Source organism: Saprospiraceae bacterium, assembly GCA_016713025.1.
GTDB lineage: Bacteria > Bacteroidota > Bacteroidia > Chitinophagales > Saprospiraceae > OLB9.
Map to the genome: position 1 here is coordinate 346,029 of JADJPZ010000004.1, position 115,343 is coordinate 461,371.

At 36.8% G+C, this 115,343-nt stretch carries 89 protein-coding genes, 1 tRNA gene and 2 pseudogenes (2 of these 92 cut by a window edge); 67 read left to right on the top strand and 25 right to left on the bottom strand.

What is annotated here, in order from left to right; all coding sequences use genetic code 11:
* The 28 genes and pseudogenes from IPK35_07915 to IPK35_08050 form a co-directional block, all read left to right on the top strand.
* Positions 1-2,263 carry the 3' portion of an ABC transporter permease gene (locus tag IPK35_07915; GenBank protein MBK8053181.1) on the top strand. Its footprint begins 122 nt before the window's first position, so 2,263 of the gene's 2,385 nt are visible here — the last part of the coding sequence; its start codon lies beyond the left edge, outside the window; its stop codon occupies positions 2,261-2,263.
* Between the two features lie 38 nt (positions 2,264-2,301).
* Positions 2,302-3,681: a peptidase S41 gene (locus tag IPK35_07920; GenBank protein ID MBK8053182.1), complete on the top strand. Its 1,380-nt coding sequence runs from the start codon at positions 2,302-2,304 to the stop codon at positions 3,679-3,681.
* 132 nt (positions 3,682-3,813) lie between these two features.
* Positions 3,814-6,228: an ABC transporter permease gene (locus IPK35_07925; GenBank protein MBK8053183.1), complete on the top strand. Its 2,415-nt coding sequence runs from the start codon at positions 3,814-3,816 to the stop codon at positions 6,226-6,228.
* Positions 6,229-6,344: 116 nt separating this feature from the next.
* The gene (locus IPK35_07930) at positions 6,345-6,707 is read left to right on the top strand and encodes a hypothetical protein (protein ID MBK8053184.1); all 363 of its coding nucleotides are present in this window, start codon (positions 6,345-6,347) and stop codon (positions 6,705-6,707) included.
* 402 nt (positions 6,708-7,109) lie between these two features.
* Positions 7,110-7,454 carry a transcription initiation protein gene (locus tag IPK35_07935; GenBank protein MBK8053185.1) on the top strand — a complete coding sequence of 115 codons (345 nt, stop codon included), beginning with the start codon at positions 7,110-7,112 and terminating at the stop codon, positions 7,452-7,454.
* A gap of 9 nt (positions 7,455-7,463) precedes the next feature.
* Positions 7,464-8,693 (top strand): annotated as a pseudogene (locus tag IPK35_07940) (RNA polymerase subunit sigma).
* A 44-nt stretch (positions 8,694-8,737) separates the two neighbouring features.
* On the top strand, positions 8,738-9,457 hold the full coding sequence (locus IPK35_07945) for a hypothetical protein (GenBank protein MBK8053186.1): 720 nt from the start codon (positions 8,738-8,740) through the stop codon (positions 9,455-9,457).
* Between the two features lie 539 nt (positions 9,458-9,996).
* Positions 9,997-10,494 (top strand): hypothetical protein, encoded by a 498-nt coding sequence (locus IPK35_07950; GenBank protein MBK8053187.1) that lies wholly within the window; start codon positions 9,997-9,999, stop codon positions 10,492-10,494.
* 140 nt (positions 10,495-10,634) lie between these two features.
* A complete protein-coding gene (locus IPK35_07955) occupies positions 10,635-12,155 on the top strand; it encodes a T9SS type A sorting domain-containing protein (GenBank protein MBK8053188.1) in 1,521 nt (506 codons plus the stop codon).
* 11 nt (positions 12,156-12,166) lie between these two features.
* The gene (locus IPK35_07960) at positions 12,167-13,174 is read left to right on the top strand and encodes a S9 family peptidase (GenBank protein ID MBK8053189.1); all 1,008 of its coding nucleotides are present in this window, start codon (positions 12,167-12,169) and stop codon (positions 13,172-13,174) included.
* Between the two features lie 163 nt (positions 13,175-13,337).
* On the top strand, positions 13,338-13,844 hold the full coding sequence (locus IPK35_07965; GenBank protein MBK8053190.1) for a hypothetical protein: 507 nt from the start codon (positions 13,338-13,340) through the stop codon (positions 13,842-13,844).
* On the top strand, positions 13,841-14,680 hold the full coding sequence (locus IPK35_07970) for a hypothetical protein (protein MBK8053191.1): 840 nt from the start codon (positions 13,841-13,843) through the stop codon (positions 14,678-14,680). Before IPK35_07965 ends, IPK35_07970 begins: the two co-directional genes overlap by 4 nt.
* A gap of 72 nt (positions 14,681-14,752) precedes the next feature.
* Positions 14,753-15,592, top strand: coding sequence for a hypothetical protein (locus IPK35_07975; protein ID MBK8053192.1), 840 nt, complete (start codon positions 14,753-14,755; stop codon positions 15,590-15,592).
* 107 nt (positions 15,593-15,699) lie between these two features.
* Positions 15,700-16,986 carry a beta-lactamase family protein gene (locus tag IPK35_07980; protein MBK8053193.1) on the top strand — a complete coding sequence of 429 codons (1,287 nt, stop codon included), beginning with the start codon at positions 15,700-15,702 and terminating at the stop codon, positions 16,984-16,986.
* 213 nt (positions 16,987-17,199) lie between these two features.
* The gene (locus tag IPK35_07985; GenBank protein ID MBK8053194.1) at positions 17,200-17,547 is read left to right on the top strand and encodes a hypothetical protein; all 348 of its coding nucleotides are present in this window, start codon (positions 17,200-17,202) and stop codon (positions 17,545-17,547) included.
* A 205-nt stretch (positions 17,548-17,752) separates the two neighbouring features.
* Entirely contained in the window at positions 17,753-18,415 is a 663-nt protein-coding gene (locus tag IPK35_07990; GenBank protein ID MBK8053195.1) for an ABC transporter ATP-binding protein, read from the top strand.
* A gap of 1 nt (position 18,416) precedes the next feature.
* On the top strand, positions 18,417-19,742 hold the full coding sequence (locus tag IPK35_07995) for a TolC family protein (protein ID MBK8053196.1): 1,326 nt from the start codon (positions 18,417-18,419) through the stop codon (positions 19,740-19,742).
* A 41-nt stretch (positions 19,743-19,783) separates the two neighbouring features.
* Positions 19,784-21,106: a sigma-54-dependent Fis family transcriptional regulator gene (locus IPK35_08000; protein ID MBK8053197.1), complete on the top strand. Its 1,323-nt coding sequence runs from the start codon at positions 19,784-19,786 to the stop codon at positions 21,104-21,106.
* 56 nt (positions 21,107-21,162) lie between these two features.
* Positions 21,163-21,369 (top strand): hypothetical protein, encoded by a 207-nt coding sequence (locus tag IPK35_08005; protein MBK8053198.1) that lies wholly within the window; start codon positions 21,163-21,165, stop codon positions 21,367-21,369.
* Complete coding sequence (locus IPK35_08010; protein MBK8053199.1) at positions 21,359-21,691, top strand: type II toxin-antitoxin system RelE/ParE family toxin; 333 nt, start codon at positions 21,359-21,361, stop codon at positions 21,689-21,691. The genes IPK35_08005 and IPK35_08010 overlap by 11 nt, the downstream gene beginning before the upstream one ends.
* A 7-nt stretch (positions 21,692-21,698) precedes the next feature.
* Positions 21,699-23,009, top strand: coding sequence for a GHKL domain-containing protein (locus IPK35_08015; GenBank protein MBK8053200.1), 1,311 nt, complete (start codon positions 21,699-21,701; stop codon positions 23,007-23,009).
* Positions 23,010-23,409: 400 nt separating this feature from the next.
* Complete coding sequence (locus tag IPK35_08020) at positions 23,410-24,192, top strand: alpha/beta hydrolase (protein ID MBK8053201.1); 783 nt, start codon at positions 23,410-23,412, stop codon at positions 24,190-24,192.
* 128 nt (positions 24,193-24,320) lie between these two features.
* Entirely contained in the window at positions 24,321-25,751 is a 1,431-nt protein-coding gene (locus tag IPK35_08025) for a leucyl aminopeptidase (GenBank protein MBK8053202.1), read from the top strand.
* 820 nt (positions 25,752-26,571) lie between these two features.
* A complete protein-coding gene (gene ltrA / locus IPK35_08030) occupies positions 26,572-27,963 on the top strand; it encodes a group II intron reverse transcriptase/maturase (GenBank protein ID MBK8053203.1) in 1,392 nt (463 codons plus the stop codon).
* Positions 27,964-28,087: 124 nt separating this feature from the next.
* The gene (locus tag IPK35_08035; GenBank protein MBK8053204.1) at positions 28,088-28,936 is read left to right on the top strand and encodes an ABC transporter ATP-binding protein; all 849 of its coding nucleotides are present in this window, start codon (positions 28,088-28,090) and stop codon (positions 28,934-28,936) included.
* A 3-nt stretch (positions 28,937-28,939) separates the two neighbouring features.
* A complete protein-coding gene (locus IPK35_08040) occupies positions 28,940-29,674 on the top strand; it encodes a hypothetical protein (protein MBK8053205.1) in 735 nt (244 codons plus the stop codon).
* Positions 29,675-30,043: a GntR family transcriptional regulator gene (locus tag IPK35_08045; GenBank protein MBK8053206.1), complete on the top strand. Its 369-nt coding sequence runs from the start codon at positions 29,675-29,677 to the stop codon at positions 30,041-30,043.
* 155 nt (positions 30,044-30,198) lie between these two features.
* Positions 30,199-30,630, top strand: a complete 432-nt coding sequence (locus tag IPK35_08050; protein MBK8053207.1) for a hypothetical protein — start codon at positions 30,199-30,201, stop codon at positions 30,628-30,630.
* A gap of 5 nt (positions 30,631-30,635) precedes the next feature.
* On the opposite strand, the gene IPK35_08055 is transcribed toward IPK35_08050, so the two are convergent.
* Positions 30,636-32,306, bottom strand: a complete 1,671-nt coding sequence (locus IPK35_08055) for an AMP-binding protein (GenBank protein ID MBK8053208.1) — start codon at positions 32,304-32,306, stop codon at positions 30,636-30,638.
* Positions 32,307-32,717: 411 nt separating this feature from the next.
* On the opposite strand from IPK35_08055, the gene IPK35_08060 reads away from it, so the two are divergent.
* Positions 32,718-33,935 carry a serpin family protein gene (locus IPK35_08060; protein MBK8053209.1) on the top strand — a complete coding sequence of 406 codons (1,218 nt, stop codon included), beginning with the start codon at positions 32,718-32,720 and terminating at the stop codon, positions 33,933-33,935.
* Positions 33,936-34,052: 117 nt separating this feature from the next.
* Here the strand turns inward: IPK35_08060 and asnB are convergent, their stop codons facing one another.
* Complete coding sequence (gene asnB / locus IPK35_08065) at positions 34,053-35,714, bottom strand: asparagine synthase B (GenBank protein ID MBK8053210.1); 1,662 nt, start codon at positions 35,712-35,714, stop codon at positions 34,053-34,055.
* Positions 35,715-36,049: 335 nt separating this feature from the next.
* On the opposite strand from asnB, the gene IPK35_08070 reads away from it, so the two are divergent.
* From IPK35_08070 to IPK35_08105, 8 genes are all read left to right on the top strand, one after another.
* A complete protein-coding gene (locus tag IPK35_08070; GenBank protein MBK8053211.1) occupies positions 36,050-37,273 on the top strand; it encodes a SpoIIE family protein phosphatase in 1,224 nt (407 codons plus the stop codon).
* 22 nt (positions 37,274-37,295) lie between these two features.
* Positions 37,296-38,117: an NINE protein gene (locus IPK35_08075; protein ID MBK8053212.1), complete on the top strand. Its 822-nt coding sequence runs from the start codon at positions 37,296-37,298 to the stop codon at positions 38,115-38,117.
* A gap of 130 nt (positions 38,118-38,247) precedes the next feature.
* Complete coding sequence (locus tag IPK35_08080) at positions 38,248-38,907, top strand: CBS domain-containing protein (protein MBK8053213.1); 660 nt, start codon at positions 38,248-38,250, stop codon at positions 38,905-38,907.
* The gene (locus IPK35_08085) at positions 38,900-40,333 is read left to right on the top strand and encodes a hypothetical protein (protein ID MBK8053214.1); all 1,434 of its coding nucleotides are present in this window, start codon (positions 38,900-38,902) and stop codon (positions 40,331-40,333) included. The genes IPK35_08080 and IPK35_08085 overlap by 8 nt, the downstream gene beginning before the upstream one ends.
* A gap of 56 nt (positions 40,334-40,389) precedes the next feature.
* On the top strand, positions 40,390-42,216 hold the full coding sequence (locus IPK35_08090; GenBank protein ID MBK8053215.1) for a carboxypeptidase-like regulatory domain-containing protein: 1,827 nt from the start codon (positions 40,390-40,392) through the stop codon (positions 42,214-42,216).
* Positions 42,217-42,470: 254 nt separating this feature from the next.
* Entirely contained in the window at positions 42,471-44,369 is a 1,899-nt protein-coding gene (locus tag IPK35_08095; GenBank protein ID MBK8053216.1) for a CocE/NonD family hydrolase, read from the top strand.
* 31 nt (positions 44,370-44,400) lie between these two features.
* Entirely contained in the window at positions 44,401-46,017 is a 1,617-nt protein-coding gene (locus IPK35_08100; protein ID MBK8053217.1) for a glycogen synthase, read from the top strand.
* Positions 46,018-46,078: 61 nt separating this feature from the next.
* A complete protein-coding gene (locus IPK35_08105) occupies positions 46,079-46,477 on the top strand; it encodes a hypothetical protein (GenBank protein MBK8053218.1) in 399 nt (132 codons plus the stop codon).
* 296 nt (positions 46,478-46,773) lie between these two features.
* On the opposite strand, the gene IPK35_08110 is transcribed toward IPK35_08105, so the two are convergent.
* The 4 genes from IPK35_08110 to IPK35_08125 all read right to left on the bottom strand — a co-directional run bounded on the left by IPK35_08110 (position 46,774) and on the right by IPK35_08125 (position 50,102).
* A complete protein-coding gene (locus IPK35_08110; GenBank protein ID MBK8053219.1) occupies positions 46,774-47,937 on the bottom strand; it encodes a hypothetical protein in 1,164 nt (387 codons plus the stop codon).
* A 72-nt stretch (positions 47,938-48,009) separates the two neighbouring features.
* Positions 48,010-48,753 carry a hypothetical protein gene (locus IPK35_08115; protein MBK8053220.1) on the bottom strand — a complete coding sequence of 248 codons (744 nt, stop codon included), beginning with the start codon at positions 48,751-48,753 and terminating at the stop codon, positions 48,010-48,012.
* Positions 48,746-49,300 carry an RNA polymerase sigma factor gene (locus IPK35_08120; protein ID MBK8053221.1) on the bottom strand — a complete coding sequence of 185 codons (555 nt, stop codon included), beginning with the start codon at positions 49,298-49,300 and terminating at the stop codon, positions 48,746-48,748. Before IPK35_08120 ends, IPK35_08115 begins: the two co-directional genes overlap by 8 nt.
* A gap of 283 nt (positions 49,301-49,583) precedes the next feature.
* A complete protein-coding gene (locus tag IPK35_08125; GenBank protein ID MBK8053222.1) occupies positions 49,584-50,102 on the bottom strand; it encodes an NUDIX domain-containing protein in 519 nt (172 codons plus the stop codon).
* Positions 50,103-50,605: 503 nt separating this feature from the next.
* Here IPK35_08125 and IPK35_08130 point away from each other — a divergent pair.
* The 4 genes from IPK35_08130 to IPK35_08145 all read left to right on the top strand — a co-directional run bounded on the left by IPK35_08130 (position 50,606) and on the right by IPK35_08145 (position 60,239).
* Complete coding sequence (locus tag IPK35_08130) at positions 50,606-55,075, top strand: T9SS type A sorting domain-containing protein (GenBank protein ID MBK8053223.1); 4,470 nt, start codon at positions 50,606-50,608, stop codon at positions 55,073-55,075.
* Between the two features lie 465 nt (positions 55,076-55,540).
* A complete protein-coding gene (locus IPK35_08135; protein ID MBK8053224.1) occupies positions 55,541-57,832 on the top strand; it encodes a CotH kinase family protein in 2,292 nt (763 codons plus the stop codon).
* 60 nt (positions 57,833-57,892) lie between these two features.
* On the top strand, positions 57,893-58,801 hold the full coding sequence (locus IPK35_08140; GenBank protein ID MBK8053225.1) for a DMT family transporter: 909 nt from the start codon (positions 57,893-57,895) through the stop codon (positions 58,799-58,801).
* Positions 58,802-58,829: 28 nt separating this feature from the next.
* Complete coding sequence (locus tag IPK35_08145; protein MBK8053226.1) at positions 58,830-60,239, top strand: alkaline phosphatase; 1,410 nt, start codon at positions 58,830-58,832, stop codon at positions 60,237-60,239.
* 402 nt (positions 60,240-60,641) lie between these two features.
* On the opposite strand, the gene IPK35_08150 is transcribed toward IPK35_08145, so the two are convergent.
* The 7 genes from IPK35_08150 to IPK35_08180 are packed head-to-tail and all read right to left on the bottom strand — an operon-like array spanning position 60,642 to position 67,664.
* On the bottom strand, positions 60,642-61,385 hold the full coding sequence (locus tag IPK35_08150) for a tetratricopeptide repeat protein (GenBank protein MBK8053227.1): 744 nt from the start codon (positions 61,383-61,385) through the stop codon (positions 60,642-60,644).
* Positions 61,382-62,386 carry a VWA domain-containing protein gene (locus IPK35_08155; protein MBK8053228.1) on the bottom strand — a complete coding sequence of 335 codons (1,005 nt, stop codon included), beginning with the start codon at positions 62,384-62,386 and terminating at the stop codon, positions 61,382-61,384. Before IPK35_08155 ends, IPK35_08150 begins: the two co-directional genes overlap by 4 nt.
* Before the next feature lie 2 nt (positions 62,387-62,388).
* Positions 62,389-63,399 carry a VWA domain-containing protein gene (locus IPK35_08160; protein ID MBK8053229.1) on the bottom strand — a complete coding sequence of 337 codons (1,011 nt, stop codon included), beginning with the start codon at positions 63,397-63,399 and terminating at the stop codon, positions 62,389-62,391.
* On the bottom strand, positions 63,396-64,436 hold the full coding sequence (locus IPK35_08165) for a hypothetical protein (protein MBK8053230.1): 1,041 nt from the start codon (positions 64,434-64,436) through the stop codon (positions 63,396-63,398). Before IPK35_08165 ends, IPK35_08160 begins: the two co-directional genes overlap by 4 nt.
* Complete coding sequence (locus IPK35_08170) at positions 64,433-65,305, bottom strand: DUF58 domain-containing protein (protein ID MBK8053231.1); 873 nt, start codon at positions 65,303-65,305, stop codon at positions 64,433-64,435. Before IPK35_08170 ends, IPK35_08165 begins: the two co-directional genes overlap by 4 nt.
* 18 nt (positions 65,306-65,323) lie before the next feature.
* Positions 65,324-66,736: a hypothetical protein gene (locus IPK35_08175; GenBank protein ID MBK8053232.1), complete on the bottom strand. Its 1,413-nt coding sequence runs from the start codon at positions 66,734-66,736 to the stop codon at positions 65,324-65,326.
* Positions 66,663-67,664 (bottom strand): MoxR family ATPase, encoded by a 1,002-nt coding sequence (locus tag IPK35_08180; protein MBK8053233.1) that lies wholly within the window; start codon positions 67,662-67,664, stop codon positions 66,663-66,665. The genes IPK35_08175 and IPK35_08180 overlap by 74 nt, the downstream gene beginning before the upstream one ends.
* 591 nt (positions 67,665-68,255) lie before the next feature.
* Between IPK35_08180 and IPK35_08185 the strand changes: the two genes are divergently transcribed.
* The 5 genes from IPK35_08185 (at position 68,256) to IPK35_08205 (ending at position 75,102) form a co-directional block, all read left to right on the top strand.
* On the top strand, positions 68,256-68,720 hold the full coding sequence (locus IPK35_08185; GenBank protein ID MBK8053234.1) for a hypothetical protein: 465 nt from the start codon (positions 68,256-68,258) through the stop codon (positions 68,718-68,720).
* 261 nt (positions 68,721-68,981) lie between these two features.
* The gene (locus IPK35_08190; GenBank protein MBK8053235.1) at positions 68,982-69,488 is read left to right on the top strand and encodes a M15 family metallopeptidase; all 507 of its coding nucleotides are present in this window, start codon (positions 68,982-68,984) and stop codon (positions 69,486-69,488) included.
* A gap of 543 nt (positions 69,489-70,031) precedes the next feature.
* Positions 70,032-70,673, top strand: coding sequence for a ligase-associated DNA damage response endonuclease PdeM (gene pdeM, locus IPK35_08195; GenBank protein ID MBK8053236.1), 642 nt, complete (start codon positions 70,032-70,034; stop codon positions 70,671-70,673).
* A 181-nt stretch (positions 70,674-70,854) separates the two neighbouring features.
* Complete coding sequence (gene sbcD / locus IPK35_08200; GenBank protein MBK8053237.1) at positions 70,855-72,075, top strand: exonuclease subunit SbcD; 1,221 nt, start codon at positions 70,855-70,857, stop codon at positions 72,073-72,075.
* A 12-nt stretch (positions 72,076-72,087) separates the two neighbouring features.
* A complete protein-coding gene (locus tag IPK35_08205) occupies positions 72,088-75,102 on the top strand; it encodes an AAA family ATPase (protein ID MBK8053238.1) in 3,015 nt (1,004 codons plus the stop codon).
* 5 nt (positions 75,103-75,107) lie between these two features.
* Here IPK35_08205 and IPK35_08210 read toward each other — a convergent pair whose 3' ends face one another.
* The 3 genes from IPK35_08210 to IPK35_08220 form a co-directional block, all read right to left on the bottom strand.
* Positions 75,108-76,448: a DEAD/DEAH box helicase gene (locus IPK35_08210; protein ID MBK8053239.1), complete on the bottom strand. Its 1,341-nt coding sequence runs from the start codon at positions 76,446-76,448 to the stop codon at positions 75,108-75,110.
* A 14-nt stretch (positions 76,449-76,462) separates the two neighbouring features.
* A complete protein-coding gene (locus tag IPK35_08215) occupies positions 76,463-76,687 on the bottom strand; it encodes a CDGSH iron-sulfur domain-containing protein (protein ID MBK8053240.1) in 225 nt (74 codons plus the stop codon).
* 85 nt (positions 76,688-76,772) lie between these two features.
* Positions 76,773-76,847 (bottom strand) — tRNA-Arg (locus tag IPK35_08220).
* A 464-nt stretch (positions 76,848-77,311) separates the two neighbouring features.
* On the opposite strand from IPK35_08220, the gene ribA reads away from it, so the two are divergent.
* From ribA to IPK35_08245, 5 genes are read left to right on the top strand one after another with little or no spacing between them, the layout of a single operon-like run.
* Positions 77,312-77,893, top strand: a complete 582-nt coding sequence (ribA, locus tag IPK35_08225) for a GTP cyclohydrolase II (GenBank protein MBK8053241.1) — start codon at positions 77,312-77,314, stop codon at positions 77,891-77,893.
* A gap of 12 nt (positions 77,894-77,905) precedes the next feature.
* Positions 77,906-78,262: an MmcQ/YjbR family DNA-binding protein gene (locus tag IPK35_08230; protein MBK8053242.1), complete on the top strand. Its 357-nt coding sequence runs from the start codon at positions 77,906-77,908 to the stop codon at positions 78,260-78,262.
* Positions 78,259-79,290: an FAD-binding oxidoreductase gene (locus tag IPK35_08235; GenBank protein MBK8053243.1), complete on the top strand. Its 1,032-nt coding sequence runs from the start codon at positions 78,259-78,261 to the stop codon at positions 79,288-79,290. The genes IPK35_08230 and IPK35_08235 overlap by 4 nt, the downstream gene beginning before the upstream one ends.
* Before the next feature lie 14 nt (positions 79,291-79,304).
* Positions 79,305-79,718, top strand: a complete 414-nt coding sequence (locus IPK35_08240) for an SRPBCC domain-containing protein (GenBank protein ID MBK8053244.1) — start codon at positions 79,305-79,307, stop codon at positions 79,716-79,718.
* Positions 79,719-79,736: 18 nt separating this feature from the next.
* Complete coding sequence (locus tag IPK35_08245) at positions 79,737-80,129, top strand: DUF1801 domain-containing protein (GenBank protein ID MBK8053245.1); 393 nt, start codon at positions 79,737-79,739, stop codon at positions 80,127-80,129.
* Between the two features lie 94 nt (positions 80,130-80,223).
* On the opposite strand, the gene IPK35_08250 is transcribed toward IPK35_08245, so the two are convergent.
* The 6 genes and pseudogenes from IPK35_08250 to secA form a co-directional block, all read right to left on the bottom strand.
* Positions 80,224-81,471 carry an ROK family protein gene (locus tag IPK35_08250; protein MBK8053246.1) on the bottom strand — a complete coding sequence of 416 codons (1,248 nt, stop codon included), beginning with the start codon at positions 81,469-81,471 and terminating at the stop codon, positions 80,224-80,226.
* A 340-nt stretch (positions 81,472-81,811) separates the two neighbouring features.
* The gene (gene ygiD / locus IPK35_08255; GenBank protein ID MBK8053247.1) at positions 81,812-82,696 is read right to left on the bottom strand and encodes a 4,5-DOPA dioxygenase extradiol; all 885 of its coding nucleotides are present in this window, start codon (positions 82,694-82,696) and stop codon (positions 81,812-81,814) included.
* A gap of 102 nt (positions 82,697-82,798) precedes the next feature.
* Positions 82,799-83,728: a TIM barrel protein gene (locus IPK35_08260; GenBank protein MBK8053248.1), complete on the bottom strand. Its 930-nt coding sequence runs from the start codon at positions 83,726-83,728 to the stop codon at positions 82,799-82,801.
* A 329-nt stretch (positions 83,729-84,057) separates the two neighbouring features.
* A pseudogene (nth, locus tag IPK35_08265) lies at positions 84,058-84,674 on the bottom strand (endonuclease III).
* 14 nt (positions 84,675-84,688) lie between these two features.
* Positions 84,689-85,699 (bottom strand): bifunctional diaminohydroxyphosphoribosylaminopyrimidine deaminase/5-amino-6-(5-phosphoribosylamino)uracil reductase RibD, encoded by a 1,011-nt coding sequence (gene ribD, locus IPK35_08270; protein MBK8053249.1) that lies wholly within the window; start codon positions 85,697-85,699, stop codon positions 84,689-84,691.
* 54 nt (positions 85,700-85,753) lie between these two features.
* Positions 85,754-89,047, bottom strand: coding sequence for a preprotein translocase subunit SecA (gene secA / locus IPK35_08275; GenBank protein MBK8053250.1), 3,294 nt, complete (start codon positions 89,045-89,047; stop codon positions 85,754-85,756).
* 696 nt (positions 89,048-89,743) lie between these two features.
* Between secA and IPK35_08280 the strand changes: the two genes are divergently transcribed.
* The 3 genes from IPK35_08280 (at position 89,744) to IPK35_08290 (ending at position 95,794) form a co-directional block, all read left to right on the top strand.
* Entirely contained in the window at positions 89,744-91,435 is a 1,692-nt protein-coding gene (locus IPK35_08280) for a putative transporter (GenBank protein MBK8053251.1), read from the top strand.
* Between the two features lie 260 nt (positions 91,436-91,695).
* On the top strand, positions 91,696-94,230 hold the full coding sequence (gene topA / locus IPK35_08285; GenBank protein MBK8053252.1) for a type I DNA topoisomerase: 2,535 nt from the start codon (positions 91,696-91,698) through the stop codon (positions 94,228-94,230).
* Positions 94,231-94,708: 478 nt separating this feature from the next.
* Entirely contained in the window at positions 94,709-95,794 is a 1,086-nt protein-coding gene (locus IPK35_08290; GenBank protein MBK8053253.1) for a tetratricopeptide repeat protein, read from the top strand.
* Positions 95,795-95,888: 94 nt separating this feature from the next.
* On the opposite strand, the gene IPK35_08295 is transcribed toward IPK35_08290, so the two are convergent.
* Positions 95,889-96,377 (bottom strand): hypothetical protein, encoded by a 489-nt coding sequence (locus IPK35_08295; GenBank protein ID MBK8053254.1) that lies wholly within the window; start codon positions 96,375-96,377, stop codon positions 95,889-95,891.
* A gap of 140 nt (positions 96,378-96,517) precedes the next feature.
* Between IPK35_08295 and IPK35_08300 the strand changes: the two genes are divergently transcribed.
* From IPK35_08300 to IPK35_08345, 10 genes are all read left to right on the top strand, one after another.
* Complete coding sequence (locus IPK35_08300; GenBank protein ID MBK8053255.1) at positions 96,518-97,399, top strand: DMT family transporter; 882 nt, start codon at positions 96,518-96,520, stop codon at positions 97,397-97,399.
* 69 nt (positions 97,400-97,468) lie between these two features.
* Complete coding sequence (locus tag IPK35_08305; GenBank protein MBK8053256.1) at positions 97,469-97,846, top strand: SET domain-containing protein-lysine N-methyltransferase; 378 nt, start codon at positions 97,469-97,471, stop codon at positions 97,844-97,846.
* A 114-nt stretch (positions 97,847-97,960) separates the two neighbouring features.
* Entirely contained in the window at positions 97,961-98,407 is a 447-nt protein-coding gene (locus tag IPK35_08310) for a GNAT family N-acetyltransferase (GenBank protein ID MBK8053257.1), read from the top strand.
* Between the two features lie 67 nt (positions 98,408-98,474).
* On the top strand, positions 98,475-99,002 hold the full coding sequence (msrA, locus tag IPK35_08315; protein ID MBK8053258.1) for a peptide-methionine (S)-S-oxide reductase MsrA: 528 nt from the start codon (positions 98,475-98,477) through the stop codon (positions 99,000-99,002).
* Between the two features lie 3 nt (positions 99,003-99,005).
* Positions 99,006-99,371, top strand: a complete 366-nt coding sequence (locus IPK35_08320) for a methionine-R-sulfoxide reductase (GenBank protein MBK8053259.1) — start codon at positions 99,006-99,008, stop codon at positions 99,369-99,371.
* Between the two features lie 82 nt (positions 99,372-99,453).
* The gene (locus IPK35_08325) at positions 99,454-99,843 is read left to right on the top strand and encodes a hypothetical protein (protein MBK8053260.1); all 390 of its coding nucleotides are present in this window, start codon (positions 99,454-99,456) and stop codon (positions 99,841-99,843) included.
* Positions 99,844-99,886: 43 nt separating this feature from the next.
* Positions 99,887-100,765, top strand: coding sequence for a carbon-nitrogen hydrolase (locus IPK35_08330; protein ID MBK8053261.1), 879 nt, complete (start codon positions 99,887-99,889; stop codon positions 100,763-100,765).
* Complete coding sequence (locus tag IPK35_08335; protein ID MBK8053262.1) at positions 100,755-101,831, top strand: agmatine deiminase family protein; 1,077 nt, start codon at positions 100,755-100,757, stop codon at positions 101,829-101,831. The genes IPK35_08330 and IPK35_08335 overlap by 11 nt, the downstream gene beginning before the upstream one ends.
* A 142-nt stretch (positions 101,832-101,973) precedes the next feature.
* Entirely contained in the window at positions 101,974-102,537 is a 564-nt protein-coding gene (locus tag IPK35_08340) for a pentapeptide repeat-containing protein (protein MBK8053263.1), read from the top strand.
* Positions 102,538-102,824: 287 nt separating this feature from the next.
* Positions 102,825-103,463, top strand: coding sequence for a response regulator (locus IPK35_08345; GenBank protein MBK8053264.1), 639 nt, complete (start codon positions 102,825-102,827; stop codon positions 103,461-103,463).
* A gap of 3 nt (positions 103,464-103,466) precedes the next feature.
* Here the strand turns inward: IPK35_08345 and IPK35_08350 are convergent, their stop codons facing one another.
* Both IPK35_08350 and IPK35_08355 read right to left on the bottom strand, forming a co-directional pair.
* The gene (locus IPK35_08350; GenBank protein MBK8053265.1) at positions 103,467-105,806 is read right to left on the bottom strand and encodes a tetratricopeptide repeat-containing sensor histidine kinase; all 2,340 of its coding nucleotides are present in this window, start codon (positions 105,804-105,806) and stop codon (positions 103,467-103,469) included.
* Positions 105,807-105,877: 71 nt separating this feature from the next.
* Complete coding sequence (locus tag IPK35_08355) at positions 105,878-108,064, bottom strand: hypothetical protein (protein MBK8053266.1); 2,187 nt, start codon at positions 108,062-108,064, stop codon at positions 105,878-105,880.
* A 246-nt stretch (positions 108,065-108,310) separates the two neighbouring features.
* Here IPK35_08355 and IPK35_08360 point away from each other — a divergent pair, with 246 nt between their 5' ends.
* The 3 genes from IPK35_08360 to IPK35_08370 form a co-directional block, all read left to right on the top strand.
* Complete coding sequence (locus IPK35_08360; protein ID MBK8053267.1) at positions 108,311-113,839, top strand: hypothetical protein; 5,529 nt, start codon at positions 108,311-108,313, stop codon at positions 113,837-113,839.
* 553 nt (positions 113,840-114,392) lie between these two features.
* Positions 114,393-114,647 (top strand): pentapeptide repeat-containing protein, encoded by a 255-nt coding sequence (locus tag IPK35_08365; protein MBK8053268.1) that lies wholly within the window; start codon positions 114,393-114,395, stop codon positions 114,645-114,647.
* Between the two features lie 266 nt (positions 114,648-114,913).
* On the top strand, positions 114,914-115,343 hold the 5' portion of the coding sequence (locus IPK35_08370; protein MBK8053269.1) for an META domain-containing protein. It continues 185 nt past the right edge of the window; only the first 430 of its 615 coding nucleotides appear in the window; it begins with the start codon at positions 114,914-114,916; its stop codon lies beyond the right edge, outside the window.

The following is a 115,343-nucleotide window of genomic DNA, read 5'->3' on the forward strand; positions in this document are numbered from 1 at the left end:
AGAATATACTTACCAGCACAACCGTATCCTTCCGGGTTCTGATGAGCTATTTCAGGTCAAAAATAATCAGAAATATGGTGATGATATCTATACGATGAGCGCAACCAGTGGTCCATTAGGTCCTGTGTTGAGTCAGGATGTGCCGGGAGTGAGTGGTGTGACAAGAATATTGAGTTCTGGTGGTGTATTTGGACATCATGACAAGAGCTTGAATTTCAATGGTGTATATGCTGACAATAATTTTTTTACACTTTTCAAATTCCCCATCGAATCACAATCGGATCAATTACCTTTGAGTAAAAATGACAGGATTGCTATATCTACCAAAATGTCCGAAGCCTTGTTTGGTACAACCCAATCAGTAGGCAAAAGCATCATTTTAAATAAAGAAGAAAACTTTGTCGTCTCCGCCGTCTATGATCGGGTATCCGAAAACATGACCATGAATCCTGACTGGATCATTTCTCTTGGAAACCGATTTCTGAATGATGATTTTAAAAATAACTGGAGCCATTGGGGTGCTTGTGGCATGCGTACTTATGTGTCTCTCCAACAAGGTGTTGACTATTTAAAAATCAATCAGCAAATAAAAAATCTAATTTTCCAAAAATCCGGAGGTAATGTAGATCATTCTATATTTTTATATCCTTACTCACGATTATCATGGTACAATACCTTTTCGAATGGCATAGAAACGCCTTCTGAAGGAACGATCAAATATATCAAGCTTTTCTTTTTGATAGCTATTGTTATTCTGCTCATAGCCTGTATCAATTTTATGAATCTTTCTACCGCAAAAAGCGAACATAGAGCAAGAGAAATAGGCTTAAAAAAAGCTATTGGTATCCATAAAAGTCAGTTGGTATATCAGTTTTATACAGAAAGTATTTTAGTTTCTTTTATTGCTGTCGTGTTAGCCGTTTCAGCATTGTACATCATCGTGCCCGCATTTGGCAATATGATCAATGTTCCATTGACTTTAAGTTTTTTCAGTCAGTCCCACATTGCATTTTTCTGTGGTGTTGGTTTGTTTTGTGGTCTTCTAGCTGGCACTTATCCTGCTTTTTTTCTGGCATCATTCAAGCCATTGGAAGCACTTAATAATAGAGTCTCGGGCAATTCAGGCACTAATTTTATACGAAAAAGCCTTGTCGTATTCCAATTCAGTATTTCAATTGTAATCATTATCTGCACTATCGTAATTTCCAACCAAATTACCCACACCAAAAACAGAGATTTGGGATTTTCAAAAGACAAAATACTATCCATTCCTGTATCAAATAATTTATCAAAAAACTTCGATCGTTTTCGGACTGAAATGATCAGCAATGGCCACATAGAAGAAGTGGCAATGACTGATGCTAACCTGTTTAATATGTATAACAATGGTGGAGGATTTACATGGAAAGGATACGACAGTACAAAAGATGCCCTGATTACATTCAATGGTATGACTTCGAGCTATCTCAAGGTCATGGATATCAAAGTGACAAAGGGCAGAGGGTTTTATGAAAATCCAAAACAAGAAGAAGGCAATATTATCATTAATCCTGCATTAGCAAAACTGATGGGCGATGAAGGAAAGATAGGTGGTATAATCAATCGGGGAAACGATCCACCACTCACTATCATAGGTATCACAGCAGAGTTTGTGGTTAATGATATTTATGGTGTCGCAGAACCACTGATATTTTTTCCAAAAGACCAAAGTTCATTTGCGGAATGGAGTAGCATCGTAATGAAATTGCCTCATGATGGTAATGTAGAACACCAGCTTGAATCCATCAGAAAAAGTGTCAAATCTATCGATCCGGAAAACCCATTTAATTATAACTTTTTTGATGAAAGCTTCAATTATCAATTTAATGGTATCATGTTTGTCGGTAGATTGGTTTTCATGTTTGGCTTGCTTTCGATAGCTATTTCATGTCTTGGTTTGTTCGGTTTGGCCGCATTTATGGCACAACGAAGAACCAAAGAAATCGGTGTCAGAAAAGTGCTCGGTGCCACTGTAGCACAAATCATTGGAAATTTATCACTTGACTTCATCAAATTAATCGTGATAGCTATCATCATTGCCAGCCCGATAGCTTACTATTTTATGGATGAGTGGCTCAGTAGATATCATTACAGGATCGATATCCAATGGTGGGTGTTTTTATTGGCTGCCATCATATCCCTACTTATTACTCTTGTTACTGTTGGCTTTCAGGCTATTAAAGCAGCATTGATGAATCCTGTGAAAAGTTTGAAAACAGAATAAACAATTATTTATTTAAAAAAATTAAAAGCTCGACCATAATGAAGTCAATAATAGTTTCAATCATGTTCTTAAGTGCCATGAGCGCATATTCTCAAGTCGAAATTCCAAATACAATTTCGAAATCTGAGAAAATTTATGGACTGTCAAAATTTTGGCAAGAAGTCAATTACAATTTTATTTACCTTAACAAGGTTGATAAAAAAATGTGGGAAAACGCCTACAAAGAATATATCACAAAGGTGCAGGAAACCAAAAATGATTATGAATATTATCGGGAATTATCAAAGTTTTGCGCTCTCCTAAAAGATGGACATACCAATATTTTTTTTCCTAAAAATGTTCAATCACTCATCATGAATACCATGTTTGGTGAATATAGAATGTTTTTGAAGCATGTAGCGGGTAAAGTTATCATTGAGCGCGTAAATGAAAGCAAAAAAGATGAGATTCCAGTAGGGAGTGAAATCATTGAAGTAAATGGACTTAACACTATTGACTTCATGAATAAATATGTGAAGCCATATATTTCTTCTTCTACTCATTATGTATTAGAAGACTATGCTGCCAGTCAACTTCTGAAAGGACTTGAAGGGGATACTTTCCGAATAAAAATCATAACTCCTAAGAATATTGTAAAGTCATTTACACTTGTACATCAGAAAACTCAGGAAGATGCCGTTTATCCTCCTTTTGAAAACGATAGCTTATTTGCGATGAAATGGATGGGGAAGGATATATTGTATTTGGCTCTTAATTCGTTTGCCGATAATAAAATCAATAGTGATTTTGAGAAAAATCTTTCTGAAATTTATAAAGCTAAAGCTCTCATCATTGATTTGCGAAATAACGGTGGTGGAAATACAGGAGTTGGGACTGGGATTTTGCAGTATTTTACCAACGATGCAGTGCTGCATCATTCTAGATATAGTACCCGTGAACATAGGGCTTCTTTCAAGGCTTGGGGAATTTACACAACACCAAAAGATACTATTAACAATGAATGGCAAACAAAATGCTATTTGTATAATCAAGATGAGAAATACTATGACTTTGAATATAATCCTGATACCATAAAAATAAAAGAAAAAAGATTGGTAGTGCCAACTGCTGTTTTGATAGGTCATAATACTGCGTCTGCTGCGGAAGATTTTCTCATAAGTGCGGATAATCAAAAACATTTCACAAAAATCGGTCAAAACTCGTTTGGCAGTACAGGACAGCCGTTTCTCTTTGAGATGCCAGGTGGCGGAAATGCACGTGTGTGTACCAAAAAAGACACCTATCCGGACGGGAGAGAGTTCGTGGGAGTTGGTATAATGCCCGACATCGAAGTAATACCTTCACTCAATGATTATATAAATAAAAAAGACGTGGTACTTGAAAAAGCGTTGGACTATCTAACAAAAAAATTGAAATAGTAAAACTTTATTTAATTTAGAAATGCCATAAATACAGACCTTACAATTTCACCTTAAACAAACTTGTTATTGGTAAAATTTGTAATAAACTTTGCTTATAACACTTATTATCTTAGCCTTAACACCCAACCAATGCTTTACAATTACTTTAAAATAGCTTACCGTAGTTTCTTGCAAAACAAACTTTATGCTGGTATCAATATCATAGGATTAATGACAGCGCTTAGTGTGGTGATTCTCATCATGTTGTACGTCAAAGACGATTTATCATTTGATAAGATGCACAACAATGGCAGCGATATCTACAGAATAGTGGCAGATGTAAAAGATTCGAGAGGTGAAGTAATGAAAACAGGTAATACTGGTATCATTCAAGGCCCTACATTCAAAGATGAAATTCCTGAAATTGCAACCTTTTGCCGATTTAAAAATGGATGGAATACATTGGTCAAAAAGGGCAATGATGCATTTATGGAAGAGATGCTTTATGCGGATAGTGCTGCATTTGCCATGTTTTCATTTGATGTGATCGAAGGTGACCCAGTCAATCCTTTGAATAATATCCAAAACGTAGTCATCACGCAAAAGGTAAAGGAAAAATATTTCGGAGCTTCTGATGCTATAGGAAAACCACTGTACATCAGTGATGAAAGCAGAGAGATGACGCCATTTATTGTCGCAGCGGTGGTAGGTAATTTACCATCCAATTCCAGTATTCAGTTTGATATTCTTGCTTCGTTTGAATATATGTTAAACAATGATGAAGGTTATAAAGAATCACAGTCCTGGGCAAACTCCAGTCTCAACACTTTTGTAATGCTGCACCCAAAGACAGATGCTCTGTCTGCAAATCAGAAGATAGATCTGGTCACTCAGAAACATCTTCAAACTGAAATGGGTGAGAGGAAAAAGCAAGATCCGACATCTAAAGGTTATGATATAAAGTATCATCTCCAGCCACTTTTTGATATGCATCTTGATCCAGAATATTTTGCTTCCAACGGCATGAAAAACTGGTCAAATATCAAATACCCGAAAATATTATCTGGAATATCATTATTGCTCATTCTCATAGCTTCTATCAACTTCATCAACCTGACACTTGCCCGATCATTGCAACGATCCAAAGAAATCGGTATCCGCAAGACATCCGGAGGGACAAAATCACAGTTGTTTTTTCAGTTTATCACCGAGTCATTTGTTTTGACAGCCATAGCTTCATTTCCTGCTGTTTTGATAGCTTATGGGTTATTGCCGGAGTTCTCAAAACTTACGGGCAAATACTTAGACCCAAACATAATGTATGCACCGGCATCTATTATACTTTACATTGTACTCATGAGTGTCATTGCAATATGTGCAGGGAGCTATCCAGCTATTGTAATGTCAGGATATAGACCAATAGAAAGTCTGAAGGGAAAGTCGGTTTTTGGCTCAAAACAATATCTTCGTCAGTCTTTGGTAGTCATTCAGTTTGTGATAGCAGGTATACTGATGATCGGGACAGCATTTGTGACCTTACAATTCAGATATATCAATGAAAAACCATTAGGCTATGAAACTTCCGACAGATATAGGTTTTGGATACCTTGGGAAGAAATCAGCAAACTTGCTACACCATTTAAAACGGAATTAAGACAGCTCAATGATGTACTGGCTGTATCCGCAAAATCTGGTGATTTTAATAGGACAAAGTTTAAAATAGAAGGTGAAGACACCGATTGGATATACTATGAACACATAGATGATCAGCACCTTCAACTATTGAATATACCACTAAAAGAAGGCCGCTATTTTTCGTATGACTACGCACTCGATACAGTTTCCAATATTGTAGTCAATGAATCTTTTGTACAGAAAATCCTGAAAGGTGTCAAAAATCCACTCCAGCATCCTATCAAATCCCGGGACGAGGTATATCAAATCGTGGGTGTAGTAAAAGATTACCATTACAGCAGTTTAAAAGAAGAGATAAGTCCAATCGTCTACTATCTGGATAGGGGCACACAGGCAGGTATGGTCCACATTCAGTTTAAAGATGGTAGAAGCCGGGAAGGACTAAAGGCTGTATCTTCGGTTTACAAAAAATATGTACCATTTCTTCCCATGGAGTACGAATCCCTTGAAGATTTCAGGATGGACCATTATTCTGAAGAGCTCACTGAAAAAAACATCATCACTTATACTGCCTTACTTGCCTTACTTATCGCATGTCTTGGTCTCTTTGGGTTGACTACTTTTATGACTGAACAACGCAGCAAAGAAATAGGTATCCGTAAGGTCTTAGGTGCAGGAGTTTCAGGTATAGCCATATTACTTACTAAAGATTTTGTAAGGCTTGTAGTTATTTCCATAATTTTAGCGATACCTGTAGCGTATTACTTTGTAAATCAATGGTTAGAAAATTTTTCCTACAGAATTGGTGTGCAATGGTGGGTTTTTGCAATCGTAGCCATATTGGCCCTGACGATAGCATTTTTTACTGTCTTTTTTCAATCGATCCGAGCGGCATTGGCAGATCCGGTGAAGTCGTTGAAGACGGAGTGAATCTATCATGAACATAGGACATAGAGTATAAAGCATAGGGCGATTAGTTTTTTTATTTTTTTCCCAACCAAATTAAAAAATCATACGTCTATTAGTAAAAATAAAACATCATTTCAATGGGCAACAAATTTTTGTTATTTTGTTTTTTAATATTTATTTTATGCACGAATGAAGAAAGTACTGAAAATAAAGACAATATAACTAATGAAGCTCTTTTCAAATATGACTTACCTGCTGATGGTTGTGATTGGCATTTCCATATTATCAGCAAATCAGAAATCTTGCAACTTGTAGAAGATAATGCCAGCAAGCCAAAAACCGAAATACTTAAAAAAGAAGCAAGAAAAGTAATTGGCCTGCCCAATGTTACTGTTGAACTTACCTATAAACTCACAGGCATAACCCAAAAAGTCCAATGCGGGTGGAATAAAACACAAGATATGAAGGAAATCAATATTGTGAAGGTGGAAATTAAGTAAGTAGGAATGGTGGATATAACGTTCCCTATTATTTTATAAAACGCCAATCCTAACTAACATAAAACTTTAGCAGCTATGCCCCTGAATTAAACCCGTAATATGCATCAAATCGCAAAGGTATTACCTTTAAAATAGTCTGTCAATATAACTTTTGTTATGTGTATGTTAGACTTGGAGCATTACTGTAACTTTGATTATGGAGAGGGGAGAGTTACATATGCATGGATGATCGCACGTTGAAATAAAGCTTCTAAAGCATTGAACTTTTATGCCAATATGCCACGAAAAAAATCAGCAATAAATGTTTAAAAAAAATAAATCCATACATTGTGTCCAATTCAGCCTGCTTCAGTCGTCATAAAGCTGTAAACATATAATTTTAATCTTTTAAAGAAATAAAAAATGACAGAATTTATGATGATTTTCAGAAGCGATTACAATCCATCGTTTAAACCATCGCCTGAACAAATGCAGGCAAGCATCAAACAATGGCAGGATTGGATCGGAGGCATTGCCGCACAAGGCAAATTTTTAAGTACGAATCGTTTGGGTTTCGAAGGGAAAACGTTGAAGCCAAATAATGTCATCACCGATGGACCTTATGCGGAAGTAAAAGAAATGGTGGGCGGCTACATCATTGTAAAAGCGACCAACATAGACGAGGCGATGAAATTGGCAGAAGGGTGCCCAATACTAAATATTGGCGGACACGTAGAGGTAAGGAACGTTATGCCTATGAATAACTAAGTTGAACCCGTGAACGAACAAGAACTAATACCACAACTTTTCAAAGCAGAGTACAGAAAAATAATTTCTGTACTCTGTAAGTTGTTTGGTATTTTTCACATTGAAATTGCAGAAGATATTACCAATGATACATTTTTATTAGCAGCAGAAACTTGGGGATTAAAGGGTATTCCCAATAATCCAACAGCGTGGCTTTACCTCGTGGCCAAAAACAAAACCAAAGACTATTTCAAGAGACATAAGACATTTTCTGAAAAAATAGCGGTGGATTTAAATTACCATCAAGACCAAAATGAACAAATGGACGTTGATTTGTCGATGGAAAATATCACTGATAGTCAATTGCAAATGATATTTGCCGTTTGTAATCCTGTAATTCCGACAGAAGCCCAAATAGGACTCGCATTAAGAATTCTTTGCGGTTTTGGTATTGACGAAATTGCAGAAGCATTTCTGACCAATAAAGAAACGATCAACAAACGGCTATTCAGAGCTAAGGAAAAACTTCGGGCGGAAAATGTAAAAATTGAATTGCCAAATATTGACAAGCTTCATTCAAGATTGGAAACAGTATTATCAACCTTGTATTTGCTTTTTAATGAAGGCTATCATTCAAGTTCGCAAAATACGCAGATCCGAAAAGAGCTTTGTTTGGAAGCGATGCGGTTAAATTACTTTCTCATAGAAAATACGACGACCAATACACCCAATGTAAATGCATTGATGGCTTTGATGTGCTTTCATTCTTCCCGATTTGACGCAAGAAACAATCAAGCAGGCGAACCCATTTTGTACGATGACCAGGATAAAAATCTATGGAGTACTGAACTGATTGAAAAAGGAAATTATTTTTTAATAGAAAGTGCCAAAGGGCAGGAAATTTCAAAATATCATTTGGAAGCATCTATCGCTTATTGGCATTGCACTAAGATAGAAAATGCCGGAAAGTGGGAGCATATTTTACAGTTATACAATCAGTTGCTACAAATTGAATACTCCCCAATCACTGCCTTGAATCGTACCTATGCTCTATCAAAAGTTTTTGGAAAAGAATAAGCCATCCATGAAGCTTTAAAATTGGACTTAAATGAAAATCATTTTTACCATTCACTTCTGGGGAATCTTTATGTTGATCTTGATAACAAAAAAGCAAGTGAGCATTTAGCCACGGCCTTAAATCTAGCGAAATCTGATGCCGATAAATCGACCATACTAAAATATCTCAATAAAATAAAATGACAGACTTTTTAATATTATCTATTTCATCCATTCAAATATAAAAAATGATCCATTCAGCATCTGGCTACATAGCTCTTTCCCTATTGATGAACGTTATATTGTTTTTGATCGGCACATCTTCCATTCAATCAACTTTTACTAACCCTGCACAAAGAAAGTCTAAAAAAGTAACGCTTTTGGTTGGTTTAGTATTATGGCAAATATATATATTGATCATCGGAAAATCCGGAATATTGCAGGACTTCAGTTTGCCGCCAAGGGTATTGATATTTTTGGTATTTCCGGCATTTGTTTTTATTGCCGCATTCTTAATCGCCAACAGAAACAAGGCTTGGATCCATAACATACCACCGCATTGGTTGATCTTTTGCCAGACCTTTAGAATAGCCATAGAAAGCCTTTTTGTTCTCTCTGTAGCTAAAGGGATTTTGCCAGAAATTGTCACCATAAAGGGCTATAATTTTGACATGATATTTGCATGTACAGCGCCTATCGTTGGATATTATGTGGTGCGGAAAAATTTATATTACCAATCAATGGCCTTGCTTTGGAATTACTTAGGACTAGGAGTGATTGCTTCCATCATATTTTTATTTGTCACTGCCATTTATTTCCCACAATTATATGGAAGGGAGACATCTCTTTTTCCCAAAGAGTTTGGTTTGTATCCCTATCCATTAGTCCCGGGTTTTTTGATGCCTTCCGCTGTTTTTATGCATGTTCTATCCATCTTGCAGTTGATGAAGATTAAGGAAAAATTTTAGTCTTATGTGAAACTTCTTTTTTCTGCACCAAACATTTGCAAGGGATAGGTTTATCATGCACCACTATGACGAATCTATGCTGCATAGATAATCAAAAGTATCCGTTAGGGTTGCACAAAAAAAACTAGATTCCCGTGTTTTTTATTCATGTCAATATAGATTCAAAATTTAGATTCATAATTCGAATATAAAAAAATAATTATAACTTACCACCTTATTTTATTGATTGGCCCAAAAAATCAACGACATGGATCACCATAACCTTCAAATACAAACAATTACTTAACAAAGATTTTATGAACTTTGGGAAGAGACAAGAAGTCATGTAACCGATGACAAAAATAAAATTTATCAGTTTTTCAAACCCTATATCGAAACGATTCCTAAACTAGTCCTTGGTGAATACACAACCATTTCCAAAAATTATCATGGTGGATGGTTCTGTTAAAAAAATGACATCTATAACAGCGGATGAACTAGTAGTGGCACGTCCTGAGTTGCTTTTCTCACGCTTCAAAGATTAAGACTTGATTTGTATTATGACCTATATTGCGATCATTTTTCCAAAAGTATTCAGTCTTGCTCCTGACCAACGGGAGCACTTTAACTTTACGATCTACGCAAGAATAATGAATTGTGACAACGAGTACAAATGGAATAGTATCCAATATCCAGCCCTTTATTTTGACGAAAATGATCAGTTTTTATATGGTATGGTACTCTACACCAACGTAGATCATCACATGAAACCAGATGTAACATCTATCATGACCTTGCTAGATGCAACCGTGCTAGACAAACAATTATTTACTTATTATTCATCCACAGATCAACAATGGATAGAAAAGCCCTATCCCAATACTAGTCAGAGAGAAAAAGAAATCATTGGCCTGCTGAGTCAAGGAAAAGCTAGCAAACAAATCGCTGATGTTTTAGGCATAACAAAAAATACGGTAGACAACCATCGACAACGACTGTTAAAAAAATTTGCAGTTCAGTCAACTGCCGAGTTGGTAATTAAAGCCTTGAACCTATGATATATGCTTAGTGATAAATCACTAATACTCCATTTGATATTTTGGCGTAAATTTGCAATTTGTACATGGTTCTTTTGTAAATCTAATTGATTCCGAATTAGTTATTTGCAAAGTTATTACTTATACCCAAAAGCCATAAAATGTATGTTATCTATCGTATTACTATCATACTGGCATTTTTAATGCCATTGACTACCATCTCTGCACAGCTCCCAGAGCCAACCCAAGAGTTTCGGGGTCTTTGGGTGACTCAATTTAAGACCACAATTTTGGGCAATACTGCCGCTGAAGACGCTTTAATTGCTTATGCTATTGCCAACGATTTTAATTATCTGATTTGCACCAATATGTTTCAAATCCTCACTGCATCGTGCGGTGCATTTACATCAGACATGATAGCATTGCAAACTTTTATAGCTAAAGCACATGCAGAAGGTATCGAATACGTGAGTGGGAATGTGGGGACGCTTGCCACTGCGGAAAAAATACAACAATATAACAATTGCGGATCTGTCACGAGTGCACAAAAATTGGACATGATTACCTATGAATGCGAATTTTACAATGCTGCCACCAACGGATCTTGCCCTAACTACGCATCTTATATCAGTCAACTCAATGCAATCAAAACCATCTGTCTGGCAACCAATTCTAGTGTCATGGGCCGACCTTTGGTATGCGAAGCATATATTGGTGGTGAAGGTGCTACTGGATTAGTATTAACCCATTCTTCAGAGGCCCAAATGGAAGAAATAGCCACTGTAGCTGATCAAATTCTGATCACGTATTATCGTCCTATGCCATCTAGTTCGGGTGGTAATTTTTTCAATTGGACCATAGATAGATTGGATTGGATCGCAAAAACAGGAACACCGAGTAAAATTGTTTTATTACTAAAATCAAGAAACACCGATGGTAACAATATGAATGTCTATCTGGCATCATACCCAGGATCACATTATGATGCTGTGCGAGACCCATTTTTGTCATGGGTAGAAGGTATGGCTTACAATCCTTCACTGACCAAAGGATATAGAGAAAAGTATGATGATGGCACCTATCCATGGTTAGATGGCATCCAAGTCAAAGGTTTTACTTGGTTTGAGCATGCTGCTAATATGGCACTTGGACCATTACCTATTTCACTCATTACTTTTGATATCACCAAGACAGAAGATGAGCAGGCTTTACTGAAATGGTCTACAGCTTCAGAAGTCAATAATGATTACTTTGAAATAGAAAACTCAGTAGATGGTCAGCAATGGCAATTTGTATCAAAAATATCAGGAAAAGGAAATACTACTACTTCTCAACATTATTCATTCATAGATCAAAAACCATTAAATGGCTTATCTTATTATCGCATCAAACAAATAGATTTTGATGGACAAATGAGTTATACACCTGTTAAATCTATTTCATTTGATAAATACCATAAATCTCTTCGAATAACACCGAATCCTGTGACCCATCAATTGAATATCTATGGTGAATATGCGAAAGACACGCAGGTGCAAATATTTAATGCGCATGGACGTAAGATGGATGGTCTGTTATTCCATAAAGAGCAAACAAATTTAAGTGTGGATGTATCCCATTTAGCAGCTGGCTTATATTTGCTGCATGTCAATGGTGAAAATTTAAGGTTTGTAAAATATTAGGCTTGGAGAAAATGAAGCTTTTAATTAGTGTTTTATTTATTATCAACTTTATAGGCTGTAAAGGACAGACGAATCTACTTTTAGACAAAAAAGTTATTCAAGATTGGTCAGAATATCAGGTATATAGCATGATAATTGATGAATCAGCGGAAAACCAATGGAAGATTGAGTTTAAATATTTGGATAGTATAGAGCTTTCTTGGATTACTTACAAGAGTGATGGTTTGAAGATAAAAGGAATGATGGCCCGACCGAAAACGGTTGGAAAGTATCCATGTATCATATATAATCGTGGAGGCAATAGAGATTTTGGTGCTCTAAAAGTAGATCAAAGATCTTTAAACTTGGCAAAACTTGCAAGTCATGGTTACATCGTCATTGCCAGCCAATATCGTGGGAATGGAGGCAGTGAAGGACGAGAAGAATTCGGTGGAAAAGATGTAAATGATGTTTTAAATTTGATGGATGTTTTGGGAGAAATAGAAGCAGCAGACACCACTAGAATAGGTATGTATGGCTGGAGTAGAGGAGGAATGATGACCTATTTAGCTTTTGCAAAATCTAATAAAATAAAAACAGCTATTGTTGGCGGTGCAGTATCCGATATTCATCAAACTATCACCGAGCGTCCTGAAATGGAAGAGAAGGTTATATCTCAATTAATACCTGATTATCAGACGCATAAAAAGGAAGAGCTAGACAAAAGATCCGCTATTAAATGGGTAAATAAATTTCCTAAAAATAAACCCATCCTTATGCTACACGGGAATGCTGACCAACAAGTAAATGTGACACAAAGCATCCAATTAGCTGCGGAATTTGATAAATCCAACATTCCATATAAGTTGAAAATATTCGAAGGTGGTGATCATAGTCTTTCGCAATACAAAATAGAAGTCAATGATTTTGTCTTAGATTGGTTTGGTAAATATTTGAAACATGGAGACACAAACCTAAATATGGAATCATGGTATAAAGATGGACGTGTTCAGTTGATTAAACAAAAAATCCAAAGATGAAGCTTGTAAATACGCATTCAGAATCATCGTCATTTTTAGAGATCTATGATCACATTTATGTTAGATCAAAAGATTGTAGTTATTTTGTATTTTTGCTGTCTTCAAACCTTATAGGTTTTAAAAACCTATAAGGTTTAACACCAATACCTAAAATATGTACAAAATGTTCATTTTTCTGATCCCAATTATCTTGATGACCCAAAGTTGTCAGCAACATTCCGTACCCAAAAATTCAAGATATCTTTCCATGGTGGGAGATATAGCACACGATTCCAAATTGGATGATCCTAGTTTCACTTTATGCAATGAAAAAAATACCAAACAATACCACAATCTCAATGAAGAGATGCAGTACGAAAACGAAAAATATGCATTAGACCAAACCTTTACTTCTCAGTTTAAAGCTGATCCTAAAATAAAAGATTCAGGTATGATTCGTATCCGTTTTATCGTCAATTGCAAAGGTGAGACAGGTCGATTTAGATTGATAAGTTCAGGAAATGATTATAAAGAAAAACAATTTGACAAAGCCATTACAGATCAACTGATGACCATCACTAAAAGTCTCAAAGGATGGAAGATACTCTCTGACAGAAGAGGACCAAAAGATTACTACCAATACCTGATATTCAAAATTACAGATGGTCAAATCAAAGAAATATTACCATGAGAAAGTCAACAAATTTCATCATTTTATGGAGCATTATTTTTATTCAAAATATAAGTTCAGCTCAAAATTGTAATGCCTTTCTTTATCAAAAAGATACACTCCAATACCAGGCTTGCCTGATCGCAGAAGATGCTTACCAATATTATCAATACAGCCGAGAATACCAAGAAATATTGGACAAAGCCATCGAAAAATCTCCCCATTTCTCCTATGCTTATCGCAATAAATCCACCGCATATCTCAAAAGTGGTGACTTTATCACTTGGAAATACCTAATAGACAAAGCAGTCGAATATGACCTCAGAGAGAATATCGGTTATCGTGGATGGTGCAAGTTTCAATTTTTCAGAGATTATCAAGGTGCCATCGACGATATAGAATCTCTCGAAGCTGTATCCAAAGGAAATATCGGTTACTCTGCAGGTGGTCAATATCATCTGAAGGTGGCCAAAGCACTTTGCTACAAACAATTGGGCGACACCAACAAAGCCATCACTATTATGGAGCAATATATGCAGGATACTACCCTTAAAATTTCTGTGTTTGATCATTTGCATTTAGGGGTCATGTATCTGGAAAAAGGAGAATATAACAAAGCTATTGATCAGTTTAATCTTCAGAACACTCAAAGTGCCTTATCAGAAAACCAATATTATTTAGCATATTGTCATTTAAAAATGGGAAGCGACACTTTATTTTTGGAACACATCACCAAAGCAAAAGAAATGTATCTCAAAGGTCAAAGAATGGTGTTCCACTATACTGAGCCTATTGACAGGGTTTATTTAAAAGAGATCGAAGAAGCGAAGATGATGCAGAAAAAGCATGATAAGTAAGATTTTCAATTGAAAATAAACTCCTAGTGAATAATAGGTGATTGACCTAAAAGCGGACCTAAAATTTAATCAATGAACAACCTAAAATTATCGTATATACTTTTCATACTATGTTTTAATTGTTTTACAGCTTGTGGACAAGAACATCAGGAACGAGTAACTATCAGCAACAAAGATACAATCATAAAAAAATACTTAAAAAAAGGTGCCTGGCATCATCATTTTTTATCTAAAGAATGGGAAGAGTGGATCGATAAAGGCATTGAAGAAGATTCTACCGTAGCTTATCTTTGGCAACAAAAGGCTTTACCCTATTGGAAGCAAAAAAAGTATTCATTGGCGATAAAATATTACAATAAAGCAGTTTTATTGGATAGAAAGGAATGGTTGTCAAGATTGGGCTATTTGAAATGTATTTTTGCAAAAAATTATGAAGGAGCTTTAACAGATTTTGCCACGTATAAAAATGAATTTGGCTTCACCTTTGAGCAAGACCACCCTTTGGATTTTTATGAAGGTATATGCTACTTACAACTCAACAGATTTGATGATGCCCTGGCCGTACTCAAAACAAACACAGCGTCATTAGAAAAGAAATTTGGTGTCCAACACGTGCATTATCTAGATCGGTATTACTTAGCCATCGCTTATTTTGAAAATAATGAATATCATATGGCCATTTCAGAATTTGATAAAGTACTCTTAGTTTATCCTAATTTTTCTGATGCTCAGTTCTACAAAAGCCTTTGTTTACATTATCTCGGAGACAAAGAAACTGCCAGAATCCTAATGGCAACAGGTAAAATAAATTTTGAAAAGGGTAGTACATTCAATGAAGACGCTAACCGATATGAAACAAATCCATATCAACTTACTTGGCAATGGCAAAATGCCATGTCATTGATTGAATAAATCATAAAAACAGATTTTTAAAAGCTAAAAATTTTAATCATGAAATGAGCATGAACCATCTTTGTGGTACACAATCCTTGATGATTATTTTCATGCGAAACGTAAGTATGGAAACGCAAAATTCTGTCTCAGATCATACCATTTTCAATATAGCGTCCGTTTCCAAACAGTTTACTGCTTTCTGCATTCTAAAATTGGCAGAAGAAGAGAAGTTATACTTGGATGAGTCCATTCAAAAATATATACCGGAACTGCCAGATTTCGGAAAGAAAATCACACTTAACCATTTATTATCCAATACAAGTGGTATTCCTGAGTATTTGGAAATATTAGGACTGACCAATCAGTACAAAGACAAGAGATTGGATCATGATTATATGTTGGAATTCTATAAAAAATATCACACACTTTCATTTGTACCTGGAGAAAGATTTTCTTATTCAAATGCAGGATATATGTTGTTGTGTTTGGTTGTACAAAGGGTCTCAGGTTCAGACATTGGTCAATATGCAGAAAAACATATATTCAAACCATTACAAATGCAGACAGCCAGATTTACAAAAAAGGAAAGTGATGGATTGACGGATGGAACACGTTCTTATTATTTGAAAAAAGGAAAATTTCGGCCCCACAAACCCATTCAACCTAATGCCATGGGCGCAACCGGTGTTTTTTGTTCGTTGGATGATTATAGAAAATGGGATCATAATTTTTCCTTCCCGACAGATGAAACGAAACACATTGTAGCTAAAATGAAAACTGAATATGTATTTAACGATGGTCAAAAAAGTGGTTATGGAGCGGGAATCATCCTAAAACCTTATAAAGGATTTCTCTCAGAAGAGCACAGTGGTGGCTGGAATAGTTTTTTGGTTCAATTCAGACGATTGCCCGAGCTGGGTTTAAGTGTTTTTGTTGCTAGTACAAGCGCAGATTATCTTCCATTCAAAATTTGCGATCAAATCACGGATATCTTTTTACCAAATCAAAATCAATCGAGTTTCAGTAATAAACAAGCAGATCATGACATCAATACGTTTGTCGGTACTTATCTTGATGCAAACAATGTACTTAGAAGTGTAGTTGTCAAAAACGATACCTTGGCAATTGCTCATTACAAAGATAGCAGCAAAGTCATCCAAAAATTAGGCTATCTAAATACATTAAATGATACCTTGATTCTATACATTGATACCGCATTAGATACTGTACAATTTGTACAAAAGGATGGTAATATAATGGGATTTTATTGGAAAGGAAGTACTTATTTCAGGTTTAATCGATATTATAAAAAACTCGACCCTAATGCTTCTGATTTTGCTACATTGTCAGGCAAATACAGCTCCGAAGAACTAAATTTTTCATTCAGAATAAAAAATAAAAGTAAACGTTAATGGTCATTAAAACCCATTTTCTTTCTCAATTACCCCCTTGAATATATGGGCAGCAACGTCTTTAAAATCAAAAACGAACCAATCATTTTAAGGTTCGGTAAAGATCATGTAATTGTTGGCAATGAATGGACTTCAAATTTGTTATTGAGAAAATAAGCGACATAAAGCGGATTTTCCACTTCAAGGCCATTTTATTAAAATACAACAACAAGTTTGTTAAGTCTTAATAGCCTTTATTTTGCTTCATATTTTTGTTGGCCTGCATTTCTGATAAAAGCAGAAACCACAAACGCGCTTTACAAATACGACTTACCTGCTGATGGTTGTGATTGGCATTTCCATATTATCAGCAAATCAGAAATCTTGCAACTTGTAGAAGATAATGCCAGCAAGCCAAAAACCGAAATACTTAAAAAAGAAGCCAAAAAAGTATTTGGCCTGCCCAATGTTACTGTTGAACTTACCTATAAACTCACAAGCATAACCCAAAAAGTCCAATGCGGGTGGAATAAAACACAAGATATGAAGGAAATCAATATTGTGAAGGTGGAGATTAAGTAATATTTTGATTTCGTAAGTGGTTATTTCTATTTTCCGATAGACACTTTTCGCTATTTTAGTTTCGTTCCGTTGGATTCCCCACACCGTACACCCTCGTCCATATTCGGACACTATATATCACATCATATTGCTTAAAGGGCTAAATATCAACTATATATATTTTTGGCATATGGTTGGTAATACACAAGTAATACCATAATGTACCATGATTGAATGTATCAATATATCAAAACAAGTAAGCAGCGGCTCACAAAAAGCCTATATTCTTCAAAATGTGAATCTAAAAATAGAAGAAGGAGAATTCGTTTCCATCATGGGACCATCCGGATCGGGAAAGTCCACATTGCTGCACATCCTCGGACTACTCGAAGACGCTACTTCAGGCAGCTATCGACTATTGGGTGAAGAAGCGTCCTCGCTATCTGAAAAAAAGAAAAATGAAATCCATCGGAATTTGATAGGTTTTGTTTTTCAAGCTTACCACCTTATAGATGAGCTGACCGTATATGAAAATATAGAGACACCATTACTTTACAAGAAGATAAGCGGCAGTGAGCGCAAATCTATTGTAGCTGATCTATTGGACAAGTTTCAGATGGTCGCCAAAAAAGACTTATTTCCTCATCAGTTGTCAGGTGGGCAGCAACAGTTAGTAGGCATAGCACGTGCATTGGCTATCAATCCCAAAGTCATCCTGGCAGACGAACCCACCGGCAACCTCCACTCGGTACAAGCAGAAGAAATCATGCATTTATTCAAACAATTGAATGAAAAAGACGGTGTAACCATCGTGCAAGTCACACATTCTGAATACAATGCATCATTTGGTCACAGAATTATCAAACTAAAAGACGGCTGGATATCATAATATGGAAATATCAAAAATCATAGCTTTATTATTAAAAGTAATACTAATTTTAGTACTAATATTTTCCAAAAAGGATGTTTTTGCACAACAATTATCTCTGAAAGATTGTGTCAGGCAAGCTATCGAAAATCATCCGGATGTCAAAGCAAGTTACCTGAATACAGGTATGGCAAAGGCAGGAGTCGATCAGGCTAAAAGTAATTTTCTACCTGAGTTATCTGCCAGCATTTTCCAATCCGGAAATTTCGGTAGGTCTATCGACAGGTTTACCAATGCTTATATCGACCAGTTTTACAACTCTACCTGGGCCGGTGTACGATTGAATGTGCCGATTTTTACATCCTTTAGAAATACACATTTGCTTTCATCTGCCAGGACTTCTTTCTCAGCATCAGAATCTGCTCAGGAAAATGCCAGAAACATCATATCGCAGTCAGTTTTGGCAGCATATATCAATGGTATGGCACAACAGGAGAATATCAAAAATGCAGAGAAACAATTGAGCAATGATAGTATTCAATATCAAAGATTGATGACCCGAAAAGATGCCGGACTCATCACCAAAACGGAAGAAATCCAACTACTCAATCAAATGAAGGCCGACGAACTTATCTTGCTCGATGCCCAATTAAACTATGAAATAGCCATTGCAGAATTATCAAGATTGCTCAATACCGAACTTCCTTTGACCACAAAACTATACCCGTTAGAACCTGAAGCCAATGTGGAAATTCCGACTCATCCTTTATTAACTGAGCAATTGCCACAGTTTGCCGAAGCAAAATGGAGACTGCAAAGCATACAAGACAATATCAAGGCAACAAAGGCACTATCTTACCCCAATATCTCTTTGATTGCAGATTATGGTACTTTTTATGCATCGTCCAATCCGGAGCGATCTTTTGGACAACAACTCAATGATACCAGAAATGGCGCAGTTTCTGTAGGAATAAACATCCCAATACTACGTGGCATGCAGAATCGTCCTCGAGTCCAGGAACTAAAAGTGAGAGAAATGATGATACAAAACGACCTTGATCGTACCAGACTACAACTCACCCAGGAACTAAAGTTAGCAAATACAAGATATCAAAACTTAAAGCAACGATATGAAAAAGCTAACTCGCTTTATCTGCTTTCTGAAGCCAATATGAATCTGATCCAGGACCAGGTAAATGCCGGTACCGCCACGATGGTGGATTTTCTACTTGCACAAACCAATATGGAACGGGCACTCACATCTCTTACCAATGCTAAGTACCAACTGATTCATCAGGAAAAATTGCTCAAATTTTATATCACCGGCAAATTTGAGTTGGGTGAATAAAATGTTGTATTTTCACCCTTTAAATGGCGTAATTGTTTAGGATGATCGAAAAATCCATATTGATTGTAGATGATGATGTGCATATTTTGCATGCAGCACATTTGTTTTTAAAAAGACATTTTTTTAAGGTCGAGATTGAAAAAGACGCGCGGCAATTACCTTACATCATGAATCACCATCAATACGATCTCATCTTGTTGGATATGAATTTTAGTCGCAATGTCAATACCGGTGTGGAAGGTTTTGAGTGGTTGGATTTTATTCTGGACAAAAAGCTGGATCAGAAAGTTGTGCTCTTTACGGCATTTGGAGATATAGAGATGGCTGTAAGAGCGATCAAAAATGGGGCATCAGATTTTTTGCTCAAGCCTTGGGAAAATGATAAATTGCTCTCCACGATTACCACAATCCTGAATGTTGAACCCAATACATTAAATAATAATAACTCTGAGATTATAGGACAATGTCCTGAAATCCGGAAAATACATGAAATGGTAGCAACCGTAGGTCCTACGGATGCTAATGTACTTATCCTTGGCGAAAATGGCACAGGGAAAGATATGTTGGCCAAAGAAATACACAAACAGTCAAAAAGAGCCAAAAAACCTTTTGTACATACAGATCTCGGGGCTATCAGCGAGTCATTATTTGAAAGTGAATTATTTGGTCATGTCAAAGGTGCATTTACAGATGCCCGGGATGACCGAAAAGGCAGGCTGCAGGAAGCCGATGGCGGCACCTTGTTTTTGGATGAAATAGGCAATATTCCTTTGACCCAACAAAGCAAATTGTTGTACGCCTTACAAAATGGATCATACATAAAGGTAGGCAGCAATAATGATATGAAATTTGATGCCAGACTTATCTGTGCAACCAATGAAGACATTTATAAGCGAATAGAAGAAAAAACATTTCGTCAGGATTTGATTTACAGAATCAATACTATAGAAATTCATCTGCCTCCATTGAGAGATCGTGGAGATGATGTGTTGTTGCTGGCAAAACATTTTGTCCGTATATATGCCGCCAGATACAATCGTAAAATTACAGGTATGGCAGCTGCTTTTGAGAAAAAACTATTGACACACACCTGGCCAGGCAATGTCCGTGAGCTACAGCATGCCATAGAAAGAGCCGTGATTCTGACAACCGGAAATATAATTCGTGAAGACGCATTTGAAGGGCAAACTCGTACTTCATCAAGTAGCTCAGTGATGTTGAATAGTTATCAAATCGAAGAGATGGAGAAACAATTAGTCATCAAAATGCTCAAAAAATACAATGGAAGCATCACTGATGCTGCAAAAGAACTGGGCATAACGAGGCAGGCATTGTACCGAAGGATTGAGAAGTATGGGATATAGGCAATATGAACCATTAATTTAAATCAACGTTATGTATTAATATAATCAATTTAGTTATGAAGGTAATTTTGGATGTCAATGAAAACAAAGCGGATTTTGTTTTGGAATTACTCAATAGCCTACCGTTCATTAAAGTCGTTACCGTAAATAAGAAGAAAGAAAAATTCCTTAAGGACTTACAAGATTCGGTTGATGAAGTAAATTTAGCCATACAAGGCAAGGTGAAATTGAAATCAGCTGAGGAAATTTTGAATGAGTTATAGTATTGAAGGTTCTAAATTATTTACCAAACAACTCAGACGTTTGGTAAAGAAGTACCCATCTCTTAAAGATGATTTTGCAGAACTGATAAAATCGCTGGAAGTTCATCCGACTCAGGGTGATAAATTGGGAAAAAACTGTTATAAAATTCGAATTGCAATTGCATCAAAACATAGAGGAAAATCTGGTGGAGCGAGAGTTATTACTTTTGTACATGTAGTAAACACAAAAGTGTTTTTGTTAACTATTTATGACAAATCTGAGCAAAATGATATTTCTGATAAAGATTTGATTAAATTGTTGTCTAAAATTATAGAATTTTAACTCCTTTATGCGTTCATTCTCCTCAGGTATCATCATCAGAATTGTGTTCATCGTATGTTGGGCATCTATCGGAGCTTGGTCGTGGTATCAGGATAATAATGGCCTCTTCCTATTGATGGGAGGTATGATGCTGATCTCTGCTTTTAATCTATATCATTTTACGACATCTATCAATAAAAAACTGAGTCGCATCTTTGATTCTATCCAATACGAAGATTTTGCCATTACTTTTCGGGCAGACAATGCGAAGGGTGAATCATTCGAAGAGTTGAATACAAGCCTAAATGCTGTCATAAAAAGTTTCAATCAGGTGCGCGCAGAGCGTGAAGCTACATTACATTTTATTCAAGCCATCATACAGCAGATCAATGTAGGTATACTTTCCTACAATACTGATGGAAAAATCGAACTCATCAATCAGGCAGCCAATAAAATCATGGGCATCTATAAGCTTTCCCACGTTTCTGCCATAAAAATACAGCAACCTGATATCTACCAACTCATGACCGCATTGCCATCAGGTGAGTCCAAACTACTGAAAGTCAGTAATCAGGAGATATCCTTAAGTGTCAAAGAAATCATACTGAGAGACCGTAAGATCAGATTGATAGCACTACATAATATCCGCTCTGAACTCCAAACCCGTGAACTCGAGGCGTGGCAAAATCTTACTAAAGTACTACGTCATGAAATCATGAATACAGTGACTCCAATAGTCTCCCTTTCTCAGACGATGAGAGACATCATAGATACAGACCTTAAAGATATCTCAGGTCATCAGCAAGAAGAAGGTGTCAAAGATCTTAAGCATGCCATTAACACTGTCATCAATCGTAGTAAAGGTATCATGAATTTTGTTAATGCGTATCGAGAATTTACCAATATACCATTGCCCAATATTGCAGAGTTACAGGTATCGCAAGTTTTTGACGAGTTGAAATCTTTTTTCGAAAATCAACCAACCCATTTTATCATAGAACATGATTTTAAAATTCTTGCCGACAAAGATCAGATAGGACAGGTACTCATCAATCTCTTGAAAAATGCTATCGAAGCCACAGAAAAAACAGAAAATGCAACAATCTCCATAAGAGCCTACATGAATCAACAAGACAAGATCATAGAAGTAGTCGACAATGGCTCAGGAATAAAACCTGAAGAGGAAGAGAAAATATTTGTCCCATTTTTCACTACGAAACCTACGGGTACAGGTATAGGACTGAGTCTGTCTCGTCAGATCATCCAGATGCATGGTGGCAGATTGGAGTATGAAGCGCTCAGACCTTGTGGAAGTCGTTTTTATATAGTCTTCGGGTAAGGTAAATGACAAAAAAGACAAACTGCGGGCAAACGAGAACAATCAATTTCAAGTCAAATCCATTTCTAAGGCATCATCATTTTATCTTTATTCTCTTTTGAAATTTTATTGTAATCTTTGTAAATCCATCTGATAACTAAGACCAATATAATGGGAACTGAAATGCTTACTATAAGTGTTGACATTAAAAAATGGTCTATAATTTAGAAAAAATTGTGAATCAGATGCAAATATAATGGATTGAATAAATGTTTGAAAGCAGTTTTGCATATATCATCCATAAAATGAAATAGTAAGTAAAGGGATACAGTCTTAAAAAGGCAAGTAAATGTTTAATAGAAACTAATTATCCATCAGTTTTTTGCAAAAAAATATTTTAATTTCTTAAATTTGCGCCCATATGATAGGAGAAGCAGTACAATCGTTTTACCCCAAAATCGAAATTCTGAATGAAGCTTACGAAATTCCACAGCTTGGAAGGAAACGGCGCATATCAGTTTTGTTACCACATAATTATTATGAGACAGATAAAAAATACCCTGTTCTATACTTACATGACGGGCAAAACTTATTTGACGAATATGCCCCTTACGGCAATTGGGGAGTAGATAAAACACTTACCTGGCTGTCTGCACAAGGTATGGGAGATGTTATAATTGTCGCTATTGATCACGGCGGGGTATTGAGGATTCAGGAGCTCTTGCCCTATAGCACACCCCGATATAGCGAAGCCGAAGGAGATCTTTATCTAAAATTTATGCTTGAGGATCTCAAACCCATGATAGACAACAGGTTCAGGGTTTTGGCAGACAGGGCATCGACTGGAATTGGGGGTAGTAGTCTTGGTGGTCTTCTTTCACTGTATGCCGGCTTTGAGTATCCTGATATCTTTGGCAATATGATGATTTTTTCTCCTAGCTTATGGATTTCTGAAGAGATATATAAAAGGGCAAAATCTTTTACTCCTGAAGGTCCCACAGATATTTATTTGTACGCAGGCGGAATGGAAAGTGCCAATCATTATGGCCAGGTGCTAAGATTGGATAGTATTCTTCAGGAAAAGAGAAAATATGATGATTTTGATATAATTTTTTCTCACAATCCATCCGGACAACATAAAGAAATCCATTGGGGCCACCAGTTTCCCCTTGCTTTAAAATGGTTGTATTTCAATAAATATTAAGTACAAAAATGCCACCAAAACAGCAATTGAATAAAATATCGGATAAGTTGTTTGACAAATTACCGAAACCATGTCATCCGGAAAAATTTTATTCTTTATTCGCAATTCAAAATCAGTAATTTAAAAGAATGCCACTACACATTAAAGAAAAAGAAAACAAGGAAAGTAAAAATATCTTACTGCCTTTCGGAAAAGACAAATTAGACAAAACCCTATTTAATAATATATCAGGTCTGAAATTTGAGCCTGAAATATCTCTTGGCGCCAAAGATATTACCAGCTTTTATCATCCGGATACTCAATCAAGAATTTTTATACTTGGATTGGGTGAAGAAAAGGAGTTAAATAAATCCTACCTTTATTTCCGAAGTTTCATCTATCAATACAGGTCCAAAAATCATTTTAAAGTCAGTGTATTGTGCGATCACCTTTCAGATGATGAATTGTTCAATGCTGTACTTGGATTGAATTTGGGTTTGCTGAATGTAGGAGTCTTTAAAACTAATGGAAGCAAGTTTACAGAACCCGAAATAACAGTGGTTGTAAATAAAAAAAGACATCAGTTGGCCCAGAAAGCTATAAAAACTGCTGAAACCAAAATGTCGATAATGCACTTGGTGGATCATCCGTCCAACATCAAAACACCGGAATATATCGGAGATTTTGCCATAGAATCTGGTAAAAAATTTGGATACAAGGTTCAGGTTTTAGAAAAAAAAGAGCTAAAAAAAATAGGAATGGATGCTTTACTTTCAGTAGGGCAGGGCAGCGCCAATCCTCCTGTTTTTATCGTCATGGAGTACAAACCTGAAGGCCTGAAAAGTAAAAATCCTGTTTTGGGCCTGGTTGGTAAAGGTATCAGCTTTGATACAGGAGGTATATCCATCAAGCCATCGTCCAATATGGGGTATATGAAGTGTGACATGGCCGGTGCTGCAGCAGTAATTGGAGCCATCGAACTGGTTGCAAAATTAAAATTAAATATACATGTAGTTGCAGTAGTTCCTGCTGCTGAAAACAGTGTCGATGCCAACGCCATAAGACCCGGTGATGTTATCGGTTCATATAGCAATAAATCCATAGAAGTGTTGGATACTGATGCAGAGGGCCGGCTCATTCTTGCTGACGGACTTGCCTATATCATTAAAAATCACAATCCTGAGTATATCATTGACCTTGCTACACTTACAGGTAGTTGTGTGGCAACATTGGGGTATCATGCTTCCGGCATGTTTACAAATAATGATGAACTTGCCCAATCTCTTTATGCAGCCGGTGAAAATGTAAATGAACGTGTCTGGAGACTACCGTTATGGGAGGATTATGCGGCAGATATGAATTCAGATATTGCAGATATCAAAAACCTAAGCGGGAAGCCCGTTGCAGGTGCTATCACTGCCGCAAAATTTTTGGAGTTTTTTACATCTGAACATAAAAAATGGGCACACCTTGATATTGCAGGAGTGGCGTTTACAGATAGTGAATTTGCCAAGACACGCACTGCTACTGCTTATGGCGTAAGGTTACTGACGGAATTTATGAAAAAGCTTGAAGCTTGATTTTTTAAGTTCAGATATATTTCAATAAAATTTCTTGTAAATATCCACCATTTAAAAGTAAAATGGCTGCTTTCCGGGGGCAGAAAACAGCCATTTTGATCTTTCTAAGCCTCTTTGAGGATCCTGTCCCCAAACATGATGAGTACCATCAAGGCGATTGTGAATATAATCATGGGTTAAAAATTTGAGATAAAAATAGGCTATTAAACTATACGTGTCAAGACCCAAGATAAAAAAATGATCTTTTTAGTCAAATTTTAACATTTAGAGCTACTGAGGTATACTCGATATCTCATATATATAGAAAAATTAATTTTTTATCAATTAAGTTTTTTATTTCAAAAACTGCACTATATTGTGCGCCAAGCATGTTTAATATCTAAGGGGTGAAATTCCTCGACGAGCCAGCCGATAGGAATCGTTAGCCAATAGCAAGGGTGTCTTGAGTAATTGAGAATCTGAAGGAAGCAGGCGGCAAAAGTGTGATTGAACGAACAGAAACATATTATAAGGCTTACATTGTGGGTAAGTGAGCAATAGATTGCGAAGCCCAATAGTCGGACGTAAACAATGGTAGTAAAATATGTCAGTTACACGGAAAGAGATTGAACTTACCTTGGGAGATCCTATAAATAGCGACCTGAGACGGAACAAAGCGCAAGGGAAGTAAAGGACTATTTAAAGGAAGTCAGCAGAGATCATAGTAGTGAAGAATCATCTGTAATGGATGTGGAGCGAAGGATCGAATCTTTAGGATGTTAATTTTTTTTGAAAGTAATGGTAAAGGCCAATGATTAAGGACAAGGAAAATGCTAAACCGATGCAACCTGCTGGACAGGGAGAAGGAAATAATAGCAGCCTATTCAATGATGAACTACCCGTATGGTACGACGGAAGTGGAAAGGTATGTCCGAAGTGGACTTCCAGATGCTGGCAAGAGAGAGAACAGACGATGAACGTACTGGAAGAGATAGCGTCGCTAAGGAATCTAGTAAAAGCCTACCGACACGTGAAAACGAACGCAGGTAGTCCGGGAGTAGATGGAATAGATGTCAAGGAGTTCGGAAAATGGTTTAGAACGCACCATGGAGCACTAAAGACAGAAATCCTAAACGGAGACTATCGCCCTTCATTAGTACGTGGAGTAGAGATACCGAAACCCAAAGGGGGCAAAAGGCTACTGGGCATACCGACGGTAAAAGACCGAGTTGTACAGCAAGCAATCAGCCAAGTGATGGTAAGGTATTATGAAGTTACATTTACGGAAAGCAGCCATGGATTTAGGCCAGGCCGTGGAACAGAGAGCGCACTAAAGTTAGCCCAGTCACACGTTAAAACAGGGAAGACACGAGTAGTCGACATCGACTTAGAGAAATTCTTTGATGAAGTGAATCATAGCCGATTGATGTGGCATCTGAGTTTACGGATGGGTGACAAACGATTACTAGACCTAATCAGAAAGATACTACGTAGTGGCATACTGTTAGGTGGCGTATCGCATCAACGGATAAAGGGGACACCACAAGGAAGCCCACTGAGTCCGTTGTTATCCAACATCGTATTAGATGAACTGGACCAAGAACTGGCTAGGCGTGGACTGAGTTATGTAAGATACGCAGATGACGTTTTGATCTTTGTAAGAAGTAAACAAAGTGCCGAACGGGTATATGTTAGCATTAGCGAATACATAACTAAGAAAATGCGTCTGAAAGTAAATGTAGAAAAGAGCGGAGTACGGAAAGTACATGAAGTAGCGTTTTTAGGTCATAGTCTAGGTGGTGGTGGTCGCCTTTATCTAAGTAAGCCGAGCGAATTACGACTTAAGTCGAAGCTAAAAGATCTGACATCACGTCGACGTGGGATCAGTCTGGATCAGTTGATAAAGGAAGTAAATAGCTTATTGCGTGGTTGGTTACAATACTTCAAGAGATCAGAAATGAAATCGAAGATAGAAAGAATCAACAGCTGGCTGAAAAGACGAATAAGATGCTTTAGGATAAAACAATGCAAACGCAAGATTGGTATTGTCAGATTCCTAAGGAGCCAAGGCGTAAGTGAGAAATTGAGCTGGCTGACAGCCCTAAGTGGCAAAGGCTGGTGGCGTCTATCAAACACTCCAGGCACCAATATCGGGATGAATAACGAGTGGTTTACAAAGATTGGATACTACGATTTAGTCTCCAACTACAACCATCTGCACAAATCCACCTAAAGAAACCGCCGTACACGTAAGTACATACGGTGGTGTGAGAAGACGACAAAGGTAATCTATTTTTTTAATTACCTTTGTCTCTTACTCGATTGCACTGTAATAGTACACTATAACACTAATACTCATGATACAAGCCATAAATTTAAGTTTTGGATATCGGAATGACCAAACGATTCTTAATCATTTGGATTTTCAGTTGGCGTCAGGTACCATTACAGGCCTATTGGGCAAAAATGGTGTAGGCAAGACCACATTGTTGCGAGTGATGGCAGGTTTGCTTTATCCTACCTTTGGAAGCATTCATGTCAATGGATGTATACCGCAGCAAAGGTTGCCAGATTTTTTGAGTGATATTTATTATGTGCCTGAAGATTTTTATGTGCCCGATCTATCTATTGAAAAATATATCCATGTATTTGGTGCATATTATCCTCGCTTCGATTATGCCAAATGCGGTATGCTGATCCAAAGTCAAGATTTGAAACTTAGCCATAAACTGGGCAAGCTTTCTACTGGTCAAAGAAAAAAATTTATTATCGCATTTGCTTTGTCTACGGGTTGTACAGTGCTGCTGTTTGACGAACCTACCAATGGTTTGGATATTCCCTCAAAATCAGAATTCAGGAAGGTTGTAACTTCATCCATTGCTGAGGATCAGCAGATTATTATAGCTACTCATCAGGTGAACGATATATCATTATTGATAGATAGATTGATGATTATCGACAATAGTAAAATAATGCTGAATGCATCACTTCTTGATATATCTCAGCAGTATTTATTTGAAGAAGTGGCTGAATTGAACAATCCAAATGTCATCTACAGTGAAGCTACCTGGAATGGCTATAAAGCTATCTTTGCAAAAGAAAATCAAGGATCTACTGTAGATGTTGAGATGCTATTCAAAGCTGTGATTGCGGGTAAGTTTAGTTATCCTGATAAAAATATCATTACACAAACTCAAACAATATAATATATGAACCAAACATTCAGTATATCACGATTTTGGAAATTAGTCAGGCTCCAGTGGTCACTAAACGGAATAAACTTTATTATTGGATTTTTGCTGCTTACCTTTTTATTTAGCTTTGTTCTTGCCACATATCAGTTTATAGAGAAACCTTCCGGAAAATTTGGCAATGGATTGTATTATTTACTTTATTTTGTATTTGGGGTAGCAATATTAATGACTATTGTTCCCTGGCTGAAAAACAAGAAGAAAGCTGGATTTTATTTAACATTACCCAATTCAATTTTTGAAAAATATGTATTCTACATTCTGATTCCATTTGTAGTGTATGTCTTTATTTTTCCTATATGGATATATTTTATTTACCTATTAAAAATATTGTTTTTAACATATTTTCTCGGAGATTCTATATCGACAAAAGATATTTTGTCATTTCCAAAATTTTTTGGGTTTGGAGTTAAAGATGGTAGCAATCCTGAAATTGGTGTTGCAATGATTATCATTATACTTTCGTCTATGATACCATTCAGAATAAAGTTTTTCAGTCGTGCATTTAAATATTGGCTGATTTTTGCACTATCTTTACTATTTGTTATTCCATATATATTATCTAAGTACCGAGTTGATTTTTCCATTTCTGAAAGTATGCTTCTGGCATTACCTACGGAAGTATATATGATCATTTTTTCCAGCTTGTCACTATTTACGGGCTATTTTTTACTCAAAGAAAAGGAGGTGTAGATGGATTTTAAAGCAACTAAAAGCATTTATCAACAGATCGCAGATAGCATATGCGATAATATCATGTCTGAGCAACTTAGAGTAGGAGATCGTGTAGAGTCTGTTCGTGATTTGGCTGCAAAAATAGGTGTAAATCAAAATACCATTTTAAAAACCTACAACGATTTACAGCAAGCCGGAATCATCGAAAATCAACGAGGTATCGGGTATTTTGTATCAGAAACGTCAAAACAAATCATCTTCAATCAGAGAAAAAAAGAATTTTACTCTGACATCTTACCTGAGTTTTTAAGACAGGCTACTCTCCTAAGATTATCAAGGGAAGATATACTACCATTTCTTAATACATTAAATCACACCATATCATGAAAACAAGTACCATTTTTATTTTACTTTTTGGACTTAGTTATCTTGCAGTCTGTACGCTTTCTATGATACAAGCCCCTCTGAATTTAAAAAGGAAAAGTCATCACTATAATAAAACTAACTTTACAACAAGTTTTGAGCCTTGTCAAAATATGGAATTGATTGATAATGCATTCGTGAAAATATTGCACAATGAATCTAACCTTATAACCACAAGAAGTTATTTGGTAAAATCTTCTTCAAATAATTTTGTACAATTCAAAGATAATACACTCATATTAAAGTCATTAGGGGGTAATACAACCATCACCAGTGACTCTGCTTATATTCAAGCCTTGAGTCAAATAAAAGCTCATCAATCTAGCGAGTTGGAAATTGACCACCCTTTTTGGTACAGTTTAAATCTTGTCATTGATAAAAGCGTAGTCACAATAAAAAATAATCAAAATATCCGTTATCTAAAGGTTGATATGAAAAATGCAGCAAAACTGACACTGTCCAATTGCAAAATTGATACTTTGGTTTTGAATAAAGATAATGCAGAGTTCATAAAAGAAAATACAATCATCGATGTTTTTGTCGAAAAATAGTGATTTTATACTTCCCATACAACTAACTCCTTCTGATCCTGCCACTTTTGAAAAAAAGCGCTGTACTTTTCATCTATCTTTCCTCTTCTTGTCTTTAGAGTTGGGGTAAGCAGCAAGTTCTGGTCGGTCCATATTTCTTTGGTGATGACGATAGTAGATATCTTTTCAAAATTATTCAGTAAACCATTGACAGAATGAAGAGCTGAAGTTAATTCCTGTTCTATTTCTGCTTTGTCCATCGATTTTGCAGCTTCAGAAAGATTGACCAAAGCTAAAGGTTGGTCTATGCCGATCCCGACTACGCAAACCTGTTCGATTACCGGTACTTTTGTCAATTCTTCTTCTATTTTGTTGGGCGTGATGTACAGACCTTTGGATGTCTTGAAAGCATCCTTTATCCTTCCTTCGATTCTGAGATTACCGTTTTCGTCCAGCGAACCCTTATCACCACTATGTATCCACCCTTCGATGATCACCTCAGCTGTTTTTTCATGTTCTTTGTAGTATCCTGTCATCTGCTGTGATGACTTGTATAGGACTTCACCGGTATTTGGGTCTATTTTGAGTTCAAAACCTTTGAGCGGTTTACCTACATTATCAGCACTGAACTCTCCGATCGGAGTAAGGGTAGCGGATCCGCAGCACTCGGTCATACCATAAACTTCCCTGAGATTGATTCCTAGTTTTCTGTACCATTTCTTTACATGTGCAGGAGTGATGGCTGCTCCTGTCAGAGTGATTTTCAGTCTTCCAAAACCCAATTTTTTGCGAAGTGCCTTTTTTATAAAACCGGACAGGATCGGGATGGCAAACAAAGTATTCAATACTTTTTCCGGGATCCGCTCAAAAATACCTTTTTGCATTTTGATCCAGATCCTGGGCACGGCAAAAAAGAACGTCGGCTGGGTATCCTGCAGGTTCTGAGCAAAGGTATTGATGCTTTCTACAAATGAAATGGTGCCGCCCATCAACAGGCATAGCATTTCAAGCCCAATTCTTTCGCCTACATGGTTGAGCGGTAGAAAAGAAAGCAGTTGTACATTTCTGAGCGATGCAATACCCAGTTCATGGTTTTGGCTTTCATCATAGATTACAGTTGCGGGACTTCTGTGTGGAAGCATAGCTCCTTTGGGACTTCCTGTCGTACCTGATGTGTATAAAATGCTCCAGGTGGCATCCAGTTCAGGGATAAAATGTGTACTTAAAGGTTGATGAGCATGGATCAGATCATCCCAAAGCAAACCTTCCGATACTACAGCATTACCTTCATAATGCGTAAACCTGATGATTTTTACGTTTTCAGGTATGGCATTGGCATGATCATCCCACCTGTCTACTTTACCTACAAAAATGATTTTGATGTCGCTTTTGATCACCACTTCTTTGAGCTGATCAGGTGGCAGACTGGCATAAAAAGGTACAGAAACATATCCACCCATCATAATCGCCAAATCAGTGATGATCCAGTGGTAACAATTTTTTGAATATATTCCGATATGATCTCCCTGATGTAAGCCAAATGAGTGCAAAGCAGCAGCTATTTTACGCGCCTGTTCGCCAGCTTGGCCGTATGTGAGAGTAAACCATTCTTTTCCATATGGCTGACGTAAAAAAATCCGATCCGGATCATTGGCTTCCCATTCATAAAAATACTCGATGGCTGTTTTGATTTTCATTTTTTTTTGTGGCTTCGAAATACTGAAAATTTTGATGTGAAAGTTGGATTTTGATAAGAGTATGTTTAAACTTTTATCATTTGGCTCCAAGTGGCAAATTTAATTTGGGAAAGCGTTATATTTTTCGCCGTACCGCGTCAAGCTACGCTTGAGCTTTCGGGACGTTTCTGTCCCGATCAAGACATTTTTTTAAAAATCGTCTTGACCTGCTACGACTGCAAAATATGCATTGTCCAAAAATAAATTTTTTCACTTTCGCTCAAACATAAAAATTTAAACATTCTCTAAGAAAAACAAACAAATAAATATCAAAACTAAAAAATATTTTCGGAATTTACCAACCTTTTGGAGAAACTCTACAGTCTTTAATAGTGTTTTAATGTATGACTTTATCTTTTAAAATGTAGCGTCATGAAAAGTTTAAAATTTGGGTTTTTATTTTTAGGACTTGCAATGCTAGTTGCTTGCTCAGATAATAATGGTACGGACAACAATGATCCAATAATCAAGCTAGAAGATATTTCGTCTATCGCAGCTATCAATAATAAAATGGCCTGGGATCTTTTTGAAAGTGAAACTTCATCTAAACCGCAAAAAAATGTCCTGATATCGCCTTACAGTATCCAAACGGCACTCTCAATGGCCAATAACGGAGCAGGAGGAAATACACTCAATGAAATGCTCAAAATGATGTATTGTAGCGGCTGTGATGTTAATAGTATCAATCAGCAACACAAGAATCTCACCGCATATCTGACCAAACAAAGTGGACATCCCACGATAACTATTACAAACGGCTATTTTTATGACAAATCCAGGATTGCTCTGAAAGAAACATTTGTCAAAACTCTTCAGAATGATTTTGGATGTACGTTTAAAGATGAAAATTTTAACAATGAAAAACAAAGTCTGGATAATATCAATGCTTGGGTAAAAACACAAACCAAAAATAAGATAGATAAGATTTTGGAGAAGATTACTCCTTTGGACGTGGCATTTTTGATCAATGCGCTGCATTTTAAAGCGGACTGGTCTATAGGATTTGACCCGGCAATGACATCAAAAAAGAGTTTTAAAAGAGCAGACGGTACTACAATACAACAAGACTTTGTAAGCGGAGACAGAAGTGTAACCCATGCTGTAAAATCGGGATTTATTATTGCCGATATACCATTCAAGGATTCTACATATAGTATGAGTCTTGTAATACAAAGTAATGCAGGACCTGTGATTAAACTTACTCCAAACATCTATTCAGAGCTCTTAAGTGGCTTAAAATATGAACGGGCTTTACTTTCTTTTCCTAAAATCAAGTTGGTTTACCAAACTGATCTGATTCCAACATTAAAGTCACTGGGTATGAAAGAAGCGTTCAACGAAAATCTGGCTGATTTTAAAGCAATGGGTACAGCTTCAAGAAATATATTTATCAATCAGGTGATACATAAGGCTGTGTTAGAAGCAGATGAAAAAGGGGCTGAAGGTGCTGCAGTGACAGCCATCGGGTTTGGAATCACTTCTGTACCTCCACCTTTGGTCTTTGATAAACCTTTTTATCTGGTGATAAGAAATATAAAAACCAATACGATTTTATTTATAGGGTATGTAGGTGAAAGCCCGGCAGGTTAATTTGATTGAAATCGATGACATATACATCAGAAAGGCACCAAAAAATGGTGCCTTTCTGATTTTAGGGTACGTTTTAGTACCCAATTTTACTTTTTTTTGTTGCGATTTCTTTGATCTTTATGTCATAGTGTGCACATCTTTTACGGCCCGTCCTGAAGGATCGTTCATGTTTTTGAAAGCTGCATCCCACTCCAATGCGACCGGAGAACTGCATGCCACAGATGGAACTGAAGGTACACATAAAGCGGCGGATCTGGATGGAAAATGAGACTCAAATATACTTCTGTAGTAATACTCTTCTTTTGATGAAGGGGTTTGGTCAGGGAACTTAAATGCAGCTGTGGCCAATTGTTCGTCAGTGACACTTTTCTGTACTAAGTCCTTGAGTGTATCTATCCAATTGTACCCAACACCATCACTGAATTGCTCTTTTTGTCTCCACGCGATACTTTCAGGCAACATATCTTCAAATGCTTTTCTTAAGACCCATTTTTCAATCCTTCCATTTCCGGGAAGTTTATCTTCTGGATTGATCCTCATTGCTATATCCATAAACTCCTTATCAAGGAATGGGACACGCCCTTCAACTCCCCATGCAGCGAGGGATTTGTTGGCTCGAAGATTATCATACAGATGTAGTTTGTCCAATTTTCTGACAGTTTCTTCATGCAATGCTTTTGCATTTGGTGCTTTGTGAAAATAAAGATAACCTCCGAAGATTTCATCACTGCCTTCACCACTTAACACCATTTTGATACCCATAGACTTGATCACACGAGCCATGAGAAACATCGGTGTGGAAGCCCGAATGGTAGTGATATCGTAAGTTTCAAGATGATAAACCACATCCCTTATGGCATCAAGACCTTCTTGAATGGTAAAATGTATTTCATGATGAATGGACCCTATATGATCAGCCACTTTTCTCGCGGCAATAAGGTCAGGTGCACCTTTCAAACCAACGGCAAAGGAATGAAGTTGAGGGTACCAGGCTTCAGATTTATCTTGTGTCTCTATTCTTTTGGATGCAAATTTTTTTGCCACGGCAGAAATTATGGAAGAATCCAATCCGCCAGAGAGTAAAACGCCATAAGGTACATCACTCATCAGTTGTCTGTGCACAGCGTCTTCAAGACCTTGGCGCAATGCAGCGATATCTGTTTTGTTATTTTTTACATTTTCATAATCCATCCAGTCACGTGTGTACCATTTTTTTGGTGCACCGTCCGGGGAGTAGTAGTAATGACCCGGAGGGAAAACTTCGATTTTGTTGCACACACCTTCCAAAGCTTTGAGTTCGGATGCTACATAATACTGACCGAATTCATCCCATCCGTGATAGAGTGGTATGATACCCATATGGTCTCTCGCAACCAAAAAGATATCTTTTTCTATATCATATAAGGCAAATCCAAAAATTCCATTTAATTCTTCAATAAAATTGGGTCCTTTATCTCTGTACAATGCAAGTATGACTTCGCAATCAGATTTTGTAAGAAAAGGGTATTTCCCATCATACTTTGTCCTGATGTCATTATGATTGTAAATTTCACCATTGACCGCAAGGACGATTTTTCCATCTTCTGTATATAAAGGCTGACCACCGGATTGTGGATCTACGATGGCTAACCTTTCATGTGCCAGGATAGTGTGATCACTACAGTAAATTCCTGACCAGTCAGGACCACGATGCCTCACTTTTTTAGCCATATTGATGGCCTGAGTCCTCATTTTTTCATTGGATTCCTTGATATTAAAGATCGCTACAATTCCACACATACTTATTAGCTTTAATTGATTTTGATATGATTTTCAAAAAGAAGCTGCAAAGTTACGTCAGAGAAGACGATATTATTAACAATATTTACGGAAAAGTCATATTATTTAGATATTATCTACATTTATACTTGTTTTTGTGAATAAAATATTATTAAATAGCTGAATTGTTGATTTGTATTTAAATATTATTTACTTTCATGTTTATATTGAAGTTAAATAGTCTTTTATGTTATCTGCCTTTGATTTTCAGATCATCATTAGTTAACAATAATTTAATTATTGATTTTGTCTATCATACATTTTTCCTTGAGTAAAAAAATGTGTAAGTTTGCTTTATGAATCGTGAATTGGTGATACTGGAAAAATTGGAAAAGGAACTGAGTCTTAAGCAGCTTCAGATAAAATCATTATTGACTATCACTCAGGCTATCAATGATAATGTATCTGCAGATGGTTTGTTCAATATGTACAAGTCTTTTTTGAGCTGGGAGATGGGGATAGAAAAAATGGCTCTTTTTGTCATTGAAGATCAGGGGTGGGAGTGCACGACATCCATCAACTTTAACAGAAAGGGTAAAGAAGAAATCATTGCTCTTTTGCTGCATCACAAACGATTGTATACCATCAAAAAAGATGAGCACATCCAATTGCAAGGTTTTGATATTGTCATCCCTGTTTTTCACAAGGAGGTTCCTATAGCATACTCCATCATCGGCGGTATCAAGGACAAGGAAGATCTGTATAACAAAATACAGTTTATCACTACGATTACCAATATCATAGCAGTAGCTATCGAAAACAAGAGACTTTTCAAAAAACAACTCGAACAGGAGAGGTACCGCAGAGAGATGGAGTTGGCTTCACAAGTGCAGCAAATGCTCATTCCTGAACACCTACCGGTAGAAAAAGCATTTGCCTTTTCAAAAATTTATAAGCCTCACTTCAACATTGGTGGTGATTATCTGGACTTCATCAGGTTTGATAAAGACAGATTTGCGTTTTGTATTGCAGACATATCCGGCAAGGGTGTCGCAGCTGCATTATTGATGGCTAATTTTCAGGCAACAATCCAATCATTAATTTTCCAATACCGGGATTTGGAGACTTTTGTCTTTGCTTTGAATCAGTCTGTCTATAGAATTACCAAAAGTGAGAGATATATCACGTTCTTTGTGGCAGAAATAGATCTAAAAAAGAAAACATTGAAATATGTGAATGCAGGGCACTATCCACCTTTACTCAAGATGAACGGAGAATTGACCAGGCTCAATAAGGGATGCACGTTTATTGGTGCTTTTGAAAAACTCAAAAATATCAAAGAAGAAATGATAGAGTTGCAACCAGATGCCATGATTGTATCGTTTACAGATGGATTGACAGATCTTAAGAACCAGAAAGAAGAATTTTTTAGTGATATTATTTTGGAAAATTTTTTAGACAAACACCATAAATTAGATCCCGAATCCTTCAATAAGAAACTTTTATCCGAAATAAATCGTTTCAGAGGAGAAATGGATATTACTGATGATATCGCTGTATTGACTTGTAAAATTTATTGATCAAAAAATATAGATATATAGTATGGCACCAAAAAATAAGCTCACCGCAGCTTTGCTGGCATTTTTTACAGGCTTTATGGGTGGACATAAGCTGTATTTGGGCAAAACAGGTGGTTTTATTGGTTTTATGATACTCCTTATAGTTTCTATCAATATTGGAATTCCTATCTCTTTGATAGCTGGAGTGATGGAAGGTATCAAATTATTGAATATGCCGGATCAGGAGTTTGACAGAAGATTCAATAGGGGTTATATTCCTGTGGGACGTGGTCCTTTGGAAGCACGCCGTGAAGCACAGATGGAAAAGTACGAACAGATGGCTCCATCCAAAAGCAGACCAACAAGCCAGAATAATCCTGTCACCTCACTTAGGGCAAATCCTTATAAAAACAGCGGTATCAAAAAATATAAAGATTTTGATCTCGAAGATGCCATTTTAGATTTTAGAAAAGGACTGGAGATAGCTCCCAATGATGTAAGCCTGCATTTTAATATAGCTTGTGCCTACTCACTTACTGAAAAGAAGTCTCTGGCATATCATCACCTTAGTAAGGCTGTGCAATACGGATTGAAAGATGTAGAGCGTATACTTAGTCATGACGATCTCGCGTATGTACGCATACAACCCGAATTCGAATCATTCAGGAGTGGTGGGTTCAGAGCAAACCCTTTCAAAACTGAAGCTGGGGAATTTCATAAAGATAAAGAACCCGTTCATGTGGAGGCCGAAGAAATGGATGATAAATTACTCTCTCAGATAAATAAACTTTCGGAACTGAGAAAAAAAGGTATTTTGTCAGAAGAAGAGTTTATATTTGAGCGTAAAAAAATCTTAAGACACTAAACAACCATGCTGTTTTATTCAGACACATTATCGATAGCATTTCGATCTTGGATAGTAAATCTATTATCATTGAAAAAAAATAGAGTTGTTTTGAAGAATGGCATTTTAAAAACATCTAAAAGAACCTGTTTTGGTAGCTAAAGAACTCATATCTCAGACCATGTTTCCATTGCAGACTTCTGATACAGGCGAAGAAGCCCTTCAGCAGATGCAGGTGTATCATGTTCGCCATTTGCCTATAGTCAATCATGAACAACTGTTGGGTGTACTTTCTGAAGATGACATACTCATACATAATGTCAAAGAAAGTATCGGCTCCTATAGGTTGTCTTATCTCAGACCTTACGCATTTGACAATGAGCATCTTTTTGAAGTGATGACAAAGATGGGAAGGTTTCAACTTACGATGATCCCGGTCATAGACAATGATGAAAACTTCCTTGGTGTAATCACGATGGAAGATTTGTTGCAGTATTTCGCTACACATTTTTCATTTTCTGATCCAGGTAGTATTATCGTACTGGAATCTTCAAAAGGAAATTACTCTCTGTCTCAGATAGCAAGAATTGCAGAATCTGAAGATATCACCATACTGAGCAGCTTTGTAAATAATATTGCGGGCACCAATCAACTTGTTGTCACGCTCAAACTCAACAGGCAGGATGTCTCAGGATTTAAATCTACTCTTGAGAGATTCGGATATGATGTGGCGGCTTCTTTTTCTGAACTGGAGTATCATGATGGTCTCAAAGACAGGTACGATGCTCTGATGTCATATCTCAATGTCTGATGTCTTTTTATCAAACTTTAGTATTTTTAAGAGGTCACTTTCCGGTTTGGTGGCATTAGTCACGATATTCCAGTTCGCACATGCACAGGTAGAGTATGTCATCATAGACAGTATGATGGTGGAAGGAAACAGACTTACAAAACGTCATGTTATCCTTCGTGAAATAGATATCAATAAAGGTGACACCATTCAGCTCAGTCAACTATCTGCGAGTCTCAATATCAATGAAAAAAGACTTTTGAGCATTGGCTTGTTTACTATGGCTGATCTGAATATCAAAAATTGGGATACCAATACAGGACGTTGCAATATCGATATCAGTGTCAGGGAAAACTGGTATATTTATCCTTATCCTATTTTCGAGATTGCAGACAGAAATTTTAATGTATGGAAAGACGAACATAATTATAGCTTTGACAGAATCAACTACGGGGTAGCACTCAATCATATCAATCTCACGGGAAACAAAGATAAGCTGAAACTCAAATTTCAGCGGGGATATACACAAAAGTATGAATTGCTTTATGAGTATCCCTATCTGAGGGGGAAATGGGGAGCAACTCTAAATTTTCTTTACACTAATAACCGTGAAATCATTTACAAAACTTCTGAAAGCAAACCAGTATTTCTCAAGGGCCCTGACGAAAGAAGTATTTTTTTTCAGTATAAGATCAGTGCAGGACTCACTCACAGAACAAGTGCCAAAACCAATCAGTATTTTAAGGTAGAATGGCTGTCTGCCAGTGTGGATAAGTTTGTTTCTGAAGATAAAAATCCGGAATATTTTGGAAACGGAAGGTCATCATTAAGTTTTTTATCACTGGATTACAGAGTAAGGTATGACAATAGTATCTATCCTTTATATCCGTTAGGTGGTCATGCAGTGGAATTCAATATACGAAAAGAAGGTATAGGGAAAAATGATGAGATAACTAACTTATGGGCATCCTTAGCCTTAGAAAATCACCTGCCTGTAATAAAAAATACTATCTTAAGCACAAGGCTCAAAGCAAAAGTAAATTTCTTTGATGACCCTATACCATACTTCCTAAATACTGCCATCGGTTATAAAAATGATATCATCACAGGCTATCAATTGTACGTCATGGATGGTCGCGATTTTGTTATTTTTTCCAATGCCATCAAATTTCTCGCAATAGATAAAAATTTTCAGCTTACACAACGATACCTTCCTGCCCAGTTCAAGTTGATGAATATAAAGCTGTTTGGAAGGTTCAACCTGGATTATGGTTATGCAAGAGATCCGGTATTTGGAAGTAATAATTTTTTAGCCAATAAAATCAATTATGGATACGGTCCCGCACTGGACTTGATTTTATTCAATAATTTTGCCTTGACCTGTCAGTATGGCATCACTTCATTTGGTGAGAAAGGGTGGTTCTTCCAGACGGATTTTAATTTTTAGGTCAGGAACCAAAGTTTGGATATAATAGAATATCTTTAACAAAAATTTTAGTGGCAATGAGGCATTTATTTCTCTTATTACAATTTGGATTGGTGACCCATTTTGGGTTTTCCCAAAATTTTATTACTTCAAAAGTATTAGACAGTAAGTCACGGGAACCACTGGTATATTGTCATATCATAAATATAAGAACTCAATTTTTATATATTACAAATACCGAAGGGGCATTCAGAATCAACGATCCCAATATGAATGACAGTCTGAGGATTACATATTTGGGGTACAAAGACAAGACAATATCTGTATCCCGAATTTTGAAAAATGAAATTATTTTGTTGGAGCCTGATGGACTTCTGCTGAATGAAGTGACAATCAAAGTAAATGATAAAACGCTTTTGGATTTGGTTTTTAAAGCTGGCCAAAGACTCAGAAAAGCTGAAGCTTTTGCTTCTAAAGCATATCTGGAGTTATACAGTGAAGATGAAGGCGATCATTTGGAATTGCTGCAGATGTACTACAATATAAAATGTAAAGGAGCACATATTTCTGACTTTAGATTAAAAGCCGGTAAAATTGCTTTGACTAACAATATGGAAAAAATGTTTGTCAATCTTGGGTCTACTTTTGCGCTTACATTACTCAATCCTGCGAAAGAAAACGATTTTTACCCTAAAACTCCCTTTGAATTAAGCAGAAATCGGCTTGGGAAACAATTCTATTTAAGGGCCATTTCAGGGACAGATGCAAATAATGGCATCATTCATCTGGAATTTGAGCCAATGAAAATGAAGGATTCTCTACATCTGTTCAGTGGCGAAATGTGGATAAGAAAAGCAGACTTTCAAGTCATGAAACTTAAGATTGTTTCTAACCGGGTAGAATCACATCCTTTCTATCCTATAAGAATTACAGATTCTATAGAAAAAGTGGCTGTTGAGATGAACTATCACTTTCATGATGTGCAAGACCGGTCAAGACTCACTCTTTTAACTTTTGATTATACTTTTGATTATGTGAGTTTCAATCAAGAGAGTTCGGCCAACACCCTTCGCAAAATTCAGACTGATGGGCTGATTCATATGTATGATGACAATGAATTGTTTATCTTACCTTTTTTTGAATATGATCCTTTGCATAATGATTACAGAAAAGTATCATTGTTGCCTTACAATAATACTTTTTGGATGAAAAATCAGGCATTGCCTTCTACGGAATTGCAAAAAAAAAGGTACAAACTATTTTCTGAGAATGGCATAACACTCAATTTTGATGAAATCAATTCATTAAAAACCAAAAATAAACATCCGATGGAGGCATTATATGACTTTAATAATATCTTTTGGGATAAAAGTGCTGTTGTTCAACCATCATATCTTTTACAAACTACAAGAAGTTCTGAATTATTTGTCCAACTTTACTTGGATATTAATAAGTATAACGACACTTTTCATATCTTATCCAAAACGATTCTCGATGTTTTCAAATCTCATTACAATCTTGTTGATATCATTGGAGACCAATTTATCTATCTAAATAATTATTTTGATTCATCCAAAAATATTCTCGATGTTTTCAAATCCCAATACAATATTGTCAATAAAATCCAAAATCATTTTATCTACCTAAATATTTATTTTGATTTAGCGGAGATAGTCAGACGCAAAATGCATAATGAGCTGGTAAACGCAAAAGATCTGCGGGAAGTTGATGAAATCTATATTAATTCCAAAGTTCAACTGAAAAAACTTTTGAATGATTACACCTTAGATGTTGAATCTGGTAAAAAATTTAATAATTTAAAAAAATGGAATGATCAGGTAGTTAAAGAGCTCCAACGTGACCATATCCGTAATTTTAAGGCAAGATTGCCCATAATAAATTAGTGCTTGCATTGCAGCTGATTTTGAAGTCTTTTGTCATAACCTATCATGTTCTATCAAGCTGTAACCCTGGTAGAAAAATTTACTAAATCCTTGAAAATCACAGGTCGAAATAGATGGTCATTTTAAATCTTTACATATAATTATTTATATTAATATATAAGCCATACAGCAAAGTTTTTTTAGAGTTTTATTGATGAATTCATATACTTCATTATCTTTACTCTTAATAATTGTTAAACAAGAGACTCATGAAAATGTATAAAAAAATTGTTGTTCTGGTCATTGGTATCATTTTAATGGTAGATGCATTAGATGCTCAAACCACCAATGGGCAGGATTCTGCCTGGATAAGAAACAACTACACCAAAAAAGAAATGATGGTGCCCATGAGAGACGGTGTGAAATTATTTACTTCTGTGTACATTCCCAAGGACAATAGTGAACCACATCCTATTCTGATGAATCGTACACCATATTCATGCTCTCCGTATGGAGAAAGCGAATTCAGGGCATTTTGGGACAATCACTGGAAACAGTATATGAGACGCAATTATATCATAGTGATTCAGGATGTGAGGGGCAGGTGGATGAGTGAAGGCCAGTTTGTAGATGTCAGGCCATACATTGAAAATAAAAAACCTCATGAAACAGACGAAGCTTCTGATACCTATGATGCTATCGAATGGCTGATAAAAAATTTGCCCGATAACAATGGAAAAGTTGGTGTTCTTGGTATTTCTTACCCTGGATTTTATGCCACAATGGCTGCTTTGAGTGGCCATCCTGCACTTGTAGCAGCTAGCCCGCAGGCTCCTGTTACAGATTGGTATATGGGTGACGATTTTCATCACAACGGGGCATTTTTTATGATGGATGGATTTTCATTCTACTCTTCATTTGGAAAACCAAGACCAAAACCAACCACCAAGGGATCACCAGGATTTTCATTTCCAACCAGAGATTCATACAAGTTTTATCTCGAAGCCGGGACTACAAAAAATCTGGCTAAAATGATTGGGGATAGTATTCGTTTTTGGCATGAACTGTACAAACATCCTGACCTTGATGATTGGTGGAAAGCCCGCAATGTCAGGAACTTTGTGCAAAACATACCCGCTCATACGGCTACACTTGTAGTGGGTGGATTGTTTGACGCTGAAGATTGTTACGGGGCATGGCGAACTTACGAATCAATAGAAAAAAAATCAAAAAATAATAACAGGATCATCATGGGTCCATGGAGTCATGGTCAATGGAGTAGGGGAGAGGGCAATCAATTGGGCAACATCCGATTTGACAGTAATACTTCATGGTTTTATCAAAATGAGGTAGAAGTACCATTTTTCATTCACCACCTTGAAGGAAAAGCAAAAATAGACCGACTGCCGGAAGCAAGTATTTTTTTCACAGGTGAAAACAAATGGAGACTTCTCCCTGAATGGCCACTAAAAAATGTCAAAATGACACCACTATATATGCACGAAAAAGAAAAACTTCGATGGTCAGCACCTACGACCAAGAACAGTTTTTCTGAGTATATCAGTGATCCTGCCAAACCAGTGCCATATACAGAAGATGTACACTTCAGAAGGACAAATGCTTATATGACTGATGACCAGAGATTTGCTTCCAGACGACCCGATGTACTTACATTTCAGACTGATATACTCAACGAAGATATGACACTGGGTGGAACCGTAATAGCTGATTTATTTACGAGTGTGACAAGTACTGATGCTGATTATATTGTAAAAATAATAGATGTATTTCCGAGTGATTTTCGGTACTCAGATGTTAGATTTGATTCAGGGAGGAATGGTGATGACAGTTACCCGATGGGTGATTATCAGATGCTGGTAAGAGGTGAAGTGATGCGTGGCAAATATCGGAATAGTTTTGAAAAGCCAGTGCCTTTTGTGCCAAATAAAGTGGAAAAAGTAAGGTTTGAGTTGCCTGATGTCGCACATACTTTTAAAAAAGGTCATCGCATCATGGTACAAGTACAAAGTACCTGGTTTCCGTTGGTGGACAGAAATCCTCAAAAGTTTATCAATATTTATGAAGCGGAAGAGAGTGACTATCAAAAAGCCATGATAAAAATTTGGCATGACAATACTAACACTTCAGGAGTTATCCTTCCAGTAATCAAATGATGTTACGAACAATCATACAAATTTAAAAAAAATGACAAAGAAATCCATTAAAAAAGTAATGCCTGAAAAGGAAAATGACATCAAAATCAGTAAATCAAAAGCAGGGTCATCAAAACCTTCAGCTAAAAAATCTAAGATTCAACATCAGACACCTCAAGAAATGTTTGAATCTTATACTTCAGAAGAGGAACTGATATTACATCCATCACATACTGATACTTTGAATGTGATGTTTGCCAGTGCCGAGTGTTTTCCTATGGCCAAGGTAGGCGGACTGGCAGATGTTGTCGGATCGCTACCGAAATATCTGGGGAAAGCCGGAGTAAAAACAAGTGTCGTAATACCGGCATATGAGATGCCATGGTACGAAGGTAAATTATACCGAATAGTGCACCAGGGACATTTTCATCTTGGGATGGAACATCTTTACTTTGAAGTCAGATATTTTATAGATGATATTTTGGGATTCCCATTTTATAATATTCACATTCCATCCAAATTTGACAGATATGGCGTTTATTCTGATCAGGACGGTAATTTTTTCGGAGATGAGGTGGCAAGAAATATTGCGTTTCAACGTGCATTTTTGACATGGCTCCGAGATGGAAATGTTGCCGTTGATATCGTCCATTGTCATGATCATCATACCGGATTGATCCCTTTTATGATGAAACATGCCTATGAATTCAAGTCATTATCACAAATACCTACTGTCTTTACCATTCACAATGAAAGGTATCAGGGAGCATTTGGTTGGAGCAAACAAAATCTTTTGCCACAGTTTGACAGCTGGAAAACTGGTCTTTTGGAGTGGAACGGCGTGATCAATCCTCTAAGCTCTGCTGTAAGATGTGCTTATAGAGTGACTACCGTATCACCCAATTATATGAACGAATTGATGTATAATTCCTTTGGTCTGGAACATTTATTCAAATCTGAATACTGGAAGTGCAGTGGTATCCTCAATGGTATCGATAACGAAGTATGGGATCCTGCCACTGACCCTATGATTGAACATCATTTTAAGGGTAATGAGATACAGTTCAAAGCTGAAAACAAGAAGGTACTTTGTTCCATCGCAGGATTTGACCCATCCTTGCCGCTATATGCTTTTATCGGGAGGTTGGTTCTTGAAAAAGGTGCTGAGTTTATAGCAGGCATTATTGATACATGGCTTTCAAGACACAGGAATGTCAACTTTATTGTCCTTGGTACCGGTGACAAAAGTATAGAATCTGCTATCTCGACTGCAACTAAAAGGCATCCTTCCAATGTGGCCTGCATGCTCAAGTATAACGAAGCCATGTCTCACAAGATTTATGCCGGCGCAGACTTTTTGCTTATGCCATCGAGAGTAGAGCCTTGTGGTCTCAATCAGATGTTTTCAATGCGGTATGGTACATTGCCTATAGTGAGAACTACAGGTGGCCTTAAAGATAGTGTCAGAGATATATCAGAATCAGGAGGTGTGGGTATCAGGTTTGATCATATGGATTTTGAGCAGATGTTGCATGCTGTGGGCAGAGCTTTTGATCTCTATCACAATACCGAGTTTAAAAATCATTGTGTAAAACAAGCCATGGCTTTGGACTTCTCATGGGATGCATCTGCCAATAGGTACAAAGATATATACAAGAGTATTGTTTAGCCATATTAACAATTGTTGATTATATTGAAGTTACAATTGTTCCCTAATTGATTTATAAAATATGACTGAGTTTGAAAAAGATCCATTGCTTCCCAGCGGACCTTGGGAAGGATTTTATTGTTATGAGGCCGAGGCCGAAAAACATAAAATGGATATAGAGTTGACTTTTTGTGACATGACCGTATCAGGCTCAGGTATAGACGATGTGGGTACATTTCACTGGGAGGGTAATTACGATCTTACCCATTTTAAAGCGAATATTACAAAACAATATCTGACTCATAAGGTGTGGTACAAAGGAGCCATCGATGAAAACGGTATTTGGGGAAATTGGGAGTTGAATATCGGTTGGAACAACATTACCGGTGGATTTCACATCTGGCCAAAAAAACAAAATCAAGGCGAATCCACCATGGAAGTTGGTAAGGAAATATCTATAGTGATGTGTAAGTGTATATGATATCATTGTTGTGATCTTGTATCAATTTTGGAAATTTGCGCCTTGCCAGGCAATTAATAATAAAATTGACATAAAATTCCTGTATGCTTTAAAATATGCCAAAAAGAAAATTGATTGCGAAAATTTAAAATCTTAATTATTTAATTTACAATACATTATGATTTAAATTTTTCGCAGAATATTTTCTATCTACTATAAATTGAAGACCAAAGACTAAAATTATTTATTTGTATAATGAATAAATCCTTGACAGCCCACTTAAGGCCATCAAGGATTTATTATTTGATGGCTTATTCTCAATGAAAATCAAATCTCCCACCAAAGGATATATTGCGCTGTTGTAATGGATTATCAGTAAAAATGGTATTCAGATCATATTTTGCATACAAACTAAAATCTCTGTAACCAAAATATCCACTCAATCCATAAATAATGTCATTTGTGTTGAAATCACCTCTGGTTTCAAGATCGGTTCTGAGACCATCATTTTTGTACTCAAGGATTTGTTTTGTGCGATAATTCACTCCGGCATATCCGCCTATACCCATCCTGATACCCCTTTGGGTTCTAACCACGATTTTTTCATCCTTTTTATCTTCTGATACATATTTTGACCGTTTTGAAAAATCAAATTCAAGATGTAATGGAATGACAAAGTTATTCATTCTGAAGTAAGGTTCATCAGTGAGTGAAAATGGATGTCGAGCCAGTACGGTTTTATTGCCGTCTTTGATATAATGTTGATTATTGTCGGGGCGAAGATTATTATAGGTAAAAGATAGCCCATACTTAAAATTTAAAAATGCTGAGTTGGGTGTTAGCCTTGTTTTCCAAGTCCATCCCCATTCATAAAATCTGGAGTTACTCACTTTGATACCATTATTTTCCAAAGTACCAAGATCATTGCCTGAGATAATATTATTCAATCCAAAAGCAAACACAAATTGAGTTGTGGTGATTGGTTCTCCTCTTTTCTTTTTTCTTGAGCCCCAGTCAAAATCAAAATCCCAATTCAGATCTGATTTGTTTTTGATGTCACCTCTTTTCTTTTTACCCTTTCGCTCCTCGTTATCATCATCATCATTTTTGTCTACATCGTCTTCATCATCCAAAGTAGTGGCTCTCGAATCACTTTCGCCTTTTGATTCGCTATCGTTATTGACTTCACTTTTTACAAGCTCTCTTAGTTCGAGCTCAAAAGGCTCAATTCGAAGAGCAATTTGATTAGCACTTTTTTCAGCTTCAGATTTTTTCATTTCATCAGCCTGGGCTTGTGTGATCTCTTTATTTTCAAGTTTTTGATTTATCTCTTCGACTTTTGCTTTAAGAGCTGCTTTTTCCTGGTCCTTGATAATTTCGATGTTTCTTTTGATGTATTTTACTTGATCTTCAAATTTTTCCTGGCTAAACATGGAAAATTGAGATCCAAAAATGAATAAAAGGATAAAAATGTTTTTCATTTTGATAGATTTTAATGGATTAATAATTTTAAAATATTTTATATTTGATGGGTATTCAATCTTATAAACCGGTTATTCTGCTTTGATTTCGTTTCTTGATATGACAGCAGAAATCATTGGTGATGATATCTCTTTCATTGACTTTATTGCACTAAGCAGGTAACTCCTGTTAGCTTCTTTTTCAGCTTGTCTCAATAATTTATTAGGGTCAATATCATATTTGTTTTGCGTTCCTTGCTGACTTTTTGATATCAAAGCACTTTCTGTATCTGTTAAAAGTTTCTCGGGATCCACCATAACAAAATCAGCAGACTTTACTTGGTGGAGATGGTTTTTTGTATCCTGTATGACTTTATGATCTGATGCTATTTTGTTTTCAGGTTTTTCCACAATGTTTGAGATAGAAATTGGTTGATCGATTTCAGTAGGAAGAGTATTCACTTTAATTTTATTAGATGATGTAGCAGAACCCCAGTTTGATTGACTTTTAGTTTTTGTATCTTTATTGGCGATGGCTTGGAAAGGTACTTGTGTTGTTTCTGCAGGTATACTATTAGCGGTCTTCAGCTCCTTTTCAGTATTTATTGTAATTGTTTTTGCATTTTCTTCGGGCATTAGGAGTAAAATAGATAAAAACATTCCAAAAATTATTAGTGCCACAGCAGCAGATGATTTTAAAAACAAGCGATAAAACCTAGGTTTTATTTTTTCAGATTGAGCTAATAATCCATCAAGTTTGCTCCATGCTTCCGGATCAGGATTTATCCTTCTGTTTTCGAAGTGATGTTTTATGTTGTTTTCTAAATTCTTATCCATTATAAGTTTTATTTTCCTGGTTGATCATATTTTGTAAAAGTCTTCTGGCATAGGCCAATTGAGATTTAGATGTTCCTTCTGATATTTGCAACATTTCAGCAATCTCCAGATGCCTGAATCCTTCTATAGCATAAAGATTAAATACAATTTTGCACCCTTCAGGTAGGCTGTCTATCATATTTTGGTAGTCATCCTGATACAATAAGTCTGCCGGTTGATGAGTATCTGAGAGTTCATTTAAAATTTCTTCACCATATGGGACTGGTTTATTGGACCTGATAAACGATATGCTTTCATTTACCGCAATTCTTCTTATCCATGCTTCAAAGTTTCCTTTTCTTTCGAAAGTGTAAAGTTTTGAAAAAATTTTCATAAATGTTGCAATCATCACATCTTCAGCCTGATACATATCGGGTATATATTGCCGGCAAATACTGAGCAATCTTGGTGAAAATCTATTAAAAAGTTGTTTTTGGGCCACTCGATCGTGTCTGACAGATAAATCAATGATACTGAACAAATCCTGATTGATGTCTACAACCTTCACAATATATCGGTTTATTTCTTTAAATTGGTGAAACTTTTATGTTTTAATACTTCAATGACGATTTAATTATGAAAATGGTTGTAAAATGTTTTTTTTTTTGGTTTTATTTTCAAGTACGTTAGTTATTTTAGTATTAAGTTAAGGTTAGATTGATAATTGACTTATTGTATTTTTTTCATTTGCTCTTCATTGATGAACCCCTTCCGTAGTGAGACCCTTAGTGATGGGTAAGGTCGGGAACAATCGCCTTGATCAATAGAAAAATTTACTTAAACTTGATCCGTCATTCAACACTTACTAAGACACCAGTTGACAAGCCTTCATTTTTAAAAAGGATATCACCCGACAATTCATCAGATATCTCTGTCATGATTAGGTTTTTGTCATAAATGGCGTTTAAGAAAAATGCTTGTTGATTTGCCACAAACTGATAGATATATTTATCTGCAGTTGGAATGTCTGTATTTAGTACTTCGGATTTTGGTATCCAGTAAAATTCCCCTTCATCACAAACAATTTTTTCTACTCTTGGGATAGTAGCTGTGTAAATGAAGCTTATCCAGTTGTATGAAGTAGGAGATGTTTCTGATAGCACACCACAAAATTTTACTTCAGTTAAATCCAGTCCGGTCTCTTCTTTAACTTCTCTCAACATCGCATCATATGGGGATTCATATGATTCTATTTTTCCACCTGGTGGCACAAACTTACTTTTATTTGGGTTTTTACCTCTTTTTAATAATAGAAATGAATCTTCGCAATGTAGTATGCAAAAGACCGCCGCTCTTTTCAATCCTTCCATAAACTGACGATAATTATTAGGTTATAAATAATATGATAATCATAATAGGATCCAATTTCATGTCAAAGTTAATAATATTATCTACACTGATCGCCTATATGATAGTTGATCCAAGTATTTATATAATTATAAAAATATAAAATTAAAATATTTGCACATAAAAATCTTTGATAATAAGTATACTACACTTTAATAAAATTATTAATATATAAAATATAATGTTTTTTATTTGTGTGTAACTAGAAGATTGGCATAAAATTTGGAATTATTCTTATCGAGTAAAACCCTGAATTTGATTCAGGGTAAATTACCAATTTTTAAAATTATAGAAAAATATGGTCTTGAGTTTTAGAAAACTGTTATATCTTCGCTTTGCCATTACAGAAGTAGGTATATACAATAGTCATTTTTTATTCATCCCAATTGTATGTAGATACTTAAAAAAAAATGTAATTATCGCACCCTCAAGATCTTCATTGATCTTGACAAAAACAGTAAATTTTATGAACCTAAGAGCAATCTTTCATTGTTTTTTTATTTTATTTTTTTCAGCAAGCCATGCACAATCCTTAAAACCAAAATCTTTGGTGGAAAATGCAAGAAGCAGTTTTCAACAAGCAGAAGTTAAATTATTTAATTTATCATCTGAAAGAAATTCCATTAAAATACCAGACGAAATAAAAGAATATAGCATATTATCAATAGATAAAAGAGCTATCCAATCTCTGACTCAATCGAGATCACCATTCATATCTATGAAAATTCCGCAGAATGGAAGAAATGACATTTCGTTAGAACTAGTAGAAGTCAATCCATTTTCAGAGGATTTTATACTCAGGAAGGCACCTTCTATGCAGATCGTTTCATTCAATCACGGCAAGCACTATCGCGGGATTGTAAAAGGTCAAGAAAGAAGTATAGCTGCAATTTCTATTTTTGACGATCAGATTGTTGGTATGATTTCTCACCCTTCTGCTACAGGAAATTTGGTAATCGGAAGACTTGAAAATGCTGAGCAGCACATCCTTTATCAGGATGATCAAATAGCAGATAAGAAAAAGGCATCCTGTCAAACGACTGATGACATGAAAAGCTATACTGATGACGAATTAAGACATTCAAATTCTGGCACTCGTGCACTAACAGATTGTGTAAAGCTTTATCTTGAGGTAGATTATGATATTTATACAAGTAAAGGTTCAAGTATCACTAATGTAAATAACTATGTTGCCGGGATATTTAACCAAGTCAATACCTTGTATGCTAATGAGCAAATCAATACAGTTGTATCTGAAATTTTGGTCTGGACGACACCAAGTCCTTACAATTCCACAAGTTCTGATGGAATGCTGACTGCCTTTGGTAACCAAAGACAAGGATTTAATGGTGATTTGGCCATGCTTCTATCTTACAAAGCAAGTGGAGGGATTGCCTGGGTAAACGGACTGTGCAGGACCAATCCTGACTATAGTATGAGTTACTCAGGTATACAAAGCACATATCAGAATGTGCCTACCTATAGCTGGACAGTAGAAGTTTGCACTCATGAATTTGGTCACTTATTTGGCTCTCAACATACACATGCATGTGTATGGAATGGAAATAATACAGCCATCGACGGATGTTATACACCTGAAGGATCATGTTCAAATCCGGGTTTACCCCCCGCTGCAACAGGGGGTACTATTATGTCTTATTGTCACCTTACATCAGTTGGTATAAAGTTCAGCAATGGATTTGGTACCCAACCAGGTAATGTTATGCGAAATAGAGTGAGTGCATCGACATGTTTGCAGGCATGCAACGGCGGTGGTGGCGGTGGTGGAACACAATGTAATGAAGTTTCACTGACGCTTGAGCTTAGAACAGATACATATGCTAACGAAACCACCTGGGAAATAAAAAATAGCGCTGGTGTAATAGTCAGTGCAGGAGGTCCATATTCTTCAGGAAATACTTTACATAATATCAGCCTTTGTTTACCTGCAGGCTGTAATTACACTTTTACCATCAAAGACCTTTATGGAGATGGAATTTGCTGTGCATACGGTAGTGGTTCCTACACTTTAAAGCAAGGTACAAATACAATTATTACGGGAGGGCAATTTGGTGCATCTGAAACCAAATCATTTTGCACATCAGGATCAGCAGCATCCAGCCTCAACCTGAGTACAGCCACGGGAAGTGCCGGTTCAACTGAAGGCGCAGCATCTGTTGGTGTCACATCTAATGTTTCGTGGACTGCAATATCCAATGCGGCATCATGGTGTACGGTGACTCCTGCCAGTGGAAGTAATAACGGCACTCTATCAATAAATTATACTTCAAATACGGCGACGACAAGCCGATCAGCAACAGTAACTGTGACTGGTGGAGGCATCACAAAAACTTATCTTTTAACACAAAGTGGCAGCACTCCTGCATCCACTCTTAATCTAAGTGTTGCATCAGGAAATGCTGGTGCAGCTGCGGGCGCAGCATCTGTTGGTGTCACATCTAATGTTTCGTGGACTGCAACATCCAATGCGGCATCATGGTGTACAGTGACTCCTGCCAGTGGAAGTAATAACGGCACTCTATCAATAAATTATACTTCAAATACAGCGACTACAAGCCGATCAGCGACTGTTACTGTGACTGGTGGAGACATCACAAAAACTTATCTTTTAACACAAAGTGGCAGCACTCCTGCATCCACTCTTAATCTAAGTGTTGCATCAGGAAATGCTGGTGCAGCTGCAGGATCAGCATCTGTTGGTGTCACATCTAATGTTTCGTGGACTGCAATATCCAATGCGGCATCATGGTGTACGGTGACTCCTGCCAGTGGAAGTAATAACGGCACTCTATCAATAAATTATACTTCAAATACAGCGACTACAAGCCGATCAGCGACTGTTACTGTGACTGGTGGAGACATCACAAAAACTTATCTTTTAACACAAAGTGGCAGCACTCCTGCATCCACTCTTAATCTAAGTGTTGCATCAGGAAATGCTGGTGCAGCTGCGGGATCAGCATCTGTTGGTGTTACATCTAATGTTTCGTGGACTGCAACATCCAATGCGGCATCATGGTGTACAGTGACTCCTGCCAGTGGAAGTAATAACGGCACTCTATCAATAAATTATACTTCAAATACGGCGACTACAAGCCGATCAGCGACTGTTACTGTGACTGGTGGAGACATCACAAAAACTTATCTTTTAACACAAAGTGGCAGCACTCCTGCATCCACTCTTAATCTAAGTGTTGCATCAGGAAATGCTGGTGCAGCTGCGGGCGCAGCATCTGTTGGTGTCACATCTAATGTTTCGTGGACTGCAACATCCAATGCGGCATCATGGTGTACAGTGACTCCTGCCAGTGGAAGTAATAACGGGACTCTATCAATAAATTATACTTCAAATACAGCGACTACAAGCCGATCAGCGACTGTTACTGTGACTGGTGGAGGCATCACCAAAAATTACATTTTAACTCAAGCAGTATCTACGGCACCCACTTGCAATGACGGTATTCAAAACGGCAATGAAACAGGGGTAGATTGTGGTGGTTCTTGCCCGGCATGTGGTTCGTGTGTTTCCATTGTATTAGAAATCAGAACTGATCAGTATCCTTCAGAAATTTCGTGGAATATCAAAAATTCAACAGGTGCTATTGCAGTAAGTGGAGGTAATTATGCGGCTAGCCATACAGTCCACGCTCATGCACACTGTCTTCCAGTTGGGTGTTATACACTCAACTTGTTGGATGGTTATGGAGATGGCATTTTGGCACCAGGATATTATAAAATAACTCAGGGCACTACTATATTGGTCAATAATGAAGCTTATGGGTTATCCAAAACTGTCAATTTTTGTGTAGGCAGTAGCAGTAATTCTCAACTAACATTGAGTAATAGCACTGGTTCAGCAGGTGCTGTATCTGGTGTTGCATCTGTGGGTATTTCATCCAATGTTTCATGGACTGCAAGTTCCAATGCTACATCATGGTGTACTGTGACACCTGCTACTGGAAGCAATAATGGAACACTAAATGTAAATTACACAAGTAATACAACTACTGTATCAAGATCGTCAACAATCACGGTAGAGGGCGGAGGTATCACAAAAACTTATGTTTTGACACAGACAGGAATTGCCACACCTACTTGTAGTGATGGTATACAAAATGGTAGTGAAACAGGTGTGGACTGTGGTGGCTCTTGTGCTCCTTGTAGTAGTGGTGGATCAGTAGTTTTATCAGGTAATTACTTCGAAGAAGGGTGGGATGGATGGCTGGATGGTGGTTCAGATTGTTTTAGATATCAGGGTTCATTCTCTCCTGAGGGTCAGTATTCTATCAGGATACGAGATAATTCAGGAACGGAGTCCACCATGACTTCTCCTGTATATAATTTGACTCCTTATAGCTCTGTTTCCATTGAGTTTAAATTCAGAGCAGTAGGGATGGAAACAGGTGAAGATTTTTGGTTAAGGTATTTTAATGGGACTACATGGAGTACGGTAGGTACTTTTATCAGCGGATCATCATTTGCCAACAACCAATTATACACCATCAACATCACCTTGACCGGACAATTTCCGAGCAATGCTAAGTTCAGTTTTCAGTGTGATGCTTCAGAAAATGATGATGAAGTATTTATAGATGCAGTAATCATAAAAGGAAACACAGGTTCTAATCTGATCGAAGAACTGATCTCAATAAAATCAGAAAACAATATAGTGCTGGCTGATGAAAGAATAAATGATATGTCACTTTCACCTAATCCTGCCGAAAATACGGTTCAAATAAAACTATCGGAGACACCAAAGTCAATAAAAATCTTTAATGTGTCCGGACAGCTGATCCAAATGCCGGTTGATATTGAGCAGAGTATAATGGATGTTTCTTTGTTGAAATCAGGAATATATTTCATACAAGCAGAGACTGAGGAAGAAGTATACACCCAAAAACTTATTAAAATCTAAGGAAAATATTAGAAATTTTGGTAAAGAGTTTTCTTCATTAATATGGGGGAAACTCTTTTTTGTTAAATTTATATAGGTTTCTTTAAACGTTTGCTTTTCATTTATTCGCTTCACATTAAAAACCATCATTTTATTCGCAATTCAGGCAAGATGCCTGTTTATATTGCGTCGTAGATAGTAGCTACGACGAACAAATGAAACTGGATAAGAAATCGAGCACAGAGCGAAAAAATGAAATGCACCCCATTAAACCCGTGTGTATAACAAACTGCACGTTTTCAGTATTATTCTTATAAGACGGTAAAAAAGTGGTTGGATTGGGTGGCTCGTCCCTTTAGGGAACGAGGGTAGCGGGGAAGAAAATATGAATTTGTGCAATATGTTATACACACCATTAAACTCGTATTGCGTCACCAATCCATTCAAATAGCGTATATTTGTGCATTTATATAAAAAATGGCGGGAATGACCTTAATTAATGAAATCGTAGACAAATACAAGAACTACATATTATTCAACATTTACTTTATAGTCCTTTTTACAGGATTTAATGTAAAGGCACAGCCGGTTTTTCCACCTCCCGGAGTAGTGTTCAATGATCAGGTTGTAACACGAATTGATATCCGAATAAATGAGGACTCTTTGAAGACATTACTATTACCCGCAAATCAAAATTCTGATTATGAGTATCCAGCTGATTTTTTCTGGAATGATGGTAATAAAAAAGATACAGTACTGAAAGTAGGATTCAGATTGAGAGGAAATACATCAAGAAAGTCAGCAAAAAAATCATTTAAGGTTAAATTCAATCATTTTGGAAACAATAAGTTTCATGGACTATCAGATTTGAATTTAAATGGAGAACATAATGATCCCTCTATCATCCGTTCAAAATTGTGCTGGGATCTCATGGCAATGGCAGGCATTGAAGCTCCGAGAAGCAACCATGTAGCTTTGTACATCAACAATGAGTATATGGGCTTGTATATCAATGTAGAACACATAGACAATGATTATTTTGAAGCCAGACGAAAAGATCCCGAAGGTCAATTGTTCAAATGTTTCTATGGGGCAAATTTTGTGTATAGAGGCACAAACCCATCCAGCTACAGTAAGACAGTGTATCAGCCTGAAAATAATGAAACGAATCCTGATTACGCCACTTTTATCGAATTTATCAGACTGCTGAATGACACTTCAAATCCTGATTACGCATGTAATCTTGAAAAAGTATTTGATGTACATGGCTATCTCCAAAGGATGGCAATGGAAATTCTTACGGGTCACTGGGACAATCCGATATATAATAAAAACAACGCCTATTTGTATTATAATCCTGCGAACGGAAAGTTTGAGTTATTGAGTTTTGATATTGACAATACATTTGGAGTAGACTGGTTCAATATCAACTGGGCTACCCGAAATATTTATACATGGGCACACCCCTCTGATCCAAGGCCTATCTACAACAATCTTCTCAAAGTGCCGGAGTATAAAACAATCTTTGGATATTATGTAAAAAAATATACTGATCAGTTCTTCAATCGAAGCTTTCTTGATCCGTATATTGAGAAAATAAAAGACAAAATTTCACCTTTCAGGGTCAATGATGTGTATGCTTCTCTGGATTATGGGTATACATATGCAGATTTCCTAAAATCATACGAGTCAGCGACCGGTGCGCATGTCAAATCGGGTCTTAAAGAATATATTGGTACCAGAAACTCGTCAGTAAAATCGCAACTACTGGATACAGATATAGCACCGATTGTAGATCACTTAAATACAAAATGGACGAATACATATTCAACAGTGCAGTTTAATATCACCAGCCTGAGTGCTCTTCAAGTGAAGGCATATGTAAAAATTGGTGACAACAACCAACAGTTTTCTCTCAAGGATGATGGTGTCTTTCCTGACATCAAAGCAGGTGATAATATTTACACTTGTGGGTTTAACTTTGTGGGAAAACCATCCATCTCCCTATATCTGGAAGTATCAGATCAACAGGGCAAAAACACCCGCTGGCCCCGATGTAGCATGTACAGCTTTACTCCAGGCAATAATCCTGTTCCAAAATTGATCATCAATGAGTTTATGGCAGAAAATACCGCCATTGCTGATAATGCCGGTGAATTTGAAGACTGGATTGAGATATATAATGCAGACAATAAGTCTGTATTCTTGGGAGATAAATATCTTACAGACAAGGCCTTGTCACCTGATAAGTGGAAAATGCCTGACATCTCCTTAAGTCCTGGTCAGTTTTTATTGATTTGGGCAGATGAAGATCAGGAACAAGGCAGCAATCATTGCAACTTCAAATTGAGTAAGTCCGGAGAGTTTATAGGTATCTTCGATAGCAAGGAAAACAACTTTGCAGCAATAGATTCCTTCAGCTTTGGGTCCACGGTGACAAATAAATCCTATGGTCGATTCCCTGATGGTATGGGATCAATTGTACTTCTCAGTATGGCTACTCCCGGTAAATCGAATGTATTGACCTCCACCATTGATGATAAGTTCCTAAAACTTAAAATTTATCCGTTACCAGCTTCTGAATATGTTTTCATCGAAGGATTAGAAAAAGGTGATAAAATCAAGTTTTCCAATATTCAAGGATTAACGGTTTTCGACATGAATAATTTTTCTGATAATACGGTAAAAATACAAATCAATCACCTTGAAAAAGGAATGTATTTTTTGTCAATAGAAAGAAATAAAAACTTCATCAGCCGGCCTATTGTACTTTTCTGATTTTCTTTCCAAAATTATGTACGGAAAATATTTCACCTATTTGATCATTCTTGTCTATTCATGAATTTTACCAGCAATAGAGAAAACCAAGGTATCTTGTATATGCTTATTGCTTCGTTCAGCTTTGCATTGACAGGAGCATGCGCGAGATACTTGCGTGATGACATCAATCCGGTTCAGCTTGTTTTTTTTAGAAATCTGATAGGAGTTGGATTTATCCTTTACTCTATATGGAAAGTACCCGTTGTCCAGATTGGTGGCAAACCATGGGTTTTGCTTTTCAGAGGAGTCATCGGAACATTGGCGTTGTATTCCTTTTTTTATGGTATTTCCAATATTGGTTTGGCGATTTCCATAACGTATCAGCAATCATATCCGGTATTCTTGTCTTTATTTGCAGCCTGGTATTTCAAAGAAAAACTTAATGCTAGAGAGTGGGTTGCGGTATTTTTAGGATTTTTTGGCATATGTTTGATTTTTATTCCATCAGTGGATATCTCCTTATTGACTACCAAACATCACCTGGTAGGGCTTTCAAATGCATTGATGACTGGTATGGCTTATCTGAGTATCAGAGAGTTAAGTCAATTCTATGATCAGCGTTCTATCATTTTGTCATTTATGGCATCAGGTATTGTGTTGCCTGTTTTTTCAATGTTGCTGGGACAATGGATTGAACCCGGACATTTTGATTTTTTGATATCTGATATAGATATACCGTACGGGTTTGATTACATAGTGTTACTTCTTATGGGTTTTGCTGCACTGGTAGGGCAGATCTATCTTACCAAAGCATTTTCTTATCAAAAAACAGGAGTTATTGCGGCAGTGGGATACAGCAATATCGTATTTTCGGTAATTTTTGGAACATTGCTGGGAGACGCTTTCCCAGATATATTGAGTCTTTCTGGAATATTTTTAATAATAATTTGTGGTGTTATGATAAGTTTTAACACAAAACCAAAATAATAATATATTTGCACCTTAAACCATTAAAATGAAACGCAGGGATTTTTTCAAAAACACTTCTATCGGTTTGGCTTCATCATCTTTCATCCTTCCTGGTTTGGCATTTTCTCCACCCAATGTGGAAGATTTAGCCTTTGGGAAGGGTAAAAAAGCAAAAAATATCATTTTTATGGTTAGTGATGGGATGAGTTCAGGTACGCTCAATATGGCCGATGTGTTTTTGCGGATGAAAGAAGGCAGAGGTAGTCATTGGTTGGACCTGTACAGGAGCAACAGAGTAAACCGAGGCCTGATGGACATGGCCTCCGCCAATTCTGTCATCACAGACAGTGCTGCTGCGTCCTCATCGTGGGGTGGAGGAGTCAGGGTGAAAAACGGAAGGTTGAACGTCGGTCCCAATGATGAGGAGTATATGCCTATACTTCAGAAGTTCAAAAAAGCCGGAAAAAAAGTAGGGTGTGTCACCACAGTACCTATCACACACGCCACTCCGGCAGGTTTTTGCACTAATTCAAAGTCAAGGGGCGACCAGGAAGAGATTGCCAACAAATACATGGCCCTGAAGTTTGATGTGATGTTGGGAGGAGGTGGCAAATATTTTAATAAAAGAAAAGATGGACGCGATTTATATAGTGAATTTCGTACATCTGGATATCATGTTGTCAATGATAAAACGGCGATGGCGGCTATAGATAGTAAAAAACCATTGCTTGGAGTATTTGATGAGGAAGGCTTGCCATATGATCTGGACAGAATGCATGACCCTGCACTGGAAGCAAAGGTGCCCACTATAGCTGAAATGACAAAAAAAGCGATAGACCTCATGAAGGACCATAAAAACGGATTTGTCATGCAAGTAGAAGGAGGAAAAGTAGACTGGGCTGCTCATGCCAATGATGCTGCCGGATTGATTTATGATCAGGTGGCCTTTGACCATGCTATAAAAGTAGCGATAGACTTTGCTCAGAAAGATGGCAATACTTTGGTCATAATCACTTCTGACCACGGCAATGCCAACCCCGGATTATATTACGGTGATAAGGCAGACAAAAATTTTGAAAAATTATTTCATTTTAAGTTTACTAACAATTGGGTACTGATGGGGCATAAAAAAGATGCTTCTGTTGCTGAACTTGCAGAAAGAATCCACTTAGCTCAGGGTTATAAAATGAGTGATGACCAATTAAAATTTGTGTTTGACAAGTATCAGGCTCAGTCTTCAGATGGTACCTATAATGAATACAAATTGCCATTCAGGGAGTACGCCATGTATCAATCAGAACATACTTCTTGTGCGTTTGGCGGTACAGACCATTCGGCAGATTATACAGAACTGGCCATGTTCGGTCCCGGTAGTGAAAAAATGAAACCATTCATGAAAAACACAGACATACACACTTTTCTGCTTAATGTGGCGCATGTCCAAAATAAGTTCTGATTAGCGGTCAGCTTCACACATGTTGTTTTTCTTATGAAGGTATTGTGTTTTGATCAAAATGTACCTTGACTTTTTTTTAAAATCATAGTAATTCTACTTTGTCACCTTTATAGATCTAAGTCAATTACACATTCATCAAAATTTAAAATGTAATCAACCGAAAACCTTATATTTTTTCACAGTTAAAGATTCCTAATAATGGCGACAGAATTATTTTTATAATAAAGACATGTGTATCATCGTCTTTAGAAAAATAAATTCTCGTCGGTATAAATGTATGGGTAAATTAGGGTCACAACTGTTGGGATAACCCAACAGTTTCCTATCAATCTGAAAGTCCGTATAATTTGACAAAGTTGAAGTAATTACTGTATGTAACACAATACAAGGCAAAATACTTTCCTACCAGTCTTTTTTACCTTTCGTCGGCTTTCCATCGATCCGTCTCAATTTTTGCTGAACCTTTTTTTCTTCACTGTCCATGATTTCCAGGAGTTTCTGAGCATCCTGTTTGCTCATTTTATTGTCACTTTGTGCTTGTTGCTGTTCCTTATTTTTATTTTGATCCTGCTGGTTCTGCTGGTTCTGATTCTGGCTATTTTGATCCTGATTATCTTCTTTATTATTCTGCTGGTCGTTTTGATTTTGCTGATCCTTTTGATCTTTTTGATCATTTTTTTGATCCTGATTGTTTTTATCTTTTTGCTGTTGATTTTGCTGTTTTTTCAGTTCTCTGCGGGCCAAAGCAAGATTTTCTTTAGTTTCATTATCATCGGGCTGATACCTCAGTGATTTTTTATAAGCATCAACACTTTCTTTGTATTGCTGTTTTTTATACAGCGCATTACCTAAATTGTGGTAAACGGATGCTTTCTCTTGACTGGTATTTGCTTTGGATGCGGCATCTTCATATTTTTTGATAGCTTCTTCATACCTTTCCTGATTCATGAGCGTATTTCCCAGATTGTAAGTGGACTTCAGAGATGGTTTTTGTGTTTCTGCTTTTCTGTATTCCGTTTCAGCTTCTGCATACTTCCCAAAGCCATACAGCATGTCACCATTACGCAGGTTTTTATGGGCTGATTGAGCATATGTTTCTGCTGACAGAGTGAAAAGAAATATAGTGATCAGATAGAAATTTTTCATGTGTTTGATTTAACTTTAATAATGCCGGATGATCTTATAAACTCTAAAATGAATAAAATCAGTGCCAGCGCAATAAAATATTGGTAAAAACTTCGGTACTCTGTAAATGATTTTACTTCGACAGCTCTTTTCTGAATTTTACTCAATTGTACGTTGAGGTCCTTGATGATCTCATTATTGTCATTTTCAAGAAGGTATGACATACCATTTCCTTTTTCGGCAATTTCAACCAGCAATTCTTTATTGATCATAGATTTTACCGGATTACCTTCTTCATCTGTTTTGTATTCTTCACGACCTTCATTGATAGATGGTATAAAACTTCCTTCGGCGGTACCAGCACCTACAGTAAATACACTCCAGCCTTTCTCAACGGCCTGTGCGGCCATATCAGTCGCATTGTCGTCATGATCTTCACCATCTGAGATGATCACAAGAGCTCTTTGATTTTCTTCCTTTACGCTTCGGGTAGCAAGGTCAATTGCAGCACCTATGGCTGTACCCTGCGTTCCTGCCATATCAGTAGTAGCACTTCTGGTAAACAACAAGGCGGCGGCATAGTCGGTAGTGAGCGGCATCTGCAGATATGCTCCACCGGCAAATAATATCAACCCCATCTGATCGCCTTGACGGGATTGTATGAGTTGTTCTATAAATCTTTTAGCTTTTTCCAGTCTTGATGGGCTGATATCTGTTGCATTCATACTTGCTGAAATATCCAATGCTATGAATATGTCAATATTTTCAACTTTGACTTTTTCTTTTTTCAAGCCATATTGCGGATTTGCCAACGCAATGATCAGTAGTACCAACGCACATACCCATATTATAAGGCTATACACAGATGCTACTTTCCCGAACATCAATCGTCGCACCAGTGCCGGTGACCCGAAGACACTCCTACGTTTTTTTACCATAAAATTGCCAAAATACCACAATCCCGCCACCATCGGTATGAGGACTAATAGGTAAAAAGCATCGGAATTTTCAAATCTGAACATGGTTAATAACTTAATGGCCTCAACAATATTTCTTTCAAAATCCAAAATATACATAACAGTATGCCACCTGCTATTAAAAATATATAAAACTCATCTTTGTATCTTTTGTAGACATTGATTTCAATTTCAGTCTTTTCCAGTTTATCGATTTCTGAATAGATATTTTCAAGGCTTTGTTTGTCTACTGCTCTGAAATATTTGCCTTTGGTCATTTCAGAAATCTGTTGGAGCAACTCCGTATCGATCTCTACTCTTGCCATGGCAAACATGTACTCTCCATTGCTCATCCTATTGATCGGTGATAATGCCTGACCCATCGATCCCACAGCGATAGTATAGACTCTGACATCATATTTTTCTGCAATCTCCGCGGCGGTGACCGGGTTGATGTAACCTGAATTATTGACCCCGTCAGTGAGCAGAATGATGATCTTTGACTTTGCTTTGCTGTCTTTGAGCCTGTTGACAGCTGTGGCCAGGCCCATACCTATAGCGGTTCCATCCTGCAGCATACCTACTTGTAATCCCGATAGAAAATCTGTAACAATATTGTGATCCGTCGTGAGGGGACATTGTGTAAACGCCTCTCCCGAAAAAACTATTAACCCTATACGGTCATGTGCCCTCTTGCCAACAAACTCCTTGGCTACAAGTTTGCTCACTTCGAGACGGTCGGGATTAAAGTCCTTGGACAGCATACTGCTGGAAAGATCCATCACCAGCATGATATCGATACCTTCTGCCTTGACTTTCTCTTCTTTTAAGCTCAGTTGTGGCCTGGCAAGTGCCAATATTAAGAATGATAATGCCGTAATAAAAAGCACCGGAAGATATTTATATACTTTTTCTTTCCACAAATGAATACTGTCCAGAGCACTGAGATCAGGCATTTTTAAGAATGGCTGATTACCTTTTCCCGAAAAATACTGCAGCCAAATCAATAGCGGAACTATGGTCAAAGCCAATAGCCACCAGGGTGATGCAAAATGCAGATTTGTCAGATATTGGATCATATTTCTTTTCCTATTTGCCGGGTTTCTTTAGTATTTTCAACAAAGGATACTGCCTTTTGCATAAATGATTCATGGATGTTTTCTTCAGGAGTTGCTTTGGCAAATTTTACAAGATCTGCTATCTGAAGTATGTTTATCAACTCCTGATTGTACTTTTTATCAAACGGCGCATTGGCCAATGACATCATCACTTCATCGGTAGTCATGTCAGGTGCGTTGATTCCATAACGTTCCATCAGATATGTCCGTATGATGTCAGTCAGTCCGGATTGGTACTCTTTGATCAGTCCTTGTTGCCACAATTTTTGAGCTTCCAGTTTTCTGAGCTCCATGATAGCCTTATCGTGGCATGGGATAATGATTTCTTCAATTTTCGGGATTTCTTTTGGTTTTTTATTTTTCAATCTATAAAAATAATACCCTACAATTGCCATCAATAATATAGCTATCAAGATATATAAATACACAAGATAATCAGAAAAATTGGCTTTCTCTCTCATGATATCCTTGATGGGGTTGAATATCACCGTGTCCTGTTGCATCAATCTTTGTGGTAGATGTACATTTAATACAGCGGACTCACCGGGAGTGTTGATGTTGCCAGATTCCTTGAAGATGGGCAGAGGAGCAGGTATACTAAATTGTCCCGTGTTATATATAGCAATGGTTATTTTATTGGAAATGATATTTTGACCATTTTGCTGAGTTACTTTTATTTTATCGGCAGGTACAGGTGTCCCAATACCTTCATGTTTCCAATCTCCAAAAGACAGAATTTCGACATCTGCAAGTGCTTCCATAGATATGGTGTCCTGCAGGTAGATTTGGTTTTTTATTTGTTTGTAAAGTGAAAAATCAAGCCCTGTAAATGTTTTGTTTGCAGGTAGTACGACTCTGATGTCCAAGACAACCGGATCTCCTAATCCTGCAGAATCTACAGAAATTTTTGCAGAGGATACTGACTGAGAATATATAATATCCGGATTCAGAAGCATCCAAAACAACAACATAGCAAAAATATTTCTACTCCTCATCATCTTTTTGCTCTCCTTTTGAAAAATACCTGCAATGCTTTTACATAATCATCGTCTGTAGAGATGGTGATCACATCACTTTTGGCTGATGCAAAGTATTTTGAAAACCTGTCAGATGATTTTTTAAAATGAGATTCGTAAGCTGTTCGGACGATGGGGTTTGAAGTATCAATGATGCGCATTTTGCCAGCCTCTTCGTCCAGTACATTGATCAATCCGACATCCGGCAGCGACTGTTCCCTTTTGTCATACAATCGCACACCTATGATGTCGTGTTTTTTTGCTGCAATGGTTAGAGCCTGATCATAGTTCTCCGCAATAAAATCGGACAAGACAAATGTTATGGATCTTTTCTTTTGTGTATTGTTCAAAAACATCAGTGCTTCGCCGATATCGGTCTTTTGCTGACTTGGAGTAAAATTGATCAGTTCTCTGATGAGTCTAAGTATGTTTTGTTTACCTTTTTTTGGGGGCAGATATTTTTCGACGTGATCTGAAAACAAAATAGCTCCTACCTTATCATTGTTTGTCAATGCTGAAAATGATAATACAGCTGCCATTTCTGTGATAATATCACTTTTAAAAGCCGATGAAGTTCCAAAATATACTGATGCTGACACATCAATGAGCAACATGACAGTCAGTTCTCTCTCCTCATCAAAAATCTTAATATGAGGACTACCTGTTCTGGCGGTAACATTCCAGTCTATGTTGCGTACATCGTCACCATAATAATAATCTCTTACCTCACTAAATGCCATACCACGACCTTTAAAAGCGGAATGGTATTCGCCGGAAAATACATGTTTTGTCAGATCTTTGGTTTTGATCTCCAGCTTCCTTACTTTTTTTAGCAATTCTGTAGTATCCATCTGAATCAGTGTTGACTATTAAAAATTATACCTTGGTCTGAGATATTGGCGCACTTTTTCATAGGGTATCATGATTTCTTTTTCGCCATAAATAGTATTAAACTGTGTGGAAAATGATATTCCTGTTTCCTTGAGACATACTATACCGAAACTCTGGTTTTTAAACCATGATCTTACATCCGGATGCCAATTGGATACTTGTACTATTTCAGGTATAAGAGTATTGAAATATGCTTTGCTGTCAAATTTGTTATCAAAAAGATCCTGTAATCTTAACTCCTTACCATATCTGATATCATAGATGAATGAAATTTTTTCCGTTTTGGTATTTAGTGATGATTGCATATAAATCAATCCGCTGATGATATCATTTTCATAAAGTTCTACTTCAATCCAGCCATCAGCACTTTGCATCCATCTTTCATTACTGCCTGTCTCGTCAGGATGGGTAGATTTAAACTTTTTGATATTATCATCCAGCCAAGTTTTAAAGAATGCATTGATCCATGTATCAAACCTTTTGCTTCTGGTAAGCGGTGTAATGCATTCCATCCTGCTATGGAAATCAGCGTATGTGTAATTTACAAATTGTACGGCCTCATCCAGTTGTAGAGATGAGACAACTTCTGCTTCATTTTCTTCGGGATATATGATGTCTATTTTGTCAAGGTTGGCAGTGTCAATCATCACCCATTTATGATCTAAAATAGTGCTGTCAAATCCGGGTTGAAACATTTCTACCCTAAAACCCTTTACTTCAATTTCTTTGGTTGCTTTTATCTTGGTTTGATCACTGTACTTACAGATGAATCTGCTTGGTTCTCTTTTTATCTGAAGCAGATATGATTTATTTGCAGCAATTCCCTTATAGCTTCTAATCCATTGATTGGAAATTCTGGCATCAGGAGAAAAATCTTCAAATGCATTGACAAAAGAAAACTTAAAAGGGAATAGCAAATTTCTATCTTTATTTTGCCATTGGCCATCAAAGGTTACCCCGTCATATTTTCCAGTCATAAATCCTGTAAGCCTTGAAATTTCATTGATCTCCGCCAATTTGAGTTGTTGGTCCTTATCTTCACCATCAAAGAAAAAGGTAGTATTACTGCTTCTTAAGGTATAAAGTCCTTTGCAAGTATGTCCATCCGTACCAATGATCATATCTGCCACATGTCTGTTGTCGATCAATCCACTAAGGTAATTGATCCAAAGGTTTTTTGTATTGACCGGAAACATATTTCTCACATCTGTCTTGGTATATGCTGTTTGTCCGGATATCTGAGTCACGGAAATAGGGAAGCACAATGCAAGGCATAAAAATGGGACAATATATATTTCTAAACGATACATCATTACATTATGGTACAGGAATGGTGTTGATGACCTTGGTGATGATATCCTCGTGGGTGACGTTTTCAGCTTCTGCTTCATAACTCAGGCCGATTCTGTGTCGCATGACATCTTTACATACATTTCTGATATCATCAGGAAGTACATACCCTCTTCTTTGCATAAATGCGTGCGCCTTTGCGGCTAAGGCAAGATTGATACTTGCTCTCGGAGAAGCACCATAGCTCAGCAAAGGTTTAATGCTTTCCATCTTATATTGCTCGGGAATTCTAGTCGCAAATACTATATCGATGATGTAGTTTTCGATTTTTTCATCCATGTACACTTTTTTGACGGACTGTCGGGCCTTTATGATAGAAGCAGGGTCAACTACTGCATTTATTTTCTGAGTGATTTCTCCCAGGATGTTTTTTCTGATGATTTGTTTTTCTTCTTCCTTTGAAGGGTATCCGATATTTACTTTCAACATAAAACGATCTACTTGAGCTTCCGGTAAAGGGTAAGTACCTTCCTGTTCTATCGGGTTTTGTGTTGCAAGCACTAAGAATGGCTCTTCAAGTTTATACGTTTCTTTACCTATGGTGACTTGCTTTTCCTGCATGGCCTCCAGCAATGCACTCTGAACTTTTGCGGGTGCTCTGTTGATTTCGTCGGCAAGGATAAAATTGGCAAATATCGGACCTTTGCGCACAGTAAATTCATTTTTCCCGGGATTGTATATCATGGTACCTATGATATCTGATGGCAGCAGATCCGGAGTAAACTGTATCCGATGAAAATCAGCATCAATAGCCGAAGCCAATGTTTTGATAGCCAGAGTTTTGGCCAATCCGGGTAATCCTTCCAGCAAGACATGACCTTCGGCCAGAAGTCCAAGCATAAGTCTGTCAATCATGTGCCTCTGCCCTACCATGACTTTGGATGTCTCTGCATTCAGCACTTCCAGGAAAGCACTGTCTATGTATATTTGCTGGTTCAATGCTTCTATATCCACAGATGTCTGTATCATATTGCTCTATTTTTTTTAAAATTTGATAGTTAAAAGTTTAATGAAATGCTTTGTATGCAAAAACAGGAGCGCAAATATCGTAAAAATATCTGACTGAAGGCTTTATCACTGTCGCAATAACTAAAACCGTGCTCTTTAATTTCTATGTGCTTTAATTTTTGCATTCCAATACAATGACGCTTTGAGTTTGTTTTAATTTTTATGTTTGAATGTAAGGGATATACTCAAAATAAATTGGTTTGCGAAAATTTAATTTATCAATTTATTCATTTTGAGTATAATGGCGACAGAATTATTTGCAAAATAAATTCTCGTCGGTATAAAATTTCAAACGTACTCATAAAATGGAAGCACAAAATTAGGAATCTTAAAATCAGACATATGAATCATTGTTTTTTTTAACTAAATCTTAACTTCATATGTTAATGATGGAATAATATTTGAATTTCCACAATGAGAATAAATATTTTTAAGACCTTCATCACTCTAATCTTCTTGTTTTCAACATGTTTGCAAAGCTTTGCCGTAGATAGTATCAGCTACGTTGTGATTGTCATGAGAATACCAACTTACGCCGCCAAAATACAATATTTGGATACTCAAATAAGCCAAAAAGACATCTCAGCAAAAAAAAGAAATAGTTTTGTAAAAATAAAAAAAGAAACTGAGCAACAGAGAGATGAATATTTCAGTTTAATCTATGATGCATTTAATACATATTATACAGCAACGGAGGTATATTTTGTACCCGATACTCTGTACAAAAATCTCTTAAGGGGTGAAGCAAAAGTATACATATCATCTGATAGAGCCATCACCCACATTGATTTGAAAAATAAAAAAACCATGTTTATGATTCAGGGCAGAGATGAGTATCAGTTATTGCTTACAAATCAGGACCATTTAAGACCTGGATTTCCATGGCCTTACAAAAAGGGTACATTTCTTGGCGCTATCAAATCACTGATTAATAAGAAATCTTACATCAAAGAACAGGTCAGTTGGTTTGATACGGAAATGACAAAAGCAATAAAACTTTACAATATAAGACACTAACAAATGAAAAGAAGAGTAGAAATGAAAACAACAGGTAGCTTTTGGGTATCACTGTTTATTCTTGTTTGTATGATGTACTCGTGCAAACCAGATAGGGAAACAAAGTCTCAAAAGATCTCTGACATCAAAGAAGAAACTAAGCCCTTACTTGTTGATGAAACACCATCTTTACCTGTAGAAAAGAAGGAAGATCCAATAATTGTTGAAACAAAAAGCGAGACTATACCTGAAGAATGGAAGGAAATCACCGAAAAAAGTGGAATGGTCCTCGATATTAAATATGCTGATGATGACAATTTTACAAAAAAGCAGATATACGATTGCGGCAGATGCTTTTTAAGACCTGAAGCGGTATCTGGTATCGGTAAAGTCCGCAAGGAATTGCTGGATTCTTTTGGATACAACCTAAAGCTATTTGATTGTTTCAGACCACAACCATACCAGCAAAGACTTTGGGATGCTGTTCCCAATCCTGACTATGTTACGCCACCGGCCAAGGGTTCGATGCACAGCAGAGGGCTGGCTGTAGACCTTACTATCATTGATGAATCAGGCGATGAGTTGGATATGGGCACACCTTACGACCATTTGGGCAAAGAAGCTCACACTGACTACAAAGGACACGCTCCGCAGGTTTATAAAAATCGCGAAATCCTTAGAAAGGCCATGGAAAAATATGGATTTAAAGGAATTCGGACAGAATGGTGGCATTACAGCTACAGAGGGAAGTCCTATCCATTGGATGCGTGGGTATGGCCTTGTAAGTGATGAATACTCGTTGAAATAGAATCCAATCATCAAAATTTACCCACCCTAAAGGTGTTCACAAGCCGACGTTTATGGTTCCTTCATTATTGAGTGAACGATTTCACTCAATTTGCTTTGCAACCATTCAGTCACCCTTGAAATGGAGGGGACAAGTTCGTTCTTTGATTACTAGATGTATTATGTTACTAAAATCAGTAATTTTCTGCTTAGCACTAATCTTATCTGCCTGTTCATTCAAGTGTGTTTTTTATGTTACTTAATTTATTTTTTAATTTCCGTCATTAAACATCTAAAATTAAATTTGCCATTGGGAGCCAAATGAAAAAAGTTTAAACACTTAAGAAGTTTATAAGCTTAATTGCTAAAAATTCAATGTCGTTTAGTTAAGGAATTTTTCTATGTTTTTACCCTATCTAAATCTTTCCGTTACAAGGGAAAGATTTCATAAAGATGTCTTAACTAAACGACATGGGCTAAAAATTAATAAATTACCCAAGTCGAAAACAGTGTTAATACCTATATTTGCATGAAATAAATCAATATTTGGAAATCGAATTTGCCGGCCATCAGCTCTTACTACTCCACCAGAAAGCATTATATTTAGGTGACCTGAAAACATTGATCATTGGTGACTTACACCTTGGGAAAATTGAACATTTCAGGTCTTCGGGGATTGGCATGCCTGCAAGGGCGGCAATGCATACTTTTTCCCAATTAACAGATCTTATCTCTGAAATATCACCTGAGAAGGTATTGTTTCTCGGAGATTTGTTCCATTCTGTTAAGAATCATTCGTTTGATTTATTTGATAATGTATTGAATAAATTTCCGGATGTCAGTTTTACCTTGGTTTCAGGCAATCATGATATATTACCGGAAAGTGACTATATCTCACTCCGTATGAGTGTTGTTGAAGAATTAATAATAGAGAATTTGTGGTTTACTCATATTCCATCTACAGTGGCTAAAAAATCTATGATCAATATCTCAGGGCATGTACATCCGGGGGTCAGGCTAAAAGGTAAGGCCAAACAATCGGTTTTACTTCCTTGTTTTTTTGTATCCGAATGTTCTATGATATTACCGGCATTCGGATATTTTACAGGTCATTCGATAGTCCAACCTACCCACAAATCTCGTATATTTGCCATCGCAGACAAAGAAGTATTTGAAGTGCCATTTTGAGACCGGAACTCAGGAAAGTTTAAGAACTTAAGATATCAGCTGGCCATTATAATAAAAATTTGAAACTTATCTTTGTGAACTCGTCATTGAAAATATTGAAAATCAAGTAACTATTCCGATATGATTGCATCTCAATTGATTCATACTATACGAGTGTATATTTAAACTTGAAATAGCGTTTATGAAAATAGTACACACAGCAGACTGGCACATAGGCAAAATATTGCACAGACACGATCTGACAGAAGACATTTCTCTTTTTTTTGATTGGTTGATCCAGTTCTTGAAGGACGAAAAAGCTGACCTGTTACTTGTTTCTGGAGATGTCTTTGATCTCGCCAATCCTGCCAATAAAGATGTCGCTTTGTACTATAAAACGTTGCTGCGCTTATCAGCGTTAAGGATAAAAGTGATCATCACAGGTGGGAATCACGATTCGATCAGCCTATTAGAAGCTCCTGCCGGATTACTCAACACTCTTGATATTCATGTCATAGGTGGTGCCAAAGAAGATATCACTGAAGAAGTCGTACCTTGCTACAACCCCGATGGTAGTGCAGGGTGTGTAGTGTTAGCCGTTCCGTTTTTGAGAGATAAAGATTTGCGGGCTTCACTTCCCGCAGATAAGGCATACGATAAAACAAAAATGACCGAAGCAGGTGTCAGACAACATTATGAAAAACTGGTAAATCATTGTATAAGTACATATGGTGATGATGTGCCAATCATTGCAATGGGGCACTTGATGATGAAAGGAGCTGTAACATCTGACAGTGAGCGCGAAATTCATATTGGAAACCTGGATGGTTTGGTGGTTGATATTGTGCCGGATACGATAGATTATATGGCATTGGGGCATATCCACAAACCACAAAAAGTTCAGAATCTAGCTCATATCAGATACAGCGGGTCTCCGATTTTCCTTGACTTTTCAGAAAGAAATTATGAAAAAAAAGTTATAGTCCTGGACGTAAATGGTAAAAAAGATGTTCAAATTGTATCTTCAAAAATTCCTGTATCGAGAGATATGTTGCGTTTTTCAGGCAATTTGGAGTCGGTCAAAGCTCAACTTACCAATTTTAGAAATGAGAAACAATTATGTGCATTTATTGAATTGGATGTTGTCGAAGATAGTTTCAATATATTAAAGGTACAGGAACTTGAAGAATGGAGAGAAAAAACCAATTCAGATACATATAAAATTCTAAAATCTAGAATTTCATTTCCCGCAGATGGATCAAACACATTAACTAATTCATTTTCATCCATCAATAAATCTATCAACGAATTGTCACCATTAGACATATTCCGACAAAAGCTGGATGAGAGCAAGATAGATCCTGAAACATCAACTTCACTGACAGAAGCATACATGTTATTACTGGAAGAGTTGAATCATTAATATACTTCATGCATGAAAATCATAAAACTTAGATTCAAGAATATTCACTCCTTTAAAGGAAGTCATGAAGTGGACTTCACTCAACCGCCATTATCCAATTCTGGTTTGTTTGCCATCACAGGGTCGACTGGTGCTGGCAAATCTACTATCCTGGATGTGATCACGCTGGCACTTTTTAATCAGATACCAAGATTTGACAGTAAAATCACCAATACTGAAATCGAAACTCTGGGCTCTGTCATGACGCATTTTTCGGATGATGCTTATGCAGAAGTCGAATATCAGACAGGCAATGATACCTACAGGTCCACCTGGAAAATATCTAAGACAAGGAATAACACTCTTCGGGAATATGAAATGTTCCTGGCCAATATACAGGATGAAAAATATTTAGATCTGAAAAAATCTGAAGTACCCAAAAAAAATGAAGAGATCATTGGCCTGAATTATGACCAGTTTATAAGGTCTATCATACTGTCACAAGGCGAATTTGCTAAATTTCTAAAAGCCGACAAGGCTGAAAGAACGTTTTTACTTGAGGAAATTACCGGGTCAAAAATCTATAGAGCTTTAGGGAAAGCTGCTTATGAAAAAGCCAAAATAAAACGTGAAGAAATCAACCAACTCAAGATCAGAAAGGACGCCATACCTATATTGTCAGACGAGCAAATATCCATTAAATCAGCCTTGATAGTCACTAATACAAGTATGATTAAAAAGACTGATCTGGAAATACTGTCATGTAAAAATACTCTGAGTCTTTTGGAGAAAAAGTTGCAAATCTCACAAAAGAGGATAGATGTAGAAGGGGCTATGACCTTACTTAGGCAAAGGATTTCTGATTTTGAAATGCAGGAAACGCTATTAAAAAAACACCAAAATCTTGACATATTTCGGAGTGAACTTACACTTTGGAAACACGAAGATCAACTTGCATCCGATAGCCAAAAAGAAATTGAAAACTGCAAAACAGCTGTTGGAACTCAGGAAAAACTGTTGGGCGAAGCCATACAAAAGATGATGGTTTTTACGAAAGAAGATATCAATGAAGAAAAATTTCTTTCGGAGATGAAAAAATTTGAAAATAAGATCATCCGTCTGGATGGTGAATTAATGCTTCTGAAAGAAAAAGGAACACTTGCACGCGCTGAACTGAATGAAATCTTAAACAATCCAAATTATGCCAAATATGCAGGGCCTATCCAACACTTAAAGCAAATAAATGAGCAGTGGGAACTATGCCGAAATCAGCTGTCAAATGTAGTAAATCGAAAGCCATTTTCTGAAAATGATGAACAACTCAGATTAAAAATCAGGTCATTGACAGAGGAATTGTCCAGGCAGGAGTCAAAGTTTGTTGCAGTGAAAGCTTACTATCTTGCCATGGAAGAATCAAATATCTTACTTAAAAGTAAGGCTAAATTTGCAGACCTGCAACATAGTTTAGCCATAGAAATCGAAAGACTCAATACGGATATTAATATTTTGGTTCCTGATATTGCATCACTTCAAAAAAAGAAAGAAGAACAATTTAAAGTAGCAGCTCTTGATGAACAACGTAAATTGCTGAAAGATGATGAACCCTGCCCTTTGTGCGGTTCAATCCATCATCCATATGCTGAGGATCAAGTGTATTCAGATTTGGGGAAGACAGAAGCCAGCATATTAGTTCTGCAACAACAACTTGACACATGCAGAAACGAATTATTGAAACATACCGCAGAACTTTCATCTGTAATTTCAAACATGGGGTCAGCCGAAAAAGAGATGGAATACAAGTCAAGTGTGATTTCTAAAATATTGCAGGAATATCCTGACTTTGCCAAATCTGAAAATATATCTGACACTATCGGCAATAGTATATCTCTATTAAAAATGGAAATTAATGCAGTCGAATCAGAAATCGAAGCAAGAGCGGCTTTTAATTTTTATGCTCAATGTGATACGAAGCTCGAAACACTGAATGATGCTTCAAAAAAATTTATAGAACTGCATCAGCAGCGAAACTCATTGTATCAGGGCAGCGATATCAATGGCGATGCAGATGCCATCCAAAATGAATATATATCTGCCAGAGATATCAGTAAAGAATGGAAGAGTACACTTCAGAATTTGCAAAAGAGTTACAATCTGCATCAGGAGACACAACAAATCAGAGAAAAGCAGCTGTTAATCGATCTGAGTTCATTGGGTTATCACGATGTCCGGTCTGCATTGAATGACATACTCAGCGATCAAACATTCAGACAAATCATCTTTGAAAAAGAAAAAATCACAAAGGAAGAAACAGAATTGAATAGCACGTTGCTAAATCTGAAAATGGAGTATGATGAACTTAAAATGCCGGAAGATGTCGAAAACAACATACCTGAACTGAAAAGTAAAATCGATTTGATGCAGGCTGAAAAGGACCAAATTATTCACTCTAATGGTGCTCTAACCAATGAGCTGGAAAACGACGTGAAGTCAAAGTCTTTGATCAGCGAAGTGGAAGATTTACTGACTGAGAAGAACAAAGATGCTGAAGTATGGTACATTTTGGACAAACTCATAGGGGATGCCACAGGCACAAAGTATGCAAGATTTGCACAGAATCTCAGTCTGAAACATCTGATTGACCTGGCCAACAGAAGGCTTGTAAAACTAACCGACAGGTACCAATTAGTGTATACTGACATAGAATCAGACTTGACTATCAGTGACTTATATCAGGGCAATATCAGACGGAGCGTCAAAACACTATCTGGTGGAGAGTCTTTTATCGTTTCTCTGGCACTTGCCCTTAGCCTTGCGGATATGGCATCTCAAAATGTAAGACTTGATAGCTTGTTTATTGATGAAGGATTCGGGACTTTAGATGCAGAAACTCTTGAGACTGCCATTGGTACCCTGGAAACACTGCAATCAGAAAGCGACAGGACTATTGGCATTATTTCGCACGTAGAAAGTCTTAAAGAAAGAATTTCAACACAAATAAAGGTTATAAAAAATACCTCAGGTTATGCGGAGATTGAGGTGGTAGGGTAGATATATCATTTTTTTCCTTTTACCTTTTGTCCTCTTGTTTTAGGTTTTCCGTATTTGACATGCATTTTGTCTTTATGAGATACCTTGTTATTTTCTTTGGTGTTTTTTTTCTTTTTCTCATGAAAGGCAGACCCGTCTTCTTTTATCCTGGGGAGTTTTCCCAAAATATTTTTCATGTTGATCTTAGGTAGTTCGGCATCTGTCAGTATATCTGATATAATAAGTCCTTCAGGAAGAGTCAATTTCGGAATTTCAAATTCCATAAATTTTTCTATTTCATCCAGCATATCTGTTTCAATGTCTCCAATAAAGGATATGGATTCTCCTTTTTTGTCTGCACGACCGGTACGACCAATTCTATGTACATAATTCTGCGGCTCATCAGGCAAATCAAAATTGATCACATGCGAAACGTCTTCAATGTCAAGTCCCCTTGCTATGATATCCGTGGCAATCAAAACTCTGAAAGTGCCGTCATCAAATTTTCTGACTGCATTAAACCTGAAATTCTGGTCTTTATTTGAGTGGATGACACCTGTAGTATCCGGATACAACTTGACAACTCTTTCATATAGTTCATCAGCCAATGCCTTGGTTGAAACAAAGATCAGGATTTTGGTCATTTCGGTATTTTCCCTGAGTATGAGCTCGAGTAGGTTGATCTTTGTGTTGAAATTTGGGACCCGGTAGATTACCTGATTTATATTGGAGAGCGGAGCACCTGATGGAGCAGCTTCTATTTTTTCGGGTGTGTCAAAATATTCGTCGATCAACATTTCTACATCTTCGGTGATGGTAGCAGAAAACATTAGATTTTGCCTTTTTTCCGGCAATAAATCCAAAATATGCTCCAATTGAGAACGAAAACCAAGGGCCAGCATCTCATCTACCTCGTCGATGACTAATTTTTTGATAAGTTTGAAGTTGAGAGTGCCGTGATAGCCCATATCGAGGACTCGTCCCGGAGTACCAATAAGAATGTCAACTCCTTCTGCCACTTCAAATGCTTGTGTTTTTAAGTTGGTACCTCCATACACTGCTTTCACCACGATATTCATATACTTACCCAACATCCTGGCTTCTTCCATCACTTGTACTGCCAACTCTCGGGTAGGCACAATGATCAAAATACTGGCATGTCGGGTTTTAGTAAAAGTCCAGGATTTAAAAAGTGGTATAAGGTAAGCAAGGGTTTTTCCTGTACCCGTTTGGGCAATTGCCTGAACATCCCTTCCTGACATGATGGCAGATAAAGCTTTCTTTTGAATTGTGGTCGGGTGCACCAATCCTTCTTCTTGCAGTGCTTTCCACAAGGGATTAGAGAGGTTCAGGTCATCAAAAGTTATTGTGGTGGAGTTCATTAAACTTTTTTAGGTGGCAAATCAAATGCCGTTGATAAGTTTTCAAAACCATTGCGATGGGAGCCATCACAAAAAGGCTTGTTGCCAGAAAGTCCACATCTGCATAGTCCTAAAGTAGTACGACCCTGGAGACCATATTCATTTCCATTGGCATCCACAATGATAAATTCACCTTCGACCTTAAGGGAACCATTGTTGTTTACTGTTATTTTTGTTGCTGACATTTTTAATAGGATTACTATTTTCTAAAATATATTACTTCATGTTCTTAGACAAAAAAAGAGACACTTAGTTGCAAAATGTCTCTTTTGGTGGCCTCACCAGGAATCGAACCTGGATCAAGAGTTTAGGAAACTCCTATTCTATCCGTTGAACTATGAGACCAAAAGGATTTTAGTGCTTGTTTAATTTTTAAATTAATCCACAATAAGGAAAATTTTATTTTATGAGACAAGACTAAATATTATCTTTAAGGAATAAAATTTGCCGCTTATGGTCAATTGATAAAATATTTCCAAAAACCTAAAATAGGTGACAAAGGTATAAAAAATATTTTAAATATGCTAAAACATATAACCTTGGTGTGCATAACAAATTGCACAAATACCTAAATTCCCTCTTTACCCTCAACTGAAGGTACGACCCACGCAAAATTCGTTCAATATTTTGGTACTGGCAATCAATCATCAAATTCAGGTTGCATCACGACTATGTCATGGGTGGCCGGTGAGCTAAATAAGGTAACTATTTTGAACTCTGATTCATAATACACTGATTCTAAAGCAATAAAAATTTAAACATACTCTTTGCATATTTGTTATCTTTGCACCTTAAATTTTTATTTGATTTTGCTATATCGACAAGTCCAGGCTGAATTACCCACAAAATGGGGAAGTTTTATTATATATGCTTATGCTCAAAACAGGGACGAGCAACAGCCAAATATAGCATTGATCCACAGAGACGTTGATATATCAGGTAGCGTTGCCGTAAGAATCCACTCTGAATGCATCACAGGTGACCTCTTTGGTTCAAAACGTTGTGATTGCGGCGAGCAATTCGAACACTCCATGAAAATAATCGGTGAAAAAAAAGGTTTAATGATTTATCTGAGGCAAGAAGGCAGAGGTATTGGACTTATCAATAAATTGGATGCATACAATCTTCAGGATAGAGGATATGACACTTTTGAAGCCAATGTTCATTTGGGTTTTGAGCCGGATGAAAGGGATTTTCAAATTGCAATAGAGATATTGAATGACCTGAATATCAAACAGATAGACCTGATTACCAATAATCCTGATAAAATTGCAGCTATTGATCGTTCATCAATAAAATTGGTAAGCAGGATTCCTGTCGTCATTCCTTCCAAAACTGAAAATGAACGCTACCTCAAGGTAAAACAAGATGTGATGGGACACCTTTTATAATTATTTTAAGCTATGGATGTAGTACAGTTTACAGAATATTGTCTCAGCAAACCAGGAGTGAGTGAGTCATTCCCATTTGGAGGTGATACATTGGTTTTTAAAGTATCAGATAAAATATTTGCTTTAACAGGAATTGATACCGTTCCATTTAGAGTTAATTTGAAATGTGATCCTGTATGGGCATTGGAACTCAGAGAGGAGTACGACGAGATTATTCCCGGCTATCACATGAACAAAAAACATTGGAATACAGTCATGATGGAAGGTGGGCTTGAGATTGCCCTTATCAAAAAACTCATTGACCACTCCTATCATCTTGTGGCAAAGTCACTCCCTAAAAAAGATCAGGAGGCTCTTGGACTGGTATGAGAAAGTTTGACTATATTGTGGTAGGGCAGGGAATAGCAGGTACCTTGATGGCCTGGAACCTGCACCTTGCAGGACAAAAAGTACTTATCATAGACAACCATCATATTGGGTCATCTTCCATAGTAGCTGCAGGCATTGTCAATCCTATAACAGGGAAAAACTATGTGACAAGCTGGAGAATTCAGGAGTTTCTTCCCGTAGCCTTACAGACATACGATGCATTGAACCAGCATTATGGATTTATGTGCTACACACATGCCAATATATTGCGAGCTTTATATTCTGGTTCTGATGAAAATACCTGGTTGGCAAAGTCGGCAGAACCTGACATGAAGCAATTCATATGTGAAGAAGTTGATTTGGATACTTACACAGGCAAAGTACACCAACAGCTGAGTTACGGAGAACTGCAAGGCACCTTTTATGTAAATATGGCTATGATAATGAGTGCTGTCCAAGCTGAATGGACCACTCAGGAGGCTTACATGAAGGAGTGCTTCCAGTATGATCAATTAAATATATCGCCTGATGGTTTCTTATATAAAGAAAACAAAAGCAAAGGGATAATATTTTGTGAGGGGTATAAAGCGAATTCTAATCCCTATTTTCCAAAAATAGGATTGGCACCTTCTAAGGGGGAGGTACTGATCGTCAAAATACCCAGTGCAGGATTTAAAAAAATGTATAAGGATGGTATTTTTTTTGTTCCTCAGGGTGATGATACATATTGGGTTGGATCCGGTTATGAAAGGAATGCTACTGATGACCATCCGACTCAGAAAAATTATGACATCTTGGCTGCAGAGTTGGAAAGGGTGTTAAAAGTACCCTATGAAATCATCGGTCATAAAGCTGCGATCAGACCCACTATGCAAAATCGAAGACCTATATTTAAAGAGCATGAAAATATAGAAGGAATGTATCTGTTTAATGGTCTTGGTACTAAAGGCGCAAGTATAGGGCCTTTTTATGCCACCCAAAGTTCACGATATATAGTTGAAAAAAATGCTGGAAAATATTCATTTTAAAACCCAATTCAAATATGAACTATAAAATCACAGTTTCTGAAGTCATTAATGCAGATAAAAATAAAGTAAGGGAATACTATACCAATCCGAAGCATATAGTCAACTGGAACTTTGCTGACCCGAGCTGGCACTGTCCGAAGGCAGAAAATGATATGAGAGTCGGCGGCGTCTACAAAGCCCGAATGGAGGCCAAAGATGGAAGTTTTGGGTTTGATTTTATTGCCACATATAAAGAAATTGATCCTGGTAACCAATTTTTATATGAATTTGGTGGAAGATATGCTACCGTAAGTATGTTAGAATCTGATGGCAAGACTTCCGTTACCATAGTTTTTGATCCTGAAACAGAAAATTCCATTGAACTTCAGCAGACCGGATGGCAAATGATCCTCAACAATTTTAAAAGTTATGCAGAGAAGTATTCATAATATCAACTTTATGAAGGTATGAACCCAGAAATAAAAGCCTATAACGAATTACTTAATGCAAATGACAATATAATTTGCACACAATTATCTGAATTGCTCAATACCCATCTGCCAGAGGCAGAAACAAAGATATGGCACCGACATCCTGTTTGGTTTTTGGATGGAAATCCTGTAGCGGGATATAGTAAAATTAAAGCAGGCATTCGCATGTTTTTTTGGAGTGGAAAGAGTTTTGATGAGCCACAGCTCGAACACAGTAAAGGTAAGTTTCAGGATGCATCTATTTTATACACCGAAGTCATTCAAATCGATACATTGGACATGGCGAGATGGATACAAAAAGCAAGAGATATTCAATGGGATTACAAAAATATAGTAAAGAGAAAAGGAGAATTAATCAGGTTAAAATAAAAATTTAAACATACTCTAACCTCCCGGGCTTAATACCCCGAATTATTTGGGATTTTTGGCATATTGAACCAAACGAGTAAATTTTAAAGAAAATCTAAAGTGTTAACGACTTTCTTGGTGACAATTTTCCGACTTTTCTATGATCAATGATATTGTAATTTTCCATAACCAAAGCTGCAGCACCCAAAAGTTCAGCATTATATTGAAGTTCAGAAATTTGGATTTCAAGATGTTCTGCTAATTTGGGAATACAATGTTCATTGAGCGCCTGCTGTATTGGGGTGATCCATAACTTTCCTGCTCGTGAACCTCGACCGCTGATAAGTACCAATTCGGGATTTAAAAGATGGACAAGAATGGCTATGCCACGTCCGATATGATATCCTGCATCTGAAATCAAACTGACAGAAAATTTATCGCCATTTATTGCAGCGTCAATTATCTTTTTGATAGATTGGTCCACATCATCCAATGATAATTCTTTCAATACAGTTGGGGTTCCATTCTGGATGCCCGCGATTGCTTTTTTTGTGATGACCAGTAAGGACGTTTCAGTTTCTAAGCATCCCATTTTCCCGCAGCTGCACATCTTGTCATTATTGAATAGCGGAAGATGACTGAATTCTCCTGCAAAACCTCTGTCTCCACGAAATATGGCTCCATTGATGATCATTCCGAGTCCCACACCCCAACCAATGTTCAAAACCATTACATTCTTTCTGTCTTTGGCGGCCCCATATTTGTGTTCTGCTAATGCTATAAGGCTGGAATCATTATCAATCAGTACTTTGAGTCCGATAGATGCTTCCAGATTTTTTTCAAGAATATTGTCTGAAAAACTAAAGAATGAGTGATTTACCCCTTTTTTTACATCGACAAAACCTGGCATTCCTATACCGACTCCTACAATTTTATTTCGGGGAATGCCACATTCTTTAATATAGTGATTAATAATATTTACCAGAGATTGCAACGTTTTGGGATCATTGTCAATTTTTAATTCATATTTTGCAATATCTCTTACTAAACTTCGGGACATGTCCACAATAGATATTCTAGTGATATACTGGTCTAAAGCTACTGCAATGATATATTTATAATCATTAAGGATGGAATAATATTGCGCTGGCCTTCCTACAGTAAATACAGATGTGTTATCTTCGATTATTACCTTTTCATCTTTTAATTCATTGAGTAGTTTAGTTACAAATGGAATGCTCTTGTCGGTTTTGTCACTTAATTCTGCAAGTGTAGAAGGTCCTGCGAAAAACATTTCTTTAATGATTGCCCTCTTATACAATTTTTGCTTTTCCAAAATTAAACACTTTAATAAAAAAAACATCACAAGATATTTAAATAAATTAAAAATTGCAAATAATTTTTAATAACAATTATGAATTTTTGGTTTTTTGACTATTTCCATCAACAAAAGTAATATACTGATAATTGTTAAAAACGGGATTCCATCCTGCTATTATTAAGAATACGACAAAAGATGTTTATAATTTTATCTATAGGATGATCTTAGAAATAAATTACTCTGAATTTCTCACTCTACAAATTTTGTATTGGTATAAATATAGCAAACAGAAAATTGATTGCGAAAGTATTTGATCGTAATTAATTAAATTACAATACGTTATAATTTAAATTTTTAACAGAATATTTTCTGTTCTCTATAACTATCCTATCTTAACTGATGTCATGGTGAGTGATCGCGCCACTGCAGTATCGTTAAAAAACTCAGAATGCTCATTTTCTTCCTGAAGAGCCAGTATGTAGAGTAGGGGCAGGTAATGTTCTGGTGATGGAATGGCAAGTTTCCAGGCCTTGCCTTGGTTTGTATAGTTGATCAGATTAAGATGATTTTTTTGACTGATGTATTTTTTCATTTGATCTGATGCTTCATTGGCCCATTCATATCCGTAAGCTGGCAAGTGCATTTTGTCCCAGGCGATCATCCCCAGATTATGCACCATATTACCACTACCTATTATCAAAATGCCTTTGCTGCGAAGTGCAGAAAGTTCTTTGGCAAGTTCATAATGGTAAGAAGGTGGTTTAGAGTAATCGAGACTCATTTGTATCACAGGAATATCGGCTGCCGGATATAAATGTTTGATAACACTCCAGGCTCCGTGATCAAGACCCCAATTTTGGTCCAGTTGAACATTAGTGCTTTTGATCATGGCTTGAGTCTCTATTGCCAATGCAGGATTGCCGGGTGCAGGATATTGGACATCGAACAATTCCTTCGGAAATCCACCAAAATCATGAATAGTCTTCGGGTTTTCCATGGCTGTGACATAAGTGCCATTGGTTTCCCAATGTGCAGAAATACACAAAATGGCCTTGGGTCGCTCGATTCCTGAGCCAATTGACCTGAAACCACGAACAAAATCATTTTCTTCTATAGCATTCATCGGGCTGCCATGCCCCAGAAATAATGCCGGTAATTTCTCCGTTGCAGGTAATTTTTCGTTTAATTTATTTAGTTCATTCGATTTCATGGAACATCCCAAAAGGGGCAGTAAGCCCATGGCTTTTAAAAATTCTTTACGATCCATAACCAGTCAATAATATTTGTTGCAACAAATATAATAGTTTTTTATGACAAAAAGTTCATTTTGCACCACTTGTTTAATGTCACACTAAAGATCTGCTGACTTTTATTTAGGATCACAATCTCTGTAGGCCTGTATTAGTTTTAACTCTCCTTCTTTACCACCCTGCGACTTTCCGTGTTCCATACCAAGAATCAGGTTTTTGCCTTCTGCTTTTGATTTATCCTGTATTTTTTTAAATAGATATTTGTAATTTATTTCTCCGGAATTCGGTTCATTGCGACCTGGTTCATCACCTATTTGAAAGTAAGCTATTTCATCCCATGTCAGGTCAATATTTCGGGATATTCTGCCTTCGTTTTTTTGCATATGATAGATATCAAATAGTATCTTGCAGGCAGGGCTATTTACCGCTTTACATATCATATGAGTTTGGTCAGTATATCTCAAAAACAAGTCCGGTGTATCAGATAGTGGTTCAAGTACCATGACCAAATTATGAGGTTCAAATATTGCCGCACCGCTTCTTAAAGTATCTATCACATGGCTTGTCTGGATGCCAATGGGCAATGATCGATCATAGTTGCCTGGTACGACTGTCATGAAAGTAGCTCCGGTCCGTTTTGCCACATCTACAGCATCTTTGCATGTATGGGTAAATTTTTGTTTCCACTCATCTTTTCCTGTCGTCATGGAAGATTGCAAAGGCCAATTGTCAAAAGCCACCACAAATACGCCCATTTTCATTCCCAATTTTCCTAACAAGCTCCCTATTTTTTCCTGCATTTCTGGAGTTCGACCCATCATGCCATTGTCCTCTATGGCTCTGAATCCTCGATCATGCATATACTTGATCTGATCCAAAAGGTCTTTGCCAGCATGATTTTCAAACATGCCAAAATGCGGTGCAAAAAGCATATTGTATGGTTTGTCTATAAATAAAGACTCAGATGGAATGGTGATTTCTGCTGTTATCCCTATTCCTGTAGAGACAAGAGCAGAATTTTTTAAAAATGTTCTTCTAGAAAGTGGCATGTTTGTTTTTTTAACAAATATAATAAATAGAATTACTTATGTATCATCAAATGCAAAAATAAGCGTCAAAAAAAATAATTTTTTTTTCTCCCATCAATGAAAATTGGTTGAATAAGAAAATACAAAATTTTGAAAAGGGAAATTCTAAAGCTATGTTTAGAATTTTTCTAAGTTGTAAATCAAGAGATTATGGTTCTGACGATAAGATAATCAACGCATTTAGCTTGCCTGATAACTATGATGATAGGCGGGCTGGTGAACTAAATGAGGCGAATATTTTGAAGTCAGGTGAATAAAAAATGAGATAAACCTTGGGGCAATGTAATCTTCTAGCCAATGATCTTACAAATCGGACAATGCTCTTTGACGTGGCTGCGGGCAGGGCAATATTTACGACCAAAAAAAATAATTTGCAAGTGTAACTTATTCCATATATCTTTTGCAAAAAGCCTTTTCAGGTCCTTTTCTGTCTGTTCTACATTTTTGCCTGAGGTAAGTCCCCAACGCTGAGCTAATCTGTGGATATGTGTGTCAACAGGAAAAGCAGGAACTCCAAAAGCCTGACTCATCACAACCGAAGCCGTTTTATGACCTACTCCCGGCAATGCTTCTAAATCTTCAAAATTGGAAGGCACGTTTCCTTGATGTTTATTTATAATGATAGAAGACAGATCTGATATGGCCTTTGATTTCCTTGGCGCAAGACCGCAAGGGCGTATTATATTTTCTATATCAGAAACTTTTTTAAAGACATTTCATAGGGATTGTCCGCCAATGCAAACAGTGCCGGGGTTACTTTATTGACTCTTTCGTCGGTACATTGTGCAGAAAGGAGAACGGCGACCAGCAAAGTGTAAGGATCTTTATGCTGTAGGGGTATCGGAGTTTCCGGATACAGAGATTCCAGAGTATGGATGATGAATTCTACTTTCTCTTTTTGCTTCATAAAGTATCTATATGTCAGATATTTTGATTGGAAATGATCATAATTTTATCTCCCTGAATTTCAAAAACATCATTTAATTTTCCTGTAACAAGCGGGGCAGCTACACCATCCATCAGCTTAAGATCGGTATGTATTACCCTCGCTTCGTGCCAGCAATTGCTTGAAATAAAGCTTTTTAACAAAGCAGCACCTCCTTCGATAATGACTGAAGAAATACCTGCATTAAATATTTTACTCATCACTTCCCGGCAATCGCCCATATTATCCACTTTGATATATGATAATGACTTGTCATTGAGATCTTTGATGCTATTGATAACGATGGTTGGATTGTGGTCCGAAAGTATCTTGATACCCTGATCTGTACTTAAGTGTGAATCCATCAAAATTCTGACAGGAGAAATTCCGGGGTAATGTCTTACATTAAGTGAAGGATTGTCTATCAGAGCAGTATTTTTTCCAATCATAATGCCTTCGACTTCACTACGCCATTTGTGGGTTAGGATATTAGTGTAAGCATTGGTAAGCCAGGTTTGGGTATTATTCATGGAGATATAATGATCAGAAGACTTAGCCCACTTTAGGATAATATATGGCATACCATTCAGGTTTGCCTTAAATTTTGTCAGTAATTTCTGACATTCGGCTTCAAGTACAGGTACTGTGACATTTATACCGTGAGTTTTAAGATAACTGATACCTCTGCCAGCAACTATCGGATTAGGATCAACACAGCCTATGACTACATTTTTGATGCCTTCGCTTACTATCCTGTGTGCACATGCCGGAGTTTTTCCTACATGAGCGCACGGTTCAAGACTGACGTACATGGTAGAGTGGGGTAGTAAGGACTTGTCATGACCTTTTACATCATTCAGCGCATTTACTTCAGCATGGTGTTCTCCGTATTTTTGATGGTAACCTTCCCCGATGATACAATTTTGATATACTATGACACAACCTACCATCGGGTTGGTAAAAGTATGCCGGATTCCTTTTTTTGCAAGTGTTATACATCTTTGCATGTATAATGTTTCTGCATGTGATCCGGCCATGTTAAATTTCTTCAGAAAGTTGTGTTACCTGCCGTGGCAGTGTTTAAATTTTTTACCGCTTCCACATGGGCACAAATCATTTCTACCTATTTTTTCTTCTGACCTTCTGAAAGTTTCTACTTTTTCTGTTTTTTTGGATACACCTTCAGCTGCTTGCCTCATTGCTTCTTCTTCACGGCTTGTCCTCACTCTGGAAAGGTCAGTTTTCTGAACTTTGGCTTCCCTGACTTCTTGCTGGATAAGGAGTTTGCCATTAAGAAGGTAAGCTGATACATCTTTATTAATCTTGTTTACCAGCTCTTCAAACAAGTTGTAAGCTTCAATTTTATACTTGACCAAGGGATCTTTTTGCTCAAATGACGCCGCCTGAACCGCATCCTTAAGTTCATCCATGCTTCTGAGATGCTCTTTCCAGTGGTCATCAATTATGGCCAGAGTGATCGTTTTTTCTATATCTCTCATGATGGAACCACCCTTACTGTCCACAGCTACTTTCAGGTCTGCAGCGATAGGAAGTGGATTCGTACGCCCATCTGTAAATGGTATGGCAATTCTTTTGTACAAATGACCTTGATGCTCATAAACACTTGTTATCGTTGGCAAAAGGATATTTGTAATTTGTTCGGATTTATGACCGTACTGATCATTCACTTCCTGCAATGTTTGATCTATCAGGTCATCCACCGACGTGGATTTGAACGTTTCATGGTCTATCTTGGGGTTCATACCCAGGGATGTGAGGTAATCAAACTTGAAGCCCTCGTAATCATTGGCTTTTTTGTTGGTATCTACAATGTATTCCACCGAACCAACAAGCATATTATGAATATCTACAGCGATTCTGTCGCCATTGAGAGCATTGTTTCTTTTTTTGTAAATCGCCTCCCGTTGTATATTCATGACATCATCATACTCCAGCAATCTTTTTCTGATGCCAAAGTTATTTTCTTCGACTTTTTTCTGAGCTCGTTCGATGGACTTTGTCACCATACTATGCTGAATGACTTCTCCTTCTTTGTGACCCATTTTGTCCATCATGCCGGCTATTCTTTCTGATTGAAACAGTCTCATGAGATTGTCTTCCAGCGATACATAAAATTGCGAGGTACCAGGGTCACCTTGTCTTCCGGCTCTACCTCTCAGCTGTCTGTCTACCCTGCGCGAATCGTGCCTTTCAGTAGCTATGATGGCAAGTCCTCCAGCTTTTTTGACCTCATCACCAATCTTGATATCTGTACCTCTACCTGCCATGTTGGTAGCTATAGTTACAGCACCTGGTTTTCCTGCTTCAGCTACAATTTCTGCTTCTCGCTGGTGTTGTTTAGCGTTTAGGACATTGTGTTTGACATTTCGCATGTTGAGCATCCTACTGAGCAATTCTGAAACTTCCACTGATGTGGTACCTACGAGTACTGGTCTGCCATTGGCCGTAAGATTACCGATTTCTTCTATCACAGCATTGAATTTTTCTCTTGCCGTTTTGAATACTAAATCTTCTCTATCTTCTCTAACTATAGGTTTGTTAGTAGGGATTACAACTACATCCAGTTTGTAAATTTCCCAGAATTCTCCAGCTTCTGTCTCAGCAGTACCAGTCATACCAGCAAGCTTATGGTACATACGGAAGTAGTTCTGTAATGTGATAGTAGCATATGTTTGAGTAATATCTCCTATTTTTACACCTTCTTTGGCTTCAAGAGCCTGATGTAAACCATCTGAGTATCTTCTACCTTCCATCATACGTCCTGTCTGCTCATCTACAATTTTTACTTCTTCATTGATGACAACATATTCCTGGTCTTTGTCAAATAGGGTATAAGCTTTTAGCAATTGACTAGTTGCATGAAGTCTTCGGGATTTCACCGCATAATCCTGAATTAATGATTCTTTTTGCTCTGTGAGATCGATATTTTCTTTTGCTTCTTTTGTGGTTATTTCCTGAATATGCTGAGTGATATCTGGCATTACAAAAAAACTAAGATCATTCTCTCCTTTTGACAGATATTCTATACCTTTATCTGTGAGCTCAACTGATCTGTTTTTCTCATCAATGGTAAAGTAAAGAGGACCGTCTGCCAAATGCATATTTCGGCTTTGCTCCTGCATGTAGAAGTTTTCAGTTTTTTGCAGTATTACTTTGACTCCTTCTTCACTCAAAAACTTAATCAATGGGCGATATTTAGGCAAGGCTCTGTAGACTCTGAATAGGGCCAAACCACCTTCACCTTCCTGGTTTCCGGTATTTCCATCTTTTATAAGTTTTCTTGCTTCAGCCAGATATTCAGTAGCTAATTGACGCTGGACACTAAAGAGTTTTTCGATTTTGGGTTTCAGTTCCACATATTCCTGCTCTTCAAGTCCCTGAGGAACAGGCCCTGATATGATCAGTGGCGTTCTGGCATCATCTACGAGGACAGAGTCTACCTCATCCACCATGGCATAATGATGTTTCACCTGGACAAGCTCATCTTTATCCCTGACCATATTATCTCTCAGATAATCAAAACCAAACTCATTGTTGGTACCATAGGTGATATCGCACCTGTATGCACCTATTCTCTCAGGAGAGTGTGGTTTGTATTTGTCTATACAATCTACAGTAAGCAATAGAAACTGAAATATAGGTCCTACCCACTCACTATCCCGCCTTGCAAGGTAATCATTGACCGTGATGATGTGGACACCCAGTCCGGCAAGCCCGTTGAGGTAGGCAGGTAATGTGGCAACCAATGTTTTTCCTTCTCCCGTGGCCATTTCAGCAATCTTACCTTCATGAAGCACCATGCCACCTATCAATTGAACATCATAATGCAGCATATTCCAAGTCACATCTCCTCCGGCTGCTTTCCAGCTGTTTTTCCAAATAGCTTTGTCTCCATCAATCATAATAAAATCCCTTGAAACTGCCAGATTTCGGTCGTGTTCTGTTGCCGTAACTTCAAGAGTGCTATTTTCTTTGAATCTTTTGGCAGTTTCTTTCACCACGGCAAATGCCTCGGGCAAAATTTCTTTTAATGTACTTTCCAGGTATTTATTTCTTTCCTTTTTAAGAGCATCTACTTCGTTGAATATGATTTCTTTTTGTGTAAAGTCTTCCTCATTGTGAGCTTTAATTGTCAATGCCTCAATATCTGCATCTATATCTGCAAGACTTTCTTTGATCCTTTGTCTGAATTCGAGAGTTTTGTTTCTTAAAGCATCATTTGAAAGACCTTGGTATGAATCATAAAACAGGTTTGTCTGTTTTACAATTTCTGAATATAACTTGACATCCTTTTCGTGTTTATTGCCAAAGATATTTTTTAAAAAATTGAACATATCTATTTATTTTTTTTTGAATGGTAGGATTATTAAAGCTATGGTATTGAGTATGTTTAAAAATCTGCTGTTGGAGTGAAAGGGATAAAAGTTATTTCTTTTAACTACAACCGCTGCGCAAAGATATGAATATATGTAATATCATCATAAAGTATTATACCGTTCCAAAATCATTCCAAAGATTTTATCCTGCCAAAATGGCATAATTTAACTTTTGACTTTGTGTTATTGTCTGCATTTATTATAGAAAAGTATTTTTTTGACATATTTAACAATGAACGATTTTATAGTTATTCTAACTATTGCCAGACAATTTAAAAAGTTTTCATTAAAAAGAAAAAACAGATTATAGTTTAAAATGCAATGTCGTTTAGTTAAGACCTCTTTATGAAGTCTTTCCCTTTTAAGCGAAAGATTTAGATAGGGTAAAAACAAAGAAAAATTCGACATCTAAACGACATTGGTTTAAAATAATAATGGCCAGTGTTTATTTTGAAATATTAATATGTCTTCGGCAATCACATTTTCATTACACACATTTTGGGATTTAATGACTAATCATTAAAATTTTATTTTGAATAATTAAATTGGGATATGTTTTGTTTGGTTAGAATTCATTGCTTTGATTCTTTTTAAAATATTATTTGGTGGTTATTATCAAATTTATGTTTAATTTTGCGCAAAAAATATACTGAAATGTTTGACTGGTTTAGAAATCTTTTCTTCCCGACCGATACCCCAGATATCACTCAATCTATTATTGCCATCCTGATCACCATAGGTTTAGGTGTCCTTCTTGGGAGACTTAAATTTAACAAAGTATCATTAGGTGTATCTGCAGTAATGTTCACAGGAATATTTTTAGGGCATTATGGTTTTGTCGTAAAACAGGATATTTCCACTTTTATAAGGGATTTTGGATTGATCCTTTTTGTTTATGCTATAGGTATTCAAGTAGGACCATCATTTTTTTCTTCCTTCAGAAAGGAAGGCATTCGATACAATGCATTGGCAGTAACTACAGTATTGTTGGGAGGACTCATCACTTTTATTATTTTTAAAATCAGTGATATGGGTATAGCAAACGCAGTTGGGCTGATGTCAGGGTCTGTGACCAATACTCCCGGACTTGGGGCTGCAAAATCATCACTTCACGAAATAGAACTTCAATTTGCCGGCAAACAATTTGCAGATCCCGCTGTAGCATACGCGATTACGTACCCTATGGGTGTACTAGGAGTTATTTTTGTCATCATACTTACCAAAGTCATATTTAAGGTAAACATCAAGGAAGAGTTAGCAAAATTACAAAATACATCCGGGCAGGACGCATCAGGGCTTGTCAGAAAAAAATGTCGTGTCACCAACCCTGAAGTATTTGGAAAAAGCATATATCACATTATGAGAGATTTCAGTCTCAATGATATCATTATATCAAGACTAAAACATAGTGGTTCGTCAGATGTTTTTTCACCACCTATGGATACCAGACTTTCTGATAAAGACGTCTTGATGGTGATCGGTACAGCTGATATGGTAGAAAAATTTATTGGTTTAATAGGGAAAGAATCATCAGATCAGTTGATAGAAGATGAGAAAGATGTAGTCAGTAAAACCATCTTTGTAACGAAAAAATCCGCTTCTCACAAGACACTGGCTGAGCTTGATTTGTTCAATAAATATGGATTGAAAGTTACCCGAGTATTTCGGTCAGGTATGGAATTATTGGCATCACCTTCTCTGGAGTTATATTATGGGGACAGGATAAGGGTGGTAGGTGACAAGGATGATATAGCTGAAGTAGAAAAAATCATTGGGAATTCAGAGAAAAAGTTGCTTGAGCCGGATTTTTTATCTCTTTTTGGTGGTCTGGTTATCGGAATCATTATTGGTTCTATTCCTATTGCCATTCCTTCTCTTCCAGTTCCCATCAAACTTGGTTTTGCGGCTGGTCCGTTGCTTGCTGCATTGATGATCAGCAGATACGGTGGTATAGGTGTGATACACTCCTATATCAATAATGGAGCTATTCATTTTATGAAGGACCTTGGAATTTGTTTATTTTTTGCATCTGTAGGATTACATGCCGGTACTCATTTTTACGAAAATTTTACTCAGAACAATGGTTGGTTATGGATATTTTATGGAGCTTTCATCACATTTATCCCTTTGATATTTATGGTCTTTGTTGGGAAGGTCATTATGAAAATCAACTATACAAAACTCATAGGCTTGATGAGCGGGTCATATACTGATCCAGCCGCACTTGCATTTTCCAACGGATATATAGATTCAGATGTACCTACACAATCTTATGCTACTGTGTATCCATTGGTGACTATTTTCAGGATTTTTGTTGCCCAAATTTTGATATTACTTTGTTTCTAAAACTAGATGGAAATTTAAAAATTTCATTCAATATCCTGATTTTCCTAATTCTAAAAGGGATATATCAATAGTTTAATTTTATTTAAATATATGATTACAAGCACGTTATGAATATATTATTTTTAATGTGACCATTTCAAAGGTATTTAATATTAAAAAATTTATAGTTTTGTCCCCCGATAATCATTTATCTGATAAAAATCAGGCGTAAAAGAAGATTTCACAAACATTGATATCATTGTAAATTAATAATATAATCCATGGCCAAAAACTTACTGATCGTTGAGTCCCCTGCAAAAGCCAAAACGATAGAAAAAATTCTGGGTAGTGACTTCATCGTCAAATCCAGTTATGGACATATCAGGGACCTTGAAAAAGGCAATAAAGGAATTGATATTGAAAACGACTTCGAACCCTTTTATGTAGTTTCTCCGGAAAAAACTAAAGTTGTTAAAGAACTTAAAGAACACGTAAGAAAATCAGATGAAGTTTGGCTGGCAACGGATGAGGATCGTGAAGGTGAAGCCATCTCCTGGCATCTGTGTCAGGAATTAAATCTCAATGTCAGTACCACTAAACGTATTGTTTTTTCAGAAATCACCAAACCTGCCATACAAAGAGCCGTATCAAATCCCAGAAAAGTTGATGTTGATCTTGTCAATGCGCAGCAAGCCAGAAGGATATTGGACAGGATTGTAGGTTTTGAACTTTCTGAAGTGCTGTGGCGAAAAGTTAAAAATAAATTATCGGCCGGTAGGGTACAATCAGTGGCAGTAAAATTGATTGTTGAAAGAGAGCGTGAGATTCAGCAATTTGTCGTGACACCTTTTTTCAAAATTTTGGCAGATTTTACTGTAGATAACGGGAGAGGTGAGATAGTACTGCTCAAGGCTGAGCATACCAGCAGAATTGACAATGAAACAGACGCAAGGACATTTCTTGAGAAATGTAATGGTGCTACATTTACCATTAAAAACATAGAAAAGAAGCCATTAAAAAGATTTCCGGCACCACCTTTTACTACTTCGACCTTACAGCAGGAAGCAAGCAGGAAGCTTGGATTTTCAGTCAACAGAACCATGTCGACAGCACAAAGATTGTATGAAGAGGGGCTTATTACCTATATGCGTACAGATTCGTCCAATCTAAGTGAGACTGCTCTCAGTTCCATAGCCGCGGAGATAGAATCAAGTTTTGGAAAACCATATCTGCACATAAGAAAGTATAAATCTAAAACTGCCAATGCTCAGGAAGCCCACGAAGCAATCCGACCTACGTATATAGAGAGAAAAAATATCGGTCCAGACAGAGATCAGCAGAGATTGTATGACCTGATATGGAAAAGGACGATTGCTTCTCAAATGTCGGAAGCTGAAATAGAAAAAACGATAGTCAATATTGCTATTTCTACTATGCCTGATAAATTTTTGGAGGCTACTGGCGAAGTATTGAAATTTGACGGATTTCTCAAAGTTTATTTAGAATCTTCAGATGATGAAGAAGATAGTGAATCAAAAGGTATGTTGCCTCCTCTCAGAGTCAGTCAGATTCTCCCTCTTGATGTAATGAATGCCACGGAGAGTTTTACCCGTCCGTCATCAAGATACACTGAAGCGAGCTTAGTCAAAAAACTTGAGGAGTTGGGTATAGGCAGGCCATCTACATATGCTCCCACGATTTCTAAAATCATGGAGGAAGAACGAGGATATGTTACTAAAGAAAGCAGAGAAGGCACTATCAGGGAATATAGATTTTTATCTTTACAAAAGGGTAAAATCACATCACAGACTAAATCAGAGATCACCGGAACTACAAAAAACTGCCTGTATCCATCAGATCTGGGCATGGTTGTGAGTGATTTTCTTTCTGAGCATTTTGTCAAAATCATGGATTATAGTTTTACTGCAAATGTAGAAGACGAACTTGACAAAATAGCAACTGATGGTCTTGACTGGAGGAAAATGTTAAAAAAATTTTATGGCCCATTTCATGATAGTGTTGAAAATACGATGGAGCATGCTGAAAGGGCAAAAGGTAAGAGAGTACTCGGTAAAGATCCCCAATCAGGATATAGTGTGATTGCTCAGATGACACGATTCGGCCCTGTCGTACAGATCGGAGACAGAGAAGAAGTCCTTGAAAGTGAAAAGCCAAGATTTGCCAATTTAAAGCCTGGACAATCTCTTGAGACCATCACCTATGATGAAGCGATGGACTTGTTCAAGTTACCCAGGACACTTGGTTTATTTCAAGGTGAAGAAGTCACAGTCAATACAGGCCGCTTTGGAGCTTATGTAAAAATGGGGGATCTGTATGTCAATTTGCCTCGAAATGTGGATCCTATGGAAATCACTTTTGAAAATGCTCAAACCTTGATTGAAGCAAAGCAAGATGAAAATGCACCGATAGGTATGTTTCAGCAATTGCCTATCACAAAAGGGAAGGGTAGGTTTGGTCCGTTTGTAAAATGGAATGAATTATTTATCAACATACCGGTAAGGTTTAAGCTGGAAACGATCACGCAAGATCAAGCCATAGAACTCATAGAAGCAAAAGTAGAAAAAGAAGCCAACAGGTATATCCAGAACTGGCCGGCAGAAAAAATATCTATAGAAAATGGGCGGTGGGGGCCATACATCAAGTTTGCTAAAAATAACCTTAAAATTCCAAAAATTGATGGCCAAAAGGCGGATGATGACTTTTTGAAAACGGTAAGTTTAAGTACTGTCAAGTCTTGGATAGAGGCCGAAATACCCAATGCATTTGCAAAAAAAGAAGTTAAGAAAAAGAAATAAATGTTAGGTTCTACTTAGTCCCCTTCAAAAATCTAAGTCAATTACACTTTCATCAAAATGTAATCAACCGGAAACCTGATATTTTTTCAAAGTTAAACATAAGAGTATTGGCGAATCAGGGTCACAACTGTTGGGTTAACTCAACAGTTTCAAATCAAACGGAAAGTCCGTGAAATTTGAAAAAGTAGAATTAGTTTAGAAAAAGCATGTTTCCAGATCGTCCTCTACTGGCTCAAGTTTGTAACTTGTGCCTATATAACCAGATCGTTGCAGTTTGCAACTGCGATGCACTTTATTAGATTTTATAATTTGGCCCATACCAAAGTGTAGCCGACTGATAAAAGTTTAAACATACTCTAAACCATCAGTAGGGATTTTGCATTAATATTAAAGAAATGAGTATTTTTTCAATTAAATATTTCTTAACTAACAATAATTGCCGATTTTCGGTCTTTATATATCAAAGATATTAACACAAATGAAAAATCGAATATTAGTAGCTTTAATTTTTAATATGTACTTATTCTCATCACTGGTAGGTCAGGGATTGGATGAAGAGACAGGATTTATTTATGTTAAAGCTGAATACCTGCTTGAAACCGGCAGATATGATGAAGCCGTCACTAATTATAATCTTGTAATCACTCAAAATCCAGGGTACAAAAATGCTTTAATTCATCGCGGGAAGGCTAAATACGCATTGGGAGCATATAAAGGTACTCAAAAAGATGCCATGCAAAGTATTGAATTGAAGGGTATCCAAGCAGATAATGCAGCACTTTTAGGTAGGGCATTTGCAGCCATGGGAGAGAGTGAAGCAGCCATCAATAGTTTTAATGCCGCCATCTTACTGGATCATAAAAATATGGAGTATATTTTGTGGCGAGCTCAAATATTCGAAACATCGGGTCAAAGGCTAAAAGCTTGCGCCGATTACGAAACTGCTGCAAAAGCCGGTAATTCAGAAGCTGAGGCTAAAGCAAAAAATTATTGTGGCATCACCATACCCAATAATCGGGAGACAACAACCAATAATAATCCGAATACCACCAACGAAAGTAGTAATCCGACTACTTCAGACAATACGACTGTACAAAATGACACAAATAGTACTACTAATCCGCAAAATACTGAAGTAACAACCACAGTTCCGGTCACCGATAGTACCAGTGTATCTGATGGGGCAACTTCGCCAAATCATATCCCAGATTCAGAACCACCTATACAAGATGAAAATCTTCCCAAAAATGATGACACTGTCAATGCATTTGTGGTGGATGATGACTTAAACATTCAAATATCTGGGCAGGAACTCGGAGTCAGAAAGATAAAGGAAGTACCAAGCATACTTATCCTATCTGATGAAAATGGTAAGGTTTGTATCAATATCTGTGTCAACAAAGAAGGACAGGTCATCAAAGCTGAATTTAATCCAACATTGTCAACGATCGTTCAGAAGAGTTTGGTTTCACTGGCTTTAAGGAAAGCTAAAGAGTTCGAGTTTGCCCCCGGTAAGTATGATTCTCAATGTGGAATTATCATTTTTGAAGTAAAAGGAAGTTAATCTTTAACCTCTTTCAAATCTTTCATTACTCCGATAATAGAGATTTGTTCTGAAAGTTTTACAAATCTGATGATCGCACTACTGTCTGTTCTCGTTACCAGCCAGTGAAGGCATCATTAAATATATTTTCCAGCAGTTGTTTGAAAATTTCATTGATGAGTCCGTCCTGAATACTGACAAAGTCCTGATCACTAGCAAAAGTACGGAAAAATGAAAATTGTTTTTTCCAGCTTTTAGCTTCATCTTTGTTATTCTTGAAATCTACTGATACTATGATTTCTACTTTGTTGAGTGCTACAGTGTTACCAGCCTGCGGTGCTTCAGGTGACAGTCTGAAACCGCTGACACTTCCGGAAAATTCGATATCAGGAGCAGATTCATTGTAAGTAAGTCTTGATTCATTTCTTATTTTGAGCCGCAGGGCTTCTGAAAAACGTTGATTGATATCCCCGGGAGCTTGCGGCGCGTTATTTTTGAAATTTTCTATATAATATGTATTGACATCAGCAGGTATAGCTATGCCTTTAAAGCTATAGCAGCCTGAAATTAGAACCAAAATAAAAAACACCAAACTTTTTTCCAAGATATTCGTCAATTTAAAACTTGCTGAAACATATTTCATAAACGAGTTATTATGTGAAGATGTTGCAGCCCAATTACATTTTGAATGAAACCAATACCCTTTTGTTACCTTATCTCGATTGATTGTCGTTAATTTGCATTATGAATTTAAAGAGCAAGGTACAACAATCCCACTGGGGGATATTGATTTTTTTAAGTGTGCTATGGGGATGTTCATTTATACTGATCAAAAAAGCTCTTATTGCTTTTGATCCAGTTCAGTTAGGTTGTCTCAGATTAGGTATATCATCACTTGCTTTTGCACCTATGGTATGGTGGCACAGGAGAGATATTGAATGGAAGATGTTACCATTATTTATTGCTGTAGGGCTAACCGGCAGTGGTCTCCCGGCATTTTTGTTTGCATATGCGCAAACAGAAGTCAGCAGTTCGCTGGCAGGACTTCTCAATAGCCTTACCCCGATATGGACATTGATCATAGGTATCTTTTTATTCCGGTTGAATTTCAGTAATTTAAAACTGATAGGAGTTGTAATTGGCTTTTTTGGAGCAGGTATGCTCATTCTGATGGGAAACGGTGGTCTCTCCGGTGGTATACAATGGCAAAGTCTGCTCATCGTGGCAGCCACCATCTGTTATGGGTCCAGTGTCAATATGGTACAGGCATTTTTTGGCCACACCAAGCCGGTTATCATTAGTAGTATGTCTTTTTTCGTTTTGGGCATTCCAGCATTGATCTGGCTTTTTACTACAGATTTTTTGCACGTGATGGCTCATGATCCGCAGGCTAAATGGTCATTGGGTGCAGTGACAATTTTATCACTATTTGGTACTGTGCTGGCCAGTATGATTTTTTATTATCTTGTGCAGAAGACAAGTGCAGTATTCGGCAGTACTGTGACGTACCTGATGCCTGTTGTCGCGCTTGCCTGGGGCATTTTGGATGGTGAGACCATTTCGATGTTACACATCGCAGGACTTTGCTTAATCCTTGTTGGAGTTTATTTTACTAAAAAATCTTAATTTTATTCCAACCGCAGACTTTAACATATGTTTTATACTCAGTTGATATGACATTACAAAATCATACAAATGCATCAGATACCCGGCTTATATACAGCACATGATGACCATAAGGGAAGGGGTGTATATACTTCAATTCCGGTAAGTATAGGTGACTTGATTGAAGCATGCCCGGTGATAGTAATTCCTAAGGCAGAACTGCCTATCATTCATAAGACGATCCTGCATGATTACTATTTCTTGTGGGGAGAAGATATGGATGATGCAGCCATTGCTTTGGGTTTTGGCAGTCTTTACAATCACGCCATTCATCCCAATGCCAATTTTAGTCTTGATATGGAAAACAATACTATAGATATTGTTGCAATAAAGGACATCAATCCCGGTGAAGAAGTCACTCTCAATTATCATGGCGAACCTGGTGATGAAGGTGTTTTGTGGTTTTAGACAGTCATCTTGTAATGTTATGAGTATATTATCATATTCGTAAGTAGAATAATTTGGGAATCCTAAAAATATAAATTCCTCATGCAAAATTTATAATTAAATAGAACCGAGCTTATGGAAATCACCAGAACAAACAGCAAACACATGGATTTTGTATCATTGGTAAAACTGCTCGATGCGGAGTTGGCTCAGGCAGATGGTGCTGATCACCAGTTTTATGTACAGTTTAACACCATCGAAAAGCTAAACCATGTAGTCTTGGTTCATTGCGATGGCGAAGCTTGCGCTTGCGGAGCCATTAAAGCTTTAGATAATGAGACCATGGAAGTGAAGCGTATGTATGTCATCCAAAACAAAAGAAATCAGGGACTGGCATCTATGGTACTGGAAGAACTTGAAAACTGGAGCAGGGAAATGGCTTATAAAAGATGTGTTTTAGAAACTGGCAAAAAACAATCAGGTGCTAAAGAGCTGTATCTGAAAAGTGGTTTTAAGATCATACCCAACTATGGTCAATACATCGGAATCGAGAATAGTATATGTTTTGAAAAGATGCTTTAAAAAGCATGAACCTAAAATTTAGTCCTTTGTTATATGGGACTTAATTAACTTTTAAGTTTAAATATTTATGGATGTTATCTATTTTGGTGCTGGTTGCTTTTGGTGCGTTGAAGCTGTTTTCGAAAGATTAAACGGTGTTTCTGATGTCGTATCCGGATATATGGGAGGACACGTCAAAAATCCTGCTTACAGGGAAGTCTGTAATGGGACAACAGGTCATGCTGAAGTGGTCAAAATAGAATATGTTCCGGAAATCATAAGTTTTGAAGACCTTCTCCGGATTTTCTGGACAACCCATGATCCAACTACACTCAACCGTCAGGGAGCTGATAAGGGCACACAATACAGATCAGCTATTTTTTACACCACCGAAATGCAAAGAGTAGCATCTTTGGAGTCAAAAAGTAGATTTGCAACTGAAATGTGGCAAGATCCAATAGTCACCGAAATCAAGCCAGCCGGTGATTTTCATACCGCAGAAAATTATCATCAGGACTATTATACAAATAATCCTGATCAGGGATATTGTTCGATAGTTATTCCTCCGAAAATTGCAAAATTAAGGGCATCATTTTCTCATCTAATAAAAAAATAATAATTGGAAAATCAATATAACGAATTGTCGCCTGATGAAGAGTACGTCATCATCCATAAAGGCACTGAACGTCCTTTTACAGGCGAATATGATAAGTTTTTTAAGCCAGGAACATACGTATGCAGACGCTGTAATGCACCACTGTACCATTCCACATCGAAGTTTAATTCAGGATGTGGGTGGCCTTCGTTTGATGATGATTTGGAAGGAGCAGTCAGTAGAATACCCGATAAAGATGGCAGAAGGATCGAAATAGTATGTAAAAATTGTGGCGGCCATTTGGGACATGTTTTTACAAATGAACGATTTACTCCGAAAAACACAAGACATTGTGTCAACTCACTTTCGATAAAATTTATCCCTGAATGATCTCTTTTTTTGGAACTTATGTTGAACTGAATATGTTATAAGGGCGTATTTTTTTTTCGAAATTATTTAATCAGAGTCAAAAATGTCATTTGAAGAAACAAAACAGAAAGCCAAATCATTTTTTAAAAGATTGATGTGGATTTTATTACTTGCCCTTGTGGTATTTAGTGGTGTATATTATTTTTACAGGACATATACTGTAAGTGAAGGGACACGTACCGGTCTGTTATTTAAAATATCCAAAAAAGGAAAGGTTTTTAAAACATATGAAGGACAACTGCAGCTTGGCGGAACAGCCATTATGAATAAGGAAAGTACCTTTGAATTTTCTGTGGAAAATGCAGCGATTTATGAACAAATACAAAATTTTGAAGGCAAAAACGTAAGACTGCATTACAGGGAATTGGTAGATGCATTTCCATGGCAAGGTGATACTGATTATCTGGTATTTAAAGTCGAACAAGTACAATAATTGCCCCTTTATTCCGAACCTTAAACTAAATTTTCCCTTAAGTATGGCTAAAGTCAAAGTAGGCATAGTGCAAATGTCTTGTACTGCCGACAAGGAGCTGAACCTTCATAAAGCTATTGATCAAATAGAAGTTGCAGCACATCAAGGTGCTAATATCATTTGCCTACAAGAGTTATTCACTTCATTATATTTTTGTGATGTAGAAGATTATGATAATTTTCAGCTTGCAGAGCCTATTCCGGGACCATCGACAGACAGACTTTCAGTCGTTGCCAAGGAATTGGGAGTAGTGATCATTGCTTCACTCTTCGAGAAACGTACTCAAGGAATTTATCACAATACTACAGCCGTACTGGATGCTGACGGAAGTTATCTTGGAAAATATCGCAAAATGCATATTCCGGATGATCCGGCTTTTTACGAAAAATTTTATTTCACACCAGGTGATTTGGGGTACAAAGTATTTCAGACAAGATTTGCCAAAATCGGAGTACTTATATGCTGGGATCAATGGTATCCGGAAGCCAGCCGTATCACCGCGCTGATGGGGGCAGACATTATGTTTTATCCCACAGCTATAGGTTGGGCGACTTCTCAGGACGCAGAAACCAATATGGATCAATATAATTCATGGCAGATTATCCAGAGATCGCATGCTGTTGCCAATGGAATACCTGTCGTCAGTGTCAACAGGGTAGGCTTTGAGCAGGACGGAGCTATGAAGTTCTGGGGAGGAAGTTTTGTGGCAAATGGGCAAGGCAAACTATTGTACCTGGCATCACATGATAATGAGGAAACTGTTGCCGTAGAGCTCGACCTTGCTTTGTCTGACGCATTCAGAATTCACTGGCCTTTTTTGAGAGATAGACGCATTGATTCATATCAACCGATCACAAAGAGATTTATTGATGATGAAGCCTGACATAACGCCCGGAAGTATGGGGTTTCACTTTCCTGCTGAGTTTGAAAAACAATCTGCTATGTGGCTGTCATGGCCGCACAAAGAAGCCTCATGGCCCGGAAAGCTGGGTGCAATCTATGACCCGTATTGTGAGTTTATACTGCAGGTAGCAGATCATCAGAGTGTCAATATTAATGTAGCTGATGCTGCAATGGAAAGCTTCGCCCTTGAAAAAATAATGCAATCTAAGTATGCGGCTAAGCTGTCTGGCATTTCTGATGTTTTGAATAATATAGATTTCTATCACCATTCTACCAATGACGCATGGTGTCGTGACCACGGACCCGCGTTTGTTATCAATAGAGAGTTGTCAGAAATTGCCATTGTTGACTGGGGATACAATGCCTGGGGCAATAAGTATCCTCCGTATGACTTAGATGATGTTATTCCCACTTTGATAGGTGAAAAATTGGGAATGAAGGTCTTTCACCCTGGAATTGTTATGGAAGGTGGCTCAGTAGAATTTAATGGGAAAGGCACTTTACTCACTACAACTGCCTGTTTGCTCAATAAAAACCGCAATCCACACCTTAATCAAGAAGAAATAGAAAAATATCTCCGGGAGTATTATGGTGTAGATCATATACTGTGGCTGCATGAAGGTATAGTAGGAGATGATACAGACGGTCACATTGATGACATCACAAGATTTGTCAATCATGATACAGTGGTCACTTGTGTGGAGGAGAATAAAAGTAGCGATAATTATCTGCTTCTGAAAGAAAACATCAGAGATCTGCACAAAATGAGACTTCAGGACGGAAAACAACTGAACATTGTGGAATTGCCCATGCCGGCTCCAGTCATATATGAAGATCAAATATTACCGGCCTCTTACGCCAATTTTTATATTTCAAATAAAAAAGTGATAGTTCCTATTTTCAGGGATGATAAAAATGATTTTAAAGCCCTTGAAATTTTGAAAACATGTTTTCCTGATCGTGACATTGTGGGTATAGATTCAGTGGATATCATTTGGGGTTTGGGAAGTTTTCATTGCCTGAGTCAGCAACAACCATTTATCTGAAACTCTCCGTATTTTACCATTCTTAAAAGCAGGAGAGCATTTGAATTAAAATTTGTAGTTTTGATTTTAAATTTGGAAAGAAAACCTTCGATTTTTTTAGGAAATGGAGTTTTTCAAATTGACCATTTTACAAAATTGATCAATGAAAGATACATTTATACATAGCAAAACTTTTGACCTGATCGAAGTATTATCAAAAGGCGAATACGAAGATTGCACTTTCAGTAACTGCAATTTTGCCAACCGTGACTTTTCTGAATTTAAATTTATAGCCTGCACATTCATAGGTTGTAATTTAAGTATGATGAAACTCCATAAGACTGTTTTTCAGGGCATAAAATTTACAGATTGTAAAATGTTGGGACTTCGGTTTGATCTTTCTCATGATTTTGGACTTTCCTTTTCGTTTGACCATTGCCAGCTCAATCATTCATCGTTTTACAAAACAAATATAAAAAAAACTGTTTTTAAAAATACTCAATTGCAGGAAACTGATTTTGCGGAGGCAGACTTGACAAATGCTATATTTGACACATGCAATCTTGAGCAAGCTAATTTTGATCGTACTACACTTGAAAAAGCTGACTTTCGGTCTTCTTACAATTATACAATAGACCCTGAGATCAACCGGGTCAAAAAAGCAAAGTTTTCGGTTTTTGGAATTTCGGGACTTTTAACCAAATATGATATTGAAATAGAGAAATGATCTGCAGGAATAGGAATATACCGAATCTTTAATGAAATACTTGGATTTGAGGAAAAAGAGCGAATAAATTAGGAGTAAATTTCAAATTGAGAAACATAATTTGTTGAAGAATAGTGGATTGTATTAAACTCATCACTTTTTACTTCCTTTACTCTTTTAACAATGTTAAATTTTGAAAGTTAGGTTGAACATCTTTATGTAACTTGAATCTGGGATTTTATCTTTCTTAAATATTTACTCTTCAACTTATATTGTCTAATTTTGTGATTTTAAATATATTATGTAGTATGATTATTTCAAACAATGCCATTGACGTAGCTATTCTGGACGACGATGAAGGAATAATTTTAGATTTAGATTTACTCTTCAAAAGTAATGAAAGATTTAACCTTAAATGGGCAGGTGAAGATTACACGCATTTCTTTGACCGTGCTGTTCATAAAGTGGATATCCTATTATTGGATATTCTACTTGGAAAAAATTCAGGAATAGACTTAATTAAAATAATCAAAGAATTAAATCCTCGAATTCAGATAATCATGTTCACTGTATTAGAAGATACGGATACACTTGTAGAATGTATGAAAAATGGAGCCGATGGATATCTTCTTAAAGATTCTACTTCTGAGGTTCTAATAGCTTCAATTAAGGAAACTTTTAATGGAGGTTCAAATATGAGTCCATTAATGGCGAGAAAGCTTTTTAATTATTTTACAGAAAAGAAAGAAAATAAAAGTAAGTGGGCAGACTTAACTGATGTTGAATATCAAGTTTTAAAGCTTTTGTCGGATGGTTATAGCTACAAAATTATAGGAGATAAACTTGACACATCACTGGATTCAGTAAGGTATTATATAAAGGCACTATACAGGAAACTTCAAGTAAATTCTAAAGGTGAAGCGATAAAGAAATTTTTAACACCTTAATGATCAGGCGCTTTTACGTGGTATGGAAATTGTAAAAGTAGTTCCGGCTGAAGATGTTTCTTGTATTTTAAATTCCCCGAAATGTTTATCCACAATATTTTGAATGATATTCAGACCAATTTTATTAGTCTGATTATCAGTTAAAATTTGACGTGTAATATCTAATTGTTCCATTTCATCCACATGAATCCCTTGAGCATTGTCTGTGTAACTTATAAAATAATGATTAGGATACTCACTAGCTGAAATCGAGATTTGTAAAGACCGGTTTATGTTCTCATATTTTATTGAGTTGCTGATCATATTCTCCCATAATATTTTCATTAATAACGGATCCGCTTGTATTTTCACGTTTGAGTCAATACTATATTCTAATTTCGATTGGTGTTCCAAAGGTAAATTTTCAATAACGTCTGTAATCTGTTCTTTTAAGTCAATATCACTAACTTGCAAGGCTACCCTTTGGATTTTTGAAAGTAGAAGCATTTTTTCGGTGATTTCTTTCATTGATTTAATATTGTTTTGAATGAGACCAAGAGTCTTTTTTTCTTCCACTGAAATATTTTCAGATGTATTCAATTTGGATAACAGATTTTGAATTTTTATGATAGGCGCTTTTATTTCATGATGAATTCTGAATTTATACTTTTGAGTATCATCAATGATTTCTTGAATTTCCTTTTCAAAAACATCAAAATCCTTAACAAAAGTAGTGAAATTATAATGAAGCTCAGTTGTATTCTGAATTGTGGAATTTTCATCCGAAATTTCAAGATGTTTTTTGGCTTTTAATAAATTTTGTGAAGCAGACATCATTAGGAATTCTAATTTCTTTAGCGAATTTGATTTTTTCCACAATAAATGAAGGAAAACTAAACTGGCAATGATCCCAACAAAAATAGAAAGAGCAATGATGGTGTAAATAATTTTGTTTTTCTTAAGGATGGTAATCTGTTTTTGTTTTAGAATGATATCATTTTTTTGATTGCTAATAATGTATTGATTATTGAGATTCTTATTTTTCTCATCAGATAATTTTTTACTTTCTAACAGTAGTAAATTTTCTGCTTCTTTGTTTTTGTAAAGAATATTCCATTTTTTTCTGTCCAATTCTTTTTGCAATATTGTAAGGTTATCACTAAGTATAATTTGGTCCTTTTGCAAAATCTCATATTTCAATTCTGATGATAAAAGTTCCTTTCTGGAAGCTTCGGATTCATACTTTTCTTTTGTAAAACTTCTCTTTTGTTCCATTTCCAAGGCTTTGTCCAGTTTTCCTGTCAGAAGATAACATTTGGAGAGATATTCATAGCATAGATGTTCTTCGCTCCTTGATTGCTTGGCATATCGTTCTTTTAAATTCATGAATATTTCAATTGCTTTTTCATAATTTTCGTTTTCCATCTCAAAAACTCCTAAGTACAGATCAATATTACTCAAAATATGACCAGGTATTTTATATTCGCTTTTAAGTTGATTTAATTTATTTAAATATTCATATGCCTTTTTTTTGTCAATAGGTGCAAATAAAGTCGCAAGGTTAAGACATTGGTATATTTGAGTATTTATATCATAAGTTAAGGTGGCATAATGTAATGAAGCTTCCGCATAATACATCACTGAATCCTGAGCTGTACTATCTAAATAAAAATAATACATCGCTATTTCATAATTTTGACCTAAGTTATTAGTGAAGTTATATTTCTTTTGTAATTGGATAGATTTACGCGTGTACTTAATGCTTTCATCATACAAGGATTCATGCAGATAGTTTCTGCTTAACTTACTATATATATTAGAAATCATTAGGTAATCATTTCTTTTTTCTGCATCATTCAATGCTTTAAAACAAGCTTTAGACGATTCAGTCATATTTGATTTATATGCAAAATATATGGCTAGTGTTAAGTAGTAATTACTGTTTTGGGACTCTTCCGATATTTTTTGAATTCTATCAAGATAGTTTTTTCCCATTTCAAATTCTTGATTTAGAAAATGACCTTTTGCTTTCAAACAGTGTGCTTGGATAATATCTCCTGTAGTTTTTATTGGGGCATTCATGATATCAATTAGAAATATGCTATCAGACTCAAAAATGAACATTTTATGGTTGATTTCCCAAAGTTTCAACTTTATTTTTGTGAATTCTTTATGTGATGTGCTTATATGTTTTAAAACAGAAAGGTATTGATCTTTTGCTTCTTTGTAATGAAATTTGATAGCTAATTGATCAGCTATATTTACCTGTTCAATATAAGATTGATTTGTTGTATTTTGTAAAGTGCAAGTGGCATCAATGCAAAACATTAATACAAAAAGTAAAATCGATTCTTTAAAACTCAATTTTAAAAGCTTTATTTTGTAAAAAGTGCAAATTTAATAAATTTATACATATCTATATATGTCATGATTTATTACAGTTTACTAATTTGTGTGTTACCTAAAGCAGATTTTATTATAATAATTCCTGATGCTATGTTGTCTAATGTAATAATACCACTACCGTCATGTTTTTTTGTGCAAATAATTTTACCCATTGGATCCAATATGGTATATAAACCTGTAAAACCTTCATATTGTGAGATAAATACCTTATCAATAGCTGGATTTGGGTAGAAGCTATTTGGGCCATTGTAATACACTGCTTTAATTTCTGTACACTTTTTAACGATGTTTTGATCTAACCCACAAATTTTATAAAAATTCCACCCTTGAGTTGGATTATGATCTTCATATCGGCCTTCATCTGAAAATTTATCAATATTTAGTTTGAATTCTTCATTTTTGTCATTAAACTTATACAAGTCGATGTCATCGTATTTTAGAAACGAAAATATATTACTCCAATCCAGAAGAATACTAGTTTTAAATAAGCTTGCTTCAAAAGTGTATTCAGGTATAAATAATGGATTTTGATATTCTAATGCTCCTAAATCAATAAATCCATCATTGTACCTGATAATAAAGTTCTGGTGATTTATGTATTCATGGCTGACTAAATGAGGATTTATAGAGGATGTACCTAAGTCTCTACAAAATGCATTAGCATTTAAATGAAAATCATAGGCATCAATATCTAAAAATCCAGGGTTATTTAATGCTGGTGAAAAGGTTTGTGTATGTGCGACATTAGCAATAAATGGCTTGTACTGATTTGCTGAAAAATCCCAAACCCCTGAAAAACCATTTTGAAATCCAGTTGAAATAAAATTATTTTGAAAACTATGGGTTGATAATAAATCTGTTTGAAGTAAGTACAATTCTGACGGTGTCGCCCCCGAAGTTAATGGTGCATTGTAAATGATATTATTTCTTGCAATCAGTGACTCATCAAAAGATGCAGGACTTACAGTACACCAAGGTGGTCCGGAAAAATAATTTGAGACAGGAAAGAAAAAGAGCGATGTTCTATACTTTTGGGATTGGTCAGCAATATTTACAAATGTATTATTGAAAAAGTGCAAGTTGCCACGTCTGTAAATTTCATAATCACAATGATCACCACCATAGTGAATAGGTGTAACAGGTCCTGATGGTGGATTTATAAGAATATTACCATAGACATATGTATTGTGATAGTCGGGCTCATCCTTCATGAGTGGAGCACTCGCCTCCGCTTCAACTAAATCTAATAAGTGACCTTGATCTATTCCATCTATATAGTTATACCTGATCACAGTGCCTGCACTTCGATCTTTCAAACAATTACTTTCTAGAGACCCTGTTTTTTTGCCTCCTAGATAATTATACTGATATATACTTCCTGAAGCTTCACAATAGATATTATGACAACTATTTCCATTATAACAACCATTGTCATGAATAGAACAATGCTCAATAAGTATATTCCGGGAAATCAAAGACACATCTCCTGCGTCAAAGTTGCCATTGCCATTATTGTCATCTACTACTGAATTCACAAATATACCATTGCCACATTGATGAATATGGCAGTTCTTTATAGTTATGTTTTCGCCTCTCTGCACTCTAATCCCAGATACAAAAGGAGCATAATTTTTATATGTAGCATTATATATTGAAGCATATGGATGATTTACATCAACTAAACCTGAAAACCAAGGTGTGAATGTTTGATCTTGATGTGCATTTCTAATTTCTAAATTTTCAATTCGTATATGAGAGGGAACATCTGTATATAACGCTCCGGATTTTCGACCAATTGTAATCAATCCTAAATGGTATAGTCCACCAGAATAGTATGTATAGATGTTTGGATTTGAAGGATCAGGATCATTTATCCCATCTGTGTCTGTATAAAAATTGTTACTATCCTGCCAAAGATATGGAGTTTGTAAAGCTTGTGAGCCATCAATGATGGGAAGTTCGCCATTAGCACTTGGCACACCGATAATCATCAGATGATTTGTGTTTATAAAGATAAAAGATCTATATGGCTGTATTCTATAATGGATGTAAATTTCATCATAAGGATTTAATTGATCAAAGCCAACAAGGTTGGAAAAATCGTTAATATCTGAATATGTTTGGCCAGGACCAATATGGTATTGTGTGGCATAACAATAGTTGTTTGTAAGATTACAAATTATCCATAATGTGATGATAAAAGTTCTTATTGTCATTTTTTGTCTTATCTGATGATTTATGATCTGATTTATTAGGATGTTAAAATTTTACAATTTGGTGAGCAAAAGTAAAAATAACAAGATGTAATAATATCAAAGACATTAAAATGTACTAGGCTAGACATCATTATTCTTAGTATTATATAATTTTTTAATATGTTGGATAGTAGTTTTGCGCCATCAACCTAATCATGATAGTAGAATTTTAAGAATTGTTTTTAATTTATCTTAAAATTTTTACTTATGAAAGCATTTAAATTTTATTTCTTGGGATGTTTTTTGCTGGCTCAGTTTATGGTCACAGGACAAAACATTACCGGGACAGTTTTTAACGACAGTAATAACAATGGAGTTAAGGACACAGGGGAGTCTGGTTTCCCAAATGCCATTGTAAATGCGTACTTGACAGGTACCACACTGGTCAGTACAACCACAACATCAAATCTTGGTACCTATACACTGACAGGATTGACTGCAGGAACCAAATATAGGTTAGAGTTTATTCCCTATACTGGGTTTACAGATGGAGCTTTGGGCTCTGCAAATTTGTCTTCAGTTCAGTTTATAAATGCTGGAAGTTCAAACGTTAATTTTGGTATTTTTATCCCAGGCAGGTGTGGCACAGACCCCGACCCAAGACTTATTGGTTCATGTGGATTGTTTCCAGACCCATTAAACCCACCTACTACACCACCTACAGTATCTGTCGCATCCTGGAGATATCAGACAGATTTTTATCCCCAAACGAAATGGGGTGCTTTTAATTATCCTACAGTCCAGCCCCATCAGGATGATTTACATCATACGCAAGTTGGTGTACCGTGGGCCATGGCAAGAAAACCGAGTACGGATTTGGTAATGATGGTCCCTATTTCATCTCCAGAGACATCTGTTTTTGGCACAGGCGGGGCATCCGGCCTTACAGCTATATATGTGGCCGACTATTCTGGACCCAACGCTGGGATCTCTAGTCACAAAACTTTAGTACAGTTATCATCTTTGGGGTTTACTACTAGTGCACAAAACCCTATTGGAGCCGTTCAGCCTAGATTTGGAGAGTATGGTTTAGGTGGAATAGCAATATCACCTGATGGCAACAGTTTATATGTAGCTAATTTAGGTAAAGGAAATATTATCAAAATAAATATAGGTAATGTCAACTACGCATCTTTACCAGCCACAGCTCCCACTGCGGGAGATATCTCTGAGATTTCGTTTCCATCCAACATTGCTGGATTTGTTCAGGGTACCGATGGGTTTTTTCGAGCCACAGCTATGAAAACTTATTCAGGAGATGTTTATATAGCAGGTACATTTGATGGTTCATTAAGAAGTGACAATTCTGCTGTGAGAATAGTAGTATTTAAACTTAATACGACTACAAATGCATTGACAGAAATATTTAGCTATAATCCGACTCTATTTAATGTCGGAAACTTACAGACCGTAGGTCTAATTCAGACGAAATGGACTGGAGGTCCTGATGTGAATGGTGGAGCCCCTGGATATAAAGATTTGCAACCCGTTGTGAGTGGTTTTGATTTTGATAATTATGGAGCGATAACCCTAGGTATTACTAATCGAGCCGTGTATAATCTTAACACAGCTAATGAGACTGGATATGTAATTAGTACATGGCGTAATGCAGACGGAACTTTCACGCTGGAAAATGCAGGAATACGAGGTCCTTTAATTCAAGTTAATGATGGAACTGCTATGCATGAAGTACAATCTACAGGCCCAGGAGGAGATTTGTTTTATGATCAATCTCTTGGTCACCCATATATATATAGTGGAGGCTTGCTCAATGTGACTGGAAAAAATGTCATGGCTATAGGTGTTACTGATCCTCTCATGGTACAGTCTTTTGGGGTAAGATACGATCAGCAAGTTGATGGTGGAATTATAGGCGGTATTGGTTTGGGCGGTGGCAAATTGTTTGCATTGGTAGGTGTAGATGCCGTATGCCAAATAAATGACCCTGTGGAGATAGGTAACTACGTATGGCGAGACAACAATAATAATGGTATCCAAGATGGAAATGAAGCCCCATTGGCAAATGTCACAGTCCAATTGCTCAATAGCGCTGGAACGGTAATTGCCACTGCTTCCACAGATGCAAATGGATATTATGTATTTTCAAGTGATCCCAATAGGGTTTCAACAGGAGCGTACAAATATCAACTCAATTTTACACCAGGTGCAAATTACACAGTAAGAATTCCTAATGTCTCAGGTGGTAGTCAACAAGCTGGACTAACAGGATTGTATTTGACAATAAAAGATCAAGGTACGGATGTAAATGATAGTGATGGACTTATGGTAGGAGTAAATACTGATGTCACTTTTGTTATGGGGACAGAAGGTCAAAATAATCACACTTATGATTTTGGGTTTGTACCTTTTTCTTGCCCTGTAGTAAGTAATCCTGGAGATTGTGCAAACAATATTATATCGAATTCAACATTAGAAGAAGGAACACTATCACCTACGACCACATATGCTGGGTCACCAGCTCATCAAGACCCTTCAACGATAAGTGGATGGTCTACTGATCCTGAAGCTTATTGGATTGATGCTTCAAATTCAGGACGCTCCGTAGATGGTAGTTGTAAACTTATGGTATTAAAGAGTAGTACTGAACCAGCAGGTACTTGTATATATAAAACAACTTCGACTTCGGTTTCTGCGAATACTTGCAATATCCTTTGTGCTGATCTTGCACCAGTACCTACAGCTGGCAATTCTTCACCATCAACTACATTTTCATTTGAACTTTATTCTGGAGGAGGAATTGATGCAAATGATGTCAATATAATATCTCCCACAACTGGAGTGACAAAAACAAATATTAATGGCCAAATTGTGGCTATTACAATAAATATTCCTGATGACCCTGGCATGGTGGCACTTAATATGTCCGGAACCAACTATGATGGAACAGGCGTTTTGGATTGGAGTACTTTGGACTGGCGTAAAGTGTGTATACAGTTTTCATTATCCCAAACAAAAAACATTGAATGGACTTACTCTGTCCCTTTTGGACAATCTGTGTATATTGCAATTGATAATGTATTGGCAGGTGCTTGTTGTATTACTTGCACAACCCCAACCGCTACAGTCACCCCAACCAACCCAAGCTGTACAGGTACCAATGCACCCAATAATGGTACACTTACCATCGTAGGCTTCACTACAGGACAAAGATACCAGTACTCCACAGGAGCGACATTTAATAGCGGAAGTGCAATACCCACTTCAATCTCTCCTATACCTTCAGGAGGTGTGATCGAAAATTCACTCACCAATACTACACAACAATATACAGTAAGGATCTATGATGCTACGGACAATACATGTTATGTAGATAGGACGGTAAGTATAACTGCAGTTACACCACCAAGTGTGACGTGTGCAAAAACAGATAATACAAACTGTGCTACTCCGAATGGAACAGCGTCTGCAACAGCGACGGGAGTGACTTATTTGTGGAGTAATAATGCCACAACGGCAAGTATCAGCGGATTGGCTGCAGGGACATATACTGTAACAGTAACAAGTACCACGACGAGTTGTACAGCGACATGTCAAGCGGTAGTTAGCTCTACTGCTACACCACCAACAGTCACTTGTGCAAAGACAGATAATACGAACTGTGCTACACCAAATGGAACAGCGTCAGCAACAGCGACGGGAGTGACTTATTTGTGGAGTAATAGTGCAACAACGGCAAGTATCAGCGGATTGGCTGCAGGGACATATACCGTAACAGTAACAAGTACCACGACGAGTTGTACAGCGACATGTCAAGCGGTAATTAGTAATAATACAATAAATCCTACAGTCACTTGTTCCAAAACGGATAATACGAATTGTGCAACTCCAAATGGAAGTGCGACAGCCACTGCAACAGGCGTGACCTATCTTTGGAGCAATACACTTACTACACCGTCCATAACAGGATTAGCAGCGGGAACCTACACGGTCACAGTTACCAGTACTACCACGGGATGTACGGCCACATGCTCTGCAACAGTAGCATCTACAACAACACCGCCAACAGCAGTATGTACCCCTGTAGCAAATACCAACTGTGCTACGCCGAACGGATCGGCATCGGTAAGTACTAATGCAACGAACCCTACATATCTTTGGAGCACAGGAGCGATGACGGCGATGATAAATAATCTCGCCGCAGGAACCTACACAGTTACGGTAACGGATCCTGCAACAAGCTGTATCAACACTTGTGAAGCCATCATCACCAATAACACCACCAACCCAAGTGTCACCTGTGCAAAGACAGACAATACCAATTGCGCCACACCCAATGGTACTGCAACCGCTACTGCAACAGGAGTGACCTATTTATGGAGTAATAGCGGAACGACCTCGACAATCACGGGATTAAGCAATGGCACTTATACAGTTACAGTGACCAGTACAACTACAGGGTGTACAGCAACATGTTCAGCTATAGTAGGGAGTACAACCACATTACCTACAGCTACGTGTAGCAAGACTGACAACACCAATTGTGCCACGCCAAATGGAACAGCTAGCGTAACCACAGATGGGAATCAAATAGCATGGAGTACAGGCGCCACGACAGCAAATATTACGGGATTATCTGCTGGAACATACACGGTAACCGTCACGAATACGACAACAGGTTGTACCAATACATGTCAAGCGGTAGTAGGAAGCACAACAACATTACCGACTGCCACTTGTAGCAAGACAGATAATACCAATTGTGGAACGCCAAATGGAACAGCTAGTGTGACTACAGATGGAAATCAAATAACGTGGAGTACAGGAGCCACCACAGCCAATATAACTGGCTTATCAGCAGGTACATATACAGTGACTGTCACGAATACGACTACGGGATGTACGAATACATGTCAAGCGGTAGTAGGCAGTACAACAACACTTCCAACAGCCACATGTAGCAAAACGGATAACACTAATTGTGCCACACCAAACGGAACAGCAAGCGTAACAACCACTGGCAATCAGATATCATGGAGTACAGGCGCCACGACATCTAATATAACTGGTTTATCAGCAGGTACATATACAGTTACTGTCACGAATACGACTACGGGATGTACCAATACATGTCAGGCTATAGTCGCAAATAGTACCATAAGTCCTACATGCAATGTAGCCGTAAATATACAACCCACATGCGCAAATTTAACTGGCGGATCTTTAACCGTGACACCATCACCAGTAGGAACTTATACTTATCTATGGAGTAATGCAGCCGTCACGGCTACAGTTACAGGACTTTCAGGAGGTGTATACACCGTGACGGTTACAAATACCACAACAGGTTGTACAGGCGCATGTCAAGCAACACTAAATACACCGATGAACTGTTGTGATATCAACGCTGCGACAGTACTTAGTTATGATTGCTTGGATAATGCAACGCCTGCAAAAATAACAGATGATCGATTACAAGTAGGCATAACAGTCACCAATGTGAGTACAAGTCTGACTACATATAATGTCTCAGTCCAAGGCAATACCACAACAGTCACGCCAAACAGTGGTACATATGGCACACCAACTTTATTTACCTTAGGCGCTGGATCTGCAGGTGGCGGGGCTACTTTCACTTTGGTCTTGACAGATGCAGTGACAGGAGTTACTTGTAGTAGAACAGTAAATATAACAGATCCCAAGAATTGTTTACCAATGGTTCCTGAATGCCCAACACCAAAATGTGGTACAGCAACAATACAGGTCAATGGGAACTAATTGAATTGTTGAACTGCTGATATGCTGAATTGCAGAACTGCTAAATTGCAAATTCTCCAAATCCAGCAAATAAGCAATTCAAGCATCATAAAGAATAACGCTTTCATAAAGAGGGGCCTTCACAAAAGAGTGAGGGTTTTTTTTTTATACATTAGATAATAAAAATCATAAATGGGTATTTAGTCAAATGATATATGAATCGGTACATTTTTCAATCTCAAAGTATTTTATTTCTTATAACCGTGGTACTGTCTGCACGGAAACTAGTCTCTCCGCTACAGCTATTAAAGTAAACATACTCACCAGCATTCAAAAAACAATACACGATGCATCCGTCATGTCAAAATGATAAGTAATAATGTAATCATTATTGCTTTGGACAGGCTTCGTATATCATAGTACTTAGGAATAAGGAAAACATCCAGAAAGAGAATAGAATGCTGTTTCGTAAATGTAATCTAATTTTTTCTCTTACTGTGTTCTGTATTGTTTATATAAATTGATGAATACAGATCTATTTCAAAACATTTTATAGCAGTTTTACAAAACAAATATAAAAAAAACTGTTTTTAAAAATACTCAATTGCAGGAAACTGATTTTGCGGAGGCAGACTTGACAAATGCTATATTTGACACATGCAATCTTGAGCAAGCTAATTTTGATCGTACTACACTTGAAAAAGCTGACTTTCGGTCTTCTTACAATTATACAATAGACCCTGAGATCAACCGGGTCAAAAAAGCAAAGTTTTCGGTTTTTGGAATTTCGGGACTTTTAACCAAATATGATATTGAAATAGAGAAATGATACGCAGGAACTGGGATAAGGTCGTTAGAAAGTATTCGATATTACCTTAAAGATATTTATAGAGTATTTGGATTAAAATTAAAGTTGCAATAGTGGGCATTTATCACCAGGGATGGTTTTGCCCATAATGTCATGAAAGCCACCTTAGTACCCGGTAGGATGATCAATCTGGTGGTGAAGGAGTAATACAGGAAATATTAAAAATTAAAGTAAAAAATACCAACTTTTTACTAATATTAAACGTCTTGTATTACAAAACTCAAACCATGTACAGACTATTAATTGTTTGGGCAACGATAAGCATGTTTGCATCATGTTCAAAAGAGCATTGCGTTTCAACTCCCATTGAAAACTGCCTGATTACTTATGAATTAAACCCCGTGTGTGGATGCGATGGTGTAACCTATAGCAACCCAAGTCATGCCAGATGCAATCAGATAGATTTTACGATGGGTAATTGTATATATTCTAATGCTATTTTGCTTGGCACATGGGATTTTTTGGGCTACATGTCTGATGGTGCTACGATGAATGTGGACAAAAAAGTGCATCAGTATGATATGTTTATCACATTTAAAAATGAAAAAACCAGTATTTCAGGTCAGGAATTTTATATCATGGACGGAAAGTCAGCAGTCAATTTTATGACCGGCAGATATCGGTTTAAAAATAAAAATGAATTGTCTACACACTTAT

Excerpts from the sequence above, each read along its gene's own strand:
- IPK35_07920 (MBK8053182.1), top strand. The coding sequence starts at position 2,302 with ATGAAGTCAATAATAGTTTCAATCATGTTCTTAAGTGCCATGAGCGCA.
- IPK35_07925 (MBK8053183.1), top strand. The coding sequence starts at position 3,814 with ATGCTTTACAATTACTTTAAAATAGCTTACCGTAGTTTCTTGCAAAAC.
- IPK35_07930 (MBK8053184.1), top strand. The coding sequence starts at position 6,345 with ATGGGCAACAAATTTTTGTTATTTTGTTTTTTAATATTTATTTTATGC.
- IPK35_07935 (MBK8053185.1), top strand. The coding sequence starts at position 7,110 with ATGACAGAATTTATGATGATTTTCAGAAGCGATTACAATCCATCGTTT.
- IPK35_07945 (MBK8053186.1), top strand. The coding sequence starts at position 8,738 with ATGATCCATTCAGCATCTGGCTACATAGCTCTTTCCCTATTGATGAAC.
- IPK35_07950 (MBK8053187.1), top strand. The coding sequence starts at position 9,997 with ATGACCTATATTGCGATCATTTTTCCAAAAGTATTCAGTCTTGCTCCT.
- IPK35_07955 (MBK8053188.1), top strand. The coding sequence starts at position 10,635 with ATGTATGTTATCTATCGTATTACTATCATACTGGCATTTTTAATGCCA.
- IPK35_07960 (MBK8053189.1), top strand. The coding sequence starts at position 12,167 with ATGAAGCTTTTAATTAGTGTTTTATTTATTATCAACTTTATAGGCTGT.
- IPK35_07965 (MBK8053190.1), top strand. The coding sequence starts at position 13,338 with ATGTTCATTTTTCTGATCCCAATTATCTTGATGACCCAAAGTTGTCAG.
- IPK35_07970 (MBK8053191.1), top strand. The coding sequence starts at position 13,841 with ATGAGAAAGTCAACAAATTTCATCATTTTATGGAGCATTATTTTTATT.
- IPK35_07975 (MBK8053192.1), top strand. The coding sequence starts at position 14,753 with ATGAACAACCTAAAATTATCGTATATACTTTTCATACTATGTTTTAAT.
- IPK35_07980 (MBK8053193.1), top strand. The coding sequence starts at position 15,700 with ATGGAAACGCAAAATTCTGTCTCAGATCATACCATTTTCAATATAGCG.
- IPK35_07990 (MBK8053195.1), top strand. The coding sequence starts at position 17,753 with ATGATTGAATGTATCAATATATCAAAACAAGTAAGCAGCGGCTCACAA.
- IPK35_07995 (MBK8053196.1), top strand. The coding sequence starts at position 18,417 with ATGGAAATATCAAAAATCATAGCTTTATTATTAAAAGTAATACTAATT.
- IPK35_08000 (MBK8053197.1), top strand. The coding sequence starts at position 19,784 with ATGATCGAAAAATCCATATTGATTGTAGATGATGATGTGCATATTTTG.
- IPK35_08005 (MBK8053198.1), top strand. The coding sequence starts at position 21,163 with ATGAAGGTAATTTTGGATGTCAATGAAAACAAAGCGGATTTTGTTTTG.
- IPK35_08010 (MBK8053199.1), top strand. The coding sequence starts at position 21,359 with ATGAGTTATAGTATTGAAGGTTCTAAATTATTTACCAAACAACTCAGA.
- IPK35_08015 (MBK8053200.1), top strand. The coding sequence starts at position 21,699 with ATGCGTTCATTCTCCTCAGGTATCATCATCAGAATTGTGTTCATCGTA.
- IPK35_08020 (MBK8053201.1), top strand. The coding sequence starts at position 23,410 with ATGATAGGAGAAGCAGTACAATCGTTTTACCCCAAAATCGAAATTCTG.
- IPK35_08025 (MBK8053202.1), top strand. The coding sequence starts at position 24,321 with ATGCCACTACACATTAAAGAAAAAGAAAACAAGGAAAGTAAAAATATC.
- ltrA (MBK8053203.1), top strand. The coding sequence starts at position 26,572 with ATGCAACCTGCTGGACAGGGAGAAGGAAATAATAGCAGCCTATTCAAT.
- IPK35_08035 (MBK8053204.1), top strand. The coding sequence starts at position 28,088 with ATGATACAAGCCATAAATTTAAGTTTTGGATATCGGAATGACCAAACG.
- IPK35_08040 (MBK8053205.1), top strand. The coding sequence starts at position 28,940 with ATGAACCAAACATTCAGTATATCACGATTTTGGAAATTAGTCAGGCTC.
- IPK35_08045 (MBK8053206.1), top strand. The coding sequence starts at position 29,675 with ATGGATTTTAAAGCAACTAAAAGCATTTATCAACAGATCGCAGATAGC.
- IPK35_08055 (MBK8053208.1), bottom strand. The coding sequence starts at position 32,306 with ATGAAAATCAAAACAGCCATCGAGTATTTTTATGAATGGGAAGCCAAT.
- IPK35_08060 (MBK8053209.1), top strand. The coding sequence starts at position 32,718 with ATGAAAAGTTTAAAATTTGGGTTTTTATTTTTAGGACTTGCAATGCTA.
- asnB (MBK8053210.1), bottom strand. The coding sequence starts at position 35,714 with ATGTGTGGAATTGTAGCGATCTTTAATATCAAGGAATCCAATGAAAAA.
- IPK35_08070 (MBK8053211.1), top strand. The coding sequence starts at position 36,050 with ATGAATCGTGAATTGGTGATACTGGAAAAATTGGAAAAGGAACTGAGT.
- IPK35_08075 (MBK8053212.1), top strand. The coding sequence starts at position 37,296 with ATGGCACCAAAAAATAAGCTCACCGCAGCTTTGCTGGCATTTTTTACA.
- IPK35_08085 (MBK8053214.1), top strand. The coding sequence starts at position 38,900 with ATGTCTGATGTCTTTTTATCAAACTTTAGTATTTTTAAGAGGTCACTT.
- IPK35_08090 (MBK8053215.1), top strand. The coding sequence starts at position 40,390 with ATGAGGCATTTATTTCTCTTATTACAATTTGGATTGGTGACCCATTTT.
- IPK35_08095 (MBK8053216.1), top strand. The coding sequence starts at position 42,471 with ATGTATAAAAAAATTGTTGTTCTGGTCATTGGTATCATTTTAATGGTA.
- IPK35_08100 (MBK8053217.1), top strand. The coding sequence starts at position 44,401 with ATGACAAAGAAATCCATTAAAAAAGTAATGCCTGAAAAGGAAAATGAC.
- IPK35_08105 (MBK8053218.1), top strand. The coding sequence starts at position 46,079 with ATGACTGAGTTTGAAAAAGATCCATTGCTTCCCAGCGGACCTTGGGAA.
- IPK35_08110 (MBK8053219.1), bottom strand. The coding sequence starts at position 47,937 with ATGAAAAACATTTTTATCCTTTTATTCATTTTTGGATCTCAATTTTCC.
- IPK35_08115 (MBK8053220.1), bottom strand. The coding sequence starts at position 48,753 with ATGGATAAGAATTTAGAAAACAACATAAAACATCACTTCGAAAACAGA.
- IPK35_08125 (MBK8053222.1), bottom strand. The coding sequence starts at position 50,102 with ATGGAAGGATTGAAAAGAGCGGCGGTCTTTTGCATACTACATTGCGAA.
- IPK35_08130 (MBK8053223.1), top strand. The coding sequence starts at position 50,606 with ATGAACCTAAGAGCAATCTTTCATTGTTTTTTTATTTTATTTTTTTCA.
- IPK35_08135 (MBK8053224.1), top strand. The coding sequence starts at position 55,541 with ATGACCTTAATTAATGAAATCGTAGACAAATACAAGAACTACATATTA.
- IPK35_08140 (MBK8053225.1), top strand. The coding sequence starts at position 57,893 with ATGAATTTTACCAGCAATAGAGAAAACCAAGGTATCTTGTATATGCTT.
- IPK35_08145 (MBK8053226.1), top strand. The coding sequence starts at position 58,830 with ATGAAACGCAGGGATTTTTTCAAAAACACTTCTATCGGTTTGGCTTCA.
- IPK35_08150 (MBK8053227.1), bottom strand. The coding sequence starts at position 61,385 with ATGAAAAATTTCTATCTGATCACTATATTTCTTTTCACTCTGTCAGCA.
- IPK35_08155 (MBK8053228.1), bottom strand. The coding sequence starts at position 62,386 with ATGTTCAGATTTGAAAATTCCGATGCTTTTTACCTATTAGTCCTCATA.
- IPK35_08160 (MBK8053229.1), bottom strand. The coding sequence starts at position 63,399 with ATGATCCAATATCTGACAAATCTGCATTTTGCATCACCCTGGTGGCTA.
- IPK35_08165 (MBK8053230.1), bottom strand. The coding sequence starts at position 64,436 with ATGATGAGGAGTAGAAATATTTTTGCTATGTTGTTGTTTTGGATGCTT.
- IPK35_08170 (MBK8053231.1), bottom strand. The coding sequence starts at position 65,305 with ATGGATACTACAGAATTGCTAAAAAAAGTAAGGAAGCTGGAGATCAAA.
- IPK35_08175 (MBK8053232.1), bottom strand. The coding sequence starts at position 66,736 with ATGAAGCAGAAGCTGAAAACGTCACCCACGAGGATATCATCACCAAGG.
- IPK35_08180 (MBK8053233.1), bottom strand. The coding sequence starts at position 67,664 with ATGATACAGACATCTGTGGATATAGAAGCATTGAACCAGCAAATATAC.
- IPK35_08190 (MBK8053235.1), top strand. The coding sequence starts at position 68,982 with ATGGTCCTCGATATTAAATATGCTGATGATGACAATTTTACAAAAAAG.
- sbcD (MBK8053237.1), top strand. The coding sequence starts at position 70,855 with ATGAAAATAGTACACACAGCAGACTGGCACATAGGCAAAATATTGCAC.
- IPK35_08205 (MBK8053238.1), top strand. The coding sequence starts at position 72,088 with ATGAAAATCATAAAACTTAGATTCAAGAATATTCACTCCTTTAAAGGA.
- IPK35_08215 (MBK8053240.1), bottom strand. The coding sequence starts at position 76,687 with ATGTCAGCAACAAAAATAACAGTAAACAACAATGGTTCCCTTAAGGTC.
- IPK35_08230 (MBK8053242.1), top strand. The coding sequence starts at position 77,906 with ATGGATGTAGTACAGTTTACAGAATATTGTCTCAGCAAACCAGGAGTG.
- IPK35_08235 (MBK8053243.1), top strand. The coding sequence starts at position 78,259 with ATGAGAAAGTTTGACTATATTGTGGTAGGGCAGGGAATAGCAGGTACC.
- IPK35_08240 (MBK8053244.1), top strand. The coding sequence starts at position 79,305 with ATGAACTATAAAATCACAGTTTCTGAAGTCATTAATGCAGATAAAAAT.
- IPK35_08245 (MBK8053245.1), top strand. The coding sequence starts at position 79,737 with ATGAACCCAGAAATAAAAGCCTATAACGAATTACTTAATGCAAATGAC.
- IPK35_08250 (MBK8053246.1), bottom strand. The coding sequence starts at position 81,471 with ATGTTTTTTTTATTAAAGTGTTTAATTTTGGAAAAGCAAAAATTGTAT.
- ygiD (MBK8053247.1), bottom strand. The coding sequence starts at position 82,696 with ATGGATCGTAAAGAATTTTTAAAAGCCATGGGCTTACTGCCCCTTTTG.
- IPK35_08260 (MBK8053248.1), bottom strand. The coding sequence starts at position 83,728 with ATGCCACTTTCTAGAAGAACATTTTTAAAAAATTCTGCTCTTGTCTCT.
- ribD (MBK8053249.1), bottom strand. The coding sequence starts at position 85,699 with ATGCAAAGATGTATAACACTTGCAAAAAAAGGAATCCGGCATACTTTT.
- secA (MBK8053250.1), bottom strand. The coding sequence starts at position 89,047 with ATGTTCAATTTTTTAAAAAATATCTTTGGCAATAAACACGAAAAGGAT.
- IPK35_08280 (MBK8053251.1), top strand. The coding sequence starts at position 89,744 with ATGTTTGACTGGTTTAGAAATCTTTTCTTCCCGACCGATACCCCAGAT.
- topA (MBK8053252.1), top strand. The coding sequence starts at position 91,696 with ATGGCCAAAAACTTACTGATCGTTGAGTCCCCTGCAAAAGCCAAAACG.
- IPK35_08290 (MBK8053253.1), top strand. The coding sequence starts at position 94,709 with ATGAAAAATCGAATATTAGTAGCTTTAATTTTTAATATGTACTTATTC.
- IPK35_08300 (MBK8053255.1), top strand. The coding sequence starts at position 96,518 with ATGAATTTAAAGAGCAAGGTACAACAATCCCACTGGGGGATATTGATT.
- IPK35_08305 (MBK8053256.1), top strand. The coding sequence starts at position 97,469 with ATGCATCAGATACCCGGCTTATATACAGCACATGATGACCATAAGGGA.
- IPK35_08310 (MBK8053257.1), top strand. The coding sequence starts at position 97,961 with ATGGAAATCACCAGAACAAACAGCAAACACATGGATTTTGTATCATTG.
- msrA (MBK8053258.1), top strand. The coding sequence starts at position 98,475 with ATGGATGTTATCTATTTTGGTGCTGGTTGCTTTTGGTGCGTTGAAGCT.
- IPK35_08325 (MBK8053260.1), top strand. The coding sequence starts at position 99,454 with ATGTCATTTGAAGAAACAAAACAGAAAGCCAAATCATTTTTTAAAAGA.
- IPK35_08330 (MBK8053261.1), top strand. The coding sequence starts at position 99,887 with ATGGCTAAAGTCAAAGTAGGCATAGTGCAAATGTCTTGTACTGCCGAC.
- IPK35_08335 (MBK8053262.1), top strand. The coding sequence starts at position 100,755 with ATGAAGCCTGACATAACGCCCGGAAGTATGGGGTTTCACTTTCCTGCT.
- IPK35_08340 (MBK8053263.1), top strand. The coding sequence starts at position 101,974 with ATGAAAGATACATTTATACATAGCAAAACTTTTGACCTGATCGAAGTA.
- IPK35_08345 (MBK8053264.1), top strand. The coding sequence starts at position 102,825 with ATGATTATTTCAAACAATGCCATTGACGTAGCTATTCTGGACGACGAT.
- IPK35_08355 (MBK8053266.1), bottom strand. The coding sequence starts at position 108,064 with ATGACAATAAGAACTTTTATCATCACATTATGGATAATTTGTAATCTT.
- IPK35_08360 (MBK8053267.1), top strand. The coding sequence starts at position 108,311 with ATGAAAGCATTTAAATTTTATTTCTTGGGATGTTTTTTGCTGGCTCAG.